105 protein-coding genes, 1 tRNA gene and 1 pseudogene (2 of these 107 only partly in view) are annotated in these 113,831 nt (G+C 69.5%); 54 read left to right on the plus strand and 53 right to left on the minus strand.

Features of this window, described 5'->3' with window-relative positions; translation table 11 throughout:
- The 4 genes from OG588_RS26790 to OG588_RS26805 form a co-directional block, all read right to left on the minus strand.
- Positions 1-973 carry the 5' portion of an SDR family oxidoreductase gene (locus OG588_RS26790; protein ID WP_405949520.1) on the minus strand. The gene continues 599 nt to the left of window position 1, outside the view, so the window shows 973 of its 1,572 coding nt (coding positions 1-973); it begins with the start codon at positions 971-973; the stop codon falls past the left edge of the window.
- 1,080 nt (positions 974-2,053) lie between these two features.
- Positions 2,054-3,229 carry a DMT family transporter gene (locus tag OG588_RS26795; RefSeq protein ID WP_405949521.1) on the minus strand — a complete coding sequence of 392 codons (1,176 nt, stop codon included), beginning with the start codon at positions 3,227-3,229 and terminating at the stop codon, positions 2,054-2,056.
- A gap of 630 nt (positions 3,230-3,859) precedes the next feature.
- Positions 3,860-5,668, minus strand: a complete 1,809-nt coding sequence (locus tag OG588_RS26800) for an FAD-dependent oxidoreductase (RefSeq protein WP_405949522.1) — start codon at positions 5,666-5,668, stop codon at positions 3,860-3,862.
- A 55-nt stretch (positions 5,669-5,723) separates the two neighbouring features.
- On the minus strand, positions 5,724-6,689 hold the full coding sequence (locus OG588_RS26805; RefSeq protein WP_405949523.1) for a zinc-binding dehydrogenase: 966 nt from the start codon (positions 6,687-6,689) through the stop codon (positions 5,724-5,726).
- Between the two features lie 99 nt (positions 6,690-6,788).
- Here OG588_RS26805 and OG588_RS26810 point away from each other — a divergent pair, with 99 nt between their 5' ends.
- On the plus strand, positions 6,789-7,274 hold the full coding sequence (locus OG588_RS26810) for a MarR family winged helix-turn-helix transcriptional regulator (protein WP_405949524.1): 486 nt from the start codon (positions 6,789-6,791) through the stop codon (positions 7,272-7,274).
- A 10-nt stretch (positions 7,275-7,284) separates the two neighbouring features.
- Here the strand turns inward: OG588_RS26810 and OG588_RS26815 are convergent, their stop codons facing one another.
- On the minus strand, positions 7,285-8,244 hold the full coding sequence (locus OG588_RS26815) for an NADP-dependent oxidoreductase (protein ID WP_405949525.1): 960 nt from the start codon (positions 8,242-8,244) through the stop codon (positions 7,285-7,287).
- Positions 8,245-8,398: 154 nt separating this feature from the next.
- Between OG588_RS26815 and OG588_RS26820 the strand changes: the two genes are divergently transcribed.
- Positions 8,399-9,241 carry a helix-turn-helix transcriptional regulator gene (locus OG588_RS26820; protein ID WP_405953223.1) on the plus strand — a complete coding sequence of 281 codons (843 nt, stop codon included), beginning with the start codon at positions 8,399-8,401 and terminating at the stop codon, positions 9,239-9,241.
- Positions 9,242-10,037: 796 nt separating this feature from the next.
- Here the strand turns inward: OG588_RS26820 and OG588_RS26825 are convergent.
- Genes OG588_RS26825 through OG588_RS26835 form a run of 3 tightly spaced genes read right to left on the minus strand, consistent with a single transcriptional unit; the run spans position 10,038 to position 13,266 of the window.
- Positions 10,038-10,232 (minus strand): hypothetical protein, encoded by a 195-nt coding sequence (locus OG588_RS26825; RefSeq protein WP_405949526.1) that lies wholly within the window; start codon positions 10,230-10,232, stop codon positions 10,038-10,040.
- Positions 10,232-12,577, minus strand: coding sequence for an ABC transporter permease (locus OG588_RS26830; RefSeq protein WP_405949527.1), 2,346 nt, complete (start codon positions 12,575-12,577; stop codon positions 10,232-10,234). The genes OG588_RS26825 and OG588_RS26830 overlap by 1 nt, the downstream gene beginning before the upstream one ends.
- On the minus strand, positions 12,574-13,266 hold the full coding sequence (locus OG588_RS26835; protein WP_405949528.1) for an ABC transporter ATP-binding protein: 693 nt from the start codon (positions 13,264-13,266) through the stop codon (positions 12,574-12,576). Before OG588_RS26835 ends, OG588_RS26830 begins: the two co-directional genes overlap by 4 nt.
- Positions 13,267-13,480: 214 nt before the next feature.
- Between OG588_RS26835 and OG588_RS26840 the strand changes: the two genes are divergently transcribed.
- Positions 13,481-14,776, plus strand: coding sequence for a sensor histidine kinase (locus tag OG588_RS26840; RefSeq protein ID WP_405949529.1), 1,296 nt, complete (start codon positions 13,481-13,483; stop codon positions 14,774-14,776).
- The gene (locus OG588_RS26845; protein ID WP_405949530.1) at positions 14,773-15,531 is read left to right on the plus strand and encodes a response regulator; all 759 of its coding nucleotides are present in this window, start codon (positions 14,773-14,775) and stop codon (positions 15,529-15,531) included. The genes OG588_RS26840 and OG588_RS26845 overlap by 4 nt, the downstream gene beginning before the upstream one ends.
- A gap of 497 nt (positions 15,532-16,028) precedes the next feature.
- Here OG588_RS26845 and OG588_RS26850 read toward each other — a convergent pair whose 3' ends face one another.
- The 6 genes from OG588_RS26850 to OG588_RS26875 form a co-directional block, all read right to left on the minus strand.
- Complete coding sequence (locus OG588_RS26850) at positions 16,029-17,477, minus strand: TerD family protein (protein ID WP_405949531.1); 1,449 nt, start codon at positions 17,475-17,477, stop codon at positions 16,029-16,031.
- A gap of 529 nt (positions 17,478-18,006) precedes the next feature.
- Entirely contained in the window at positions 18,007-19,575 is a 1,569-nt protein-coding gene (locus OG588_RS26855) for a restriction endonuclease (protein ID WP_405949532.1), read from the minus strand.
- Between the two features lie 173 nt (positions 19,576-19,748).
- Positions 19,749-20,564: an Lrp/AsnC family transcriptional regulator gene (locus OG588_RS26860; RefSeq protein ID WP_405949533.1), complete on the minus strand. Its 816-nt coding sequence runs from the start codon at positions 20,562-20,564 to the stop codon at positions 19,749-19,751.
- Positions 20,565-20,571: 7 nt separating this feature from the next.
- Positions 20,572-20,964, minus strand: a complete 393-nt coding sequence (locus OG588_RS26865; RefSeq protein ID WP_200679579.1) for a type II toxin-antitoxin system VapC family toxin — start codon at positions 20,962-20,964, stop codon at positions 20,572-20,574.
- Positions 20,964-21,197, minus strand: coding sequence for a hypothetical protein (locus OG588_RS26870; protein ID WP_405949534.1), 234 nt, complete (start codon positions 21,195-21,197; stop codon positions 20,964-20,966). Before OG588_RS26870 ends, OG588_RS26865 begins: the two co-directional genes overlap by 1 nt.
- A 312-nt stretch (positions 21,198-21,509) precedes the next feature.
- Positions 21,510-21,580, minus strand: a tRNA-Gly gene (locus tag OG588_RS26875).
- 548 nt (positions 21,581-22,128) lie between these two features.
- Between OG588_RS26875 and dcd the strand changes: the two genes are divergently transcribed.
- Together dcd and OG588_RS26885 are read left to right on the plus strand one after the other, a co-directional pair.
- On the plus strand, positions 22,129-22,704 hold the full coding sequence (gene dcd, locus OG588_RS26880; RefSeq protein WP_019055444.1) for a dCTP deaminase: 576 nt from the start codon (positions 22,129-22,131) through the stop codon (positions 22,702-22,704).
- Positions 22,701-23,216, plus strand: coding sequence for a phosphoribosyltransferase (locus tag OG588_RS26885; protein ID WP_405949535.1), 516 nt, complete (start codon positions 22,701-22,703; stop codon positions 23,214-23,216). Before dcd ends, OG588_RS26885 begins: the two co-directional genes overlap by 4 nt.
- A 118-nt stretch (positions 23,217-23,334) precedes the next feature.
- On the opposite strand, the gene OG588_RS26890 is transcribed toward OG588_RS26885, so the two are convergent.
- The 6 genes from OG588_RS26890 to OG588_RS26915 all read right to left on the minus strand — a co-directional run bounded on the left by OG588_RS26890 (position 23,335) and on the right by OG588_RS26915 (position 32,125).
- Positions 23,335-23,874, minus strand: a complete 540-nt coding sequence (locus tag OG588_RS26890) for a hypothetical protein (RefSeq protein ID WP_405949536.1) — start codon at positions 23,872-23,874, stop codon at positions 23,335-23,337.
- Positions 23,875-24,026: 152 nt separating this feature from the next.
- Positions 24,027-25,073 carry a Yip1 family protein gene (locus tag OG588_RS26895; protein ID WP_405949537.1) on the minus strand — a complete coding sequence of 349 codons (1,047 nt, stop codon included), beginning with the start codon at positions 25,071-25,073 and terminating at the stop codon, positions 24,027-24,029.
- A gap of 37 nt (positions 25,074-25,110) precedes the next feature.
- The gene (locus tag OG588_RS26900) at positions 25,111-26,529 is read right to left on the minus strand and encodes an FG-GAP-like repeat-containing protein (protein WP_405949538.1); all 1,419 of its coding nucleotides are present in this window, start codon (positions 26,527-26,529) and stop codon (positions 25,111-25,113) included.
- A 100-nt stretch (positions 26,530-26,629) separates the two neighbouring features.
- A complete protein-coding gene (locus OG588_RS26905; protein WP_266859866.1) occupies positions 26,630-28,126 on the minus strand; it encodes an FG-GAP and VCBS repeat-containing protein in 1,497 nt (498 codons plus the stop codon).
- Positions 28,127-29,266: 1,140 nt separating this feature from the next.
- Entirely contained in the window at positions 29,267-29,647 is a 381-nt protein-coding gene (locus OG588_RS26910) for a hypothetical protein (protein ID WP_405949539.1), read from the minus strand.
- A 186-nt stretch (positions 29,648-29,833) separates the two neighbouring features.
- Positions 29,834-32,125: a (Fe-S)-binding protein gene (locus OG588_RS26915; RefSeq protein WP_405949540.1), complete on the minus strand. Its 2,292-nt coding sequence runs from the start codon at positions 32,123-32,125 to the stop codon at positions 29,834-29,836.
- A gap of 240 nt (positions 32,126-32,365) precedes the next feature.
- On the opposite strand from OG588_RS26915, the gene OG588_RS26920 reads away from it, so the two are divergent.
- The 5 genes from OG588_RS26920 (at position 32,366) to OG588_RS26940 (ending at position 37,706) form a co-directional block, all read left to right on the plus strand.
- On the plus strand, positions 32,366-33,388 hold the full coding sequence (locus OG588_RS26920) for an MraY family glycosyltransferase (protein WP_405949541.1): 1,023 nt from the start codon (positions 32,366-32,368) through the stop codon (positions 33,386-33,388).
- Positions 33,389-33,484: 96 nt separating this feature from the next.
- Positions 33,485-35,329: a molecular chaperone DnaK gene (dnaK, locus tag OG588_RS26925; RefSeq protein ID WP_393032810.1), complete on the plus strand. Its 1,845-nt coding sequence runs from the start codon at positions 33,485-33,487 to the stop codon at positions 35,327-35,329.
- Positions 35,326-35,988: a nucleotide exchange factor GrpE gene (gene grpE / locus OG588_RS26930; protein WP_405949542.1), complete on the plus strand. Its 663-nt coding sequence runs from the start codon at positions 35,326-35,328 to the stop codon at positions 35,986-35,988. Before dnaK ends, grpE begins: the two co-directional genes overlap by 4 nt.
- Before the next feature lie 69 nt (positions 35,989-36,057).
- Complete coding sequence (dnaJ, locus tag OG588_RS26935; protein ID WP_266859882.1) at positions 36,058-37,248, plus strand: molecular chaperone DnaJ; 1,191 nt, start codon at positions 36,058-36,060, stop codon at positions 37,246-37,248.
- Between the two features lie 5 nt (positions 37,249-37,253).
- On the plus strand, positions 37,254-37,706 hold the full coding sequence (locus OG588_RS26940; protein WP_033284884.1) for a heat shock protein transcriptional repressor HspR: 453 nt from the start codon (positions 37,254-37,256) through the stop codon (positions 37,704-37,706).
- A gap of 74 nt (positions 37,707-37,780) precedes the next feature.
- Here OG588_RS26940 and OG588_RS26945 read toward each other — a convergent pair whose 3' ends face one another.
- Positions 37,781-40,189 (minus strand): PA14 domain-containing protein, encoded by a 2,409-nt coding sequence (locus tag OG588_RS26945; protein ID WP_405949543.1) that lies wholly within the window; start codon positions 40,187-40,189, stop codon positions 37,781-37,783.
- A 293-nt stretch (positions 40,190-40,482) separates the two neighbouring features.
- Between OG588_RS26945 and OG588_RS26950 the strand changes: the two genes are divergently transcribed.
- Positions 40,483-41,589, plus strand: a complete 1,107-nt coding sequence (locus tag OG588_RS26950; protein ID WP_405949544.1) for a sugar ABC transporter substrate-binding protein — start codon at positions 40,483-40,485, stop codon at positions 41,587-41,589.
- A 223-nt stretch (positions 41,590-41,812) separates the two neighbouring features.
- On the opposite strand, the gene OG588_RS26955 is transcribed toward OG588_RS26950, so the two are convergent.
- Entirely contained in the window at positions 41,813-42,982 is a 1,170-nt protein-coding gene (locus OG588_RS26955; RefSeq protein ID WP_405949545.1) for an IS630 family transposase, read from the minus strand.
- A 378-nt stretch (positions 42,983-43,360) separates the two neighbouring features.
- Here OG588_RS26955 and OG588_RS26960 point away from each other — a divergent pair, with 378 nt between their 5' ends.
- Both OG588_RS26960 and OG588_RS26965 read left to right on the plus strand, forming a co-directional pair.
- Positions 43,361-43,993 (plus strand): FMN-dependent NADH-azoreductase, encoded by a 633-nt coding sequence (locus tag OG588_RS26960; protein ID WP_405949546.1) that lies wholly within the window; start codon positions 43,361-43,363, stop codon positions 43,991-43,993.
- Between the two features lie 259 nt (positions 43,994-44,252).
- Positions 44,253-45,098 (plus strand): MBL fold metallo-hydrolase, encoded by an 846-nt coding sequence (locus OG588_RS26965; RefSeq protein WP_405949547.1) that lies wholly within the window; start codon positions 44,253-44,255, stop codon positions 45,096-45,098.
- A 120-nt stretch (positions 45,099-45,218) separates the two neighbouring features.
- Here the strand turns inward: OG588_RS26965 and OG588_RS26970 are convergent, their stop codons facing one another.
- Positions 45,219-45,401 (minus strand): DUF397 domain-containing protein, encoded by a 183-nt coding sequence (locus tag OG588_RS26970; protein ID WP_405949548.1) that lies wholly within the window; start codon positions 45,399-45,401, stop codon positions 45,219-45,221.
- A 10-nt stretch (positions 45,402-45,411) separates the two neighbouring features.
- Entirely contained in the window at positions 45,412-46,293 is an 882-nt protein-coding gene (locus OG588_RS26975) for a helix-turn-helix domain-containing protein (protein ID WP_405949549.1), read from the minus strand.
- Between the two features lie 229 nt (positions 46,294-46,522).
- Between OG588_RS26975 and OG588_RS26980 the strand changes: the two genes are divergently transcribed.
- From OG588_RS26980 to OG588_RS26990, 3 genes are all read left to right on the plus strand, one after another.
- A complete protein-coding gene (locus OG588_RS26980; RefSeq protein WP_405949550.1) occupies positions 46,523-46,954 on the plus strand; it encodes an ATP-binding protein in 432 nt (143 codons plus the stop codon).
- 125 nt (positions 46,955-47,079) lie between these two features.
- A complete protein-coding gene (locus OG588_RS26985; RefSeq protein ID WP_405949551.1) occupies positions 47,080-48,399 on the plus strand; it encodes an ATP/GTP-binding protein in 1,320 nt (439 codons plus the stop codon).
- Positions 48,400-48,478: 79 nt separating this feature from the next.
- Positions 48,479-48,997, plus strand: a complete 519-nt coding sequence (locus tag OG588_RS26990) for an RloB family protein (protein WP_405949552.1) — start codon at positions 48,479-48,481, stop codon at positions 48,995-48,997.
- Positions 48,998-49,050: 53 nt separating this feature from the next.
- Here OG588_RS26990 and OG588_RS26995 read toward each other — a convergent pair whose 3' ends face one another.
- Genes OG588_RS26995 through OG588_RS27005 form a run of 3 tightly spaced genes read right to left on the minus strand, consistent with a single transcriptional unit; the run spans position 49,051 to position 52,371 of the window.
- The gene (locus OG588_RS26995) at positions 49,051-49,893 is read right to left on the minus strand and encodes a transglutaminase domain-containing protein (RefSeq protein ID WP_405949553.1); all 843 of its coding nucleotides are present in this window, start codon (positions 49,891-49,893) and stop codon (positions 49,051-49,053) included.
- 1 nt (position 49,894) lies between these two features.
- A complete protein-coding gene (locus tag OG588_RS27000; protein WP_328680977.1) occupies positions 49,895-50,827 on the minus strand; it encodes an alpha-E domain-containing protein in 933 nt (310 codons plus the stop codon).
- Complete coding sequence (locus OG588_RS27005) at positions 50,824-52,371, minus strand: circularly permuted type 2 ATP-grasp protein (protein WP_405949554.1); 1,548 nt, start codon at positions 52,369-52,371, stop codon at positions 50,824-50,826. Before OG588_RS27005 ends, OG588_RS27000 begins: the two co-directional genes overlap by 4 nt.
- 262 nt (positions 52,372-52,633) lie before the next feature.
- Here OG588_RS27005 and OG588_RS27010 point away from each other — a divergent pair, with 262 nt between their 5' ends.
- Complete coding sequence (locus OG588_RS27010; RefSeq protein ID WP_405949555.1) at positions 52,634-53,695, plus strand: LuxR C-terminal-related transcriptional regulator; 1,062 nt, start codon at positions 52,634-52,636, stop codon at positions 53,693-53,695.
- Here the strand turns inward: OG588_RS27010 and OG588_RS27015 are convergent.
- From OG588_RS27015 to OG588_RS27025, 3 genes are read right to left on the minus strand one after another with little or no spacing between them, the layout of a single operon-like run.
- On the minus strand, positions 53,658-54,641 hold the full coding sequence (locus OG588_RS27015; RefSeq protein ID WP_405949556.1) for a LuxR C-terminal-related transcriptional regulator: 984 nt from the start codon (positions 54,639-54,641) through the stop codon (positions 53,658-53,660). The two genes, OG588_RS27010 and OG588_RS27015, sit on opposite strands and share 38 nt — an antisense overlap.
- A complete protein-coding gene (locus OG588_RS27020; RefSeq protein ID WP_405949557.1) occupies positions 54,638-55,648 on the minus strand; it encodes a LuxR C-terminal-related transcriptional regulator in 1,011 nt (336 codons plus the stop codon). The genes OG588_RS27015 and OG588_RS27020 overlap by 4 nt, the downstream gene beginning before the upstream one ends.
- Entirely contained in the window at positions 55,645-56,661 is a 1,017-nt protein-coding gene (locus OG588_RS27025; protein ID WP_405953224.1) for a helix-turn-helix transcriptional regulator, read from the minus strand. Before OG588_RS27025 ends, OG588_RS27020 begins: the two co-directional genes overlap by 4 nt.
- Positions 56,662-56,981: 320 nt before the next feature.
- On the opposite strand from OG588_RS27025, the gene OG588_RS27030 reads away from it, so the two are divergent.
- Positions 56,982-57,317: a hypothetical protein gene (locus tag OG588_RS27030; protein WP_026178811.1), complete on the plus strand. Its 336-nt coding sequence runs from the start codon at positions 56,982-56,984 to the stop codon at positions 57,315-57,317.
- A gap of 140 nt (positions 57,318-57,457) precedes the next feature.
- Here the strand turns inward: OG588_RS27030 and OG588_RS27035 are convergent, their stop codons facing one another.
- Positions 57,458-57,895: a pyridoxamine 5'-phosphate oxidase family protein gene (locus OG588_RS27035; RefSeq protein WP_405949558.1), complete on the minus strand. Its 438-nt coding sequence runs from the start codon at positions 57,893-57,895 to the stop codon at positions 57,458-57,460.
- A 121-nt stretch (positions 57,896-58,016) separates the two neighbouring features.
- On the opposite strand from OG588_RS27035, the gene clpB reads away from it, so the two are divergent.
- Positions 58,017-60,614, plus strand: a complete 2,598-nt coding sequence (gene clpB / locus OG588_RS27040; RefSeq protein WP_405949559.1) for an ATP-dependent chaperone ClpB — start codon at positions 58,017-58,019, stop codon at positions 60,612-60,614.
- Between the two features lie 52 nt (positions 60,615-60,666).
- Here the strand turns inward: clpB and OG588_RS27045 are convergent, their stop codons facing one another.
- Entirely contained in the window at positions 60,667-61,131 is a 465-nt protein-coding gene (locus OG588_RS27045) for a hypothetical protein (protein ID WP_405949560.1), read from the minus strand.
- Between the two features lie 109 nt (positions 61,132-61,240).
- Between OG588_RS27045 and OG588_RS27050 the strand changes: the two genes are divergently transcribed.
- On the plus strand, positions 61,241-61,783 hold the full coding sequence (locus OG588_RS27050; protein WP_393032747.1) for a YbjN domain-containing protein: 543 nt from the start codon (positions 61,241-61,243) through the stop codon (positions 61,781-61,783).
- Between the two features lie 144 nt (positions 61,784-61,927).
- Here the strand turns inward: OG588_RS27050 and OG588_RS27055 are convergent.
- The 4 genes and pseudogenes from OG588_RS27055 to OG588_RS27070 all read right to left on the minus strand — a co-directional run.
- A pseudogene (locus tag OG588_RS27055) lies at positions 61,928-62,113 on the minus strand (aminotransferase); the annotation flags it as partial.
- 117 nt (positions 62,114-62,230) lie between these two features.
- Positions 62,231-62,491: a Txe/YoeB family addiction module toxin gene (locus tag OG588_RS27060; protein WP_328680960.1), complete on the minus strand. Its 261-nt coding sequence runs from the start codon at positions 62,489-62,491 to the stop codon at positions 62,231-62,233.
- Positions 62,492-62,501: 10 nt separating this feature from the next.
- Positions 62,502-62,759: a type II toxin-antitoxin system Phd/YefM family antitoxin gene (locus OG588_RS27065; RefSeq protein ID WP_189263334.1), complete on the minus strand. Its 258-nt coding sequence runs from the start codon at positions 62,757-62,759 to the stop codon at positions 62,502-62,504.
- 79 nt (positions 62,760-62,838) lie between these two features.
- The gene (locus tag OG588_RS27070; RefSeq protein ID WP_405949561.1) at positions 62,839-64,047 is read right to left on the minus strand and encodes a pyridoxal phosphate-dependent aminotransferase; all 1,209 of its coding nucleotides are present in this window, start codon (positions 64,045-64,047) and stop codon (positions 62,839-62,841) included.
- 906 nt (positions 64,048-64,953) lie between these two features.
- Here OG588_RS27070 and OG588_RS27075 point away from each other — a divergent pair.
- The 10 genes from OG588_RS27075 (at position 64,954) to kynU (ending at position 75,162) form a co-directional block, all read left to right on the plus strand.
- Positions 64,954-65,508 (plus strand): DUF2617 family protein, encoded by a 555-nt coding sequence (locus OG588_RS27075; protein WP_405949562.1) that lies wholly within the window; start codon positions 64,954-64,956, stop codon positions 65,506-65,508.
- Between the two features lie 92 nt (positions 65,509-65,600).
- A complete protein-coding gene (locus tag OG588_RS27080; RefSeq protein ID WP_405949563.1) occupies positions 65,601-67,202 on the plus strand; it encodes a polyamine aminopropyltransferase in 1,602 nt (533 codons plus the stop codon).
- Positions 67,203-67,500: 298 nt separating this feature from the next.
- A complete protein-coding gene (locus OG588_RS27085; protein ID WP_405949564.1) occupies positions 67,501-68,313 on the plus strand; it encodes an SRPBCC domain-containing protein in 813 nt (270 codons plus the stop codon).
- Between the two features lie 50 nt (positions 68,314-68,363).
- Positions 68,364-69,152, plus strand: coding sequence for an aldose 1-epimerase (locus tag OG588_RS27090; protein ID WP_405949565.1), 789 nt, complete (start codon positions 68,364-68,366; stop codon positions 69,150-69,152).
- 10 nt (positions 69,153-69,162) lie between these two features.
- A complete protein-coding gene (gene pyrE / locus OG588_RS27095) occupies positions 69,163-69,711 on the plus strand; it encodes an orotate phosphoribosyltransferase (RefSeq protein ID WP_405949566.1) in 549 nt (182 codons plus the stop codon).
- A gap of 132 nt (positions 69,712-69,843) precedes the next feature.
- Positions 69,844-70,875, plus strand: a complete 1,032-nt coding sequence (fbaA, locus tag OG588_RS27100; protein WP_405949567.1) for a class II fructose-bisphosphate aldolase — start codon at positions 69,844-69,846, stop codon at positions 70,873-70,875.
- Between the two features lie 87 nt (positions 70,876-70,962).
- Positions 70,963-72,438 (plus strand): MFS transporter, encoded by a 1,476-nt coding sequence (locus OG588_RS27105; RefSeq protein ID WP_405949568.1) that lies wholly within the window; start codon positions 70,963-70,965, stop codon positions 72,436-72,438.
- A gap of 89 nt (positions 72,439-72,527) precedes the next feature.
- Positions 72,528-72,941, plus strand: coding sequence for a DUF3151 domain-containing protein (locus OG588_RS27110; protein WP_019063040.1), 414 nt, complete (start codon positions 72,528-72,530; stop codon positions 72,939-72,941).
- Positions 72,942-73,118: 177 nt separating this feature from the next.
- Positions 73,119-73,958, plus strand: coding sequence for a tryptophan 2,3-dioxygenase family protein (locus OG588_RS27115; RefSeq protein WP_366098969.1), 840 nt, complete (start codon positions 73,119-73,121; stop codon positions 73,956-73,958).
- Positions 73,951-75,162, plus strand: coding sequence for a kynureninase (kynU, locus tag OG588_RS27120; RefSeq protein WP_405949569.1), 1,212 nt, complete (start codon positions 73,951-73,953; stop codon positions 75,160-75,162). Before OG588_RS27115 ends, kynU begins: the two co-directional genes overlap by 8 nt.
- Positions 75,163-75,250: 88 nt before the next feature.
- Here kynU and OG588_RS27125 read toward each other — a convergent pair whose 3' ends face one another.
- Positions 75,251-75,883: a TetR/AcrR family transcriptional regulator gene (locus OG588_RS27125; RefSeq protein ID WP_405949570.1), complete on the minus strand. Its 633-nt coding sequence runs from the start codon at positions 75,881-75,883 to the stop codon at positions 75,251-75,253.
- A gap of 240 nt (positions 75,884-76,123) precedes the next feature.
- Between OG588_RS27125 and OG588_RS27130 the strand changes: the two genes are divergently transcribed.
- From OG588_RS27130 to OG588_RS27165, 8 genes are all read left to right on the plus strand, one after another.
- The gene (locus tag OG588_RS27130) at positions 76,124-77,065 is read left to right on the plus strand and encodes an alpha/beta hydrolase family protein (RefSeq protein WP_405949571.1); all 942 of its coding nucleotides are present in this window, start codon (positions 76,124-76,126) and stop codon (positions 77,063-77,065) included.
- A gap of 311 nt (positions 77,066-77,376) precedes the next feature.
- On the plus strand, positions 77,377-78,354 hold the full coding sequence (locus tag OG588_RS27135) for an alpha/beta hydrolase (protein ID WP_405953225.1): 978 nt from the start codon (positions 77,377-77,379) through the stop codon (positions 78,352-78,354).
- A 55-nt stretch (positions 78,355-78,409) separates the two neighbouring features.
- Positions 78,410-79,627, plus strand: a complete 1,218-nt coding sequence (locus tag OG588_RS27140; protein WP_405953226.1) for an acyltransferase — start codon at positions 78,410-78,412, stop codon at positions 79,625-79,627.
- 10 nt (positions 79,628-79,637) lie between these two features.
- The gene (locus OG588_RS27145) at positions 79,638-81,008 is read left to right on the plus strand and encodes a sensor histidine kinase (protein ID WP_405949572.1); all 1,371 of its coding nucleotides are present in this window, start codon (positions 79,638-79,640) and stop codon (positions 81,006-81,008) included.
- On the plus strand, positions 81,005-81,709 hold the full coding sequence (locus tag OG588_RS27150) for a response regulator (protein ID WP_405949573.1): 705 nt from the start codon (positions 81,005-81,007) through the stop codon (positions 81,707-81,709). The genes OG588_RS27145 and OG588_RS27150 overlap by 4 nt, the downstream gene beginning before the upstream one ends.
- Before the next feature lie 157 nt (positions 81,710-81,866).
- Positions 81,867-83,258, plus strand: a complete 1,392-nt coding sequence (locus OG588_RS27155) for a sensor histidine kinase (protein WP_405949574.1) — start codon at positions 81,867-81,869, stop codon at positions 83,256-83,258.
- The gene (locus OG588_RS27160; RefSeq protein WP_405949575.1) at positions 83,255-83,923 is read left to right on the plus strand and encodes a response regulator; all 669 of its coding nucleotides are present in this window, start codon (positions 83,255-83,257) and stop codon (positions 83,921-83,923) included. Before OG588_RS27155 ends, OG588_RS27160 begins: the two co-directional genes overlap by 4 nt.
- Positions 83,924-84,336: 413 nt before the next feature.
- Positions 84,337-85,560 (plus strand): cytochrome P450, encoded by a 1,224-nt coding sequence (locus tag OG588_RS27165; protein WP_405949576.1) that lies wholly within the window; start codon positions 84,337-84,339, stop codon positions 85,558-85,560.
- 27 nt (positions 85,561-85,587) lie between these two features.
- On the opposite strand, the gene OG588_RS27170 is transcribed toward OG588_RS27165, so the two are convergent.
- Positions 85,588-86,136 (minus strand): MarR family winged helix-turn-helix transcriptional regulator, encoded by a 549-nt coding sequence (locus tag OG588_RS27170; RefSeq protein WP_405949577.1) that lies wholly within the window; start codon positions 86,134-86,136, stop codon positions 85,588-85,590.
- Positions 86,137-86,233: 97 nt separating this feature from the next.
- Here OG588_RS27170 and OG588_RS27175 point away from each other — a divergent pair, with 97 nt between their 5' ends.
- Positions 86,234-87,697 (plus strand): MFS transporter, encoded by a 1,464-nt coding sequence (locus OG588_RS27175; protein ID WP_405949578.1) that lies wholly within the window; start codon positions 86,234-86,236, stop codon positions 87,695-87,697.
- A gap of 112 nt (positions 87,698-87,809) precedes the next feature.
- Entirely contained in the window at positions 87,810-88,238 is a 429-nt protein-coding gene (locus tag OG588_RS27180; RefSeq protein WP_405949579.1) for a hypothetical protein, read from the plus strand.
- A 71-nt stretch (positions 88,239-88,309) separates the two neighbouring features.
- On the opposite strand, the gene OG588_RS27185 is transcribed toward OG588_RS27180, so the two are convergent.
- The 5 genes from OG588_RS27185 to OG588_RS27205 form a co-directional block, all read right to left on the minus strand.
- On the minus strand, positions 88,310-88,816 hold the full coding sequence (locus OG588_RS27185; protein ID WP_405949580.1) for a hypothetical protein: 507 nt from the start codon (positions 88,814-88,816) through the stop codon (positions 88,310-88,312).
- A complete protein-coding gene (locus OG588_RS27190) occupies positions 88,813-89,580 on the minus strand; it encodes a hypothetical protein (RefSeq protein ID WP_405949581.1) in 768 nt (255 codons plus the stop codon). The genes OG588_RS27185 and OG588_RS27190 overlap by 4 nt, the downstream gene beginning before the upstream one ends.
- A 41-nt stretch (positions 89,581-89,621) precedes the next feature.
- A complete protein-coding gene (locus OG588_RS27195; protein WP_405949582.1) occupies positions 89,622-89,837 on the minus strand; it encodes a hypothetical protein in 216 nt (71 codons plus the stop codon).
- Positions 89,838-89,972: 135 nt separating this feature from the next.
- The gene (locus tag OG588_RS27200; RefSeq protein ID WP_405949583.1) at positions 89,973-91,583 is read right to left on the minus strand and encodes an ABC transporter permease; all 1,611 of its coding nucleotides are present in this window, start codon (positions 91,581-91,583) and stop codon (positions 89,973-89,975) included.
- On the minus strand, positions 91,580-92,467 hold the full coding sequence (locus OG588_RS27205) for an ATP-binding cassette domain-containing protein (protein ID WP_405949584.1): 888 nt from the start codon (positions 92,465-92,467) through the stop codon (positions 91,580-91,582). Before OG588_RS27205 ends, OG588_RS27200 begins: the two co-directional genes overlap by 4 nt.
- Before the next feature lie 73 nt (positions 92,468-92,540).
- Between OG588_RS27205 and OG588_RS27210 the strand changes: the two genes are divergently transcribed.
- Positions 92,541-93,056, plus strand: a complete 516-nt coding sequence (locus OG588_RS27210; RefSeq protein ID WP_405949585.1) for a GbsR/MarR family transcriptional regulator — start codon at positions 92,541-92,543, stop codon at positions 93,054-93,056.
- A 107-nt stretch (positions 93,057-93,163) separates the two neighbouring features.
- Here the strand turns inward: OG588_RS27210 and OG588_RS27215 are convergent, their stop codons facing one another.
- Positions 93,164-94,675 carry an APC family permease gene (locus OG588_RS27215; RefSeq protein ID WP_405949586.1) on the minus strand — a complete coding sequence of 504 codons (1,512 nt, stop codon included), beginning with the start codon at positions 94,673-94,675 and terminating at the stop codon, positions 93,164-93,166.
- 171 nt (positions 94,676-94,846) lie between these two features.
- Between OG588_RS27215 and OG588_RS27220 the strand changes: the two genes are divergently transcribed.
- Genes OG588_RS27220 through OG588_RS27230 form a run of 3 tightly spaced genes read left to right on the plus strand, consistent with a single transcriptional unit; the run spans position 94,847 to position 97,643 of the window.
- Positions 94,847-96,235 carry an ethanolamine ammonia-lyase subunit EutB gene (locus tag OG588_RS27220; RefSeq protein WP_405949587.1) on the plus strand — a complete coding sequence of 463 codons (1,389 nt, stop codon included), beginning with the start codon at positions 94,847-94,849 and terminating at the stop codon, positions 96,233-96,235.
- A complete protein-coding gene (eutC, locus tag OG588_RS27225) occupies positions 96,232-96,999 on the plus strand; it encodes an ethanolamine ammonia-lyase subunit EutC (protein WP_405949588.1) in 768 nt (255 codons plus the stop codon). The genes OG588_RS27220 and eutC overlap by 4 nt, the downstream gene beginning before the upstream one ends.
- 35 nt (positions 97,000-97,034) lie before the next feature.
- Complete coding sequence (locus tag OG588_RS27230; protein WP_405949589.1) at positions 97,035-97,643, plus strand: Uma2 family endonuclease; 609 nt, start codon at positions 97,035-97,037, stop codon at positions 97,641-97,643.
- Here the strand turns inward: OG588_RS27230 and OG588_RS27235 are convergent.
- Positions 97,624-98,544: a diacylglycerol kinase gene (locus OG588_RS27235; RefSeq protein WP_405949590.1), complete on the minus strand. Its 921-nt coding sequence runs from the start codon at positions 98,542-98,544 to the stop codon at positions 97,624-97,626. The two genes, OG588_RS27230 and OG588_RS27235, sit on opposite strands and share 20 nt — an antisense overlap.
- A gap of 187 nt (positions 98,545-98,731) precedes the next feature.
- Between OG588_RS27235 and OG588_RS27240 the strand changes: the two genes are divergently transcribed.
- The 3 genes from OG588_RS27240 (at position 98,732) to OG588_RS27250 (ending at position 102,555) form a co-directional block, all read left to right on the plus strand.
- Positions 98,732-100,015 carry an adenylosuccinate synthase gene (locus tag OG588_RS27240; protein WP_366099002.1) on the plus strand — a complete coding sequence of 428 codons (1,284 nt, stop codon included), beginning with the start codon at positions 98,732-98,734 and terminating at the stop codon, positions 100,013-100,015.
- A 199-nt stretch (positions 100,016-100,214) separates the two neighbouring features.
- Positions 100,215-102,029, plus strand: coding sequence for a bifunctional metallophosphatase/5'-nucleotidase (locus tag OG588_RS27245; RefSeq protein WP_405949591.1), 1,815 nt, complete (start codon positions 100,215-100,217; stop codon positions 102,027-102,029).
- A 244-nt stretch (positions 102,030-102,273) separates the two neighbouring features.
- Entirely contained in the window at positions 102,274-102,555 is a 282-nt protein-coding gene (locus tag OG588_RS27250) for a hypothetical protein (protein WP_405949592.1), read from the plus strand.
- 25 nt (positions 102,556-102,580) lie between these two features.
- On the opposite strand, the gene OG588_RS27255 is transcribed toward OG588_RS27250, so the two are convergent.
- The 3 genes from OG588_RS27255 to OG588_RS27265 form a co-directional block, all read right to left on the minus strand.
- Positions 102,581-103,186 carry a TetR/AcrR family transcriptional regulator gene (locus OG588_RS27255; RefSeq protein WP_405949593.1) on the minus strand — a complete coding sequence of 202 codons (606 nt, stop codon included), beginning with the start codon at positions 103,184-103,186 and terminating at the stop codon, positions 102,581-102,583.
- A gap of 64 nt (positions 103,187-103,250) precedes the next feature.
- Positions 103,251-103,511 (minus strand): DUF397 domain-containing protein, encoded by a 261-nt coding sequence (locus OG588_RS27260; protein WP_405949594.1) that lies wholly within the window; start codon positions 103,509-103,511, stop codon positions 103,251-103,253.
- On the minus strand, positions 103,508-104,353 hold the full coding sequence (locus tag OG588_RS27265; protein ID WP_405949595.1) for a helix-turn-helix transcriptional regulator: 846 nt from the start codon (positions 104,351-104,353) through the stop codon (positions 103,508-103,510). Before OG588_RS27265 ends, OG588_RS27260 begins: the two co-directional genes overlap by 4 nt.
- Before the next feature lie 116 nt (positions 104,354-104,469).
- Between OG588_RS27265 and OG588_RS27270 the strand changes: the two genes are divergently transcribed.
- The 4 genes from OG588_RS27270 (at position 104,470) to OG588_RS27285 (ending at position 106,044) form a co-directional block, all read left to right on the plus strand.
- Positions 104,470-104,865, plus strand: coding sequence for a hypothetical protein (locus OG588_RS27270; RefSeq protein ID WP_405949596.1), 396 nt, complete (start codon positions 104,470-104,472; stop codon positions 104,863-104,865).
- 118 nt (positions 104,866-104,983) lie between these two features.
- Positions 104,984-105,247, plus strand: a complete 264-nt coding sequence (locus OG588_RS27275; protein ID WP_405949597.1) for a hypothetical protein — start codon at positions 104,984-104,986, stop codon at positions 105,245-105,247.
- Complete coding sequence (locus tag OG588_RS27280) at positions 105,244-105,657, plus strand: hypothetical protein (RefSeq protein WP_405949598.1); 414 nt, start codon at positions 105,244-105,246, stop codon at positions 105,655-105,657. Before OG588_RS27275 ends, OG588_RS27280 begins: the two co-directional genes overlap by 4 nt.
- A gap of 96 nt (positions 105,658-105,753) precedes the next feature.
- Entirely contained in the window at positions 105,754-106,044 is a 291-nt protein-coding gene (locus OG588_RS27285; RefSeq protein WP_405949599.1) for a hypothetical protein, read from the plus strand.
- Positions 106,045-106,048: 4 nt separating this feature from the next.
- On the opposite strand, the gene OG588_RS27290 is transcribed toward OG588_RS27285, so the two are convergent.
- Positions 106,049-106,264, minus strand: a complete 216-nt coding sequence (locus OG588_RS27290; protein ID WP_405949600.1) for a 4-oxalocrotonate tautomerase family protein — start codon at positions 106,262-106,264, stop codon at positions 106,049-106,051.
- Positions 106,265-106,405: 141 nt separating this feature from the next.
- Here OG588_RS27290 and OG588_RS27295 point away from each other — a divergent pair, with 141 nt between their 5' ends.
- A complete protein-coding gene (locus OG588_RS27295; protein WP_405949601.1) occupies positions 106,406-107,290 on the plus strand; it encodes a helix-turn-helix domain-containing protein in 885 nt (294 codons plus the stop codon).
- Here OG588_RS27295 and OG588_RS27300 read toward each other — a convergent pair.
- The 4 genes from OG588_RS27300 to OG588_RS27315 all read right to left on the minus strand — a co-directional run bounded on the left by OG588_RS27300 (position 107,287) and on the right by OG588_RS27315 (position 112,769).
- On the minus strand, positions 107,287-107,937 hold the full coding sequence (locus tag OG588_RS27300) for a hypothetical protein (RefSeq protein ID WP_266859994.1): 651 nt from the start codon (positions 107,935-107,937) through the stop codon (positions 107,287-107,289). The genes OG588_RS27295 and OG588_RS27300 overlap by 4 nt on opposite strands.
- Positions 107,938-108,026: 89 nt before the next feature.
- Positions 108,027-110,489 (minus strand): dolichyl-phosphate beta-glucosyltransferase, encoded by a 2,463-nt coding sequence (locus OG588_RS27305; protein WP_405949602.1) that lies wholly within the window; start codon positions 110,487-110,489, stop codon positions 108,027-108,029.
- A 41-nt stretch (positions 110,490-110,530) separates the two neighbouring features.
- The gene (locus OG588_RS27310) at positions 110,531-111,235 is read right to left on the minus strand and encodes a GntR family transcriptional regulator (protein WP_405953227.1); all 705 of its coding nucleotides are present in this window, start codon (positions 111,233-111,235) and stop codon (positions 110,531-110,533) included.
- Between the two features lie 178 nt (positions 111,236-111,413).
- The gene (locus tag OG588_RS27315) at positions 111,414-112,769 is read right to left on the minus strand and encodes an aspartate aminotransferase family protein (protein ID WP_405949603.1); all 1,356 of its coding nucleotides are present in this window, start codon (positions 112,767-112,769) and stop codon (positions 111,414-111,416) included.
- Between the two features lie 313 nt (positions 112,770-113,082).
- On the opposite strand from OG588_RS27315, the gene OG588_RS27320 reads away from it, so the two are divergent.
- Positions 113,083-113,831 carry the beginning of a protein kinase domain-containing protein gene (locus OG588_RS27320; RefSeq protein ID WP_405949604.1) on the plus strand. 1,450 nt of this gene lie beyond the right edge of the window, so 749 of the gene's 2,199 nt are visible here — the first part of the coding sequence; it begins with the start codon at positions 113,083-113,085; the stop codon falls past the right edge of the window.

A 113,831-nucleotide genomic window follows, 5' to 3' on the forward strand; every position in this document is an offset into this window, starting at 1 on the left:
GGAGCGCCAGGGCGAGCGCCTGGTCGAAGGGCAGTGGCCGGCCCGGCTGGTCGGGCAGGTAGCGGGCGATGTCGTGCTCGTGGCAGATGACCTCGTGGCGCAGGGACTCCGTGAGGGGTCGGGCGATGGAGGCGGGCACGGGTGTGACGAGACCGACCCAGTGGCTGGACAGCCTGGGCGTCAGGATCGGAACGGGCACGATGAGCCGTCGGCGCAGTCCGGCGACGAGGGCGTAGCGGCGCATCATCTCGCGGTAGGTGAGGACGTCCGGCCCGCCGATGTCGAACGTCCGGTTGACGTCGTCCGGCATGGTCGCGGAGCCGACGAGGTAGCGCAGCACGTCCCGCACCCCGATGGGCTGGGTGCGGGTGTGCACCCAGCTCGGGGTGACCATCACCGGCAGCCGCTCGGTGAGGTAGCGCAGCATCTCGAAGGAGGCCGAACCGGAGCCGATGACGACCGCTGCCCGCAGTACGGTTGCGGGCACCGGCGACTCCAGGAAGATCCGTCCCACCTCTGCCCGGGAACGCAGGTGGGGAGACAGCGAGCTTTCGGGCACGCCCTTCGGGGTGAGTCCGCCGAGATAGACGATCCGTCGTACACCGGCGGCCCGTGCCTGCTCGGCGAAGACGTGCGCGGCGCGGCGGTCGGTGTCCTCGAAATCGGCGCCGGAACCGAGAGCGTGCACCAGGTAGTAGGCGACGTCGATGCCGCGCATGGCTGCGGCGACCGACTCGGGGTCCGTGACGTCGCCGCGAACCGTCTCGGTGTCGCCGGTCCAGGGGTGGTCACGGAGTTTGTCCGGTGAACGGGCGAGACAGCGTACCCGGTGGCCGGCCTCCAGCAGCTCCGGTACCAGGCGTCCGCCGACGTAGCCGGATGCTCCGGTGACCAGGCAGTGCAGCCGCTCGGGCCCGTGGCCGCCGTGTCCCTCCGCGGCGTCGGTCGCGTTCCGCTGTCCGTCCGCGCTCACGATCCTGCCTCCACGCGCTTGCTCCGACGCTGTTGTCTCGTCGTCCGATCATCTCCGCAACGGGGTGACCGTGCCCGTCGGGGCGTCGCGGCCCGACGGGCCGATGAAGCCTGCGCCGCCCGGTTCCGCTGCCGCTCGGCCACGGCCCCGCACGCGATACCCGCGAGTGCCTTTCCGTACGACCGGGGACGGCCTCGCGGCGTGGACGGCCCGGCCCGCTGCCTGCGGCGCCGTGGCCGAATACCTGTCCACAGGCACGGTGTCCGGGTCGTGCATCGTCCGCTTCGGCGTCGGCCGCCTCCACAACCTCTTCGTACGGGCACAGGCCGGCGGATGCACCGTACGTCCGAAAAAATCCGTGGGTATCAGGCACAGGTCCCCTCCCCGGAACGCCCGGAGGTGACCGCGCTGCCAATGGGTTCGGATTACTGTCGGCCGGATCCGGGGTCGGCGCACCGCCCGGGCAGCGCGTTGCTCCGGTCACGACGGCGGTACGACGGACAGCGCTGTCGTCACGCCGGAGCCTTCGGCCCGGTCCCGTGTCCGGTGGTATCCCGGGCCAGGGAACTCGGCCACCACGCACGGGGGCCGATGTCCTGTCGGGACGTCAGATCGCCTTCATCGCTGAATACATGAGGACAACCCACCACGACGATCTCGCTCAGGGAGAGCCACACCCAATTGGATTGACAACAAACAACCCCCAGGCCGCTGACCTGGGGGCAAATTCTGGAGCGGGTGACGAGAATCGAACTCGCACTCTCAGCTTGGGAAGTGGCGACGCTTGCGGAGTCGAACAAGGCTCTGAACTGGCCGTATGGACTCTGGTCGTGGTGTCCGAGGGTGCAGTGTCGCGCCGTAGCCGACGGTGGTTCACCGGTCTTAAGGGCACGCTATGGGCACGCCGTCGGTTCCGAGACGTGGAGGGCCCTTCGGGGTGGTGGTGGCTCCGTACAAGCCGCCGTGGAGTTCCTGCCGTATCGGCGCGTGCATTGTCCGGGTTCGGGTCCGGAACACGGCCGCGCTCGAAACTGCAATCCGATCGGGGTGTACCGCCCTCGGCTGCGGTACACCAACGCCTCAGTGGAGGCCGTCGAGGCCCAACTCCTCTTGCCCCACGTGCGGCATACGCAAGAACCGGGTGTCGAACGCCCCCGCACCGTGATACGTGAGCGTGACCGTCGGGCTGTCCTCCCCTGTGTACCTTGCCCAGTCCACTCTGGGATCCCGTTCGGCGGAGTCCGGGAACGTCAACTGCTGCGGTGCGGACGAGGGTTGGGGCGGGTGTGGGGCGTGAGCCGGATACGGCGCCGTTCCTGTACGGCGGTGTCTGCCCCGCTGTGTCATCGTTTGTTCCATGCCGCTCGTCACCACGACCGTGACACCGACGATGATCAGCAGGAGCCCGGGCATGGTCGCGGGCTTGATGCCCTGCCCCAGGAACCACCACGCGGTGAGCGCCGCCACGGGAGTCTCCAGCAGAAGCAGGACGCTCATCGTCGTCGCCGATGTCCTGCCGAGGGCGAAATTCAGCGAGCCGAGCCCCAGAATCTGGGGAAGGACGAGCAGCCCGAGCAGCGACAGGTGCGTGGATCTGTCGTAGCCCGTCAGCGGGATGTGGGCCAGCCGGCAGACGGCGAGGAGTTCCAGACCGCAGACCAGCGAGGTGAACGTCGAGTACAGCGGTGTGCTCACGTCCGCCCGCGACCGTTCGCTCAGTGCGGTGTACCCGGCCTGGGCGATGGCCCCGACGAGGGCGAGCAGATCCCCCAGCAGCGCCGTACCGCCGGACCTGATGTCGAGACCGCCCGCCGCTGTCGCTCCCACCACGGCGAGCGCTAGACCCGCCCAGGTCCGGAGGGACGTCCGCACGCCCTGGCCCGCGGCGATGAGGGCCTGCCAGACGGGCTGGGTGGCGACGAGTGCCGTGGACATGGCCACCGAGGTCAGCCGAGTGCTCGTCATGAAGGCCGCGAAGTGGAGGGCGAGCGACGTGGCCGCGAGGAGGCCGAAGACCAGAGGTCGCCACTGCTCCCGGCGCAGGAGGCCGCGCTCGCGCCGCGCGACACGCAGCACTTCGCGACGGCGCAGTAACAGCAGGAGAGGGCCGAGTACGGCGAAGCCCAGGCAGTTGCGCCAGAAGGCCATGGCGAGCGGCGAGGCGGTGGCTGCGGCGGTGAGCGGGGCGGTGGCCGAGACGGAGACCACGGTGACCGCCATCGCCGCCATGGACAGTGGATCGAGCTTGGACCTCACGCGTTCGTACCGCCGTCCGTGGCCGACCGGGCGGCTGCGGCTGTCGGGGTTCCGATTTCGTCGCGTGTGGAACGCGACGGCGGGAAAAGGGTGTTCGCGTGGCGGCACTCCACGCCGTCGCTCCCGCGCCGGCCGCGATCGAAGACGTCCACGCCGCGCAGGGCCGGCCCTGTTCTGTGGCGTACTCGCAGGAACTGCCACGGGGCCGCGGATATCGACGTGCCGTCAGGGGGCGCTGCGCCGTCGCGCGCGAGAGTGGGCAGGTGCGGGGGGAGACCTTTTCTGTGGAACACGGCGAACATGGCGTCGGCTGTATGTCGGATGTCGATCACTGGGTACGCGTTTTCTGTGCTGCGGGAAGTGGGGGAAGCACAGGGCTCCGGCAGCGGAGCCCAACGGGACTGGTGGACACGGCTGCCGCCACGGGGGAATTCGGGGATCAATGGGGAGGGCGTCAGCCGTCCGAAGTCCCTCACTGGACTGTGACCGCGCTCCTGGCCCGGCAGGTGCGCGTCAGCGACACGGCCGGGGCGAGACCGCCAGTCTCCAGCTCCAGCGCAGACAGGCTGACCTTTCGACTGCCGCCGAGGCCGTGAGGTGTCGTTGGAGACCCCTACGAGAGCTGAGCGCTTACTGGTCGGTGCGGTCGGTGCGGTCGGTGCGGAGGTTGGCGGTCAGCCGGTTGATGCTCTTGACCGCGAGTTCGGCGAAGTTGGAGCGGGCGACGATGGCGGTGGTCTCGCCGTGCCGTCGGACGCTGCGCAGGTCGCGCTGGACCTGGCGCGAGAGCTGCTGGAGTTCGCGTTGGGCGGTGTCGAGCCGCCGCTCGGCGGCGCTTCGGGCCTGCCGGTGCTCCCGTCGGGTGCGGGGAGTGCCGGTGCTCGCGGGCGAGGTCTTGGTGGGCATGTCGGTGCTCGCTTCTGTGGTGGTGGGTCGCGTCGCCGTGAGGGGGCGGACGCCGACGGTGTCCAAATAGGCTTCTACGGTGGGGAGTTCGGCGGTGTCGACCACGGCGGCGACGTATCCGTCCGGGCGGACGAGCACCCACTGCCCGGCGGACAGTCCGTAGGCGCTCTGGACGCGGTCGCCGCTGTCGACGATGTCGCCCCGGGTGCCGATGGTGTGGATGTGCAGGCCGGGGCGCGGTGCCGGGGCGGAGGCGTCGTCGACGTCGTGGCCGAGGAGGGTCCAGTGGGGTCCTTGGAACAGGCTGAACAGGCGGGTGGGGAGGCCGCCGGTGCCGGTGACGGGCGAGTCGGGGGCGCGGTCGCCGGCCAGTACGCCCTTGTCGCGTCCCGAACTGTGCAGTGACAGGGGCGAGTTCAGGTAGCCGAGGTCGAGCTGGCTGACCTCGCGGCCCCGGTGGATGTCGCGGTTCTTGGCCGCTTCGAGCAGCTTCTCGGACAGGCCGAGGACGGCTTGGGCGATGGGCCGGCGTTCCTGCTCGTACGTCTCCAGCAGGGAGTCGGGTGCGCCGCCGAGGACGGCGGCGAGCTTCCAGCCGAGGTTGTAGGCGTCCTGGACACTGGTGTTGAGGCCCTGTCCGCCGGTCGGCGGGTGGCAGTGCGCGGCGTCGCCGGTCAGGAACACGCGCCCGCGCCGGTAGGTGTCGGCCAGCCGGGCGTTCATCTGGAACGCGGAGGCCCAGGACACGGAGCGGATCACGACGTCGTCGCGGCCGGTGCGTTCGCGGAAGAAGGCGGTGAGTCCCTCGGCCGAGAGGTCCAGGTCGACGTCGAAGGGGACGGGGGCCTGGAGTTGGAACATGTCGGTGCCGTAGAGCGGGCACATCGAGACCTGCCCGGCGGTGTCCTCGCCCCACCGGTGCCAGGCGTCCGCCGGGACGCCGTCGACGTACACGTCGGCCACGATCGCCCGCACACCGAGGGTCTTGCCGGGGAAGCCGATCCCGAGCGTCTTGCGGACGAAGCTCGATCCGCCGTCGGCACCGATCAAGTACGTTGCCCGTACGGCCTGTTCGCCGTCCGCGGTGGCGATGCGCGCGGTGACACCGTCGCCGTCCTGGTCGAAGCCGACGAGTTCATGGCCGTAGTGCGGGGCGTGCCCGAGTTCGGCGAGGCGTTCGCGCAGCCGGCGCTCGGTGAGGAACTGCGGGACGAGCAGGGGTATTTGGTAGGGCTCCTCGGGCGTCGGCTCGGACATCTCCACGCCGGCCTGGTCGACGGGCCCGGAGGGGGTGTAGATGCGCTGGACGGGATACTCACCGCCGGAGGCGACGATCTTGTCGATCACGCCGAGGTCCTCGAAGACCTCCTGGCTGCGGGGCTGGATCCCCTTGCCGCGGGAGCCGACGAACGGGTGCGGCGCCTTGTCGATCAGCAGGAAGGCGATGTTCCTGCGGGCGAGGTCGAGGGCGAGGGTCAGACCGGCCGCGCCGGTGCCGCAGATGACGACGTCGGTGTCTGTGGTGGGGGACATGGCTCCAGGCTCCTTGGGTGATTCCGGTACGAACTGCAGGACGGTCGGGACGGGTTCAGGGCACCAGGACGGTGCGTACGCCCGGGACCTCGGGCGCGTTCCACGCGCTCTCGACGTCGGCGAGGGGTACCGCCTGCGCGGTGACCGCGATGCCGCCGCTCTCGATCTCCTCGACCAGGGACGGGAGTTCCTCCAGATACGTCCTGGTCGACACCGCGCCCTGGCCGTTGCCCTGGAGCCGGAAGTTCGCCGAACGCAGTGCCACTGACGGGAGTTCGATGCTCGGGCCCGCCATGGCGCCGATCTGGATCCAGTTCAGGGCCCGGCTGCGGTCCGCACGGGCGCGCAGCACCGCCATGATCGCGTCACCTGCGGGCTTGCCCCACAAGTAGTCGATGACCAGGTCGACTTCGGCCGCCTCCTTGGCCAGCTCCGTCGCGGTGGCGTCGGCGTCGTCGGTGAGCGCGACGGTCGCATCCGCACCGAGACCCGACAGGGTCGCCAGCCGGGCCCGGTCCCGTCCGGCGCCCACGACCCGCCCGGCACCGAGCCGCTTGGCGACCTGCACAGCCATCTGTCCGGCGTTGCCGGTGGCACCCAGGATCAGCACCGACTGCCCTGCCTCGATCGGGACCCGGCGGCGCAGCGCCACCCAGGACGACATGGCCGGGTTCATCCCGGCGGCGATCTTCACGACGTCCGCCCCGTCGGGCAGCGGGATGCTGTGCCGGCTGTCGATGACGGTCCGGGTGGCCATCGGGCCGACCAGTTCGTCATCGGCGACGAAGTACACCAGGCGACCGTCCGCACGCCGGCCGACCCCGTCGACTCCGGGGACCAGCGGCAGCTTGCCGGTGCTCGTGTAGTGGTTGCCCGACGCGCCGGTGCGGACCCGGGGGTGCAGGCCCACGGCGAGGACGTCGACGATCTCCTGGTCCTCGTCGGTCGGCGCGGGCAGGTCGAAGGACTCGTAGCGGGGCGGGGTGCCGAACGAGCTGACGACGGCGGCGCGGATGTCCATGGCTGCTCTCCTCAGGGTTGGTACGTGACACGAAGGTTTTAGTTCGTGACACAAATCAAATTAGTAGGTGCCACGTACCTTTGCAAGTAGAATCGGGAGATGACTTCGCCCCGCGACACTCCGCCCCCGCCCGTACCCCCGCCCGAAGACGAGGATCTCGGCCTGGTCGACGGCCTCGCCCAGCTGTCGTTCCTGGTGCAGAGCGCCCTGGCCGAGATCGCGGGGCAGCACGACCTGTCGGTCGTCCAGACCCGGATGCTCGGGATACTGCGGGACCGGGAGCCGACGATGAACCAGCTCGGCCGCCACCTCGGCCTCGACAAGTCCTCGATCACCGGCCTCGTCGACCGCGCCCAGCGCCGGGGCCTGGTCACCCGCACGCCCAGCACCGTCGACCGCCGCTCGTTCCAGGTGTCGATCACCGACGCCGGACGACAGCTCGTGGAGCAGGTCGCCGCCGAGTTCGCCGAGCGGATCGAGCGGTGTGTCGAGCCGCTTCCCGGAACGGACCGGAAGCGGCTGTCGCGGATTGTGACCGCCGACGCCCAGGTCCGGGGCATCGACCTGCGCACCGATCCCCGCTGACCGGACTCCGTCAGACGGAGCCGCCCGGCACCGTCACCACGTGCTTGCCCACGACGCCACCGCGCTCGAACGCCTGGTGCGCCGCGGCGATGTCCGCGAGCGGGTAGACACTGTCGATCACCGGACGCAGCGCGCCCGAGGTGACACGGTCGGCCACATCGCGCAGCACGGGAGTCTCGGGGTTGGCGCTGAAGGTACGGATACGGCGGGAGCCGTGCACGCTCGACGCGGCGATCGCCGCGATGGCGGACGGGGACAGTCCGACGGTGACCATCCGGCCGCCCTTGGCCAACCGGCCGCGGTAGCAGTGCAGTTCCGTGCCGACGGTGTCGACGATGACATCGAACGGCCCGATCTGGTCCGAGGTGGTGGAACCGTAGTCGAGGACCTCGTCGGCACCGAGCTCGGTCAGGAGCTTGGCGTGGCGGTCGCGGGCCAGCGCGGTCACATGGCCGCCCATCGCGTGCGCCAACTGCACGGCGGCCGTGCCGACTCCGCCGGCCGCGCCCCGCACCAGGACCTTCTCGCCGCTCACCAGGCGCACACTGTCGCGCAGCGCGATCAGCGCCGTGGAACCCGCGACCACCAAGGCGGCCGCCTCCACCGACGAGAGGTCCGCCGGGGCGTGCGAGATGCGCTCCGCGGAGACCACGACGTACTCGGCCGCCCCGGCGACGGAGTGCTTCTGCCGGGGATGCACCATCCCCCACACCCGGTCGCCGACCCGGTAGCCCTCGACGCCGGCGCCGGTCGCGGCGACCACGCCGGCGAAGTCCAGCCCCACCCCGATCGGGAACCGGCGCCCCGACACCATCTTCAACTCCCCCGCCCGGACGATCACATCGTGCCCGTTCACGCTGGACGCCTCGACCGACACCAGGACCTCACCCGAGCCGGGAGCGGGACGGTCGACCTCGTTGACCTGGAGTACGTCCGCCGTACCGAAACTCGTGATCTGAACGGCCTTCATGTCGCTGTTCCTTCCGTGGCCCGCTGTGTGGTTGATCCGATGCTGGACCCCGCACGCGACATCACGGTCGTTCTCCTTTTCCTGGGTCTGGCAGACCCACCCTCGCGGGCCGTGCCGACGGCATACTGGCGCGGTGACCGACACCTCCCACGCCATGAGCGACGATCCCCGACGCGAACTCGCCGAGTTCCTCCGCACCCGCCGAACTCGCCTGCGGCCGGAGGACGTCGGTCTGGAACCCGGCCCGCGGCGGCGCGTCGCGGGACTGCGGCGCGAAGAGCTGGCCCTGCTGGCGGGAGTGAGCTCGGACTACTACCAGCGCATGGAGCAGGGACGGGACGTACGCCCCTCCGAACAGGTCCTCGACGCCCTCGCGCGCGCCCTCGACTTCTCCGCCGAGGAGACCCGCCACCTGCACAGCCTCGCCGCCGCCGCACGCAACCCGGCCCAACCGCCGCGTTCGTACGAGCCGGAGGAGGTACCCGACACCACGCTACGACTGCTGCACGGCATGACCGCACCCGCTCTGGTTATCGGCCGTTTCCTGGACGTACTGGCCTGGAACCCGCTCGGCGGCGCCCTGCTGGGCGACTTCACCCGCCAGCCCCAGAAGGAGCGGAACATGCTGGCACTGTTCCTGCACCCCCAGGCCGACCGGACCTGCCCGAACCGGGCGGCCACCGTCGCCGAGCTGATCGGGATGCTGCGGACGCACGTCGCCGCCGACCCCGGCCACCCCCGCGCCGTCGAACTGGTCGGTGAACTCGCCGTCCGCAGCGACGAGTTCGCCGCCCTGTGGGCTCTCCACGACGTGGAAGAACCAACCCGCGGCCAGATGCGCCTCAACCACCCCCGGGTCGGCGAACTCAACCTGGACTGGGACGCCTACCCGATACCGGGCAACCCGGGCCCCGCACTCATGGTCTGCACCGCAGCCGAGGACAGCCTCGACGCCGAACGCCTCCAACTCCTCGCCGGCCTGCTCGACGCCCCTTGACCCACCCCGATGGTCTTGGTGCCGGCACTGACGAGGTCGAAGTACTGGCGGTAGAAGCTGAGTTCGGGGACCCGCAATATTGGCGTGCGGTATTTCGGCGGTGAACGCGCCGGTCCCGTCACCGCACTGAGACCCGGCGAGGGCCTCTCCGGCGGCGGTGATGTTGGACTTGGAAGGGTCGGCGCATGTCCACATCACGGTGATGGATGAGACTTTCCCCGCTGACGCGGGAAGCATGACACCGCCCGCGCCGTACCCGACCCGGCGTACAGCACCACAAGGAGAAGCCTACCGGCAGCTGGCAGCGCCCTTATGGTGCGGTTGTGGTGCGCGCCCCGCCCACTGGTCCGGACAACAAAGAACCCCCGGGTCATCGACCTGGGGGTTTCATATGGAGCGGGTGACGAGAATCGAACTCGCACTCTCAGCTTGGGAAGCGACGGCGCCTGGGGAGGTGTGTGCCTTCTGAGCTGGGACTATGTGTTTTTGGCTGGCGTCCGGGAGCGCGCGATCGCACCGCTTTCGACCGTGGTTCTCCGGTCTTAAGGGCACGCTATGGGCACGGCGCTGTGATGGATGAGCCGATGGTGGTCGGGGAGGTGCCTTCGAGGCTCGAGAGGGCTCAGCGCACAGGAACTGAGCGGGGGCATCGCGACCGCACACACGGCCACGGGACATCGGCATGTGCGGGTTGATGGCGGCGGCGATGCTGATGAGGACCGGTGCCAAGGGTCGACGATCTATCGACGTCACCCCAGATCTTCCGAAGGCGCCTGCCTCACCCGTTCCGCCGGGCTCAGGCCACCTCCATCGTCACGTCCTCGCGGTTGTCGTTGGTTCCGCGTGCAAGCGCCTGGATCGAGGTCTGGTCGAACCGGAACGGAGGCGGCCAGTCCAGCAGGGGATGAGTTGGGTCTGCGCGGCCGGTGTTGCCACCGACATCGGCAAGCTGATCACTGCCGCCCAGGCACGGCATCAGCGCAGGGACCATTATTCGGTCCGCAGGGCGGTGGCGGTGCGGACCCTGGCGGCCCAACTCGCGGGCAGCAGCGCGCCCAGGACGGCGATGAGCAGGCCGCCCAGGACCAGCAGGGCCAGTTCGGCCGCGTGGTAGACGGCGAGCACGGAGTCGGGGAGGTCGAGGCCGGCGCTGTGGCCCATGGCGGGGATGACCCAGCCGTGCAGGGTGACGCCGAGCGGAACTCCCAGGGCGCCGCCGGCCAGTCCGGTCACGATGACGGAGGTGACGACCATCGTGATCACCTGTCGGGGGGTCATGCCCAGGGCTTTGTGGACGCCGAGTTCCCGCACGCGTTCGCGCGTGTCGAGCACGACGGCGTTGAGCACACCCAGCGCTGCGACGGCGACGAGCATCAGCGTCAGGAGCGCGGACAGCGCGTTCAGGGTGACGACCATGTCGCTGCCGCCTTCGGCCTGGCCGATCCGGGCAGTGACCCCCAGCGGCTTCAGGCTCTTGTTCAGCGCGTTGACGTAAGTGGCCACGTCGGTACCGGACTTCACCGCGATGTGCTGCGTGGTGTCCGTCAGGTCCGGGTGCGCGGGTGCGAGCGTCTCGGCGTCGGTGAACACCTGCATGCCGTCGTCGCGGGGGTCGAGGACCTCGCCGACGATCCGGACCGTGACCACCTTGCCCAGGCCGTCGAGAGTGACGGTGTCCCCGATGTGCGTACCTGTGGAGGTGAGGAAGGCGGTGGGCACCACGGCCTCGCCGGGCTCGGCGATCCACCGGCCGGAGACCATGGTGTAGCCGCCCCAGGAGGCGTCGCCGGTGAAGGCGACGACCGCGGTGGTGCCGGCGACGCCGGGGACGGTGGCCCGGGCTGTCGCGGTGCTGTAGTAGGTCCGGGTCGCGGGCTGGGCGTCGATCGCGGCGGCGACGGCAGCCGGATCGGGCTCGGGGCGGGTCGTGCCGATCGGACCGTCGGGGCCGGGTTCCGGCAGCGGTGCGGCGACGGTGACGTCGGCGGTGTCGTGGGCCTTGGCCTTCGTCACCGCGGCGAGCGATGCCCCCATGCCGACGGTGAAGGTGATGGCGGCGGCGCCGAACAGGACCGCCGTTCCCATACTCAGGGCACGGGCGGGGCGGGCGAAGGGGCGGGTCAGCCCCAGGGCGATCGGCCGGGACACGGGGAGCCGTCCGGCCAGGCGTGCCGCCCACCGGCCGCGGTCCGTCCGCGCGGTACGCCCGACGGCGAGCGCGTCGACCGTGCGCAGGCGTCCGGCCCGCCAGGCACTCGCCCACGCGGTCGCCACGACCAGGCCGAGTACGCCTGCGACCACGGCCGCGTCGACCCAGGGGGCGACGGCCAGGGAGGTGGTGCCGTAGACGTCCTCGGTCTGGGACATCACCGGTACGGCCAGCAGGTGGCCCGCGAGGACGCCGAGTGCCGTGCCGACCGCCGCCGGGATCAGGGCCTGGCCCACGTAGGCGCGAACGACCTGCGCCGGGGTGAAGCCGATGGCCTTGAGGATGCCGATCCGGCGCAGCCCCGCCCCCACGGTGCCGGCGACCACGTTGCCCACGATGAGGACCGACATGACCAGGCCCAGGACGCCGAACGCCAGGAGGAACGGTACGTACAGCGCGGTGTCGCGCTCGGCGGACGCCCTGGCAGTGAGCCAGGACTGCGTCCCCGTCACCGCCTTGACTTCCGCTGTCACGGCCTTGCGGCTTGCCGAGACCCGTGCGGCCGTGTCGGCGGCGGTGAAGCGGTAGAGCATCTGGTAGCTGCCGGGGCGGTCGGGCGTGGTGAGCTCGGTGACCTGGGACGGTGTCACCCACGCGTCGGCGCTCCCGGTGACCGAGCGGGCCGCGCCGACCACCTTCAGGGTGGGGGCACCGGGCAGGCCGGGGAAGGTGAGTTCGAGACCGAGGGTCGGAAACAGCGAGGCGTCCGTGTTCAGCACGATCTCGCCGGGGCGAGTGGCCCAGCGCCCGGCGGTCAGCGTGAGGTCGTCGACCGCTCCGTCGTGATCGGCGCGGCCGACGACGGTCATCGGCCACGCGTCCGCGCTGCCGTGGAGGCGTGGGGTGACCGACACCGCGCGGAACGGGCCCGCCGCAGCCGCCACCCCGTCGGCGCGCCCGGTCGCCTTCACCTGCTCGGCGCTGGTGCGGGCGGCGTCGAAGTCGACGGACAGGTGCGCGCCGTGCTGCCGGGCGAAGGCGTCGTCGAACGGCGCGCCGGAGACCACCAGCAGCGAGCCTCCCAGGACGGACGCGGCGACCGCCATCATCGCGGTCAGGCCGATCACCAGCGTCTGCACCCGGCGTCTTCCTACGCCCGAGCGCACCACCCGGCCCAGCGCGCTCATCGAGCCACCTCCGCGCTGACGTCCTCGGCGATCCGGCCGTCGACGATCCGCACCGTGCGGTCGGTGCACGAGCGGGCCAGAGCGAGATCGTGCGTGACGACGACCAAGGTCTGGCCCTCGGCGTTGAGGTCCCTGAACAGGCGACTGACGTCCTGACCCGCGGCCGTGTCGAGCGCGCCGGTGGGTTCGTCTGCCAGGATCAGCGGCGGCCGGTTCATCAACGCCCTGGCCACGGCGACGCGTTGACGTTCACCACCGGACAACCGCCCCGGGTAGGCGCGGGCGTGCCGGTCGATGCCGAGGGTTTCGAGCAGTTCCGCGGCCCGCCGACGCGCGTCGCCCCGGGCTGTGCCTGCCAGTTGTGCGGGAAGCGCGACGTTGTCCGCGACGGTCAGGTCGTCGAGCAGGTTGAAGAACTGGAAGACCATGCCGATCTTGGAGCGCCGATAGCGGGCCGCCGCGGCCTCGCCCAACCGGTCGACCCGTACGCCGTCCACGATGACGGTCCCCGTGTCCGGCCGGTCCAGGCCCGCGATCAGGTTGAGCAGCGTGGACTTGCCGCTCCCCGAGGGCCCGAGAATCGCGACGGCCTCACCGGTCCGCACGGTCAACGACGCCTCCCGCAGTGCGGGCGGTCCGTCGTCGTATCTGCGGCTCACGTCGCACAGTTCGATCACCGGCTCGGTCATGAAGGGCTCCTAGGGTCCACGCGTCTGGCGCCCTGGACGCTAGGCGGCCTCCCGCCCCGGCCACGTCCTTCGCCCGAGCCGTTTCCGGTCCTCCGACGGAACGAGGATCCTGCGGGCGTCCTCCCTGAGAAGTAGTCGGCTGATGTAGGCGGCGTGCGAGGAGTGATAGCTGAGACGGATCCCAGGAGGACGGGAGGACAGCGAGAATGTGGCGGTGACGAACGGGACGACAGCGGTGGACCGGCTGCGGGAGGCGGCCCGCCATGCGCTGCGCCCGACCGGACCGGCGCCGCAACTCACCCGGCGCAGATGGCAGTTCGACCTGGTCGTGGCGGCGGCCTTCGCCGTCAGCACCGTGTACTACGCCATCGACGTGACGGACAATCAGGTACGCGAAGTCCTGCCCGGCGTGGGCAAGGCGATCCACCCGTCGGGACCGTATGCCGCGATGGCCCTGAGCGCCCTCGCGCTCGTCACCTCGGGTGCCCTGGTATGGCGCCGCCGCTACCCGCTCGCCGTGTTGTGCGCGGTGACCTGTCTTGCGCTGCTGACCCCGGAGGACGTTCAGCGACTGACCTTCTACCCCCTCGTCGTCGCCGTCTACAGCGCCGCGGCCTACAGCCCGTACCGGATTCCCACCCTGGCGGCCGTACCGACGGCGGTCCTCCTGGTCTACACGTCGGGTACCGACACCACCCACCTCTACCCGTACCAGCCGGGCATCGTCCCGAACGAGTACGTGGTCCTGTGGATCCTCGGGCCGCTGGCGATGGCCGCCAACGGCCTGCGCACCTGGCGGGTGCGTACCGACGAGGGCCGCGCGCGGCTGACCGCCGTGGAACGCGAGCAGGCGGAGTCGCTGCGTCGGGCCGTAGACGAAGAGCGCGCCAGGATCGCCCGCGAGTTGCACGACGTCGTCACCCACAACGTCAGCGTCATGGTCATCCAGGCCGGCGCCGCCCGCAGGGTCATGAGAGCCGTCCCCGACGAGGCCGACGAGGCACTGCTCGCCGTCGAGGCGAGCGGGCGGGCCGCCATGACCGAACTGCGCCACGTCATGGGGCTGCTCACCATGGACAGCGGCGACCAGGACGCGACCCGTGCCGAGAACCTGACCCCACAGCCGGGTCTGGAGCAACTGGAAACACTCATCGGGCGGGTCCGGGACACCGGCCTTCCGGTCGACCTGAAGATCACCGGAGCGGCCCGCACCATGCCACCCGGCATCGGCCTCACCGCCTACCGCGTCGTCCAGGAGGCACTGACCAACACGGTCAAACACGCGTCGGGGGCGCATGCCACCGTCTCCGTCGAGTACGCCCCCGACCGGCTGCGGGTGGAAGTCTCCGACACCGGCGGCCCCGCAGGCCCGGGCGCGGCCACCGGAAACGGCCGCGGACTGCTCGGCCTGCGCGAGCGCCTCTCCGTCTACGACGGAACCCTGCAGACCGGCCGGCGCCTCACAGGCGGCTACCGTGTCGAAGCACTCATCCCCCTGGAGGCACCGTGACCGAGCCGCCGCTGCGCGTGGTGCTCGCCGACGACCAGACCCTGGTCCGCTCCGGATTCCGGATGATCCTGCGCTCCGGCGGCATCGAGGTGGTCGCCGAGGCCACCGACGGGTTCGAAGCCGTCGACGCGGTCCGCCGTACTCGGCCCGATGTGGTTCTGATGGACGTCCGGATGCCCGAGATGGACGGCCTGGAGGCGACCCGCCGTATTCTCACCGGCACTCCGGGCGAACCCCGCGTCATCATCCTGACCACCTTCGACCTCGACCAGTACGTCTACGCGGCACTCTCGGCCGGCGCCAGCGGCTTCCTCCTCAAGGACGTCACCCCCGAGCAGCTGATCTCCGCGGTCCACACGATCCGCTCCGGCGACGCCCTGCTCGCACCAGCCGTCACCCGCCGCCTGGTCGAGCGTTTTGCCGGAGGCGAACATCGATACGGCGCCGGAGGCGAACATCGATACGGCACGCGACAGGACAGCCACGACAGTCACACCACCACAATCCACCGCGACCTCGCCTCGCTCACCCCGCGCGAACGTGAAGTCCTGGGCCTGATGGCCCAAGGGCTGAGCAACGTCGAAGTCGCCGACCGTCTGCACCTGGCCGAAACGACCGTCAAAACCCACGTCTCCCGCATCCTCGCCAAGCTCCAACTGCGCGACCGCGTCCAGGCCGTCATCGCCGCCTACGAGACAGGGCTGGTCAGCGTGGGCAGGCAGGAGCCCGTGGTTTCGTCCGCCGAGCACCCGTGAACCGCCCTGTGGACAGCACCACGTGGGTGTAGGACCGGCCTGCGGTTCTTGACAGTAATGGCCGGTTCCGCGTCACGTGGACGCATGCGATTCGCCTTCAAGACCTCGCCGCAGAGGACCAGTTGGCACGCCATGCGGAAGGTGAGGTAGGTCGCTTTGGACTAGACAACAAACAACCCCCAGGCTGCTGACCTGGGGGCAAATTCTGGAGCGGGTGACGAGAATCGAACTCGCACTCTCAGCTTGGAAGCGACGGCGCTTGCGCGGTCGCATGGCAGCTGACCTGCGCAGAGGCGTTCGGGGCTGGCAGGCGTGACGGCGTGTTGGCACCGCTGTTGACCGTGAGTTTCCGCTCTGAAGGGCACGCTATGGGCACGGCCGTTGGAGCCGCACGTCTCGGAGCGATTGGTTGACCTCGCAAGCGGGCAACTACACGGGCGTCGCGGCCGAACGGGATACGTAATTACGGATGTGTATGCCGCGCTGAAAGCCGATCGTCACTCGACGTCGACTCCATGGGCGCGGGCCAGGCCGTCGAGGCCGTCCGCCCAGCCCTGGCCGACGGCGCGGAGTTTCCAGGCGGGGCGGCGGTCGATGATGTGCCGGTACAGCTCGGCGACGACCATAGCCTGGATGTTCGAGTCGGCGGGCGGCTGGAATGTCCAGCAGGTGCCTGTCATGCAGCCCATGTGCAGGGCGGAGTGTGTGAGGGAGCCGCAGGTCAGTCCCGTGTCGACGTCCATGTTGATGGCGATGGCCACCCGCCGGACCTGTTCGGGCAGCGCGGACAAGTGGACGGTGGCGCGCTCGACGGTGTGCGGTCCCTCGGGCTGTTTGCCGAGCAGGCGCACCGCGCCGTCGGCGGCGGATGGCTGGTGGTAGAAGACGAAGTCCTCGTCGACGGCGACGCGACCGTCCTCTCCGGTGAGGAAGAGAGTGAGGTCGGCGTCCGCTCCGGCGAATCGGAAGGCGATGTCGAGTCCGTGCCAGGCTTCCTCGGGCAGCGCGACGGTCTGACCAGGGACCAGGGCGGCAGGGGTCACCGGCGGCACGGTCGGCATCGTGGGCGGTGCTGCCGACGTCTCTTGTCTCCACTCGGCGAAGGATCTGATCCGGTACGGATTGACGACCGAGGTTGCGCCATCGGGCGGGGTGTTGGCGCCGAGGCTGATGTCGAGGTCGGCGAGCGACGGCTCGCCTGCGTCGGGCTCATCCTGGGCGTGATCCAGCAGATCCTGGAGGCCCGGCACACGAGTCGTGTCCAGTGGCTTGATCGTGTTGGACAGGTTGCCCGATGCGGTGGCGGTGACCGAGCAGGAGACGTCCTGGCCGATGTCGAGGAAGCGCAGGGCGTCCTCGGCGGTGCGCCAGGGTGTGGACTCGACCGCCTGTCGTGTCCAGCGGCCGTAGGCGACGAAGCCGAGACGCTGGGTGTTCGGCAGGCGGGTCAGCACGGCGAGGTCGATCGCGGTGACACCAGGGGCGGTGGCGAAGCCTTCCTTGAGCGTGGCGACGAGGTTGGAGCCCATGGTGGTGAGCCACCACAGCAGCCGGTCGCGCTTGGTGAGGTTCTTGAGGGTCGGGCGCCCGTTGGGCGTGAGCCCGGCTGTCTGGGTGGGCAGGGAGTCGAGGTCCTGCTGCCGCATTACAACGGACAGCACCGAGCCGTCCATTCCTACGGCACAGCCCGCGGCGGGGTTGTCGGAGAAGGCCGTGTTCACCGCCTCGCAGACCGTCGCCTCGTCGTTGGAGACCAGGGCCTGCCACCACTCCTGGGCCTCGCCGGACAACCGCCGGCACACCGCCTCCAGGCGTGCCGACTCCGCGGCCAGGTACACGGACGCGTCCTGTTGCGCGCGCTGCTGCGCCGCGGCCCGCTCGACCCGGGCCAGTCGGCCCAACCCCCGCAGATGGAACGTCTGCGCCTCGGCGAGCGCCCAGGGCAAGCCCAACGCGGGTACCGCTGGGATCTCCGGCGGGTGAGCTGCGGGAAACGACTGCAGGTGCACGCTCGTCATCTGCTGCCGTAGCTCGCGTAGCCGGGTGACGGCCGCATTGCGCTCGGCCTCCTGCTGCGCTCGCTCCGCCTGACGCCGGACCCGGTCCAGGTGAGCAGCGGACGGGACGACAGCGCGGGGACCCGAGGCCCGCCGCGTAGTCGTTCGCCGTTGGTTTCCGCTCAGAGAACTCGACGCGTAGAAGGGGCCGAGCCCTGACGACATCCTGGCCCCGCCGGTGCCCACGCTGAGTCTTGCCGCACGCGGACCTACCGAGGTTCGTACCCCGCGCGTCGAGACCCGCACACTCATCCCAGGAACCCCGACTCGGAACCCGAACCCCATGGCGCACCCCTTTCCCCAGGCTCAGTCTGGCACCGTGCGTGATCGGAAGCGGTGGTGATGACCGTACTCACCGCGATGTGCGGTTCTCTCGGCAATTCAGTGGCAGGGGCAGCGGGGCCGACGCCCGTGGCGCTTACCGCGGGCGCCGCTTCGGTGGCGTCGGGCCCGGGATGACGTCGAGGTCCATGTGCTCCTTGAACAGGTGGACCAGGTTGGCGCCGTCGAGGAGTTCGAGCCTCCCGTGCTCGTTGGCGAACGCCTCGCTCGCCCGGCCGAACCATGAGGTCGTCACCAGGATGCCCTTGGCCGCCCGCTTGTGTTCCACGACGCCGGCGAGAGCGGAGACGGTCTCGAACGGCACCACGTTCTTGGTGCGTTTGGCCTGGATGATGCACAGCCCTTTCATGACCGGGTCCGTGTTCATCGCGACCGCGTCCACACCTTCGTCCTTCGACGGCTGTGTGTTCACGCTGTCCAGGCCGATGGCCTCGAACAGTTGCCGGATGAGGTGCTCGAACTCTGTGGGGGTCAGGTCCATCAGTACGGGGCGGCTGTCCAGGCCGGCCACGACGTCCAGGCTGTCCATGAGGCGGAACTTGGACAGGTCGAACGTGACCAACGGCCTTACCGGCTCCAACTCGTACGGGTTGGGCGAGATCAGTGAACGCAGCCGCTTCAGGCAGGCCCGCGGGTCCACCTGGGTCAGGACCAGCTCACCGAACTCGGCCCGATCAGCCTGGAGCGTGATCAGGCACGGATGGACGTTGCGCCCCGTGGCGCGGTCGATCGTGGCCACATGCCCGTTCAAGGCGACGGACTGGACTACGCCTTCGGTGTCGGCGGCGAAGAGTTCGTGGACGGTACGCAGGGCCGTCTGGGCCAGGATTGACGCGTAGAGTTCCTTGCGCTCCTTGTCCGGCTTCGGGACGGCTGTGATCTCGTCACGGGTCTTCACGTACCGGTACGCACGGGCCGCAGGCACCACGTCTTCCAGTGGTAGGTCGATCTCGATCAGCAAGTCACCGGTGTCCGCCTGAAACGAGACCTGGTGGCTCCTCGGGAAACCGTGCGGATACACGGAGGCTGCCAGGACCTGGTCGGCGAACCATTCGACAGCGTCGACATCCCTGTCCTGGTATGCGTTATGGCGCCCCTCAAGAGTGGCGTTCCACGCCTCGACCCGGGCAGCTTCCTCCCGGTTTTCCTTCTCGTGCTGTGCGCGGGCCTTCTGCAGCTTCTCCGCGCGCTTCTTCTCGTCGCGCGCGTGGTCTCGCAGCGCCCTGTCGAACTGCTTGCGAGCGGCTTCGACCTCCGCGTCGTACCCTTTTCGTCCGAATCCGAGAGCACCCAGCAGCCCCCGTGGCGGCTGCGGCTCGTACTCCTCCCACCTGGGCAAGGGTGCGGCTTTGGCACGGCCCTTGGGCGGTACGAACGGCGCGGGAGTGAACTGCTGCCTCAACCGCTCGAACGTCAGCGGATGCCCGTCCAAGACGGACGTACGCAGCAGCCGGGAAAGCTGCTCGGCATCGTGCTCGGCCACGCTCGTACGGTCGACAGCCTCTTGGGCGCGGGCTGCTTCGTACGCCAGCTTCTCTTCGCGAGCCTTCCGCTTGGCCTCGGCCTCGGCGGCCTTCCGGGCCTTCTCCCGCTCTCTGGCCTGCCTCGCGAGTTCCCGTGCGTAAGGATCGTTCCCGCCCGCCACTGTTTGCCCCCAGCTCAGTGATTGATCGTCAGTTCGCAACGTTCCGCAGTATCCCGTACCAGGTCGATGGCGTCAGCAGGCACTTGCCGAAGGTGCCTTCTGGCGTGCACTGCCCGGCCACTCCACGGCTGAACCTTCCGGCGGCTCCCGATCGCGGTGGAGGCAGTGCTGGATCAGCGTGCGGTGGCCCGGAGGACGAAGGCCGCCATGAAGAGCGAGAGCCCGGCCCCGTGACGAGTGGTGGTGAGCGAGCCGGGTCGTTTGGCGGCCTGGCCGACGATGACGGTCTCCGCGCTGGTGACGCTGAGTCCGGCCTGGTCGTGGGTGATGAATCGGTAGAAACTCTCCGGTGCGGGGATCCAGACGGCGATGTGCAGGTCGGACGGTTCGGTGGTGGCGAGGGCTCGGTGCATGGAGGGGTGGGCCGCCAGGGAGCGTCCGACGGCGTCGAGGCGGTCCGGGGCGACGCGCATCATGATGTTGCGTTGATGGTGAGCCCGAGCCGTTTCGGGTCGATGACGACGTGGGTGAGCAACTGGCTGCCCGTGGTCGGGCGGGTGATGCGGCGTCGGAGGGTGGAGTCGGGGTAGGTGGTGCGAGCGGCCCGAGGCCGAGGCGCGTGCGTCGTCGCGCAGTTCCGCCAGGATGGCGTGGTCGGCCTCGTCCAACTCGGTTGCGGTGACGGCCTCTTGTAGGGCCGCCGGTTCCGCCGCGGTCAGGACGTCGTGGCGCCAGTCGGTCGCTTCCGAGAAGACGTGGGGCACTGTGGAGGCGGTCACCGAGGTGACTGCCCGGGGAGAGGGGAGCCGACGGAACACCAGGGCGTCGCGGGAGCCGGGCTCGGTCCAGGAGATGGCGGGTATCTCGTCGCCGGATGCGGAGAGGTCGATGAAGGGGGTGTCGTCGAGTGCGGCCAGTACGGCGGTGATGGCGTCGGGTTTGCCCCGCAGCAGCACACCGGTCGAGTCCGGGCCACGCCTGCACTGCAACGACGTCTTAGGCGGGCATGTCGACGGTCAGCCCGGCTGCTTGGGCGGCATCGGCCAGTCGTTTGTCGTACGTGACGAATGAGGTGAGCTGGGAGCGGATGCGGAGAGCCGTTGCCAGGTGGATGGCGTCCAGACTCCGTACGGTCGTCGGTTTCACGGTCTGGGCCAAGATGCGAATGCCGGCATCCAGCTCCACCAACTCGATCAGGTCGAGGACCGGGTGGAGCCGGGCGACGGCTTCCGGGGCGTAGCGTGCCAGGGCTCGCGATGACTCGATCTCCGCCAGAACCGAACTCGTCCATCCGGTCTCCGCCCGTTCGTCGAGCCAGTTGCGCAATGCCTGCGACTCGGATTCGGCGTGGACGAGTTTCACGACGGCGGCTGAGTCGAGATAGATCATCAGCGCTCGTCCTCGCGGCCGCGGGCGATCTCCGCGGCGATGTCGATGCCGTCCGGTTCGCCGAGTGGCATACGTAGGACGGCGCGACGCATCGCGGCAGCCCGCTCTTTGCGTAGAGCGGCTTCGAGTACGGCTCGGCGGATGGCCGCCGAGCGTGAACTGCCGTCATGAGTGAGAACATCGAGAGCGTGCTCGGTCTCCGAGTCGCTGCGGATCGTGATGGTGTCAGCCATGCAATCAATGTAAGACAACATGTCTTACGCGGCAAGGTCCAGGCTCGCGCGCCCTCCGTGGTACGGAAACCGCCAGCCGGTCCGGCGGAGGGCGCGGCGGGCTGAGGGCTTTCATCGGGGACTGCCGCGGTGGGTGCCATGAAACAGCAGGTCAGTGACGCGTTTCGGCGACCGGGGTGGTGAGTGGGTGGCCCTCGGAAAGCAACTCGTGCCCTCCGCGTGCCCAATCTCAGGGACCCTCGGGTGCTAGAAAATGCCACAGAGGGCCTCGCACGAAGGAGCCCCAGGCCACTGACCTGGGGCTTCAAAAAGAGCGGGTGACGAGAATCGAACTCGCACTCTCAGCTTGGGAAGCTGATGTTCTACCACTAAACTACACCCGCGAAAAACGCCGGTTGAACCGGTGTCGGAACGCCACGTCACTGTACCGCATGTCAGGTCTCCGGCGCTGAGGCCATGGGGGCCCGACTGCGTTTCGTAGGGCGGACGCGGCTGCGGCGGGCCGGAGTTGGGGCGTACGGTGGAGGGGTGGAAGAGGGTCTGGGTGGGGCCGGAGTGCCGCCTGGAGAGTCGCTCCTTTCATCCCGTAATGTGGCATTTGGCGTTCGGCGAGCAGCAGCCGGGCGCGGCTCTTGGGGAAGGGACTCATGGACTTGATGGAGCGCACCGTCGTCCGATGTGCCGATGGGCACGTGTTCAGTACCGCTTCGTTCCCGATGCAGCAGGCGGAGCGGCTCGGCCCCGGCCGACTCGTGCGGTGTCCGCGGTGTGCCCGGCTCCGCAGTGTGGTGCTGGTGACCTTGGAGAAGCAGTAGAAGCAGCCGTAGAACTGGCAGGAGAAGCAGCGGCATAGCGGTATCGCAGTAGTCGTCGCTGGCGCGCGGGTCCGTCCGATTGTGGTCGGTCCGCGCGTCTTGCGTATCCTCGGGGCGTGCTTCTCTCAGACAAGGACATCCGGGCCGAGATCGACGCCGGGCGGGTCCGGATCGATCCCTACGACGAATCCATGGTGCAGCCGTCAAGTGTCGACGTGCGCCTCGACCGCTACTTCCGGGTGTTCGAGAACCACCGCTACCCCCACATCGACCCGTCGATCGAACAGGCGGACCTGACCCGGCTGGTGGAGCCGGAGGGCGACGAGCCGTTCATCCTCCACCCAGGCGAGTTCGTGCTCGCCTCGACCTACGAGGTCGTATCGCTCCCCGACGACCTCGCCTCGCGCCTCGAAGGGAAGTCCTCCCTCGGCCGCCTCGGGCTCGTCACGCACTCCACCGCCGGCTTCATCGACCCCGGCTTCTCCGGACACGTGACGCTGGAACTCTCCAACCTCGCCACGCTCCCCATCAAGCTCTGGCCCGGCATGAAGATCGGCCAGCTGTGCCTGTTCCGGCTCACCTCGCCGGCCGAGTTCCCCTACGGCAGCGAGCGCTACGGCTCCCGCTACCAGGGTCAGCGTGGACCGACCGCCTCCCGTTCCTTCCTCAACTTCCACCGGACGCAGGTGTGAGCGTGGGTGCCGTACGGGAGAACCTGACCTACGAGGCGTTCGGCGTCGCCGTGCGCGAGCTCGCGCAGACCATCGCCGACGACGGCTACGAACCCGACGTCATCCTCAGCATCGCCCGCGGCGGGGTCTTCGTCGCCGGTGGCCTCGCCTACGCCCTCGACTGCAAGAACATCAGCCTGGTGAACGTCGAGTTCTACACGGGCGTCGGCACCACCCTCGACATGCCGGTCATGCTCGCCCCCGTCCCCAACGCGATCGACTTCTCCTCCAAGAAGGTTCTGATCACCGACGACGTCGCCGACACCGGCAAGACCCTCAAACTGGTCCGCGACTTCTGCCTCGACACCGTCGCCGAGGTCCGCAGCGCGGTCGTGTACGAGAAGTCGCAGTCACTGGTGAAGTGCGAGTACGTGTGGAAGCGCACCGACGACTGGATCAACTTCCCGTGGAGTGTCCTGCCCGTAGTACGTAAGTCGGGGGAGCCGATCACTCCGTCAAAAGAAGCGCTCTGACCTGTACCTTCTTCAGGTCCCTGAGAGAGTCCCCCGCCGGATCGGCGAGGGACTCTCTTGCTGTCCCGATACGTGGGCGCTCATGGAACGGCATCCCGCGGAACCCCGGCCCCTTCGCTCAGGTGTCCGCGCCGTCGGGGGCCGGCAGGAGCGCCGCCAACTCGGCGTCGTCCGGGCGGTGGACCGCCTCCGCCGCCTCGCGCAGAACGGCGCGGTCGACCTTGTCCGCGTCCGCGATCAGATGAACCACCACGGCGTCGATGGGCACCGCGTACTCGTGGCTTTCACCTGCTGTGCGGTACCAGGCGTCGCCGTCGTGCTCGCAGGTGACCGGCTTGTCCGTCACCTCGCCCAGTGGCTGCTTGGTGCAGTTCTCCGCTGTCAGACTGTCGTGACCCGCGAAGAGGCCGAATTTGGTGGAACGCTCCTTGGCCAGGTACGCGGTGACGAACTCGTCCTCGTACTCGCCGACCGACGCCTGGAACACGGTGTAGCCGGAGACCTCGGTGACATAGACGAGTTCCGGGTCCACGCCCCAGGTGCGCGCGGCGGCGTCGAGGTCGGCGCTGTCGGCGACCGTCCCGCCGTCCGCGTCGCATCCCGTGAGGAGAACCGGCAGCAGGAGAAGGGGGAGCAGCGCACGCGCGGGTCGCATCATGCCCACACCCTGCCGCATGGACATGCCACATGAACAATCGATTTCCCCTGTCCCATATCCACTGTCCACGGCTTGTGGTCCCACGTACTACGCGACGAGGACGGGCTCCCCATGTGACATGGGAGCCCGTCCTCGTCGTAGCGGAGAAACCTCTAGAACGTGCCCAGTTTCACGATCGACAGCAGGGCGATCAGTTGGATCGCCGAGGCGCCCAGGGCCTTTGGCCAGGGGAGGTCGTGGGAGCGGGCGACCATCATCGTGAGGAGGGTGCCCGCCGCTACCCAGGTGGCCCAGCCGAGGGCCTGGACGAAGGTCGCGTCGCCGCCGAAGAACATGGCGAAGATCAGGCGGGGGGCGTCCGTGAGGGACATGATCAGCATGGAGAGGCCGACTGTGGGCTGCCAGGCTCCGTCGCCGCCCAACTGGCGGGCCAGGGTGTGGGTGACCACGCCCAGGACGAAGGACGACAGCACCATGGCCACGGCCGTGATCAGGACGATCGGCACCGCGTTCGCCAAGGTGGCGTTTATGGCGTCCGCGCGGGCGCCGTCGAAGCCGAAGACCGCGAGCAGGCCGTAGAGGAACGTCACGATCAGGGCGGGGCCCCACATCGTGTAGTCCCGCATCTGGAGGAAGGTCTGCTGGGGGGCGAGGACGATGCCTCTCAGCAGGTCCTTCCAGTGCAGGCGGGGGCCGACCGGGCCGGTGGGGGCCTGGGCCGAGCCCGCGCGGTACGTACCGCCCTGGGTGTACGGGTCCTCCCCTACGGCGAAGGCCTGGGTGCTGCCCGGGTTGTTCGCCGCGTACGGGTCCGGGGTGCCCGGGTGGCCGCCCTGGCCGTACCCGCCGCCGTCGCCGAAGTACTCCGGCTCGTCTCCGTAGGCGCCGTTGCCGCCGTTTCCGGCGTTCCCCTGGGACCACTGCCGACCGCCGCCGCCGTTCGCGGGGCTGCCGTACTGAGGTTGCTGCTGCGGGTACGGCTGCGGGGCCGCGGGGTAGCCGTACGACGGCTGTCCCTGCGGCACCGGGGGTGCCTGCTGCCCGTACGGAGGTTGTTGAGGGCGCGCTTGCGGGGCCCTGCCGTCCCGGCCGCCGCGTCCGATCCTGAATCCAGCCACGTCATCGAACGTACCTGGTTCCGCGCGGACGCGTGCCGGGCCGGGGCTTTCGGGCGGGGCTTTGCTGCCGAGCTGTGACATCCCCTAAGGGGAAGGCGGGAGGGGCCTTAAGGGAGTGCTACGGGAGCATTCCGACGCCGAGCCGCGGAGCGCCCGACGTCGAGACGCCCAGCGACGACGGGCCGTAGGCGACCGCGTTCTTCGTGGTCAGGCCGGTGGTGGCACCGCGCAGGGTCCATACGGCGCCGTCCCCGCCGTTCTCGTCCATCGCGCCCACCGACAGGTCCGCGTGGCCGTCGCCGGTGAGGTCGGCGAGGTGGACCGCCGAACCGAAGTGGTCGTTGTCCTCGTTCGCGCCCGGGACGCCCGCCGTGTTCTGGCTGAAGGACTGGGCGCCGGACGCGGTCAGGCCGGTGGACGAGCCGCGCAGCAGCGTGACGTTGCCGGTCAGGTCGGCCGAGCCGATCTTCTCGTAGTCCGCCGCGATGGCCGCGTCGGCGTATCCGTCGCCGTTCACGTCGCCGAGCGAGACCGACCAGCCGAAGGCGTCGTTCGTCTCGTCGGCGCCCGGGACGCCCGCCGTGTCCTGGTCGATCGTCTGGGCCGGCTCGGGGTCGACGCCCGAGGTGCGGCCGAAGTGGATGCCGATGGAACCGCCGAGGTTGCCTTCGACGGCGCCCCAGTACTCGCCGGTGACCACGTCGTCGTAGCCGTCGCCGTTGATGTCGCCGACGGCCGCGACCTCGCTGACCTCGTCCAGTACGGACTCGTAGGCGAGACCCGAGGAGGCGCCCCGGAACACCGTGGCGCCGTCGAGGTAGGCAACGGTGGCGACGAGATCGTCGGTGCCGTCGCCGTTCAGGTCGCCGGAGGCGAAGGAGACGACGCCGCCGGAGCCGGTCCGGATCGGGGCGGTGACCTTGTACTTCGACGCGGCGCCCGACGTCTTCGTGAAGCCGCCCCTGCTGACCCAGACGTCCGTGCCCGTGCTGCCGACCGCGAGGTCCGCCTTGTGGTCGCCGTTGAAGTCGCCGACGGCGAGGGACTGGCCGAAGGCGTCGTGGGCCGTGGGGGCGGGATCGGCCGCCGTACGGCCGCCGGACAGGCCGGAGGCTCCGCCCCAGACGATGATCGCGGTGCCGCCGTCGGTGTCGGTGCCGAGGTCCTCGCCGGGGGCGCCGATCACGAGGTCGGCGTATCCGTCGTTGTTGAGGTCCCCGGAGGCGAGGGCCGAGCCGAAGTTGTCGCCGTGTTCGGCGGAGCCGGGGATGCCGCTGCTGTTCTGGGTGAGGACCGTACGGCGGGAGGCGCTGATGCCGGACTTCGAGCCGTAGTTGACGACCACGGCACCGGCGGACGTCTTGCCGCCCACGGTCGCGGTGGGCGCCGCGGTCACCAGGTCGCGGTAGCCGTCGCCGTTGAAGTCGTCGGAGTACTTGGCGGTGGCCGCGGACGCGGGGGCGGTCAGCACGAGCGGGGTGAGGCCCGCGAGGAGGAGAGCGGCGGCCAGGGCGGTGGAAGTGGGGCGGCTGCGCAAGGGAGTTGGCTCCAGGAGGGGAGGGGGGAATGGAGGGGACGGGAGAGCGCCGGGCCCCTGACGGAAGGTCACGGGCCCGGCGCTGAAGGCGAGTTGGGGACTAGTCGGCGAACAAGCAGCCGAACTGCGGGGTGCCGGACGTCGATACGCCCGCGGCGCTCGCGGAGATCCAGCGGGAGCCGGTCGTGGTGATCTTCGTGCCGTTGGACGGGAGGTAGGTCACCGCGCCGTCGCCGCCGTTCTCGTACGAGCCGACGAGCAGGTCCGCCTTGCCGTCGCCGTTGACGTCGTCGAGCTTGACGTCGGCGCCGAACAGGTCGCTCTTCTCGTCGTCGCCGGGGACACCGGCCGTGCTCTGGGCGAAGGACTGGACGCCGGTGGTGGTGTTGACGCCGCTCGCCGAGCCGTAGACGACCGTGACCATGCCGGCGTTGGTGTTGGCGCCGAGGTCCTCGTTCGGGGCGGAGGCGACGACGTCCTGGTAGCCGTCGCCGTTGACGTCGCCCAGGTCCAGGTCCCAGCCGAAGGCGTCGCCCTTCTCCGAACTGCCGGGTATGTTCCCGGAGTTCTGGGTGATGCCGGTGGTCGAGGCGGGGCCGGACGCGGAGCCGTAGGTGATGTTCACCTTGCCGCCGTTCGCCGAGTCCGGGACGGTCGTACCGTCGCTCGTCGTGGCGTCCCAGCCCGCGCCGCTGACGATGTCGCCGTAGCCGTCGCCGTTGATGTCGCCGATGCCGGTGACGATGCCGGGCTTGAGGGTCTGCACGCCCGCGATGCTCAGACCGCTCGCGGCGCCGGGCACGTAGTAGTTGGTGTTCCAGCCGCTGGACGTCTGCGTCTCGTAGCCGTCGACCACCAGGTCGGTGCGGCCGTCGCCGTTCACGTCACCGGCCGTGAGGTGCCGCGGGCCGTACGGGAAGCCGGTCGAGCCGGCCTGGATCGGGGGCTTGATCGTGTAACGGCCGCCGGGCTTGCCGGTGGAGCTGCTGAAGCCGCCCTTGTAGACGTAGAGGGTGGCGGCCGAACTGCCCACCGCCAGGTCCGCCTTGCCGTCGCCGTCGAAGTCGCCGGCGGCCAGGGTCTGGCCCCAGTTGTCGTGCCCGGACACGGCCGGGTCCGGTACGTCGCTGCTCTTGCCGGTGAGGCCGCTCTTGGATCCCCAGAGGATCGCGAGGGCGCCGCCGTCGGTGTCGGTGCCGACCTTCTCGTACGGCGAGCCCACGGCGAGGTCGTCGTAGCCGTCACCGTTGAAGTCGGCGTACGCCGTCGCCAAGCCGAAGTAGTCGCCGGCCTCGGCCGTGCCGGGCACGGTGCCGGAGTTCTGGCTGATGACCGAGCGCTTGGCCGAGGTCACGCCGGAGGCACTGCCGTACAACGCGACGATCTGGCCGGCGTTGGCGTGGCCGCTGACGGAGGCGCCGGGGGCCGAGGCCACGACGTCGCCGATTCCGTCGCCGTTGAAGTCGGCCTTGGCGACCTTGAACGAGTCGGCGGCGGTGGCCGTCGTCGCCGAGAGCGTGAGCAGACCGCCCGTGAGCGCGGCAGCGGCGGCCGTCGCGAGGGCGAGGCGCAGATGCGGGTGATGCTTCTGGTGCATGCGGGGTTCTCCTGCGGCATGCGGGGGATGCGTGGCTGGCATCCGCGTCGATGGGGTGCGGACCGTCCGTGTTTGCTGGGAGTTGTCCCTGACTTCACGGGTGGTTGGCGATCAGGAGACCTGTGATGGTGCGCAATGGTTGTACGTGACTTCGGAGGCGGGCGGGGTTGTCGGGTCGGGTGTGGCGCTGGCAGCCGCCGCTGTCTCAACTCGTCGCCCTGAGCTGTCACTTGCGTACGTTGGGGAGTGGCCGTTGGGCCGCCCGCTTCTTTGTGAGTGTCGGGCTTCCGTGCCCCGAGTAAAGGGCGCTCCCTGCGGTCGCGTCGGCTGCGCCGATTCCGCTGCGCTTCACCCTTGACTCGGTGCACTCCAGCCCGTTGGAGAAGCGAGCGGGCGGCCCCGAGGGATGGGTGGCCGGCTGCGAGTGCCCTTGCCTGTGCTGCGTTGTGGGCCGGTGTGGAGGGTGCGCGCTCGCGTCTCGCCTGCACGCCGGGCCGGCTCAGCGGCCAACGGTGAGTGGTGAGTGCTGAGTGCTGAGTGGTGAGTGGTGAGTGGTGAGTGGGGACTTGAGCCGTAGGCATGGGGCCATGGGTAATAGGCCATGGGCCATGGGCCATGGGCTCCGGGCTGCGGGCTGCGGGCTGTAGGCGGGGTCGGGTCGGTTCTGGGCGGCGGCCCGGAGGACGGCCCCCACCGCCCGGCCCTCCCTGGCCCTCCCCGGGTACCCGGGGTACCCGGTTCGCAGAAGTGTGACAGTTTCAGCGGAAGTGTCACACTTCCCCGACCCACCCACCGCCCTGGCCCCCCTCACCGCCCCGGCCTCCCGCCTGCCCTGCCTCCGACCTTGTCTATGGCTCAAGTCCCCACCCGGGGCTGGCCGCTGAGCCGGCCCGGCGTGCTGGCGAGGCGCGAGCGCGCATCCGTCACCCCGGCCGACAACGCAGTACAGGCAAGGGGATGTGTGCCTGGCCACCCGTTCCTCCGGGCCGCTCGCTCGCTTCTGAAACGGGCTGGAGCGGACCGAGTCAAGGGTGGAGCGCAGCGGAATCGGCGCAGCCGACGCGACCGCAGGGAGCGCCCTTTACTCGGGCCGCGGAAGCCCGACACTGGCTGAGAAGCGAGTGGCCCAACGTCCACGTATCAAGCCGCGTTCGCTTCCCCACGGCGGCTCGCGAGCAGGCCTCCCGCCGCGCCCAGGGAGACCAGGCCCATGCCGGCAGCCGTCGCGATGCCCTTGACGCCGTCCATCGAGAAGTAACACAGCGCGGCCACACCGCCGTTGAAGAGGAACAGGAACCACAGGGTCGACGGCTTCGACAGGAACGCCTTGATCTTCGGCTTCTTCGCGATGCGTGAACCGGCCAGCAGCGAGACGGCGATACCGGTGTAGGTGGCCGCGGTCTTCGCCGTGCCGTCCAGCACCGCCCCGGAGGCCGTGCTCGCGACGAGGCCGCCGACGAAGAACGACCAGAGCAGCAGGTTGGCGACGAGCGACTTCAGGGTGGCGAGCAGCGACTTCACGGGAGTTCCTTCGGAGGGGATCGGAGGGGCGTGATCTCTGACCTCTACGATTCCGCCGCGCGCTCGCCGTCACGAGGGACCGTTCTCCCGGATCAAGGGTGTAGCCCGCTACACCCTTCCCCTACGACGACAGCGCCCCGCACTCTCCGAGGAGGGTGCGGGGCGCCGTCGTAGCGGATCGGGCTGTTACTTCACCGGCTGGGGTTCCGGGGCGTTCTCCGGTTCCGCGGTGCCCGCCGGGGGCTCGTCCTCGGAGGGCTTCCTGACCGAGTCGAGGAGGAGCTGGGCCACGTCGACCACCTGGATCGATTCCTTGGCCTTGCCGTCGTTCTTCTTGCCGTTGACGGAGTCCGTGAGCATGACCAGGCAGAAGGGGCAGGCCGTGGACACGATGTCCGGGTTCAGGGAGAGGGCCTCGTCGACGCGCTCGTTGTTGATGCGCTTGCCGATGCGCTCTTCCATCCACATCCGCGCACCGCCGGCGCCGCAGCAGAAGCCGCGTTCCTTGTGGCGGTGCATCTCCTCGTTGCGCAGGCCCGGGACGCTGGCGATGATCTCGCGCGGGGGCGTGTAGATCTTGTTGTGGCGGCCCAGGTAGCAGGGGTCGTGGTAGGTGATGATGCCCTCGACCGGGGTTACCGGGACCAACTTGCCCTCGTCCACGAGGTGTTGGAGCAGCTGGGTGTGGTGGATGACCTCGTAGTCGCCGCCGAGCTGCGGGTACTCGTTGCCGATGGTGTTCAGGCAGTGCGGGCACGTTGCGACGATCTTCTTCGCCGACTTCGGCTTTGCCGACTCGGCCACGACCTTGCCGTCGTCGTCCAGTTCCTCGCCGAACGCCATGTTCAACGCCATGACGTTCTCCATGCCGAGTTCCTGGAACAGCGGCTCGTTGCCGAGCCTCCGCGCCGAGTCGCCCGTGCACTTCTCGTCGCCGCCCATGATCGCGAACTTCACGCCCGCGATGTGGAGGAGTTCCGCGAAGGCCTTCGTGGTCTTCTTCGCACGGTCTTCCAGCGCGCCCGCGCAGCCGACCCAGTACAGGTACTCGACCTCGGTGAGGTCCTCGATGTCCTGGCCGACGACCGGGACCTCGAACTCGACCTCCTTGAGCCACTCCAGGCGCTGCTTCTTCGCCAGGCCCCAGGGGTTGCCCTTCTTCTCCAGGTTCTTGAGCATCGTCCCGGCCTCGGACGGGAACGCGCTCTCGATCATCACCTGGTAGCGGCGCATGTCGACGATGTGGTCGACGTGCTCGATGTCCACCGGGCACTGCTCGACGCAGGCGCCGCAGGTGGTGCAGGACCACAGGACGTCCGGGTCGATGACGCCGTTCTCTTCGAGGGTGCCGATCAGCGGGCGTTCGGCCTCCGCGAGGGCAGCGGCGGGGACGCCTGCGAGCTGCTCCTCCGTCGCCTTCTCCTCGCCCTCCATCGACTTGCCGCCGCCCGCCAGCAGGTACGGGGCCTTGGCGTGCGCGTGGTCGCGGAGGGACATGATCAGGAGCTTGGGGGAGAGCGGCTTGCCCGTGTTCCAGGCGGGGCACTGCGACTGGCAGCGACCGCACTCGGTGCACGTGGAGAAGTCCAGCAGGCCCTTCCAGGAGAACTGCTCGACCTGCGATACGCCGAACACGTCGTCGTCGCCCGGGTCGGTGAAGTCGATCGGCTTGCCGCCGGACGTCATCGGGAGCAGGGCGCCGAGGGAGGTCTCACCGGTCGCGTTCCGCTTGAACCAGATGTTCGGGAAGGCCAGGAAGCGGTGCCAGGCGACGCCCATGTCCGTCTTCAGGGCGACCGTGATCATCCAGATGAAGGAGGTCGCGATCTTCACGCCGGCGAAGAGGTACGTGAGGTTCTGGAGCGTGGAGACGTCCAGGTGCTCCAGCGCCGACACCACCGGGTACGAGATGAAGAACGACGCCTCGTACGCGTCGACGTGGTGCTGGGCGCCCTCCAGCGCGTGCAGCATGAAGATGCAGACGCCGACGATGAGGATGACGGCCTCGACGAAGTACGCCTGGCGGAAGTTCGAGCCGGCGAAGCGGGACTTGCGGCCCGGCTTGTTCGGCTTGTTCAGCTGGCGGATCGCGATCAGCACGAGGATGCCGATGACCGTCATCGTGCCGATGAACTCGACGAAGACGTTGTACGGCGGCCATTCGCCGATGATCGGCAGCAGCCAGTCGGCCTGGAAGAGCTGGCCGATGGCGTTGACGATCGTCAGCAGCAGCGAGAAGAAGCCCACCGCCACGAACCAGTGTGCGACGCCGACGACACCCCAGCGGTTCATCCGGGTGTGGCCGAGGAACTCCTTGGCCACGGTGACGGTGCGCTGCACGGGCTCGTCGGTGCGGGTGCCCGCTGGCACGTTCTGGCCGAGTCGCATGAAGGTGTAGATCTGCAGGACGGCGCGGGCGAACAGCGCCACACCGACCACGATCAGTACCAGCGACACGATGATCGCGGCGAGTTGCATTTCAGGGCTCCTCGGGCCTGCGAGGGGTCATGGCATCACCACTCAGCACATTACTAAGCGGTAACTTAATCGGTTCGACCGAGACTACCCCTATCTTGCGTCGCACTGTAGCCAGCCGTGCGGTGATCTGTGTCGCTGAGGGTTGCCTAAAAAGGCCAGCTCCGGGCTCGTTCTCAAGCTTGTTACGGTCTGATCGTGTTATTCGTACTGAATTGGTACATTTGCGTCTAATTTAGATCCGTGCTCTACGGGATTCTCGCCGCCACGACCGCCCTGCTCCTCGCCGCCGTCCTCGCCGCACTGCTCCGGGTGCCCGCACTGCGGGCGGGGATCGTCGACCGCAGACGGCGGACGCGTCCGGTACCGCTGCTCGGGGGACTCGCCGTCGTGCTCGCCGTCGTCTCGGTGACCTGGGCGTGCCACTGGACCGGCGTCGCGCCGCTCGGCGACGGGGTCGGCGGGTTGCTCGGCACCGGGTCCGCCGTCGCCGCGCTCGGGCTCGTCGCCGACGTGTGGCGGCTGAAGACGCGGTTCCTCGTTCTCGGTACGGCCGTGGCGGCGGCCTGTGTCGTGCCGTACGGCGAGATCGGGGTGCCCGGGGGGCTGCTGGCGGTGGCCTGGATCGTGTTCGTCGCCGGTGCCTTCAAGGGGCTCGATCACGCCGACGGGCTCGCCGGGACCCTGGGGGTGGTCACCGCCTTCGGGGTCGGGGCCTGTGCCGCGATGGAAGTGATGGACGGGCTCGCGGTGCTGCTCAGTGTGCTGGCCGCCGCGCTCACCGGGTTCCTGATGCACAACTGGCATCCCGCGCGGATCGCGCTCGGCGCGTGCGGGTCGCTGTTCACGGGGTTCGTGCTCGCCTCGGCCGCCGTCATCACGCAGGCCGGGCGCGGGTTCGGGTCCAGTGCGGGGGTGTTGTTCGCGCTCACCGCCGTCGCGAGTGCGGATGCCGTCCTGGTGTTGCTGTCGCGACGGCTCGCCGGGCGGGCGTTGCTGCGGGGTGGGCCCGACCATCTCGCCCACCGGCTGCGGCGGTTGGGGCTCACTCCGCAGGGGGCGGTGGTGCTGGCGGGGATCGGAGGGTTCTCCTCGGTGCTCGTCGGGGTGCTCGTGCACAACGGGTGGGCGAGCGAATCCGGCGTCGCGTGGGTGGCGGGCGGGGTCCTGGTCGTCGTATTCGGACTGCTTAAAGTCACTGTCTACGGGGCGCGGCGTGCCGCATCTACGCAGGTCAGGGCGCAGTTGCGTGTAAGGAACGGATAAGAGTTGAGCCTGCTCGACTCAGCTCTGTTGACCCAGCGGTGAGTGTCGTGCACACTTGAGTCCGTTCCACTCAAGTCATTGCTGGAGGAATCAACCATGGCACGTGCGGTCGGCATCGACCTGGGCACGACTAACTCCGTCGTCAGCGTTCTTGAAGGCGGCGAGCCCACCGTCATCACCAACGCAGAGGGCGCCAGGACCACGCCGTCCGTCGTCGCCTTCGCCAAGAACGGCGAGGTGCTCGTCGGAGAGGTGGCCAAGCGCCAGGCGGTCACGAACGTTGACCGGACCATCCGTTCCGTGAAGCGCCACATGGGCACGGACTGGAAGATCGAGCTGGACGGCAAGAGCTTCAACCCGCAGCAGATGAGCGCCTTCATCCTGCAGAAGCTGAAGCGCGACGCCGAGGCCTACCTGGGCGAGAAGGTGGCCGACGCGGTCATCACCGTCCCGGCGTACTTCAACGACTCCGAGCGTCAGGCGACGAAGGAGGCCGGCGAGATCGCGGGCCTGAACGTCCTGCGCATCGTGAACGAGCCGACCGCCGCGGCGCTGGCGTACGGCCTCGACAAGGACGACCAGACGATCCTCGTCTTCGACCTCGGTGGCGGCACCTTCGACGTGTCCCTCCTGGAGATCGGCGACGGCGTCGTCGAGGTGAAGGCCACGAACGGCGACAACCACCTCGGTGGTGACGACTGGGACCAGCGGGTCGTCGACTACCTGGTGAAGCAGTTCGCGTCCGGTCACGGCGTGGACCTGGGCAAGGACAAGATGGCCCTCCAGCGTCTCCGTGAGGCTGCCGAGAAGGCCAAGATCGAGCTGTCCAGCTCCACCGAGACCTCGATCAACCTGCCCTACATCACGGCGTCCGCCGAGGGCCCGCTGCACCTGGACGAGAAGCTCACCCGCGCCCAGTTCCAGCAGCTGACGGCCGACCTGCTGGAGCGCTGCAAGACGCCGTTCCACAACGTCATCAAGGACGCCGGCATCTCCATCAACGAGATCGACCACGTCGTCCTCGTCGGTGGCTCCACCCGTATGCCCGCCGTCGCCGAGATCGTCAAGGAGCTGACCGCCGGCCAGGACGCCAACAAGGGCGTCAACCCGGACGAGGTCGTCGCCATCGGCGCGTCCCTCCAGGCCGGTGTCCTCAAGGGCGAGGTCAAGGACGTCCTGCTCCTCGACGTCACCCCGCTGTCCCTCGGTATCGAGACCAAGGGAGGGATCATGACCAAGCTCATCGAGCGCAACACCACGATCCCGACCAAGCGGTCCGAGATCTTCACCACCGCCGAGGACAACCAGCCCTCCGTGCAGATCCAGGTCTACCAGGGCGAGCGCGAGATCGCGGCGTACAACAAGAAGCTCGGGATGTTCGAGCTGACCGGTCTGCCGCCGGCCCCGCGCGGTGTCCCGCAGATCGAGGTCTCCTTCGACATCGACGCCAACGGCATCATGCATGTCACGGCCAAGGACCTCGGCACCGGCAAGGAGCAGAAGATGACCGTCACCGGCGGCTCCTCGCTGCCGAAGGACGAGGTCGACCGCATGCGCCAGGAGGCCGAGCAGTACGCGGACGAGGACCACCGTCGCCGCGAGGCCGCCGAGTCCCGCAACCAGGGCGAGCAGCTCGTCTACCAGACGGAGAAGTTCCTCAAGGACAACGAGGACAAGGTCCCCGGCGAGGTCAAGACCGAGGTCGAGGCCGCCGTCGAGGAGCTGAAGGCCGCGCTCAAGGGCGAGGACACCGCCGAGATCCGCACCGCCACCGAGAAGGTCTCCGCCGTCTCCCAGAAGGTCGGCCAGGCCATGTACGCCGACGCCCAGGCCACCCAGGCCGCGGGCGGTGACGCCCCGGGTGCCGAGGCGCCCAAGGCGGACGACGACGTGGTGGACGCCGAGATCGTGGACGACGAGCGCAAGGACGGTGCCGCGTGACGGAGGAGACTCCGGGCTTCGACGAGAAGCCCGACGTCCCTTCCGGCGCCACCCCCGACGACGCCGAGCCGCAGGCCGCCGCCCCCTCCAGCAGTGGGGAGGGGGCGGCCCCGGCAGGGGACGCAAGTGCACAGATCGCCGGTCTGACCGCTCAGCTGGACCAGGTGCGCAAGGCGCTCGAAGAGCGCACCGCGGACCTTCAGCGGCTCCAGGCCGAGTTCCAGAACTACCGCCGCCGGGTCGAGCGCGACCGGATCGCGGTCAAGGAGATCGCCGTGGCGAACCTCCTGACCGAGCTGATGCCCACGCTCGACGACATCGGCCGCGCGCGGGAACACGGTGAACTCGTCGGCGGTTTCAAGTCGGTGGCGGAGTCGCTGGAGACCGCCGCGGCGAAGATGGGACTGCAGCAGTTCGGCAAGGAGGGCGAGCCCTTCGACCCGACGATCCACGAGGCCCTCATGCACTCGTACGCGCCGGACGTCACCGAGACGACCTGCGTGGCGATCCTGCAGCCCGGGTATCGCATCGGCGAGCGCACGATCCGCCCCGCGCGGGTGGCCGTCGCCGAGCCGCAGCCCGGTGCCACGGGGACCGGCAAGGCGGAGGACGAGTCCGAGGCCGGCGACGAGAAGGACAACGGCCCTGAAGAGGGCTGATGTAGCTGACGTAACCGTCGTAGCTGACGCAGCCGACGTATCGAGCGGACCGAAGGAGGGACGTCGAGGATGAGCACCAAGGACTTCATCGAGAAGGACTACTACAAGGTCCTCGGCGTCCCCAAGGACGCCACCGAGGCCGAGATCAAGAAGGCGTACCGGAAGCTCGCCCGCGAGTTCCACCCGGACGCCAACAAGGGCAACGCCAAGGCCGAGGAGCGCTTCAAGGAGATCTCCGAGGCCAACGACATCCTCGGTGACCCCAAGAAGCGCAAGGAGTACGACGAGGCCCGCTCCCTCTTCGGCAACGGCGGCTACCGCCCGGGGCCGGGCGGCGCGGGCGGCGGCAACTTCAACTTCGACCTGGGCGACCTCTTCGGAGGCGGCGCCCAGGGCGGCGGTGGCGCCGGGGGAGCCGGCGGCTTCGGCGGCGGGATCGGTGACGTCTTCGGCGGCCTGTTCAACCGCGGCGGTACGGGCACGACCCGTACCCAGCCCCGGCGCGGCCAGGACATCGAGTCCGAGGTCACGCTCAGCTTCACGGAGGCCATCGAAGGGGCCACGGTCCCGCTGCGGATGTCCTCGCAGCAGCCCTGCAAGGCCTGTTCGGGCACCGGCGACAAGAACGGCACACCGCGCGTGTGCCCGACCTGCGTCGGCACCGGCCAGGTGGCGCGCGGCTCCGGCGGCGGTTTCTCGCTCACGGACCCGTGCCCGGACTGCAAGGGCCGGGGCCTGATCGCCGAGCACCCGTGCATCGAGTGCAAGGGCAGCGGACGCGCCAAGTCCTCGCGGACCATGCAGGTCCGGATCCCCGCGGGGGTCACGGACGGCCAGCGCATCCGGCTGCGCGGCAAGGGCGCACCGGGTGAACGGGGCGGTCCCGCAGGCGACTTGTACGTCATGGTGCACGTCGACGCGCACCCCGTGTTCGGCCGCAAGGAGGACAACCTCACGGTGACGGTCCCGGTGACCTTCACCGAGGCGGCGCTCGGCGGCGAGGTCAGGGTGCCCACCCTGGGCGGACCCCCGGTGACGCTGAAGCTGCCCCCGGGCACGCCGAACGGCCGGACGATGCGGGCCCGCGGCAAGGGCGCCTTCCGCAAGGACGGCACCCGGGGCGATCTCCTCGTCACCGTCGAGGTGAGTGTCCCGAAGGACGTCACGGGGAATGCTCGTGACGCACTGGAGGCGTATCGAGAGGCGACCGCGGGCGAGGACCCGCGGGCGGAGCTGTTCCAGGCCGCGAAGGGAGCATGAGAGTGATGGACGGCCGTCGACGCAACCCGTACGAGCTGACCGAGGAGACCCCGGTCTACGTCATCTCGGTGGCGGCCCAGCTCTCCGGCCTGCACCCGCAGACGCTGCGCCAGTACGACCGCCTCGGCCTGGTCTCCCCGGACCGCACGGCCGGGCGCGGTCGGCGCTACTCGGCCCGCGACATCGAACTGCTGCGCACCGTCCAGCAGTTGTCGCAGACCGAGGGCATCAACCTGGCCGGCATCAAGCGCATCATCGAGCTGGAGAACCAGGTGGTCGCGCTCCAGCAGCGCGTCGCCGAACTCCAGTCGGCGGTCGAGGGCGCGGCGGCGACGATGCAGCAGCGCGAGGCCGCGGTGCACGCGTCGTACCGGCGCGACCTGGTCCCGTACCAGGAGGTCCAGCAGACCAGCGCGCTGGTGGTGTGGCGGCCGAAGCGGCAGCAGTCCTCGGACTGACGTCCACGCTTGCACGCAAGAAGGGGCCCGGAGGATCCTCCGGGCCCCTTCTTGCGTGTCACGTGCGGTCCGGGTCAGTCGCCCCAGATGCCGTACGCCTCCTGCTCCCGGATCTCTTCCAGGCCCGCCGGGTCGGTGTAGATCGCCCGGTAGTAGTACAGCGCGAGTCGGTCCTCGTGCACCGTGGTGTCGAGGTGGAACTGCGGGTTGCCGACCTTGCCGGTGGCGAACGTGGTCCAGGCTCCGGCCGTCGCGTCCCACTTCTCCCAGCGGTAGTCCGTGAAGTCACCGCACGGCAGGTCGTAGATGGTGACACCGCAGCGGACGTAGAGCTCCGGGTAGCGGTCCTCGACGACCTTGGTGCCGGTCCAGCCCGGCGGGCGGGTGTCCGGCAGGGTGACGGACACATCGGCGGGGTGGTAGGCGTCCGGACTGGCGTTCTCGTCGTAGAGCGGGGAGCCGTCCAGGGCGGCGACCTTGTAGACGTGGGTGGCGCCGTCCGGGACGGTCGGGCAGAGGACCTCGGTCGCGGCCGATGAGCCCCCGTTCCAGCAGTTCCGCTGCCAGACCGTCTCGCCGGTCTCCGGGTCGGTCGCGCTCTGCCAGACCGCGTAGCCGGTGACGTCGTCGTCGGCGGGCGGGGTCCAGTTCAGGCGGACACCGAGCGGGACCTGTTGCGCGGTCAGGTTCTCGACCGGTGCCGGGCGCTGCGTGTCCGGCGTGGTCTCCGTGGCGGCCGGGCCGGGCTGCGAGGTGTGACCGTACGGGTCGACGGTCACGATCCGGTACTCGTACGTCGTCTCGGACGCGCCCGAGATGTCCCAGCAGCCGCCCCGGAGCAGCTTGTCGCCCGCGTACGCGGGGAGCTTCTCACCGGTCGCCCAGGTCCAGGACACCGTCGGCGGCTCCAGGACGTCGTTGAACAGCTCGTTCGGCTTGCACAGGTCCACGGTGGTGCTCTCACCGGTCGCCGGGTCGGTGCGGAGGATCCGGTACGAGAGGAAGGGGCCGCCGTCGAAGGTCCACGGGTCGATGCTCGCCCACGAGATCATCACCCCCTCGTCGAACCGCGTCGCGGTCGTCTCGTACGCCGGGATCGCCTCGGGCCGGTCGGCCATCGTCAGCGTGATCTCCGTGGGGGCGGCCGCGTTGCCCTTGGCGTCCACCGAACGCACCGCGTACCGGTAGGTGTCGGCGACCGCGGCCAGCTGGCGCGGTGCGAGGTCGGTCTCCTTGGTGGTGCCCTTGCCGGGCACCGCGTCGAGCCAGCCGCCGGTCGCCGGGTCGAGTTGGAGGACCTGGTAGCTCGCCGCCCCGTCGACGGGGGACCACACCAGGTGCGGAACGCCCGACCGGTACTCGACCCGGGCACCGGTGACGGGCGTCGGCGGGATCAGGTCGGTGGTGGTGAACCTGGTCGCGGCGGAGTACGCGGACCAGTTGCCGGCGGCGTCCCGGGCCCGGCCCCGGTAGGTGACGGCACTGCCGTCGGAGGGGTAGGTGGTGTCGCAGATCGCGCCCTTGGTGCCGGTGTAGACGGTGATCCACTTGCCCGTCGCGGTGTCGAGGCGCTGCATCTCGTACAGGGCGATGTCGGCCTTGTTCTCCGCCGTGGTGACGAGTTGCGGGGCCGCGTAGGGCGAGAGGTCCGCGCAGCCGTCCAGGTCCACGAACGGCGCGGCGGGCGGGGTCCGGTCGGGGGTGATGACGGGCTTGTCCGCGCCGCCCGCCGACTGGTTGCCCGCCTTGTCGTGGGCGCGGACCTCGTAGTAGTACGTGCCGCCGGTCGCGGGCGGGGTGTCCGTGTACGACGTGGAGGTGGTCGTCGCGAGCGGCTTGGTGCCGAACGAGGTGCCCTTCAGGCGCCGGTAGACCCGGTAGCCGGCGAGGTCCGGCTCCTTGTTCTTCGACCAGGTGAGCTTCGCCCTGCCGGTCGCGGAGGCGTACGTCACCGACGTGCCCGTCGGGGCGAGCGGCTTGACCTTGTCGACGGTGGCCGAAGTCCGGGGCGGATACGTGAACTTGACCTTCGCGGCGCCGGTCCAGTTGACGTAGTCGATCCGCAGGGTGTGGTTGCCCTTGGGGATCGTCACGTTGACGGTCTTGGCACGCGAACCGGCCGTGTCGGACCACAGGTTGATCTTGCGGCTGTTGTCCAGATAGACGCGGATGCCGTCGAGCCCGGACACGGTGAGGGCGAAGGGCCCGCCCGAGCCGAAGTCCCGCGTCACGCTCCAGCGGACGCCGAAGTTGTCCTTCGGGAGGCCGGAGGCGGGGGCGCCGCTCCAGTTCTGGTCGATCGCGGTGTCGCAGTCCGTCTTCTTCGGGGCGCCCTTGAACGTGGTGTTCGCGAAGAGCTGGCGCTTGTAGACGGGGGAGGCGCAACTCGCCGCCGCGGAGGCGGGTGTCGTCGCGCCGGCGAGCAGGCCGCCCGCGACGGCGAGGGCGAGGGCGGCGGCCGTCGCGTGTCTGGCTGGGTTCATTCGGTCCTCTGTCGGATCGGCACGGCAGCGAACGGCCGTTGACGATCACGACAAGTGAGGAACCGGGTTGGTTGTGCTGATCTTTGCCCGTTCCTGAACTCCCGTTGAGTGGAGGGGGCGTAAAGAGCGTTTGGATAGGATTCGCAGTACCTCCACACAACAAACGGAACATGCTGTTGCCATCTCGTTAAGCGGTTCCGCTTGACGCCGGTGGTCGCAGCCGCGTTGGCTTTTCAGTCACCTGGGTTGCAATGCTGCGCCCACGTCCGCACGGCACCAGAAGTGAGCTCCCAATGCGTCGTATCGCCATATCCGTGGCCGCGTCCTCGCTGGCCCTCCCCCTGGCCGCCTGTGGCGTGCTCAACTCGTCGGGGAGCAGCACGGACGCGACTCCGGCGAAGGGCAACGACATCACGGTGGGTGTGCTCATGCCGGAGAAGACGAACACGCGGTACGCGGAGTTCGACTTCCCGATCATGAAGGCGAAGATCCAGGAACTCACCGCGAACAAGGGCAAGGCCGAGTACGAGAACGCGGGCGGCGTCGCGGCCACGCAGGACAAGCAGATGCAGCAGATGATCGACCAGAAGGTCGACATCATCGTGCTGGACGCCGTCGACTCGCACGCCATCCGGACCATGGTGAAGAAGGCCAAGACCGCCGGCATCCCGGTCGTCGCCTACGACCGGCTGGCCGAGGGCCCGATCGACGCGTACGTCTCCTTCGACGGCGAACTGGTCGGCGAGGTGCAGGGCCGTTCCCTGGTCGAGGCGCTGGGCAGCAACGTGGACACCTCCGACAAGATCGTCATGATCAACGGCTCGCCGACCGACCCCAACGCCGCGGTGTTCAAGGGCGGTGCGCTGTCCGAGCTGCAGGGCAAGGTGACGATCGCCGCGAGCTACAACACCAAGGCCTGGGACCCGGTCATCGCCCAGCAGGAGATGACCGAGGCGATCAACAGGCTCGGCAAGAACAACATCGCCGCGGTGTACTCCGCGAACGACGCCATGGCCGGCGGCATCATCAAGGCCCTGAAGAACGCGGGCCTGACGAACATCCCGCCCGTCACCGGCCAGGACGCCGAACTCAGCGCCGTGCAGCGGATCGTCACCGGCGAGCAGTACATGAGCGTCTACAAGCCGTACCCCGACCTCGCCGAGGCCGCCGCGAAGATCGCGGTCGCCAAGGTCCAGGGCAGGGACATCGAGTTCGACGCCCTGACCCGTGACACGGTCGACAGCCCCACGAACAAGAAGATCCCGGCCCAGCTGGTGTCCGTGGTCGCGCTGACCCAGGACAACATCAAGACGACGGTGGTCGCGGACGGGATCTACAAGATCTCCGACATCTGCACGTCGGCCTACAAGTCGGCGTGCGCGGCCATCAAGTTGAAGTAGGGCCGGGTCGGTCGGCGGCCTCGATGGCGTAGAGCCGGAGCCGGGTGTCGGCGCTGCCCGCGTACGCGACTCGGGCCGCGGGTGCCTGGCCCGGACCTTAGCTTGAGGTGTCGCAGGAGGGCGGCGAGGCCTTCGGGGGCGGGGGGCGACGTAGAGGCAGTTCTGGTCGGGGGCTCCGCTGAACGAGGACTTCTGCCACTGCGGTTCGGACATACGGGCCTCCTCAGAGGGTGTGGCGAACATGCCGTCGGCGCTGCCCGCGTACGCGACTCGGGCCGCGGGTGCCTGGCCGGACCTCAGTGGTCGGGCCCGGAAGTCCTTCGGGGGTTGAGCACGCTGCCAGATCGACGGAGGATTCTTCCTGTCGGTCGGTGAGTGTGTGTCGGTCGAGCCGGGCCAGCAGCTCGTCCAGATCGGTGGTGGTGAACCTCCACTGGAACGGCTGTGCCGTGGCGCTGTAGCGGTCTTCGAATGCTCGGAGCCGGTCTCGGACCTGGGTCAGGTCTGTGAAATCGTTGGGTGAGACGACCTTGCGTTGCACGATGGAGAAGAAGATCTCCACCTGGTTCAGCCAGGAGGCGTGGACCGGGGTGTGGACCAGGACGGCGTTGGGGAACCTGGCGGCCAGACGGTCGATGGATCTTTGGCCGCGGTGGGAGGAGCCATTGTCGACGATCCAGAAGACGCGTTTCGCGCTGGCGTAGGGCTCTTGGGCCATGACCTGTTTGACCAGGCTCATGAACGGCACGATGCCGGTCTTGGGCTCGCAGCGGCCGAAGACTGTCGCGCGGTGGACGTCGTAGGCGGCCAAGTAGGCCAGGGCGCCGCCGCGGCCGTACTCATGACTGACGCGCATCGCCCGGGCCTGGCCCGGGGCGAGGGTCGGGTGGCACCGGCAGCGGGCCTGGATGGAGGTCTTCTCGTCGCTGGAGATGACGTACTCGTCGGGGCCGAGCAGGATGCCCTCGAAGGTGCGGGCGTACAGGTCCAGTACCTGCTGGGCCTTGGCGCGGAAGTCCGGGTCGCGGATGAAGATCCAGGACCGGTGCTGCCAGGGCTTGAGCGTTTCCTGGTGCAGCCAACGGCGCACGGTGGATACCGAGACGGTGCCGGTGATCCCGCGCGCGGTCAGTTCGTCGGCCAGTTCCGGGCAGGACCAGTGCGACAGGGGCGTGCCGGTCTCGGCGGGGAGTTGGCAGGCCAGCGCCTTGGCCTCGGAGACCTGTACGGAGGTGAAGCGGGCGGGACGCCTGGAGCATTTACGGTCGGCCAGGGCCGGCAGTCCGCCGGCGGCGAACCGGCCGCGCCAAGTACGCACCGTATCCACATGCACGTGGCCGTGTGCCATCTTCTTGAGCCGGTGGCGTTCGGAGGCGTTCAACACGATGGGCACGGCGGGTCGGGTTGGCACGGAAGCGGGCAGCCGACCTTTCGGGGACGGCATGCCCACACCCCAGGCGCCGCGACCGAGTTGAGGACCATCCCATGGCCGCACCGCCGCGGTCCACCAAAAACGCCCGCGCCCAACGACTGACGGTCACGCCTGCGCCAACAGGCGTCATGCATCGGCTTGCCTTGACGCCGGCGTCAATGTCTACGGTCGTCCTTGCGTACCGCCGCTGAGAGGGCGACGGGAATACGCGTGGGACTTGGCGAGCGTGTGGCCATGACCATCCGTGATGAGCGACACCGGCGACCGAGCCACTACTGCTGACGGCGATTGTCGGTGGCGAAGCTTTGACAGCCCTGATGTAACCCCGAGGTCGAATACATGCCTTTCCTCCTGCACATTGACGCGAGTATTCGCCGGACCGGCTCCGTGTCCCGAGAGCTGTCCGCTCACTTCGCCACGCAGTGGCGCCAGAATCATGCCGATGGCGGTTATTCCTACCGCGACCTGGCGGCTCAACCCATTCCACACATCACGCACGCCGTCCGCGAAGCCCTTCTCGACCCGGGCGGCGAACACGGTGAGCCCCCAGAGGAGCGGGCACTCAGCGAGACACTGACCGCCGAACTACGCGAAGCGACGACGCTGCTCCTCGGCATTCCCATGTACAACTACTCGATCCCGTCGACGATCAAGGCGTGGGTGGACCGCCTCGTCACCCCGGCTCACATGGTGGCGCCCGGCGGCGACCCCGGCCTGCTCAGCGGCAAGTCCGTGGTGGTGGTCACCGCCCGAGGCGGCTCGTACGCACCTGGTACGCCCCGTGAGGGATGGGACTACCAAGAGCCGTACCTTCGGGCCGTCCTTCACTCGATCGGTCTCGCGGACAACTTGACGTTTGTGCACGCCGAGCTGACTTTGGCGGCGACCGTGCCCCAGATGGCCCCCCTCAAGCCACTGGCTGAACAGTCCCTGGCAGCGGCGTACGAAACGCTCAAGACGCTGGCCCTCTAGCCAGGTCTGCTGGGCGGCCATGACTCAGCGTGCACGGATTACAGAAATTGGGCCAGCACCTGCAATTGGCCCCACCTTAAATCGGCCCGCCTCTGACCCACTCATCCGTTCGAGTCCGGCTTCAGATGGCCCCACTCCCCACTATTCGCACCGGTGGGCTGCGGGGCCACCTCAACCGTAAAGCGACGCCCCTTCGGCGATAGTTGCAAACATCGCCAGTCGCGGAATTCGGTGGAGTTCACACACAGGGAGGACTCTGATGTCGTCTTCGAAGCCGGTCTCGTCCGTAACCGGTACTCAACTTCCAATCTGCTGCACCTGCGGTGTGCAGTACGGGGCACCGCGCACTGATTGCCCTATTTGCCTGGACGAGCGGCAGTATGTCGGCTGGAACGGCCAACGGTGGACCACACTGGCCGAGTTGCGCGCCGGTGGCCGGCGCGGCCGGTTCGATGAGGAGGGCCCCGGTGTGCTCGGGGTCGGTGCGGTGCCGTCGGTGGCCGTTGGCCAGCGTGCGCTGTTGATCCGCTCACCGTCTGGCAACGTGTTGTGGGATTGCGTGGGCTACCTCGATGACGATCTTGTGGCCGAGATCGAGAAGCTGGGCGGGATCAGCGCGATCGCCGTCAGCCATCCGCACTTCTACGGCGTGATGACGGAGTGGGGCCGAGCCTTCGACGTTCCGGTGTATGTACACGCCGCGGACCGTGACTGGGTCGGGCGGCCTGATCCAGTGATCGAGTACTGGACCGGCGACACCCATCAGATCGCGCCTGGCATGACGCTGATCAACGCGGGCACGCACTTCGCCGGCGGCACCGTGCTGCATTGGGGTGATGACCCTGAGGGGCGCGGCGCGCTGTTCAGTGGCGACACCTTCATGGTGGTGATGGACCGGCGGTGGGTCAGCTTCATGTACAGCATTCCCAACTTCATTCCGGAGCGACCGCGCACCATCCGCCGCGCGCTCGCGTTGGTCGAACCGTTCACCTTCGAATGCATCTATGGAGCGTTCTGGGGGCGGGTGGTTACTGCCGATGGGGCGGCTGCGGTGCGTCGTTCCGCGGAACGGTACCTGCGCTTCGCACTGGAGGACGACTCGTAGTGGTGTCAGGTCCAGTCGGGGCGTAGCGGCGACGGTTGTTCACGGGGCCTCTTACTGACCTGCACCCAACACAGGCCCCACCCCCACGTCAACCCCCGAAGGACTTCCAGAGTCGACCACTTAGCTGCGGGACTTGAGGTGTCGCAGGAGGGCGGCGAGGCCTTCGGGGGCGGTGGTGAGGGTGACGTGTGGGGTGTCGCTCTCGCGGAGGCGGATCGTTCCGTCTGGGGCGGGGGCGACGTAGACGCACTCGCCCTCGGGGCCGCCGCTGAAGGTCGACTTCTGCCAGGCGAGTTCAGTCATCGGGGCCTCCCTAGAGGGTGTAGAGCACATGCTGGATGAGTGCCAGCGAGTCCTTCACCGAGTGTGTTTCTGGGGCCAACGATACGTCGACGGGGGCGAGGGCGTTCTCCGACAGGTACCGGAACAGCTCTTCGTACCGGCCCAGGCTCTGCCTGTCACCCAAGTACGTGAGGCCGAGGGGCAGTTCGAGCAGTACGGTGCCCAACTCCGGAACGCTTGGGATGGCGTGGACGAAGTTGCCGCTAAGAGCGGGGTGCGCCTGGGCGGTGAACGGATAGATCTGGATGGTGACGTTGGGTAGCCGCGCCAGTTCGATGAGGTGTAGCAACTGCTCTCGGACCACGCTGACTCCGCCGAACCGCAGGTGCAGAGCGGACTCGTGGATCACGGCATGCACAGAGGGCGGGTCCTCACGGGTGAGAACGCCTTGTCGCTTCATACGGAACTCCAGCGCGCCTTCGCTCCGCTCGAAGCCCAGACCCGGGGTGGCGAAGATGGCTCGGGCGTAGTCGGCCGTCTGGAAGAGCCCCGGGATCAACATCGACTGGTGCACTCGAAGAGCCGTACAACTCGCTTCCAGCTCAGCCGTGTTGAGCGCATCCAGGCTGCGGCGCTTCTTGTAGGAGCTCCACCAGCCCCTGCCGGTCGCCTCGGACATGGCGACCAGGGCCTCGACATGTGCCTTATCTGTACAACCGTAGAGATCGCAGAGCTCACGGAGTCTTGGGGTCAGGACGGTCGTCTTGCCCGTCTCGATCTGGCTCAGCTGAACGCGGCCCATGCCGATCCGCTCGGCCGCTTCGCCGCCCGCCAACCCTGCCTGTTCGCGCAGGTGTTTGAGCTCGAAGCCGAGTCGCCGCTGGCGCTCGCTGATGGTGGTGCGTAGTCCCACGCGTCTCTCCTCGTCGGGGTGTCCAAAGTCTGCCCTGGTGGTGGGAGTTGGTCCACCGATCCGGCGATTAGGTTGTTAATGAAATACCTTACGCGCTACCTTGAGTGCGGAATCGGTCACGTAGGGAAACCGCTCAACTCCCCCTGCCCACAAGCCGACAGAGCACCCGCGCCCCGCGGGCGACGCCATCGCCGGGCCCGACCCCCTCACCCCCAAGGAGCCGCTCCCCATGGACCCAGCCCGCCGAGCCCCGCACCGCCCCGCTCAACTGACCCACGACTACAGCCTGTTCGCCCCCGCCGACGCCACCGCACCCCGCGTCTGCCGTGACTTCGTACGCGCCGTCCTCTTCACCCACGACCGCGAACCCCTCGTCATGCCGGCGGCCCTGTGCACCTCGGAACTCGTCACCAACGTCCACCTGCACACCAAGGGCACCGCCATGCTCCGCATCCGCCTCACCCCCGCCCGCTTCCGGGTCAGCGTCTTCGACGAGAGTCCGGACCCACCTGTCGTCACACACCCTGCGGCCGGGGCGATCGCCTGCTGGGGGAGAGGCCTCGCGCTCGTCGCGGAGATGGCGGACACGTGGGGTGTCGCGGACGAGAGGGCGGGGCGGTTCGCGAAGGGGGTGTGGTTCGAGCTGGGCCGGTCTCATTGATCGCCACCCAGTCAGGCGTCTGGCCTTTCCTCGGTGCGGGACCCGCCGTATGGTGGGGCCAGGGATCGAATATTGCAATCTTCCCGCACAGAATGCCCCCTGACCCGCAGAGGAGGTGATGAGCTGTGCTTCTCAGCTTCCGTGTCGCAAACCACCGGTCCATCAAGGAAGAGCAGCAACTGTTGCTCGGCCCCGTGTACGAGGCGGACCGCCCGGAAGGGACGGACTGGGAGGCGGTCCCCGTCGTCGCCGTCTTCGGGGCGAACGCGGCCGGTAAGTCGAACGTGGTGGACGCTCTGCGCTACATGGAGCACATGGTGCGCTCTTCGCACCGGGACGCCGAGCCGGGCGCCGGAACCGAGCGCTTCGCCTTCGCGCTCGACGAGGAGTGCCGAGCGGAACCGTCCTGGTTCGTGGTGGACCTGTCGCTGGACGGTGTCCGGCACACCTACGGGTTCAGCCTCGATGACGAACGGGTCGTCGACGAGTGGCTGTACAGCTACCCGCACGGGCGCAAGCGGATCGTCTTTCAGCGCGCCGGCGAGGACTTCACCTTCGGCGACAAACAGCCCCGCAAGGAGCTGGAGCTGGTTACGAAGATCACCGAGCCGAACACGCTGTTCATGTCGGTCGCTGCCAGGTCCCGGCAGGAAGCGGTACGTCCAGTGTACGAGTGGTTCACTCGCGGGGTGTGGTTCCGTGACGGAACGCGGCGGGCTATGCGCCTCAACGTCGTGGCCGGATTGCTCCTGTCTGATCCGTCCCGCGTGCCCGGCGTCGTCGGACTCCTGAGAGCTGCGGATCTTGGGATCGAGAACGTGGGGGTGGAGCGAGTGGTGGCCGATGAGATGAGCGGTCCAGTCCGCTCGTACGTCGTGGGGGAGGCGATTGCGGACAACAGCTCGGGCCCGGCGTCGGGCATGTGGACGCCACAGCGCGAGACGACCCAGGTCTGGGTGCAGCAACGAGGCCGCCACGGTTCCGTACGGCTCGGTCTCAAGGATCAGTCGGCCGGTACGAAAGCCCTGTTGGGGTACGCCGGTTCGGTCCTGGACGTACTCGAAAGCGGCGGCCTCCTCGTCGTCGACGAGATCGACTCCAGCCTGCATCCCCGGCTCACCGCGCATCTGATCAAGCTGTTCCAGGACGAGGCGACCAATCCGCAGGGGGCACAGCTCCTCCTCACCACCCACGACGCGAGCCTCCTCGGGCGCAGTGGCGGTGAGGACATCCTCAAGCGGGACCAGGTGTGGTTCGTCGAGAAGGACGGATACGGGGAGACGACGCTCTACCCGCTCTCCGACTTCAAGCCGCGGCAGGAGGAGAGCCGGGAACGCCGTTATCTCGGCGGCAGTTACGGCGCGGTGCCTCTGTTGAACGAAGAGTTGTTCGCGGCCGCCGTCGCCGTGCGGGAGGGGAGCGGTGGCGAGGACCCCGAAGAGTAGCGGGCGCCGCCGTCCCGCCTTCGAGTCGGACTTGAGGCGCGTTGCGGGGAAGCGGGAAGCCCGCCGAAGACTGCTGGTCGTGTGCGGTGCGGAGGTGACCGAGAGCGACTACTTACGCGGCTTGGTCGCGCATGTCGCCAATCCGGCTGTCACGGTGCGGATCGTCACGAAGTCGTGCGCGCCATCGCAGCTCATCAAGTACGCATCCGCGCAACGGGAGTTGTCGCGAGGTGACTTCGACGAGGTCTGGTGCGTCTTCGACGTCGACGAGTTCCAGGATCTGCCGAGTGCCCTCTCGCTGGCGGAGACGGCCGGGATCGAGGTAGCCGTCTCCAACCCGTGCTTCGAGCTGTGGCTGATCCTGCATTTCGGCACGCACACCGCCTACGCGGGGACCTACCGCGAGCTGCTCCCGCACCTGACGCGTCATCTTCCGCGCTACGACAAGTCCCGCCTCGACTTCCGCCATTTCGCGGACGGGTGGGAGATGGCGACACTGCGGGCCCGGAAGCTGGCACCCCTCGGCAAGGAGCACGAGGTCAATCCCGCCACCAGCATGTGGGCGCTGGTCGAGCGGATCGCGGGTCCACCGGGCTGAACTCCCTTGCCGGGCGGACAGGATCGAGCAACCCGCCCGCCCCGCAAAGGAGTTCACGCCACCCGCGTGAACTCCACCGTCACCTCCGGCGGCCCGCCCGCCACCCCCCGGTAGATCCCCTTGTGCGGCGTCACGTCGTCGTAGTCGCGCCCCCGCCCCACCACCACATGGGACTCGTCGGGCCGGGTCCGGTTCGTGGGGTCGTAGCCGCACCAGTCGCCCGCCCAGTACTCGATCCAGGCGTGGCTCTGGCCGGCCACCGGGCGGTGCAGCTCCGCCTCGCTCTCGGGGTGGAGGTAGCCGGAGACGTAGCGCGTGGGCAGGCCCAGGCCGCGTAGCAGGGCGATGGTCACGTGGGCGATGTCCTGGCAGACGCCGGCGCCCTGTTCCCAGGCCTCGGTGGCCGACGTGTTCACGCCGGTGACGCCCGGGAGGTACGACACCCGGTCGGCGACCAGTGCCGAGACCGCGACCGCCGTCTCGTGCGGGTCGAGGCCGACCGCCGCCTTGCGTGCCTTCTTCAGCAGCTTGGGCGGGACCGTCGTACGGACCGTGGGGCCGATGAACTCCAACAGGCGGGAGTTAGTGGTCCGTTCGGTCACCTCCTGCCAGGTGGGGGAGGGGCCGAGGAGGTCCGGCGGGGACGTCTCGACGAGGCTCGACGCGGTGATCGTGAGGTCCGCGTGCGGGTCCATCAGGTCGAAGCCGGTGACCTGGGTGCCCCAGTAGTCCCAGTACGACCAGGTGGGGGTCGTGGGGTTCACCGTCACGCGCGCGTCCAGTGTCGTCTGGCCGGGGAGCGTGAGCGGGGTCATCCGCACCTCGTTGTGGGAGGAGACGGCCGCCTGGGCGTACGACACGCGGGTGGTGTGGCGGATGCGAAGCCTACGGGTCATCTCAGGCTCCTTCCTGGGCCCACTCGACGGGGCCCTGGTACGGGAAGAACAACTCCGCGACCGCCTCCGCCGAGGCCATGCAGGCGTGCTGCAAGTCCTTGAGGAGGGCGGGGAGTTGTTCCTCCAAGGCGTGCGAGTCGAGGTATTCGAGGCGGGTGCGGAGGCGGCCGATGGGGCGGCGGGCCGGGTCCTGGCGCTGGCGGCCGAGCGCCGTGAGGCACTCCTCCGCCGTCGTCAGCGCGTGCAGCGCCGAGCGCGGGAAGTCCCGGTCCAGCAGCAGGAATTCGGCCACGCGCGGGGTGTCCCCGAAACCGCCGTACACCCGCGCGTACGCCTCGTCGGCGCCCGAAGCGCTCAGCAGCGTCGGCCAGTCGGGCGCGTGCGCCGCGTCCAACACCCGTACCGACAGCAGCCGTACGGTCATGTCCACCCGTTCAAGGCTGCGGCCCAGGACGACGAAACGCCAGCTGTCGTCGCGGCTCATCGTGGAGTCCGCGAGGCCGAAGAACAACGCGGCGCGTCTGCGCACGAGTTCGAGGTAGGCGTAGGGGCCCGTACGGCGGGCCGCGAGGCGTTGGTCGGCGAGGGCGTGCCAGGTGGAGTTGAGGCACTCCCACATCTCCGAGGAGACGGCTTCCCGGGCGCTGCGGGCATTGAGCCGGGCGGCGCCGAGCGCGCCCTCGATGGAGCACGTCGAGCGGGCGTCGAAGGCGAGCTGGTCCAACACCTGCTGCATGTCCACGCGTTGACCGCCCGCATCGACCCCGAGAATCGCGTACAGCGACCGGCAGGCCACGTCCTCGTCGCGCCAGGGGTCCTCCAACAGGCGGTGCAGATAGGCGTCGAGGATGCGCCCGGTGTTGTCCGCGCGCTCGACATAACGGCCCGTCCACGTCAGGGCCTCGGCTATCCGGGAGAGGATCACGTCGTTCACTGCTGCTGCGCCCCTTCCTCTACGAGCGTGGGGTTGCCGTCGGGGCCGTGCTGGCGGGGTGCCACCTCGGGCAGTTCGCCGTCCAGGGTGACCGGCTCGGGGTGTTCGGCGGGGCCCTCCGCGAGTACCCAGGTGTCCTTCGAGCCGCCGCCCTGGCTGGAGTTGACGATCAGGTTGCCCTCCTGGAGGGCGACGCGGGTGAGGCCGCCGGGCAGCACCCAGACGTCGGTGCCGTCGTTCACGGCGAACGGGCGCAGGTCGATGTGGCGCGGTGCCATGCGTTCGCCCGCGAGGGTGGGGGAGGTGGACAGGGCGACGGGGCGCTGGGCGATCCAGCCGCGCGGGTCGGCGGCCACGGCTTTGCGAGTGCGTTCGAGGGTCTTCGCGTCGGCCTTGGGGCCGATGACGATGCCCATGCCGCCCGCGCCGTCCACCGGCTTCACGACCAGCTGGTCGATCTGGTCGAGAACCGCCTCCAACTGGCCCGGCTCGTCGGGGCGGTACGACTCCACGTTGGGGAGAATCGGTTCCTCTGAGAGGTAGTAGCGGATGAGGTCGGGGACGTAGGTGTAGAGGAGCTTGTCGTCGGCGATCCCGTTGCCGACCGCGTTCGCGAGTGTGACGTTCCCGGCCTGGGCGGCGTTCATGATGCCCGGGCAGCCGATCACCGAGTCGGGGCGGAAGTGCAGCGGGTCGAGGAAGTCGTCGTCGAGCCGCCGGTATACGACATGCACGGGCACCTCGCCGCGCGTGGTCCGCATCCACACCCGGTTGTTGCGGCAGGTGAGGTCGTGCCCCACCACCAACTGCACGCCCATCAGCCGGGCGAGCAGGGCGTGTTCGAAGTAGGCGGCGTTTCCCGGTCCCGGGGTGAGGACCACGACGCGCGGGTCCTGGGTGCCGCCGGGCGCGGCGGCCCGCAGGGAGGCGAGCAGCTTCTGCGCGTACCCGTCGACGGGGACCACGTGCTGCTCGGCGAAGAGCGAGGGGAAGATCCGCGTCATGGCTCTGCGGTTCTCGATGACGTACGAAACCCCGCTGGGGACCCGCACGTTGTCCTCAAGGACCCGGAAGTCCCCGGCCTCGTCGCGCACGAGGTCGATGCCGGCGACGTGGATGCGGACCCCGCCCGGTGGCTCGACCCCCTGCGCGGCCCGATGGAAATGAGCCGAGTTGAGGAGCAGCCGCCAGGGCACGACCCCGTCCTCGAAGGCGCGGCAGTGCGCGTAGGCGTCGGAGAGATAGGCCTCCAGGGCCCGTACGCGCTGCGCCACCCCGCGCTGGATGAGATCCCACTCCAGCGCGTCGATGATCCTCGGCACCAGGTCCAGTGGCCAGGGCCGTTCCTCGCCCGCGAAGGCGTAGGTCACGCCGCGGTCGGTGAACGCGCGGGCCATCTGGTCCGCGCGGAAGCGCAGTTCACTCGGCTCGATGGGCTGGAGTGCCGCCAGTACCGGCTCGTAGGCGGTTCTGACCTCACCCGGCCGCACAAACATCTCGTCCCACGCATCGGCCAATGCGTATGCGTCAAATATGTCCGCCATGAGGGGACGTTAAGTGCGATACGTAACACGGTGATCTCTGAGTGATTTCCGGCAGCTCACGCGGAAAGTGATACGCCGGGGGACTCGGCGCTACTGGCCGGTCACCCCCCAGGTTGTTGCAAGGCGAGGTGTGGAGGCCGGGAGATAGCGGTTGATATCGGAGGTTTTCGGGGGCTGTTCGAGGGGGAGCCGTGTTGCGGAGCAGGACCTGTCCGCGCATAGTTGCGCTGCAAAGAGCCGGGAACCGGGGGTGGGATGGGCGATGGCCGGGCACGGGACGGACGAGCATCCACACGGTGCTGACCGACTCTGCGACGCCGGGGACCGCGTGTACTCCCGGGCCGTACGGCGGGGCCGCGTACCGCGCACGGACGCCGAACCGGTGCCGTGCCTGCTGGAGCTGGCCCTCCTCCACCCGGACCCCGACGACATGGCCTGGCTGGTCCCGACCGCCCCGCAGGAGGTCATGACCCGGCTGCTGCGCGGGGTCTACGACGAGGTCAGCGAGAGCCACCGGCGGGTGGGTTCGGCGGTCGCCGCCTTCGAGCGGTACGCCGGTCTCGGCCGCCGTATCCAGGCGTCCGCGATGGCGTCGGCGTCGCTGGAGGGCGGTGCCGCGATCCGCGTCCTGGACGGGCTCTCCCGCATCCAGGCCGCGATGGACGACGCCACGGAGGCCTGCACCGGCGAGGTCCTCACCGTCCAGCCGGGCGGCATCCGCCGCGAGCCGGAACTCACGGAGGGCCTGCACCGCGCCCTGGCGCTGCGCTCGCGCGGGGTACGGATGCGCGACCTGTACACCCACGTGGCCCGGCACGGCCAAGGCCTGCTGAACTACCTGGAGTTGATGGGCGACGCGGTGGAAGCGCGGACACTGGACGAGGTCGTGGACCGGCTGATCCTCTTCGACCGCACGGTCGCCTTCATCCCCGCCAACGCCGACCACACGATGGCCCTGGAACTGCGCCACCCCGCGCTGATCGACTACTTCGTCACGGTCTTCGACCGCCTCTGGCGCCTGGCGATCCCGGTCGCGGCCGCCCTGCCGGACACCGGCATCGAGGGCATCTCGCACCGCGAACAGTCCATCGCCGCCCTGCTCGCGGACGGCCACCAGGACGCGGTGATCGCGGAACGGCTCGGCATCAGCGTGCGGACGTGCCGTGCCCACATCGCCCGCCTGTCGGAGACGCTGGGCGCGGCCAGCCGTACCCAACTCGGCGTCCGTATCGCCCAGGTGGGCCTGGACGGCGCCGCATCACGCCTGCCGGACGTGCCCGCGCAGCTCACCCCGGTGGATCGAGAATCCCCGACCGCCCGATGAGGTAGCCGAGTTGGGCCCTGCTTTCGCTGCCGAGGGTGGCGGCGAGTTTGGCGATGTGCACGCGGGCGGTGCGGATGTTCATGCCGAGGCGGTCGGCGATCACGGCGTCGGTGTGGCCCTCGACCAGCAGGCTCGCTATGGCGCGTTGGCGCGGGGTGATGCCGTTCTGGGAGGGCTGTCGGACCGCTTTCGGGTACATGGGGGTGGCCAGGTGCCAGAGGCGGTCGAAGACCGTCACGAAGTAGGTGATCAGGGCCGCGTGGCGGACTTCCAGGGCGAGGGTGCGGTCCTCGTTGGCGGGGATGAAGGCGACCGTGCGGTCGACGACGATGAGGCGGTCGGTGACCTCGTCGAGGGTGCGGGCCTCGGCGTCGCCCCGCAACTGCTCGTAGCGGGTGAGGACGGCGGGCTGGTGACGGAGCGCGTGCGGATACAGGGTGTGGATACGGCCGCCGCGGTCCAGGAGGGCCTGGTCCTGTTTGAGGGCGTTGAGGTTGATGTCGAGGGACTCGGGGTTCCGCCTGCGCGGCTGGATCGCCAGTACCTCCCGGGAGGCCGCGGCCACGGCCTCCGCGATGGCCGAGTTGATCTGGTCGAAGCCGTTGAGGACGCTGATCGTCGCGGTGTCCGACGTTCCGGTCCGGCCGCCGTCGATCCGCATCAGCGGCTCGAACGCCTCGGTCAGCCGCTCCTCGCGCCGCCGTTCGTCCGCGATCCGCGCCCCCGAGGTGCGCAGCAGCCGGTGCAGGGCCACGGCGGGGGCGACCGGCTCCAGCCGGTCCGGGTCCGCGACGGCCGGATGCAGCAGGCCGTGGTCGAGCAGGCACGGAGCCGCGTCGGCGTCCGCGGGGTGCACCCACCCGTCGCGCAGGGCGCGTGCGTACAGCTCCGATCCGGCGGGGCACAGGTCTTCCACACCGTGCTCCGCGTGGGGCGTGGATGTCACTCTGCCGTTCCCTCCTGTCCGAGGACCTGGACCTGTCTGAGGATTCCCGACTCCGCGATGAGGTAGCCGAGTTGGGCGCGGCTTTCGCTGCCGAGGGTGGCGGCGAGTTTGGCGATGTGGACCCGGACGGTGCGGATGTTCATGCCGAGGCGGTCGGCGATCACGGCGTCGGTGTAGCCCTCGACCAGCAGGCCGGCTATCGCGCGTTGGCGGGGGGTGATGCCGTTGAGGGAGGGCTGCCGGGCGGCTTCCGGGAACAAGGGCGTGGCCAGGTGCCAGAGCCGGTCGAAGACCGTGACGCAGAAGGCCACCAGGGAGGGGTTGCGGACTTCCAGCGCGAGGGTGCGGTCCTCGTTGGCGGGCATGAAGGCGACGGTCCGGTCTACGACGATGAGGCGGTCCGGGATCTCGTCCAGGGTGCGCGCCGCGACCTTGCCGCGGAGCCGTTCGTAGCGGGCGATGATGGACGGTGCCTGGCGCAGGGTGTGCTGGTAGAGCGTACGGATGCGGCCACCGCGGTCGAGCAGGGCCTGGTCGCGGGCCAGCGCCTCGGCGTGGAACTCGGGGGCCGTGTAGGTCGTGTGGGTGATGTGGGGCTGGATCGCGAGGACCTCGCCCGAACTGGCCGCCATCGCCTCGGTGATGGCGGAGCCGATCCGGTCGAGCCCGCTCAGGACGCCGAGCGTCGGGACTCGCTCGGTCGCCGCGCCGCGGCCGTCGATCCGCATCAGGGGTTCGAACGTCTCCGCCAGCCGCTGCTCGCGCCGTCGCTCCTCGGCGACGCGGTCCTCCATGGCCCGCAGCACCCGGTGGAAGGCGACCGCGGGGGCGACCGGCTCCAGCCTCCGCAGGTCCGTGACGGAGTGGCTCAGCAGGCCGAAGTCGGCCAGACAGGGCGCCCGTTCGGCCTCGGAGCGGCTCACGTGACCTTCGCGCAGGGCGAGTTCGTAGACCTCGGTCCCGGCCTCGCACAGGTCTTCCACGCCGTGCGTGTGGGCCTCGGTCACGGTGTGCCGTCTCCCCCCTGTGCCGGGTCGTCCGTGTTCAGGATCCCCGACTGGGCTATGAGAAAGCCGAGTTGGGCGCGGCTGCCGCTGCCCAGGGCCGTGGCGAGCTTCGCGATGTGGGCCCGGCAGGTCCGTACGTTCATGCCCAGCCGGCGGGCGATGGCCTCGTCGACGTGGCCCTCGATCAGGAGCTTGGCGATGGAGTGCTGGATGTCGGTGATGCCGTCGGGGGCGGTTTCGTAGGGGGCGCCGACATTCAGCGGGACCGCGCGGCTCCACATGAACTCGAAGACCTTGATCAGGTAGCTCACGAGACCCGGGTGACGCAGCTCCAGGGCGACCTGGCGGTCGTCCCGGATGGGGATGAAGGCGACGGTCTCGTCGCAGATGATCAGGCGCTCGACCAGCTCGTCGATGGTGCGGTACTCCACCTTGGCGTTGACGAACTGGTCCACGTAGCCCAGACGGTCGGGACTGTAGCGCGCCGTGTGCTGGTACAGGGTGCGAATCCGCACTCCGCGCTCGATCAGTGGTTTGTCGCGTTCCAGCCCCTCGACGAGCCGGTGCTCGGGGCGGCGGCGGCCACTCGGCTGGACCGTCAGCATCTCCGTCCGGCACTGGGTGGTGGCCAGGTCGAGCGCCGCGTTGATCCGGTCGAGCCCCTCCAGGACCGTGATCGAGGAGTCGGTCGTCGCGGTCTCCTGGGCGCTGAGGGCCATGAAGGGCTCGAAGGCGTCGGCCAGCGTGACCGACATCCTTCTCCGCTCGCTGATCTCGCGTTCCAGGGGGTGCAGCCGCTGGGCCAGCGCCACGGCCGGGGGGACGGGGCGCAACAGGTTGGCGTCCTCCGGATCCGGCTGGAGGAGGGCGAACTCCATGAGACAGGGTGCCGCCTCGACAGCCGACCGTGTGATGCGCCCGGTGCGCAGGGCTGTCGCATAAAGACGGTCGCCCTCCTCGCACAGTTCGGTCAGCGCGTGGGGATGTGCGCCGTTAGTCCCGTTTGTCACCAAATCTCCACCCCCCAGGGTCCTGAACATGCAGGAACATGATGCACCGATCGTGTGGCCATGACGTGCCCGAATGAGCCATCGTCTTACTCGACGGGGGAATGAGGGGACCTTCAAGTGAGGACGAAGCCGATTATGCGTAACAGATTGCTTCGCTCGGTGCTTGTCACGGCCTTCTCCACCGTTGTGGCCTTCGGCGCACTGGCCGGCCTCTCCGGTGCGAAGGGCGAGGTGCATCGAGCGAGTGGGACTCAGGCCGCGGGGACCGTGTTGGCCGCCAGTGCGTCCCCTGACATGCCGTCTGACAGCGTCTGGGACTGATTATGACTACTCCTCCGGACGACCGCAGTTTCCGGCGCGAGATGGCCACGGCCTACCGCTCCGGCTGGCACTTCATCGACCTGGCCACCGCCATCCCCCACAGCGGTGACTCGCTCATGGTGACCGTGTTCGGTGAGCCGGTCGTCGTGACGCGGGACGAGGACGAGGACGTACGGGCGTACCGGTGTCTGCGACGGCCCCGGGGGGCGCCGCAGCCAGTGCGATGTGCCATTCGGTACGGAATGATCTTTGTGAATCTTGACCAGCGAGACCACCGGCTGGTGGAAACGGATGCCCCCGACGTCCAGACCATCTCAGCCACCCCCCGCAGTGCCTGACGCGATTCCCCCGTCGTAAAAGATCGCTCAGGTGCTTCCCCCCGCAGCGGCGTCACCGTGACCTGAACACGGTGACGCCGCTGCAGTTTGTGTGGAATCTCCCGGTATGGAACCGGCCGCAGTGGCCTGAACTGATCGTTTCAGCCCTTGCCCACTGCCTTCCCCGCCGCCTTCCCCATCGCCCGCGTCAGCTCGATCTCGATCACCACCCGGGACGGGTTCGGCGACGGCGTCCGCTCATAGCGCTCCGCGTACCGGCGCTCCGCCTCGGCGACCCGATCGGGCTCCGCGCGTACGAAGGCCCGGCCCTCCAGCGTCGCCCAGCGCCGCCCGTCCACCTGGCACACGGCGACCCGTGCTCCCTCGGGGCCGGCGGCCAGCACGTTCAGCACCTTCGTGCTCGACTTGTTCGCGATGACCCGAGCAAGGCGCGCCTCCGGGTCGTATGTCACTCCGACAGGAACGACATGCGGGCTGCCGTCCCGGCGCGGGGTGGTGAGGGTGCACAGGTGTCGTTCCCGCCAGAAGCTGAGGTACGACGGGTCGGGATCGCCCGGGTCCACCGGATATGCGGCCATGGTCCCGGAACTTAGTCCCTCGATCCTCCCCGCCGCTGCCTTGAGTGGAATAGACTCAACTTTGTGCACGTTGACCGTGTCATTCCGTGCACGAAGGTCGTAGGAGGAGGAGTACGCGAACGTGGACGCCGAGCTGACCAACAGGAGCCGGGACGCGATCAACGCGGCCAGCAGCCGTGCCGTGACCGGGGGGCACGCCGACCTGACCCCGGCGCATCTGCTGCTCTCCCTGCTCGAAGGGCAGGACAACGAGAACATCACCGACCTGCTGGCCGCCGTCGACGCCGACCAGGCGGCCGTACGGTCGGGTGCCGAGCGGGTGCTCGGTTCGCTGCCCAGCGTGACCGGGTCGACGGTCGCGCCCCCGCAGCCCAGCCGTGAGCTGCTCGCGGTGCTCGCGGAGGCCGACGAGCGCGCGAAGGAGCTCGGCGACGACTACCTCTCCACCGAGCACCTGCTGATCGGTATCGCCGCGAAGGGCGGCGCGGCCGGGGACGTACTCTCCCAGCAGGGGGCCGGCGCGAAGAAGCTGCTGGACGCGTTTCAGAAGAGCAGGGGAGGGCGCCGGGTGACCACACCCGACCCCGAGGGGCAGTACAAGGCGCTGGAGAAGTTCGGTACGGACTTCACGGCCGCCGCGCGCGAGGGCAAGCTCGACCCCGTCATCGGGCGGGACCAGGAGATCCGGCGGGTCGTCCAGGTGCTGTCCCGCCGCACGAAGAACAACCCGGTGCTGATCGGCGAGCCCGGCGTCGGCAAGACCGCCGTCGTCGAGGGGCTGGCGCAGCGGATCATCAAGGGGGACGTGCCGGAGTCCCTCAAGAACAAGCGGCTGGTCTCGCTGGACCTCGGCGCGATGGTCGCGGGGGCGAAGTACCGCGGCGAGTTCGAGGAGCGGCTCAAGACCGTCCTCGCCGAGATCAAGGACTCCGACGGCCAGATCATCACCTTCATCGACGAGCTGCACACCGTCGTGGGCGCGGGCGCCGGGGGCGACTCCTCGATGGACGCCGGCAACATGCTGAAGCCGATGCTCGCCCGCGGCGAACTCCGCATGGTCGGCGCGACCACCCTCGACGAGTACCGCGAACGCATCGAGAAGGACCCGGCGTTGGAGCGCCGCTTCCAGCAGGTGCTGGTCGCCGAGCCGTCCGTCGAGGACACGATCGCGATCCTGCGCGGCCTGAAGGGACGCTACGAGGCGCACCACAAGGTCGTCATCGCGGACAGCGCGCTGGTCGCCGCCGCCACCCTCTCCGACCGCTACATCACCTCCCGCTTCCTCCCCGACAAGGCGATCGACCTCGTCGACGAGGCGGCCTCCAGGCTGCGCATGGAAATCGATTCCTCCCCCGTGGAGATCGACGAACTCCAGCGCTCCGTCGACCGGTTGAAGATGGAGGAGCTGGCGCTCGACAAGGAGACGGACGCGGCCTCGATCGAGCGGCTGGAGAAGCTGCGCCGCGACCTCGCCGACCGCGAGGAGGAGCTGCGCGGCCTCAACGCCCGCTGGGAGAAGGAGAAGCAGTCCCTCAACCGGGTCGGCGAGCTGAAGGAGAAGCTCGACGAACTGCGCGGCCAGGCCGAACGCGCCCAGCGCGACGGCGACTTCGACACCGCGTCCAAGCTGCTCTACGGCGAGATCCCTTCCCTGGAGCGGGACTTGGAGGAGGCCTCCCAAGCGGAGGAGGAAGCTTCCAAGGACACGATGGTGAAGGAGGAGGTCGGCCCCGACGACATCGCGGACGTCGTCGGCTCCTGGACCGGCATCCCCGCAGGCCGCCTCCTGGAGGGCGAGACGCAGAAACTCCTGCGCATGGAGGAGGAGTTGGGTCGCCGCCTCATCGGCCAGCGTGAGGCCGTACAGGCGGTCTCCGACGCCGTACGACGCACCCGCGCGGGCATCGCGGACCCGGACCGCCCCACCGGCTCATTCCTCTTCCTGGGCCCGACGGGCGTGGGCAAGACCGAACTGGCCAAGGCGCTCGCGGACTTCCTCTTCGACGACGAACGGGCCATGGTCCGCATCGACATGTCGGAGTACGGCGAGAAGCACAGCGTGGCCCGACTGGTCGGCGCCCCGCCCGGCTACGTCGGCTACGAGGAGGGCGGTCAGCTCACGGAGGCGGTGCGCAGGCGCCCGTACTCGGTGATCCTGCTCGACGAAGTGGAGAAGGCGCACCCCGAGGTCTTCGACGTACTGCTCCAGGTGCTGGACGACGGGCGGTTGACGGATGGTCAGGGCCGCACGGTCGACTTCCGGAACACCATCCTGATCCTCACGTCCAACCTGGGCAGCAACTTCCTGATCGACCCGCTCACGGGCGAGGACGAGAAGAAGGCACAGGTTCTGCAGGTGGTGAGGGCCTCTTTCAAGCCGGAGTTCCTGAACCGGCTGGACGACATGGTCGTCTTCTCCGCCCTGAACCGGGAGGAGCTGGGCCGTATCGCCGCCCTCCAGATCGGCCGCCTGGCCAAGCGCCTCGCGGAACGCCGCCTCACCCTGGAGATCAGCGACGAGGCCCTGACCTGGCTCGCGGACAACGGCAACGATCCGGCGTACGGGGCGCGACCGCTGCGGCGGCTGGTCCAGACGGCGATCGGGGACCGGCTCGCCAAGGAGATCCTGGCCGGCGAGGTCAAGGACGGGGACACGGTGCGGGTGGACGCGTTCGGGGACGGGCTGATCGTGGGGCCGGCGAGCGGGAAGACGCTGTGACGCCCGGTGTTCGGGTCGTGATGCTCGGCGTTCAGGTCATGACGCCCGGCGCTCAGTAGGAACTCGCGTCGAAGGTGACGAGGGCGGTGTCCCCGGCGGACCCGCCCTCGTAGTACACGCTCACCGTGACGCCGTAGGCGCGGGCCGGGTGGGGGTGCGGGTCGCGGAGGACCTGGACGCACTCGTCGTCGTCCCCGTCGCAGGGGATACCCGTACTGTCCGGGAACGACTCGGTCAGCCAACCGCGCACCGCCGCGCGCGGCATGCGGAAACTGCCGTCGTACGCCTGGCCGCCCCAGGTGTACGAGGTGCAGTGCGCGTCCCGGGTGTCCTCGGGGAGTGCGGCGCCGGAGAAGTCCATGGCGTCGGCGCAGTCGGCCTGGTCGACGGTGCCGGGCGGGTCCTCACTGGAGGCGGCGTAGAGCATCGTCTGTGCGAACCACCAGCCCGCCCACACCACGAAGAGCAGGCACATCCCCCACATCCCCCGCAGCGGCCACCGCATCCCCCTAGGCATGTGCATGACCGTATATCGGTCAGCCCGTGGCGGACAGGCCCGGCAGGGGTTGCCACCCCCCTCCCCGCATGGGGGAGGATGGCGGGATCCGTACGAAGGGAAATACACGGTGAGCATCGACCCGTCCTCGATTCCGAACTTCGGGGGCCAGCCCGAGCCGAACCCCCAAGGACCGGCGGGCCCCGTCGTCCCGGATCAGGACCTTGTGAAGCAGCTCCTCGAGCAGATGGAGCTGAAGTATGTCGTCGACGACGAGGGTGACCTCGCGGCGCCGTGGGAGCAGTTCCGCACGTACTTCATGTTCCGCGGTGAGGACGACCAGCTCGTCTTCTCGGTACGGACCTTCTACGACCGTCCGCACGACATCGAGGTCAAGCCGCAGCTGCTTGAGTCCATCGACGACTGGAACCGCCGCACCCTGTGGCCCAAGGTCTACACGCACACCCACGACGACGGCACCGTCCGTCTCATCGGTGAGGCGCAGATGCTGGTCGGCACCGGCGTCGACCTGAACCACTTCGTGTCCTCGACGGTCAGCTGGGTGCGGGCCGCGATCGAGTTCGACCGCTGGCTCGTCGAACAGCTCGGCCTCACCGAGGAAGTCGACGAGGCGGCGGCGGAGAACCCCAAGGACGAGGGCGACGAGGAGTAGTTCTCCTCAGTCCCGTTCAGCCGGTTCAGCCGGTTCAGCCGGTTCAGCCGGTTCAGCCGGTTCGGCCCGTTCAGTCCTGTATGGCGTATGGCCGACGGCCGTCCACAACCTGTGGACGGCCGTCGGTCGTCATGCCTCCTGGTCTCAGCCGGCCAGCTTCCTCAGCCGGTCCACCGCTTCCTCCAGCACACCCACCCGCTTGCAGAACGCGAACCGTACGAAGGGCGCGCCCTCCTCCCGGTGGTCGTAGAAGACCGCGTTCGGGATGGCGACGACCCCGGCGAGTTCCGGCAGGGCGCGGATGTCGGTGGTGACTGCTTCGCCGAGCGGACCGCCGACACCAGTCCGGGGGTGCCGGTGACCCACCCCACTCCGTGTTCGCGCGCCTATTTGTGTGCGGTGCGGGTCAGGTGTGACAAGGGTGCTGTGCCCGACCCCCGAGTCCCGTCAGCTTTCGTAGTGGTAGCGGCACTGTGCGATCAGGACGCCGTCCTCGGTGGCCTTGTAGATCAGCCGGTGCTCGTCGTTGATGCGGCGCGACCAGTAGCCCTGGAATCCGTGCTTGAGCGGTTCCGGTTTGCCGATGCCCTCGTTGCCGTTCCGGGTGATGTCGGCGATGAGCGCGTTGATGCGCTTAAGGATCTTCCGGTCCTGAAGCTGCCACCATAGGTAGTCCTCCCAGGCACGGGAGGAGAAGGTGATCTTCAACTCGCGGCCCTTACCCGTCGGTTGCCAGCTCGCGCACGGTGCCGCCGCCGTTTTCCAGTTCGTCGATGGACGCGAGCAGGCGCCGGGCGTTGGCCGGACTGCGCAGCAGGTACGCCGTCTCCTTCAGGGACTCGTAGTCCTCAAGGGAGACGATGACGACCGGCTCATGTCCGGCCCGGGTGATGACGACCTCTTCGCGGTCGTCGGTGACGGAGTTGAGCACCTCGGCGTACCGCGCGCGCGACTCGGAATACGTCATGGTCTTCACGATCGAACCTCCTTCCACGTACAGGAAATTGTACGTCGGTCCCTGCGGTGCAGGCAAGCGCCGGAACGGCGGACGACGGTCAGCCCGCGAATGCCTTGCGGAGCCGCCCCACCGCTTCCTCCAGCACACTCACCTTCTTGCAGAACGCGAACCGTACGAAGGGCGCGCCCTCCTCCCGGTGGTCGTAGAAGACCGCGTTCGGGATGGCGACGACCCCGGCGAGTTCCGGCAGGGCACGGCAGAACGCGAAGCCGTCGCCGTTCTGGGAGAGCTCCGGGCCCAGGGGGCGGATGTCGGTGGTGACGAAGTACGTGCCGGCCGGGCGGAAGACCTCGAAGCCCGCCGCTGCCAGGCCCGTGGCCAGGACGTCCCGCTTGGCCAGCATGTCCGCGCGGAAGGCGGCGAAGTAGGAGTCGGGGAGGGCGAGGGCTTCCGCGACCGCGTACTGGAACGGGCCCGAGGCCACGTACGTGAGGAACTGCTTCGCCGAGCGGACCGCCGACACCAGTCCGGGGGTGCCGGTGACCCACCCGACCTTCCACCCCGTGAACGAGAACGTCTTGCCCGCTGAACCGATCGACACCGTCCGCTCCCGCATCCCCGGGAACGTCACCAGCGGGATGTGCTCGGCCTCGTCGAACACCAGGTGCTCGTACACCTCGTCCGTGATCACCAACAGATTGCGTTCTACGGCGAGTTCGGCGATGGCGGCGAGTTCCTCGCGGGTGAGGACGGTGCCGGTCGGGTTGTGCGGGGTGTTGATGAGGAGGAGGCGGGTGCGGTCGGTGACGGCGGCGCGCAGCTCGTCGAGGTCCAGGCGGAACGCCCCCTCGTGCGGGCGCAGGGTGACCGGTACGCGGGTGCCGCCCGCCATCGCGATGCAGGCCGCGTAGGAGTCGTAGTACGGCTCCAGGGCGATGACCTCGTCGCCGGGTTCGACCAGGGCGAGGAGTGCGGCGGCGATCGCCTCCGTCGCGCCCGCCGTGACCAGGACCTCGGCGTCGGGGTCGTAGGAGAGGCCGTAGCGGCGCTGCTGGTGGGCGGCGATCGCGGTGCGGAGTTCGGGGACGCCGGGGCCCGGCGGGTACTGGTTGCCGCGTCCGTCGCGCAGCGCGCGGACCGCCGCCTCGCGGATCTCCTCGGGGCCGTCCGTGTCGGGGAAACCCTGGCCGAGGTTGATCGACCCGGTCTTCAGGGCGAGCGCGGACATCTCGGCGAAGATCGTGGTCCCGAACTCGGCGAGCCGGCGGTTGAGGAGGGGGCGTGCGGTGGAGGTCATGCCGGTCATCCTGCGCCCAAGCTCTGGAGTTCCTCAACTCTGCTTTGGCAGCTGAGACGACCGGGCATCCCTGTGTCACGCACCACACGAGGCGCCCACGGGGGGCCGCTTCGGGGGAATCGGAAGGAGGGTGACGTCATGGTTTTCGGCATCATCCTGGCGGTTGCGATTGTCGCAGTGGCATTGGTAGGAGCGGTCGTGAACGCGGCGCGCGAGGACAAGCCCGTCAAGCTCGGCAAGGGATCGGGGCGGCGGTGCGGGTCCTACGGCGGTAGCGCCGCCGGTACGAGCAGCAGCTGGTGGGCCGGGGACGGGGGGACGTCGTCCTCGGGCGGCGGGCACTCCGGCGGGCATCACGGGGGCGGTCACCACTCCTGCGGCGGCGGGCACTCGTCCTGTGGCGGTGGCTCGTCGTGCGGCGGGGGGTCGTCCTGCGGGGGTGGCGGCGGCTGCGGCGGGGGCAGCTGACACCGGGCGGGCGAGCGGACGCGGTGACAGCTGGCACGGGGCGGCTGAGCGGACGCGGTGACAGCTGACACGGGGCAGCTGAGCATCGCGAACGCTAGTCGAACGGGGGTCGTACGGGGGTCGTGGCGCCCGTCGGGAGATCGCTCCCGGCGGGCGCTCCGGCGCGCGCCTGACACGCCTGGGCGTACGCCTTGGTTGAACAGTTGAGCTGTGCAGCCCCCTGAGGGATGGAAACCCCACGAAGTTGGGTAAAAACGCTGTGGTGGCGCCACCGCTCATGATTCCCTCTACAACACCAACGCAGCCCCAACGCAACCCCTCGGGCGCCTGCAGACACCTTCTCCTTACTGGGCTGACCAGGCCGATGTCCTGGTGTCGGCCGGGGTGTGCCGGACCCCCACACCTCCCCTCACCTCCCCTTTCTTTGCGTGCTAGCGGAGCCGATCCATGCTCACGACCCTGAAGACCTCCTACACCGATACGCGCGCGGCCGACCTCGCCTGGACGCTGGGGCGCGAGCCGCTTCCCGCCCTGGCCACGCTCGATCTCGAACTGGCCGGTGCGAAGCTCCAGTTGAGACTGCTCGGCGCGTCCCACCAGGTACTCCTGGACGAGGAGCGGGGCTGCTGTTCGGAGACGGTCGCGTGCATCCCGGGTTCCAGTACGCCGTTGCCGCTCGGGGTGGCCAAGCGGGTCGGCGACTGGGAGTACGAGTTCGCGGCCCGGGTCGAGGTGCTGTCCCCGGGGCAGTTCGCGGGCCGCGCCCAGGAACTGCTGGCCCTCGTCGCCGACCATCCCAACGGCCTGGCCGGGGTCTTTCCCGGCAGCCCGCACGCCTTCACCGCGATGCTCGCCCAGCGGCACGAGGGGCAGGTGCACTGGCGCACCTGGCACGCCTATCCGCAGGACGGGCAGCTCGTGGCGACCCGGACTCGGGTGGGGGTGCGGGTACCTGTGCCGGTTCCTGTGCCGGTGGGGCATGCCGTGCCCTCGCCTGTATGAGCTGTGTGGCCGACACCGACCCCCGCCGGTGTAAACACATTCCACACGTGTGGGTGACGAAGCGTGCCCATCATGTGACGTAACGTCGCAGCGTGATCGAACCGCACGCGCCGGCCCGGCCGGGTACCCAGCCACCGTGGGCAGGCCCCGCGCGGCTGCCCGTACGGCCGGGCACGGGCCGGTTCCTGGTGCTCGCGGGCGTCTTCGTCTGCGCGGCCTGCGGACTCGTGTACGAACTCGAACTCGTCGCCCTCGCCTCGTACTTGATCGGCGACTCGGTCACCCAGGCGTCCGTCGTCCTGTCCGTCATGGTGTTCGCGATGGGCATCGGCTCGCTCGGCGCGAAACGGCTGCGCTGGCACGCGGCGGCCGGCTTCGGCGCGGTCGAGGCGGCGCTCGCGCTGATCGGCGGGTGCAGCGCGATGGCCCTGTACGCGGTCTTCGCCTGGACCGGGAACTGGGGCGGGTTGTGGGCGCAGGGCCCGCGCTGTCTCCTGGTCGCCTTCTCGCTCGCCATCGGGCTGCTGATCGGCGCGGAGGTTCCGCTGCTGATGGAGCTGATCCAGCGGATCCGGCGGCAGGACGCGGGGGGTGCGGTCGCCGATCTGTTCGCGGCGGACTATGTCGGTGCGCTGGTGGGTGGCCTGGCGTTTCCCTTTCTGTTGCTGCCCTTCCTGGGACAGCTGACCGGCACCCTGCTCACCGGCACGGTCAATGTGGTCGCCGGTGGGTGTCTGGTCCTGGGGTTGTTCCGGCGTGACCTGACCCGGCGGGGGCGCTGGCTGCTGGTGATCGCCAACCTCACCGTGCTCGGGCTGCTCGCCTCCGCCGCCGTACTGGTCGACGACTTCGAACGGGCCGCGCGGCAGGCCGTCTACGGCAAGGACGTCCGGGTCGCGCTGCAGACCGACGTCCAGGAGGTCGTCCTCACCGGCGGCGACCACGGTCGGCCTCTTGATCTTTTCCTCGACGGGCGGCTTCGGGTCAGCGGGCGGGACGAGCGCAGGTACCACGAGGCGCTCGTCCGGCCCGCGATGAACGGGCCGCACGCGCGCGTGCTCGTGCTTGGGGGTGGGGACGGGCTCGCGGCGCGGGAAGTACTGCGTCATCGGGGTGTGCGTCGCGTCGACATCGTCGAACTCGACGCGGGCGTCGTTCGGTTGGCCCGGCAGGATCCTGCTCTGTCCGGTTTGAATGGTCACGTCTACGACGATCCGCGCGTCCACGTGACTACGGGCGACGCCTTCGACCTGCTGCGCGGGGTCCGCCCGGGGTCGTACGACGTGGTCATCGCGGATCTTCCGGATCCGGGCATCACCGCGAGTACGAAGCTGTACTCCCAGGAGTTCTACGGGCTTGCGCGTCGTGCTCTCGCCGATCGGGGGCGGCTGGTCGTGCACGGTGGGCCTGTCGCCTCGCGGCGCCATGTCTTCTGGACGGTGGTCGCGACGATCCGTGCGGCTGGGCTTCATCCCGTTCCGTACCGGGTGGGGGGCCGCGCCTCGGGGTTCGCGGCGGGGCCCGATCGGGCTACCGGGGCGTCTCGGGCTCCGGGGGACTGGGGGTTCGTGCTGGCGACTCGGGGGGTGGCGCCTGCGGAGCCGGGGCCGGGGCTGGCGAGCGAGGAACGGGCGGCGGAGCGGACGCGGGTGGCGGGGGTGGCGGCTTCTACGTTGGTGCATCCGCGGTACTGATGGTGGGTGGGCGTCGTGCAGGTGTGTGGGTGGGCCCGCGCGGGTGTGTGGGTGGGTCGGGGTCGTGGCGGTACGGCGAGCCCGCCGCTGGTCGGGCCCCTCTGGTGTTGTCAGAGTCGAACGGGTTGGTGCCGGGTACGCGGCGGGCTGCGCCGTACCGCCACGACCCGCTCCCGTTCGTCGGCGGCTGCGGGCCTGTGGGGGCGCGCCTTTTGTGCAGGGGTGCTCGCACGAACACGGGCGCACTTAAGGGCAACGACAGGTGTAGCCCCGGTCAACCTAGGTAGGCTCGGCAAGCATGGAGCATGAGGTGCACGTTCCGGTTTCCGCCGAGCGACTGCGGGCCGCGCTGGGCGACCCCGTCCGGGTCGCGCACGCCCTTCCCGGCTTTCAGCAGGACGCCGGTACCGAACCCGTCGCCGGGCGCCTGAAGGTGCGGATCGGCAGTCACTCCATCACCTACCGGGGGGCTGTCCGCGTCTCCGCGCAGGACGACGGTACGTATGCCGTCGAGGGGGACGCGACCGAAGCTCGCGGCACCGGTTCCGTGAAACTCGCGCTCACGTTGCGCGTTCGCGAATCCGACGGTGGCTGCACCCTCACCTTCGACGGTACGGCGACGGCGGACGGCCGGATCACCGAACTGGCGCCGGACGCGGTGCGGGGGGCGGCGACCCGGCTGCTGGATCGCTTCGCGGAGAGCCTGGGGGCGGACGTGGACGAGCCTGAACAGCCCCAACCCGCGGATCCCACCCCGGAGTTCGAGACTGAGCCCTCGCCCCTCGATCCGCTGCCGGCCGACGACATCGATGACACCGTGGACGATATTGACGACACCGTCGCCGACATCGGTGGCCTGGACGAACCTCACGTCTCCGAGACCTTCGCCGACGTCCCGGAGCTTCCCGCCGAAGCCGCTCACGCCCGCCGCACGATGATCGGGCGCAGCGCGGAGGAGGTCGACCACGCGCCGCCGCGCGGGCGGTACGCCCCCGTTCCCGCCCCGCAGACCGTGTCGGCGAACGCCACCCTTCGCTGGGCGGCCCCCGCGGCCGCACTGGTTCTCGCCTCGGCGATCGTGGTCAACAGGGTCCTGCGCAAACGCCGTTGAGTTGAAGGGTCGGCGCCCTTCGCTTTCGATCAGCCCAGTAGGGTCGTGCCGTGAGTAACGAAGAGATCACGCTGACCGCGGGCGACGCGGAAGTGACGGTGCAGCCGGGCAACGGCGGCCGTATCGGAGGGCTCCGCGTCGGCGGCACCGAACTGCTGCGCCAGGGCGAGCGGTTCGGGTGCTTCCCGATGGTTCCCTGGTGCGGCCGGATCCGCGACGGGCGATTCCGGGACGGTACGACCGTCCGGCAGATGCCCCTCAACTCCCCGCCGCACGCCATCCACGGCACCGTCCGCGACGGCGCCTGGCGCACCGCCCGCAGGTCGGCCGACGAGGCGGTCATCACGTACGACCTGGTCGAGCCCTGGCCCCACCCGGGCCGCGTCACCCAGGTCGTCGCGCTGACCGGGGACGCCCTGAAGCTCACCATGGCGGTGGAGGCGTACGGCGACTCGTTCCCGGCGCAGATCGGCTGGCACCCGTGGTTCCACCGGAACCTCGGCGGCGAGGACGTGACCGTCGACTTCAGCCCCGCCTGGCAGGAGGAGCGCGGCGACGACCACCTCCCCACCGGCAAGCGCATCGACCGTGAGCCCGGCCCCTGGGACGACTGTTTCGGCATGCCCGGTGGTGTGGACGTCACGCTGACCTGGCCGGGGCAGCTGGAGTTGAAGGTGACGAGCCCGGAGGAGTGGGTCGTCGTCTACGACGAGCAGGAGGCCGCTGTGTGCGTGGAACCGCAGACCGGGCCGCCGAACGGGCTCAACACCCTGCCCCGCCTCGTCACCCCGATCGAGCCGCTCGAAGCCACGATGACCTGGAGTTGGACGCGCCTCTAAGCTGGGCGGCATGACGGACGTACGCGGCGTGGTGCTGCAGCAGATCAAGGACAAGGCCGTGGTGCACGGCAAGGTGACCCTGTCGTCGGGGCTTGAGGCCGACTACTACATCGACCTCCGCCGCGTGACCCTCGATGGGGAAGCCGCTCCGCTCGTCGGGCAGGTGCTGCTGGATCTGACCGCCGACCTCGACTTCGACGCGGTCGGCGGGCTGACCATGGGCGCCGACCCGGTCGCCACGTCGATGGTGCACGCCGCCGCCGCGCGCGGGCGCAAGCTGGACGGCTTCGTCGTGCGCAAGGCCGCGAAGGCCCACGGCATGCAGCGTCAGGTGGAGGGGCCGGAGATCGCGGGCCGCCGGGTACTGGTCGTCGAGGACACCTCCACCACCGGTGACTCCCCGCTCACCGCCGTCGAGGCCGTGCGCAAGGCCGGTGCGGAGGTCGTCGGCGTCGCGACCATCGTGGACCGGGCGACCGGTGCCGCCGAGAAGATCGAGGCGGGTGCCGGGGTGCCGTATCTCTTCGCCTACTCCAAGGACGAGCTGGGCCTGGACTGACCGCCCACTCTCAGCATCCGGCCGCGTCTGGAAAGATGGGGCCGACGATGACGTCGCACCCAAGGTCTAGGTCAGGGCCGTAGTACGCAGATCGCGAAGATCGCCAACCCGCACATCCCAAGGAGCGGACAGATGCCCATCGCAACCCCCGAGGTCTACAACGAGATGCTCGACCGGGCGAAGGCAGGCAAGTTCGCCTACCCGGCCATCAATGTGACCTCGACCCAGACCCTGCACGCTGCGCTGCGCGGCTTCGCGGAGGCCGAGAGCGACGGCATCGTCCAGATCTCCACGGGTGGCGCCGAGTTCCTGGGCGGCCAGTACGCCAAGGAGATGGTCACGGGTTCCGTGGCCCTGGCCGAGTTCGCGCACATCGTCGCCGAGAAGTACCCGGTCACGGTCGCGCTGCACACCGACCACTGCCCCAAGGACAAGCTCGACGGCTACGTACGCCCGCTGATCGCCGTCTCCGAGGAGCGCGTGAAGGCCGGCGGCAACCCGCTGTTCCAGTCCCACATGTGGGACGGCTCGGCGGAGACCCTCGCCGACAACCTCGCCATCGCGCAGGAACTGCTGGCCCGCGCGGCCGCCGCGAAGATCATCCTTGAGGTGGAGATCACCCCGACCGGCGGCGAGGAGGACGGTGTCTCGCACGAGATCAACGACTCCCTCTACACCACGGTCGAGGACGCGATCCGTACGGTCGAGGCGCTCGGCCTCGGCGAGAAGGGCCGCTACCTGCTGGCCGCGTCGTTCGGCAACGTGCACGGCGTCTACAAGCCGGGCAACGTCGTGCTCCGCCCCGAGCTGCTCAAGGAGCTGAACGAGGGCGTCGCCGCGAAGTACGGCCAGCCGGCCGGCAGCAAGCCGTTCAACTTCGTCTTCCACGGCGGTTCCGGCTCCACGCCGGAGGAGATCGCCACCGCGCTGGAGAACGGCGTCGTGAAGATGAACCTCGACACCGACACCCAGTACGCGTTCACGCGCCCGGTCGCGGACCACATGCTGAAGAACTACGACGGTGTCCTGAAGGTCGACGGCGAGGTCGGCTCCAAGAAGACCTACGACCCGCGCACCTGGGGCAAGCTCGGCGAGGCGTCGATGGCGGCGCGCGTCACCGAGGCGTGCTCCCACCTGCGCTCCACGGGCACGAAGATCAAGTAACCGTCTCTTCGAGGCGTTCACGAGGGTTTGTGGCGCCCTTTTCGCGAGCCCGGTGCTACGGCACCGGGCTCGTTGTATACCTGGGGCATGTCCTCCGACGTCCGGCTCGCCTCGCCCCAGGGCAAGTGGATCCTGCTGACCACGGTCCTCGGCTCCAGCATGGCCATGGTCGACTCCACCGTCGTCAACGTCGCCCTGCCGCGCATCGGCCGCGACTTCGGCGCCGACCTGGCCGCCCTCCAGTGGACGGCCAACGCGTACATGCTCACGCTGGCCGGTCTGATCCTCCTCGGCGGTTCGCTCGGGGACCGCTACGGCCGCCGCAAGGTCTTCGTCCTGGGTGTTGTGTGGTTCGCGGGGGCCTCGCTGCTGTGCGGGCTCGCGCCCAATGTGGGTGTCCTGGTCGCCGCGCGCGCGTTGCAGGGCATCGGCGGCGCGCTCCTCACCCCCGGCTCCCTCGCCCTCATCCAGGCCTCCTTCCACCCCGACGACCGGGCCAGGGCGGTCGGCCTGTGGTCCGGCTTCGGCGGTATCGGCGCGGCGATCGGGCCGTTCCTGGGCGGCTGGCTGGTGGACGGCCCCGGCTGGCGCTGGGTGTTCCTGATCAACGTGCCGTTGGCGCTGGCGTGCGTCCCCATCGCCGTACGACACGTCCCCGAGTCGGCGGACGGCCGTAAACACGGAAGCTTCGACGTACTGGGCGCGGCCCTTGGCGCGGTGGCGCTCGCGCTGGTGACGTACGCGCTGATCGAGGCGCGGAACGGTTCGCTGGTGGTCGCGCTGACCGCCGTCGCGGGCGTGGCCGCGGGGATCGCCTTCGTCTACGTCGAGAAGCGCCGCCCCGATCCGATGATGCCGCCGGGCATCTTCGCGTCGCGCCAGTTCACGGCGGTCAACCTCGTCACCCTCTGCGTCTACGCGGCCTTCGGCGGCTTCTTCTTCCTCACCGCGCTCCAACTCCAGGTCGTGGCGGGCTACTCGGCGCTCCAGGCCGGCACGGCTCTCCTCCCGACGACCGCCCTGATGCTCCTGTTCTCGGCCCGCTCGGGCGAACTGGCCCAGCGGATCGGCCCCCGCATCCCCCTCACGGTCGGCCCCCTGCTGTGCGCGGCAGCGATGCTGCTGATGCTGCGCGTCGGCCAGGACGCCTCGTACCTGGCCGATGTCCTGCCCGCCCTGTTGGTGATGGGCACCGGCATGGTCACCCTGGTCGCCCCCCTCACCGCCACGGTCCTCGCCTCCGTCGACACCGCCCGCGCGGGCCTGGCCAGCGGCATCAACAACGCGGCGGCCCGTGCGGCCGGCCTCATCGCGGTGGCCGCGCTGCCGCTGCTGGCGGGGATGGGGCCGGAGGCGTACCGGTCGGCGGGTGCCTTCGACCATGCCTTCAACCGGGCGATGCTGTGGTGCGCGGGGGTTCTGGTGGTGGGGTCGGTGGTGGCTTTCGCGACCGTACGCCGTCCAGCACCGGACTGCCGTCGGCCGGAGTGCCTCACGCACGGGTCGATCACGGCTCCGCCGTTGGAGCCACAGGTGGGGAAGGGGCGGCTGGAGGCGGAGTAGGGGAGTAGGGGGCGTTGGCGGGCGGCGGTGAGACGTCCGGCGGCGACGGGATGCCAGGCAATCGCCGCCCCTAAGGGAGACTGGAACCCATGACGATTCACGAGAACCTCCTCGGGGGACCGCCCCCGACCCACCTCCCCGAAGACCCCGGGCCGCGCGACCTCCTCGCGAGTGGTGCGACGCCCGCCGATGTCGCCGCGAAGTACCCGACCTCCTCGCTGGCCTGGGCGCTGTTGGCCGACGACGCGTTCGAGCGGGGGAGTGTCGTGGAGTCGTACGCCTATGCGCGTACGGGTTACCACCGCGGGCTGGACTCCCTGCGGCGCAACGGATGGAAGGGGCACGGACCGGTGCCCTGGGAGCACGAGCCGAACCGTGGGTTCCTGCGGGCCCTGCACGGCCTCGCGCGGGCCGCGCAGGCGATCGGGGAGCAGGAGGAGTACGCGCGGTGCAGCCAGTTCCTGAAGGACTCCTCGCCCACGGCGGCCCAGACGCTGGGCTAGTCCCGTAGTCCCGTAGTCCCGTAGTGCGTGGGTATTGATGCAGGTCCGCCTGGTGTGACCAGGCGGACCTTGCGGTCTCGGGGGACGATTGGGGAGGATGCCCGGTGGGGACCGGGGCCACCGTGTCGATAACGGCAGGGGCGGACCGCTACCCGGAGTACGCATCAGGAGACAGCGATGTCCCAACCGGCTCAGGAAACTCAGGAGCCCGAGGCCCCGCATCTCGACTTCCAGGGGACGACCCCCTACGAGGACTACGTCCAGGCCGACGTCCTCACCCACCTCCAGCACACCCGCTCCGACGACCCCGGCGAGATGGTCTTCCTCGTCACCACCCAGGTCATGGAGCTGTGGTTCACCGTCATCGTCCACGAGTGGGAGACCGCCGCGCGGGCCCTGCGCGAGGACCGGGTGCCGGTCGCGATCGACGCGCTGAAGCGTTCCGTACGGGAACTCGACGCGCTCAACGCCTCCTGGCGGCCCCTCGGCCAGCTCACGCCGGCCCAGTTCAACTCCTACCGTGCCGCCCTCGGCGAGGGCTCCGGCTTCCAGTCCGCGATGTACCGCCGGATGGAGTTCCTGCTCGGCGAGAAGTCCGCGTCCATGCTCGTCCCGCACCGCGGAGCACCGCGCGTGCACGCCGAGTTGGAGAAGGCCCTGCACGAACCAAGCCTCTACGACGAGGTGTTGAGGCTCCTCGACCGGCGCGGGCACGCCGTTCCCGAGGCCGTACTGACGCGTGACGTGACGCTGCGGTACGAGCCGTCGGAGGCCGTCGAGGAGGTGTGGACCGCCCTCTACTCCGGTGACGCGGATGCCGAACTCGCCCGGCTCGGCGAGGCGTTGACCGATGTCGCCGAACTGGTGTGGCGATGGCGCAACGACCATCTCGTCGCCACCCGGCGCGCGATGGGCGCCAAGACCGGGACCGGCGGCTCCGCCGGAGTGGCCTGGCTGGAGAAGCGGGCCCAGAAGAACGTGTTCCCCGAGCTGTGGACGGCGCGGTCTCATGTCTGAACTTGCCGCAGAAGCAGAGAAGTTGGACGCCATCGACGAACTGGCGGGCGTGCGTGCGCAGTTCGCCCTCGATGACGTTGTGTATCTCGACGGGAACTCGCTCGGCGCGCTGCCGGTCGGTGTTCCCGGGCGGGTCGAGGACGTCGTACGGCGTCAGTGGGGCGAGTTGCGGATCCGGTCCTGGGGCGAGAGCGGATGGTGGACCGCGCCCGAGCGGATCGGTGACCGGATCGCTCCGCTGGTCGGGGCGGCGGCCGGGCAGATCGTCGTCGGCGACTCCACAAGTGTCAATGTCTTCAAGGCACTTGTGGCTGCTGTGCGGATGACGGCCGGATCGGGGCGGGACGAGATCGTCGTCGATGCCACCACCTTTCCTACCGACGGGTACATCGCTGAGTCGGCGGCCCGGATGACCGGGTGCACGCTGCGGCCGGTGGCTCCGGCCGAGGTGCCGGGCGCGCTCGGCGAGCGTACGGCGGCGGTGCTCCTCAACCACGTCGACTACCGCACCGGTCGGCTGCACGACCTGCCCGCGCTCACGGCCGCGGTGCACACGGCGGGCGCCGTGGTCGTCTGGGACCTGTGCCACAGCGCGGGCGCGCTGCCGGTCGGGCTCGACGAACACGGGGTCGACCTCGCGGTCGGCTGCACCTACAAGTACCTGAACGGCGGCCCGGGTTCGCCCGCGTATCTGTATGTGCGGCGGGAGGTGCAGGGGCGCTTCGACTCGCCGCTCCCGGGCTGGAACTCGCACGCCGAGCCCTTCGGTATGCGCTCCGAGTACGAACCCGCCACCGGAGCCCTGCGCGGGCGCGTGGGCACGCCGGACATCCTGTCCATGCTCGCCCTCGAAGCCGCCCTCGATGTGTGGGACGGCGACGGAGACGGCGAGGGCGTCTCGATCGGGGCGGTTCGTGCCAAGTCCCTTGCCCTGACGGACTTTTTCCTGACGTGCGTGGGGGCGTACGTCCCCGCCGGGCGGGTGGAGTCGGTGACTCCGGTGGCCCACGCGGAGCGCGGCAGCCAGGTCGCGCTGCGGTGCGAGGGCGCCGGGGACGTGATGAAGCGGCTGATCGAGCGGGGCGTGGTCGGCGACTTCCGGCATCCCGACGTGCTGCGGTTCGGATTCACGCCGTTGTACGTGGGGTTCGGGGATGTGGAGCGGGCGGCCCGGGTGCTGGGCGCTTCGCTGGAAGAGCAGTGATGAACCGCCGGCCGGTGGGGGCTGGTCGCGCCCACGCGGCGGAGCCGCATATCGACACAGCCCCGCGCCCCTTCGGGGCGCTGTCGACCTAGCCCATCAGCCGCTGACCGTGCACATACACCCCTGCCACGGCGGCGGCCCGCGCGGCGAGCGCGGCCCGCTCCGCGGCGGGGGCGTCCGGGGCGGTGCCGGTGGTCAGCAACTCGTAGTAGAGGGGCGCCGATACGGCCCGTACGACCTGAGAGGGATCGGTTCCGGCGGGCAACTCCCCTCGTGCTACGGCCTGTTCGACACAGGGCGCCCACTCGGTGACCTGCGCTTCGTAGAAGTGGCGCAGGGCTGCGGCCGTACGGGCGTCGCAGGTCGCGGCGGCGATGACGGCGCGAAACAGGGCGCCCCGGCGGGGATCGGCGAGCGTGCGCTGCACCAGCAGGGCGCCCGCCCGCAGGTCGCCGAGCAGTGAACCCGTCTCCTCGCGCGGCAGCGACTGTTCGGCCATGTCGACGAGGAGGTCCGCGACCAGCGCGGGCACCGAACCCCAGCGCCGGTACACCGTGGTCTTGCCGACCTCCGCCCGCCGGGCGACGTCCGAGAGGTCGAGCCGGTCGACACCGCGCTCGGCCAGCACGTCACCCGCGGCCCGCAGTACGGCCGTACGTACGCGTGCCGTGCGGCCACCGGGGCGCAGGGTGCCGGGTTCGGGTTCTGCGTCGGGGGACATGATGGGCTCCTGAGGGTGCTGATTCGGTGCCGTGACGGGCACGGCGTCAGCGTAACGAAACAGCAGAACCGTTTAACCCTCACCCAGCGTGACATCCGCGTGTCCGCGCACGTCACCGGCCTGGTAGCGTCCCGCCAACGGCCGCAATCTTCCCCAGGTCCGCAACATCCGAACCGTCCAAATCCTCCCCCAGTGCCGAAAGCCTGGGAGGTGCCCCCATCGTCGCTGAGAGGTTGGAGCATGCCGGACGACGCAGCCGCACGTGCCGTCGCAGAAGAGGAGTCGGCCTTCTCGCACCCCGCCGTCGACCCCGACAGCACCGCCGCGTACGGCGACCACCCCGACCAGGTGATCGACTTCTACGCCCCGCGCGGCGAACGCTTGCCGGGCGAGGCTCCACCCCTGGTCGTAGTACTGCACGGGGGCGCGTGGCGCGCCCCGTACGACCGCCGACACATCACCCCGTTCGCGGACTTCCTGGCGCGACGGGGCTTCGCGGTGGCCAACGTCGAGTACCGGCGGGGGCCTGCGAGTCCTGCCGCAGGCACCTCAATTCCCGCGCAGGGCAGCGCGATTGGCTCCGCGATTGGCTCCGCGGAGGGTGCTGCCGGGGGCCCGGTCGCGGGGCGCTGGCCGGACACCTTCGACGACGTCGCCGCCGCGCTGGACGCGCTCCCCGCGCTCGTACGGGAGGCGTTGCCGCAGGCCGATCCGCGCCGCACGGTGATCACCGGGCACTCGGCGGGCGGTCACCTCGCGCTGTGGGCGGCGGCCCGGCACGTCCTCCCGAAGGACGCCCCCTGGCGCACCGACGCCCCCGCCGCGCTGCGCGGCGTGATCGCCCTCGCCCCGATCGCCGACTTCACGGTCGCCGAGAAGCTGGCGGTGTGCGACGGAGCGGCCGCTCAACTCCTGGGCGGCGAAGCCAAGTTCGCCGAGCGCCTGCCGTACGCGGACCCCACGCTCCTGCTCCCCACCGGCATCGCCACCACCCTCGTCCAGGGCCGCGCCGACCTCGTCGTCCCGCAGGCGGTCGCCGAGTCCTACGCGGACGCGGCGGCGAAGTCCGGCGAGGTCGTCGGCCTCACGCTGCTGGAGGACGTCGGTCACTTCCCGCTGATCGACCCGGCGGCAGACGCGTGCGCGGTGGTGGCGGAGGAGATCGCACAGCTGGCGTGGTGAGCGGCCGGGGGAGTGGTGGGGGGCTGGTGGGTGGCTGCCGGTTGTCGGTCGGTCCTCCCGGTCATACCCGTAATACCTGAGAGCTACGACGCAGGTGAGCTCCCTGGCGTGACGCGGACGACGTGCCCCGATCCGTAATTTTCCTTCCAGATGAGCCCGGCGGTCGGCCGGGCGGACCGGGAGGGGAGACGGGGATGAGGGCGGGGACGGGGCTCGATGCGGGGGTGGCGCTCGGCACGGGGACGGCGCTCGGGTCGGGGGTGGCCGAGGTGGCAACTGACGAGCTGGGTAAGGAAGTTGCCGAGGCTGCCATGCCGCGGGCGAGCAGGCGTCGCCGTACCGGCAGATGGCGTCGTGCCCTGCTTGCCGCGTTCGTCACCGGTGCCGTGGTGATCCCCCTCTCGGCCGCGGCGCAGCCGGAGATCCCCGCGCCGGTGCCTGCCGTCCTTCCTCCGCTCACGGCGGGCACGTTGGACGAGGTGTATGCCGCCAACCGGGCCAATGCCGCCGAGGCGTCCCGGATGGCCGGCGCCGACGGCGACGACCGTCGTGCGGCGGCGGACCGTGGGATGGCCGATCCGGATCGTGACTTCCTCGCGTTCGACGGCCGCGGATCAGGTCAAGCGACCGAAGTCTTCGGCGACTTGGCGCACGCCGACCGCGTGGCCGTCCTGGTCCCGGGTTCGGACACCACGCTCGACACCTACGACCGCTTCCGCGCGACCGCGCTCAACCTGCACCGCCAACTGACCCGGGAGGCCCCCAACTCCCGTACAGCGGTGGTGTCCTGGCTCGGTTACCTCACCCCGCGCACGGTGAGCAGCACCGTCCTGGCGCCGACCAGAGCGGACCAAGCGGCCCCACACCTACGGGAGTTCATACGACAGCTGCACACCATCACCGGTCGCGAGGCGCACCTCACGCTGGTGTGCCACTCGTACGGCACGGTCGTCTGCGGCCGGTCCGCCCCCGGTCTGGCCGTGTCCGACATCGCCCTGATCGGCAGCCCCGGTACGGGAGTTGACTCCGCCGCCGGCCTGCACACCCCGGCCCGCGTCTGGGCGGCACGCGGCGCCGACGACTGGGTCGGCGGTGTCCCGCACGTCAGCGCGGACCTGTTCGGCACGACCGTCGGCTTCGGCACCGACCCGGTGTCCCCGGTGTTCGGCGCCCAGGTCTTCGCGGCCGGCGACGTCGGCCACAGCGACTACTTCACCCCGGGCACGGCCTCCCTGGCCAACCTCGCCCGGATCGTCCTGGGCGAGACCTCGGAGGTCACCCATGCGTGAGCAGACCCTGAGCCACATGACGGACGGGACACGGCGGATACGGCGGGTACAGCGGATGCGGCAGATACGGCTCGACACTGATCGCATACGGCGCGGCGCCGCCCGCGTCGACGCCACCACCCCGCCCGGCCGGGACCGTGCCGTGGACGCCCTGCGCGCCTTCGCGATCCTCGGTGTCGTCCTGGGCCACTGGCTGGTGACGGCACTGATCGCGGACAGCGGCACGTTGCACACGGCCAGCCCGTTGCAGGCCATGCCGTGGCTGGCGCCCATCTCCTGGGTGTTCCAGACGCTGGCGGTGTTCTTCCTGGTGGGCGGGCATGTGGCGACCCGTGGTTACGCCTCCGCGCGGGCCCGGGGCGCGACGTACCGTCAATGGCTGACCGGCCGACTGTCCCGGCTGTTCAGGCCTGCGGCAGCCGTCCTCACCCTGTGGACGGTGACGGCCGTCGCGCTGCTCCTGTCCGGCACGGACTTCGAAACGGTCCGCACCCTGGTCAAGTTGGCGCTGTCACCGCTGTGGTTCCTGGTCGTGTTCGCGGGGCTGACGGCGGCCACTCCGCTCCTGACCCGGCTGAACCCGCTGTGGCCGCTGGCCGTCGTACTGCACGTGGACCTGATCCGTTTCGGGCTGGGCGGCCCGTCCTGGCTCGGCTGGGTGAACGTGGCGGCCGGCTGGCTGGTGCCGTACACCCTGGGCGCGGCATGGACCCGGGGGGAGTTGGAGCGCGCCCGTGCGGGCTGGGTCCTGCTGGCGGGCGGTGCGGCGGCGACGGCGGCGCTCGTCCTCTGGGCGGGCTACCCGGCGTCGATGGTCGGCGTCCCCGGCGGCACGATCTCCAACCTGGACCCGCCGACCCTGGCCGCCGTCACCTTCGGCCTGGCCCAGTGCGGCCTGGCCCTGCTCCTCCGTGACCGGCTGCGCCGCACGATGCGCCGCCCGCTCGCCTGGTCGGCGGTGGCCCTGGTCAACCTCTCCGCGATGACGATCTTCCTCTGGCACCAGACAGCCCTGATGGCCACCACGGCCACGACCATCCCCGCGGGCCACCTCCTCGGCCTGCACACCCGCCCCGACGACCTGACGTGGGTCGCGGCCCGAGTGGCCTGGCTCCCGGTGTTCGCACTGGCCCTGACGATCTGCTGGACGGCGTTCAGGACATACGAACAGGATCCGCGCCCGCGCACGGTCCGTACCGGCATCCGTACTCGCACCCGCGCCCACATCCGCACCCGCACCCGCATCCGAGCGAAGACCCCTCACCGTGCCTAGGGTTGACCAGATGAACGCAGCCGCCGATGGTGCCGAGCCCCCGCGCACCGCACCCACCCTGTTCCCGGGACACCGCTGGCTGCGTCGCGTCACGTACGTCCTCGTCTCCCTTGCCGCCCTCGGCCTCTCCCTGGCCGGCATGGACGAGACGATGAGCGCGTACGAACTAGGCGTGCCCCAGGGTGTGTTGGCGGGCTTCGGGCAGGGCGTCGCCCTGGTCCTCGCCCTGCGTCGGCCCGTCCCCGCCTGGGCCCTGTCCCTCACCGCGACGGCTGTCACCGCGCTGGCCGCACGTGCGGCCATGGATCCCCACGCCGCTCTGCCCGACGGCTCGTCGCCGGGCCCGGACTGGCCCTGGAGCACCACCGAAATCATCGTCCAGGCCGCCGTGCTCCTGCTCCTGGCGCTGCGCGTACCCACCCGCAGAGCCCTCGCCGCGCTGGCCGGGACCGCGCTGACGACGTTCGTCATCCAAGGGGTGCTCGGCGCCCAGAGCTACTCCTCGACAGGTGCGGTCGCGGTCGCCGTCTGCGCGGTGGCCGTCCTCGTCGGCACCGCCCTGCGCGGTCGCAGCGAGGCCCGTACCCAGCTCGTGGAGCAGGTGACGATCACGGCGGAGGAGCGCAACCGCCGCACCCTCCTGGAGGAGCGCAGCCGTATCGCGCGCGAACTGCACGACGTGGTCGCCCACCACATGTCGGTGATCTCCATCCAGGCCCAAGTGGCGCCCCTCCTGGTCGAGAACCCGTCGGAGGAACTCAAGGAGAACCTCGACGGCATCCGGCAGAACGCCCTGGAAGCCCTCGCCGAACTGCGCCGGGTCCTCGGCGTGCTCCGCTCGGCGAATCCGGAGTACCCCGACGACCCGTACGCCGTGGGCGGCCCCGGCACCGGTGCCGCCCCCGACGCCCCGCAGCCCACCCTGGACCGCCTGGACGCGCTGATCGAGAACACCAGGGCCGCCGGTCTCGACGTACGCAGCGATGTCAGGGGCGAGGCGCGGGCGCTGGCACCCGGCGTGGAGCTGTCGGCGTACCGGATCATCCAGGAGGCGCTCAGCAACGCGCTGCGGCACGCGCCCGGGTCCACGGTCGTCGTCGAGGTCACGCATGGCCCCGAGGGGCTGGAGCTGACGGTCACCAACTCCCGCCCGCAGCAGGCCGCCCCGCCCTCCCCGGGCGCCGGGCACGGTCTGCTCGGGATGCGGGAGCGCGCGACGATGCTCGGCGGACACCTGACCGCGGCGAGAACGTTCCAGGGCGGCTTCACGGTCGTCGCGTTCCTGCCCGGGGACGGTGTCGCACCCCCCGACGAACCCGTTGACCTCGAAGGATCCGCCGTCCCCGAGATCATCTTCCCGACAGGAGACGAGAACCCATGACGAGCGGCACTAGCAGCACCGGTGGCACCAGCAGCACCATCCGCGTACTCATCGCCGACGACCAGCAGATGGTCCGGCAGGGCTTCACCGTGCTGCTCAACGCCCAGCCCGGCATAGAGGTGGTCGGCCAGGCGGTCGACGGCCTGGACGCGGTGGCCAAGGTCGCCGAACTCGCCCCGGACGTCGTCCTCATGGACATCCGCATGCCCGAACTCGGCGGCATCGAGGCCACCCGCCGCATCACCGTCGCGACCCCGCAGATCAAGGTGCTGGTGCTCACCACCTTCGACCTCGACGAGTACGTCTACGAGGCGCTGCGGGCGGGCGCCTCCGGTTTCCTCCTCAAGGACGCGTCCGCCGATCAACTGGCCGAGGCGGTACGGGTGGTGGCGGCCGGCGACGCCCTGCTCGCGCCCGGTGTCACCCGGCGTCTGATCGCCGAGTTCTCCCGGCTGAACGGGACACCGCGCACCCCGCTCAAGTCGCGCGTCGGCGATCTCACCGAGCGCGAGACGGAGGTCCTCGGGCTGATCGCGCAGGGCCTGTCGAACGCGGAGATCGCCGGGCATCTGATCGTCGCCGAACAGACCGTGAAGACCCATGTGGGCCGCATCCTGGTGAAGTTGGGGCTGCGGGACCGTACGCAGGCGGCGGTGTTCGCCTACGAGTCGGGACTGGTGCGGCCGGGCGGCGGCCGCTGAAGCCACGGTGACCACGGGGCAGCCACGGCGACCACGGCAGCCGCCCGAGCCCGCGAAACCAGCCCGTCAGGCATACCCGTAGTACTTGAGACGGACGGCCCAGGACCCTTCTCACAGGTGACGACGGCTACCCGCCCCGCCGCCTACCGTTTTGAATGTGACCGAGACGACCCAGCAGATGCCGCCAGGCGCCGCCGCCAAGCCGCGCAGCCCGGAGTTCAGGCTGGCCGCGGACGCCCTGCGCGGGCTGCGGCAGGACCTGCTCCACGACGCCTTCGCCTACCGCCCGTTGCCCCGCTCCACCGCCGAGGGCCCGCTCACCCGGCGCCTCAAGGGGAGGCAGCGGGAGTACGCGACCTGGAGCCCGCACGCCCTGATCATCGCGGCCGGCCTGCTCGCGATGTTCATCGCCTCGGACAACGGGATCCGCGGCGCGGGCAGCAACACGATCCTCGGCCTGCTCGCCCTGCTGCCGGTGCTGCTGACCATGGTGCGGCCGGTCGGCGCGTTCTGGCTGTCCATGGTCGCCACCCCGGTCGCCACGATGCTGGCGAACGAGTGGGACGACTCGTGGCCGTGGCTGGCCGGCAGTTTTGCCTGTCATCTGTTCGTGCTGACGATCGTGGCCATACGCACCCGGCCGCGCACCGCCGCCTGGATGTGGGCACTGACGGCGGTCTACGGCTTCATCGCCGGCAACGTCTCCGACGGCCGCGCCTTCCGCTCCGACACGGCGCAGGTGCTGTTCAGCTCCGCGCTGGTCCTGCTCGGCGTCGCGGTCTGGCAGATACGCCGCGAGGCCCGGCAGGAGGTGACCGCCCAGCAGACGGTCACGGCGCACGAGCGGTCCCGGCGCACGCTGCTGGAGGAGCGCACGACGATCGCCCGCGAGCTGCACGACGTGGTCGCCCACCACATGTCGGTGGTCGCCATCCAGGCGGAGGCCGCGCCCTACCGCGTGGAGAACCCGCCGCCGGAGCTGGAGCGCGCGTTCGTCACGATCCGGGAGAACGCGGTCGCGGCCCTGACCGAGCTGCGCCGGGTCCTGGGCGTGGTCCGCGCGGAGGACTACGAGGCGCCCGACGCCCCGCAGCCCACCCTCGCCGACATGGACGGACTGCTCGCCAATGTGCGCGACGCCGGCCTGAGCGTCGACAAGGCGGTGACGGGAGCGGTGCGTGAACTCCCGCAGGGCGTCGAACTGTCGGCGTACCGGATAGTGCAGGAGGCGTTGAGCAACACCCTGCGGCATGCGCCCGGTGCGAGTGCCCGCGTCGAGATCGGTTACGTGCTGGGCGGGCTCGGCCTGCGGATAGTCAACGGCCCGATGCCCGAGCCGAGCCTGGTGAAGCCCTCGCCCGGCGCCGGGCACGGCATCACCGGGATGCGCGAGCGGGTCTCCATGCTGAACGGCGAGATGACGACGGCCCCGGCGGACGGCGGCGGCTACGAGGTGACGGTGTTCCTGCCGGTGCCGATGCCGAGCGCGAGCGAACCGGTCCCGAGCGCGAGCGGACCGGCACCGGGTGCGAGAGAAGGTGACGCATGACGATCCGCGTGCTGATCGCGGACGACCAGATGATGGTGCGCGAGGGCTTCTCGGTCCTGCTGGGCGCGATGCCGGACATCGAGGTCGTCGGCGAGGCGGTGAACGGACGCGACGCGGTCGAGCGGGTGCGTGAACTGGCCCCGGACGTCGTGCTGATGGACATCCGTATGCCGGAGATGAACGGTATCGAGGCGACCCGGGAGATCGTCGCCGCGGACGGCGCGGCGAAGGTGCTGGTGCTCACCACGTTCGACCTCGACGAGTACGTGTACCAGGCGCTGCGGGCGGGCGCCTCCGGCTTCCTGCTGAAGGACGCCTCGGCACGTCAACTGGCCGACGGGGTACGGGTGGTGGCGGCCGGTGAGGCGCTGCTGGCGCCGTCCGTCACCAAGCGGCTGATCACGGAGTTCTCGAAGCTGTCCGAGACACCCCGCCTGATGCCGGCCGCGCAGCAGGGGTCGTACGGGGATCTGACCGATCGGGAGACGGAGGTGCTGGTCCTCATCGCACAGGGCTTGTCGAACGGGGAGATCGCCGAGCGGCTGGTGGTCGCCGAGTCGACGATCAAGACCCATGTCAGCCGCGTCCTGGTGAAGTTGGGGCTGCGGGACCGTACGCAGGCGGCGGTGTTCGCGTACGAGGCGAGGTTGGTGAGACCGGGGTAGGGACGGCTCCCCGACCAGCCGTTCCCGCCCGCAGAACAGCTCCTCGTCACCGTGCTCGAACCGGACGAGCCCGCGGTACGACGGCCCGCCGCACGCGGTGCGCAGTTCCCGCAGCTTGTGCGCGAGCCGCTGCGTGCGTGCGGCCTCGACGCTGTTGACGCATCCGGCGCGGTGGGGCTGCCGATTCAGAAATGTGACACTTCCAGCGTAAGTGTCACACTTTCTCAGCCGCATACACCTGCCCCGGCCCGCTGACGGGGTGGGCCAACGGCGTCGGGAGCGGAGGACCGGGCCCCGCAACCGTTCACCACAGGTCCACAAGGCTGTGGACACTGGTCAAGACACCCCGAGATCCGCTGGACAACAGCCAGGACCCCCTGGTCAGAAGCTCGTCCACCGGTTAGCGTCCGTGCATGGCAGCTGCTGACGACCTCGCCTTCGACCCCTGGGACCCGGCGTTCGTGTCCGACCCGTACCCCGCCTACGCCGAACTGCGCGACCGGGGCCGGGTCACGTACTACGAGCCGACGGACCAGTGGCTGGTCCCCCGCCACGCCGACGTCTCGGCACTCCTGCGCGACCGCCGTCTCGGCCGCACCTACCAACACCGCTTCACCCACGAGGACTTCGACCGTACGGCGCCCCCGCCCGAGCACGAGCCCTTCCACACCCTCAACGACCACGGCATGCTCGACCTGGAGCCCCCGGACCACACCCGCATCCGGCGCCTGGTCTCGAAGGCGTTCACCCCGCGCACGGTCGAGCAACTCAAGCCGTACGTCAGCCAGTTGGCGGCCGAGCTGGTGGACGCCCTGGTGGCGAAGGGCGGCGGCGACCTGCTGACGGACGTGGCCGAACCGCTCCCCGTCGCAGTCATCGCCGAGATGCTCGGCATCCCGGAGTCGGACCGTGCCCCGCTGCGCCCCTGGTCGGCGGACATCTGCGGGATGTACGAACTCAGCCCGTCCGAGGACACGGCGGCGAAGGCGGTCCGTGCGTCCAACGAATTCTCCTCGTATCTACGCGAGTTGATCGCGGCCCGCCGCAAGAACCCGGGCGACGACCTCATCTCCGGCATGATCGCGGCCCACGACGAGGACGACGACCGCCTCACCGAACAGGAGTTGATCTCCACCGCCGTACTCCTGCTGAACGCGGGCCACGAGGCGACGGTGAACTCCACGGTGAACGGCTGGTGGGCACTGTTCCGCAACCCCGACCAGCTGGCGGCCCTGCGCGCGGACCACTCCCTGATCCCCTCCGCCGTCGAGGAGTTGATGCGCTACGACACCCCGCTCCAGCTCTTCGAGCGGTGGGTGCTGGACGAGATCGAGATCGACGGTACGACGATCCCGCGCGGTGCGGAGATCGCGATGCTGTTCGGCGCGGCCAACCACGACCCGGCGGTTTTCACCGACCCCGAGCGCCTGGACCTCACCCGCGCGGACAACCCGCACATCAGCTTCAGCGCGGGGATCCACTACTGCATCGGCGCGCCCCTGGCCCGTATCGAACTGGCGGCTTCCATGGGGGCGTTGCTGGAGCGCGCCCCGACGCTGAGCCTGGCGGCGGAGCCGGAACGCAAGCCGAACTTCGTGATCCGGGGGCTGGAGGGGCTGAGCGTCGAGGTGGAGTAACAGCCCTTCGTAGCCCATGAGTTGGACCTACGTCGCCGACCCGCCCCGGGGCCCCCGGACCTGTCGGCCGCCCGTGCGGGTCGGGCCGGCGGCGGGCGTCTTCCGCAACCGTTCGACGTGCTGCTGCTGGATGTCGCGGGAGAAGGTCAGATAGTCGATGACCAGTTCCAGCTGCTCGGGGGTATAGCGGTCGAAGACCTTCCGCCCGGCGTCTTCGAGGAACGGCCCGATCAGGCCGAAGGCGCGCTGGGTCGCCTCCGGGGTGACGCGGATCAGGGTCTTGCGCCGGTCGTCGGGGTGCGGCGTGCGGGTGAGATAGGTGAGCTTCTCCAGCCGGTCGAGCATCGTGGTGACGCTCCCGGTGGTCAGGCCCAGCTGCCGGCTCAGTTCACGCGGGGTGATCTCCTCGACGGCGAAAAGGATCTCCAGGCAGCGCAGATCGGTCTCGTTGACCCCCATGAGCCGGGCCAGCTCGCGGTCGAAGTCGTCGACGGCGCTCTGGTAGGCCTGCACGGCCGCGCCCAGCCGCGCTTCGACCGCCCCTGAGCCCGACCCCGACTCCGTTCCGCTTGACATTCGAGATATCTCCCTGCATCGTAACTATCGGTTATTAGCTTGAAAGCCAAGATGTATGAAAGTCAAGCAGAACTGACCGACCCGAGGAGTCCACGCCATGTCGTCCAGCACGACCAACCCCATGAACGTAGCCGCTGACGACGGCAGCGGGCCGGTGCCCTATCCCAAACGGTGGGCGGCGGCGTTCGTGATGATCCTCGCCGCGCTGCTGGACATGATCGACGGATCGATCGTGAACACCGCGCTGCCCTCCATCGGCAAGGGCCTCAAAGCCACCCCGGCCGACCTGCAGTGGACCGTGTCCGCGTACATGCTCGGCTTCGCCGCCACGCTGATCATCGCCGGGCACCTCGGTGACCGCTACGGCCGCAAGAAGCTGTTCCTGCTCGGCGTCACCGCGTTCGCGCTGACGAGCCTGGCCAGCGCGCTCGCTACCTCGGCCGGGGTGCTCGTCGCCTCGCGCGGACTCCAGGGCGTGGCCGCGGCCGTGATCATGCCGCAGATCCTCGCCTCGTTCCGCACGATGTTCGACGGCGAGGAACGCGGCAAGGCCTTCGCCCTGTACGGCGCGATCGCCGGGATCTCCACCGCCGTGGGTGTGCTGCTCGGCGGCGTTCTCACCGACTGGGACCTGTTCGGCTGGGGCTGGCGCACGATCTTCGTCATCAACCTCCCGCTGGCCGCCCTGGTCCTCGTCCTCGGCGCCAAGTGGATCCCCGCCTCCAAGGACCACGCCTTCACGGGCCGCATGGACCTGCCCGGCAACCTGGTTCTCGCCGCGGGTCTGGTAGCGATCGTGCTCCCGCTGGTCCAGGGCCGTTCCAACGGCTGGCCGCTGTGGGGCTGGCTCTGCCTGGCGGCGGGCGTGGCCGCGATCGCCTTGCTGACGCTGTCGGAGAAGCGCCGGGGCATCGAACACCCGCTCCTCCCCACGGACTTGTTCAAGAAGCCCGCCTTCAGCGCAGGCCTGCTCGTCCAACTCCTCTTCTACGGCGGCATGTCCGGCTTCTTCCTGGTCTTCACCATCTGGCTCCAGTCCGGCCAGGGCTACACCCCCACGCAGGCCGGTCTGCTGATGGTCGCCTTCAGCGCGGGCTCGATCCTGTCCGCCCCCGCCGTCGACCCGCTGGCCGCCAAGTTCGGCCGCAGCGTGCTGATCCTGGGCGCGCTGGTGATGGCGGGCGGCCTGTTCTGGGTCCGGCACGCGGCACAGGACTCCGCCCAACTGCACACCGGCGCCTGGCCGTTGGTACCGGGACTCTTCCTGGCCGGCGTCGGTCTGATCTTCCTGATCATCCCGCTGGTCAACACGATCCTGAGCACCGTACCGAGCGACCTCGCGGGCGGCGCCTCCGGAATCCTCTCCACCGCCCAGCAGTTCGGCGGAGCGCTCGGAGTCGCCGTCATCGGCAACGCCTTCTTCTCCCACGCGGACAAGGGCCTCACCGACGCCATCACGCACGCGGGGCCCTGGGCGATCGGCGCGTACGTGCTGTGCGCGGTCCTGTGCCTGGCCCTGCCCCGCAAGGCAGTTGGCAACCAGGCCGAGGTTGCCGCCTGACCTCCACCTCAACAGACCACTTCAACAACCACTTCAACAGACCACTGTCCTACGGCAGTTGCGCCCCACCCCACCCCACCCCGTCCTGCACGAACGAACGAAAGAGACCCCCATGTCCGAGAAGACCACCCCCACCGAGATCCTCACCCCCGCCGAGAAGCTCACCCTCCAGACCGCGGCCCACGGCGTCGTCTCCCTGATGGCGGCGGCCGACCCCGGCCTGATCTCCTCCACCCGCTCCGGCATGGCCGGCGGCAAGGCGCTGTCGTCCGCGACCGGCCTGGTCGGTCACGTCCTCGCCGAGAAGCTCAAGGGCCTTGATCTGGAGGGCAGTTCGACCGCAGATCTGGCCGACCACACCTTCACCGCCCTGGCCGCCTCGATGACCCTCCTCAAGGCCAAGGCACCCGCCGAGGCCGAGAACTTCCGCGCCACCATCGTCACGATCATGGAGGCCGCCTCCCGCGCGCACAAGGGCGGCGCAGGGCCCGCCGAGACCGCCATGATCCGGAAGATCGCCGCGGCTGTCGACAACGCCTGATCACCTGCGCTGTCCTGCCATGCCCCGCCATGCCCCGCCCTGCCTCGCCCTGACTCGCCCTGCCCCGCACGTCAGTCGCGGGTGGCGCCCTCGGGCCAGAGGACCTGCACGGGTACGTCGTGCTCCCGCGCGTAGGTGACGACGTCGGCGGTGCCGCCGTAGCCGCGGGCGGGGCGGCCGTCCCAGACGGTGAGGAGTACGTCGACCTGGTCCACGAGGAGTTCGCTGCCCGCCATGTAGGCGTCCGGGCCCGAGGTATCGAGTCCCGTGCGGTGGACCTCCGTGGCTCGGCGGAGGAGGTCGTCGTAGGTGGAGTGGTGCCAGGCGGGCAGGTCGGCGCGGTACCTCGCGGCGGGCAGGACGACTTCGAGCCGCCCGCCGTGGTCGAGGACGGTCCGGGCGAACCAGGTATCCGGACCGTCGGCGATACAACTGACGCCCACCAGGCCCGCGTTGCCGGGTTCGGTGCCGGTTCCGGTACCGGTGCGGTACGACGTGACCGCCTCCTCGATGAGCGCGCGCACCGTCCGCTCCACCTCGCCGGACAGGCCGCGGTGTCCGGTGATCCCGACTCTCATGGGGCGGTGACTCCTGCTGTGTGAGGGGGAGTTCGGGAGTTTCGGACGATCGCGATCTCCGTCGTGTCGCGTACGCCGACCGCGCGCAGCGCGTCGATGAAGACCTCCGCGAGCCAGGCCGCGGCGTTCGGGGTCCACTCGGGCAGCGCGCACACGAAGGCCGTACGGTCACGTGCTCCGGCTCGGTGTTCGGCGCGGAGCTGTCCGTGGCCGCGCTGGACGACGAGTTCGCGCACCCGCTCCGCCGCCACGGTGTCGAACAGGGGCAGGACGGAGACGGACGCCTCCGTCCGCGCGTCCGGTGCGGCCAGGGCGAACCAGTCGGCGTCCCCCACCAGGTCGAACCGGGTGTCCGGCGCGAGCCGCACCGGCACCCGCACTGTCAGCCCCATGAAGTCCAACTCGCCGACGCGGCCCAGGGAATCGACCATGATCCGGGTCAACGGCAGGACGGGCAGGTGCTGTTCGCGCAGGTTGGTCGCGGGATACACGGTCAGCCACGCGAGTTGCCGCACCCGGCCGTCCTGCGACCAGTCCCCGCCGGCGTCCGCGTGGCCCCAGCGCTGCCCGCCGAGTTCGGCACCGGCGCTGAAACGGGTGGAACTCCAGCCGTAGGCGGCGGCCCGTTTGACCGCCAGCCCGAACAGGTCCGCGTCCAGGTCGTGGTCCGCGCTGACCTGCCCGATCCAGGCGTGTTCGCGCAGCACGCCGTAGACCTCGGCGGTCATCGTGAGGTCGACGGGGTCCTCCGCGCTCGTGTCCAACGCCGTTTCCTCTCAACTCGGTCGAGTGCCGCCCGAGAGGGCTATCTGGCGCGCTGCACCACGACCCAGATGCCGAGCGACACCAGGACCCCACCCAACACCGCCAGCGGCAACTCGGCGTACAGGACACTCCAGTCGGGGCTCGCCTCGAAGCGCTGGAAGCGGGCCCGGACGTCGTACGACCACACCGCCAGCCCAACTCCCGCGCCGAGCACGGCGGTCAGACATCCTCCGGCGGCCTGCGCGCGTTGTCCCATGCCCGGGACGGACGCGTGCGGGGCGCCGGAGGTTCCCGGTCGAATTCCCCGTCGAATTCCCCGTCGAATTCCCGGTCGTGTTCTTGATCGTGTTCCCCGTCGTGTTCCCCGTCGTGTTCCCCGTCGTGTTCTCGGTCAGGTGGTGAGGTCGCGGCGGCGTAGACCTGCCAGTCCTACGGCGATCAGGGCGGCGGCGATCGCCGTGAGGACGACTACCGGGCCCCACGCCATGTCTCCGCCCGGGAGCTTCGGCAGGTGGCCGAAGGGGGAGACGTCCAGGACCGCCTGGGGGAGGTTCAGCGCGGGGCCGATCCAGCCGAGCGCGAGGGCCAGTCCGGCCGCTGCCCAGGATGCCGGGGACAGGCGCGGGGAGATTCCATGGAGCAGCACCGCGAGGGCGCCCAGGGTCCAGATCGCCGGGAGTTGGACCAGGGTGGCGGCCAGGATCGGGCCCGGTTCGGCGCCGTAGCCCAGGGTCAGGCCGAGGCCGCTCAGCAGCATGATGACGACCGCGCCGGCGAAGGCGATCGTCAGGTGGCCGGCGGCCCAGCGCAGCCGGCCGACCGCGTTCGCGAGGATCGGTTCGGCACGCTGGCCGGTCTCCTCGCTGTGCAGCCGTAGGACCGACGAGACCGCGTACAGCGCGGCGAGCATGCCGAACATGCCGACCATCGTGGCCAGGAACGCGTCCTCGATGCCCGACTGGCCGCCCATCCGCTCGATGATCTCGCGGGTCTTGGCGTTGTCCCCGACCAGGTCCGCCGCGCCCTTCGTGATGCCGCCGAAGGCGACCCCGGCGGCGAGGAAGCCCAGGCCCCAGCCCAGTACGCTGCCCCGCTGGAGCCGCCAGGCCAGCGCGCCCGCTGTGCCGAGGCGGCCGTGGGCCGGGCCGGGGCGGGCGGGGAAGAAGCTCATTCCTACGTCTCGGCGGCCCGCCAACTCGTAGGCGACTACGCCCTGTACGAGGGTCGCCGCCGCGAACAGGGCCAGCACCCACCACCGTTCCGCCGCGAACGGGCGAAGGTTCTCCAGCCAGCCGATCGGGGAGATCCAAGTCGCGGGGGAGGAGCCGTCGTTGGTGGTCGAGTCCCCCACCGCGCGGAGGACGAAGGCCGCGCCCAGCAGTCCGCCGGTCAGGCCCTTCGCCAAATGGCCGCTGTCCGTGAACTGCGCGACGATCGCCGCGAGCGTCGCGAACACCATGCCGACTCCGCCGATGCCGAGCCCGAGGGCCAGCGCTCCCGCCGCTCCCTGGCCTGCCATACCGGTCGTGATCAGCAGCGCCAGCGCGGAGTTGGCGACCAGCGCCGTCAACAGGGCTGCTGTCAGCGGGGCTCGGCGGCCGACCATCGCCGAGGAGACGAGTTCCTGGCGGCCGCTCTCCTCCTCGTCACGGGTGTGCCGTACGACGACGACCAGGCTCATGATCCCGGCGAGGATCGCGGCGTAGCCGCCGATGCGCCAGGCGGTGAGGCCGCCGAGGGAGTCGCTGAACACCGGGCCGTAGGTCGCGCGCAGCGAGCTGTTGGCGAGCATCTGGCGGGCGATGTCGGCTCGTTCGGCCGGGGTGGAGTACACGCTCTTCAGGGAGCCGGGGAGGGAGAGGACCAGCAGGCCGGTCACCGCCACCCAGGCCGGGATCACCACGCGGTCGCGGCGCAGGTTGAAGCGCAACAGGGCGCCGGTGCCCGCCAGTTGGCGCGAGCCGCTGACGCCGGGGCGGGCGGGGAACGCGGCGGCCGTCATGCCGTCTCCTGGTAGTGGCGGAGGAACAGCTCCTCCAGCGTCGGCGGCTTCGAGGTCAGGGAGCGCACGCCGGACTCGCTCAACGACCGCAGTACAGCGTTGAGTTGGTCTGCCTCCACCTGGAGGCGGACGCGATGACCCTGTACGTCGAGGTCATGCACGCCGGGGATGGACGCCAACCCGTTGGGGGCGCCGGTGAGTTCGGCCGTCACGCTGGTGCGGGTGAGGTGGCGCAGGTCGGCCAGCGAACCGCTTTCCACCGTGCGGCCCTTGCGGATGATGCTGACTCGATCGCACAACTCCTCTACCTCGCTGAGGATGTGGGAGGAGAGCAGGATCGTACGACCCCGGTCGCGTTCCTCCTCCACGCAGCGCTGGAAGACCTCTTCCATCAGGGGGTCGAGGCCGGACGTCGGTTCGTCGAGGATCAACAGGTCCACGTCCGAGGCGAACGCGGCGACGAGCGCGACCTTCTGGCGGTTGCCCTTGGAGTACGTGCGGCCCTTTTTGGTGGGGTCGAGTTCGAAGCGGTCGATCAGCTCGGCACGGCGGGACTTGTCGAGGCCGCCGCGCAACTTGCCGTAGAGATCGATGACTTCGCCTCCGGAGAGGTTGCGCCACAGGGTCACGTCGCCGGGGACGTAGGCGACCCGGCGGTGCAGTTCGACGGCGTCGGTCCAGGGGTCGCCGCCCAGGAGCTGGGCCGCGCCCGAGTCCGCGTGGAGGAGGCCGAGCAGGACGCGGATCGTCGTGGACTTGCCGGAGCCGTTGGGGCCGAGGAAGCCGTGCACTTCGCCGGCCTCGACGTCCAGGTCGAGACCCGCGAGGGCTTGCGTCTTGCCGAACGACTTGTGCAGTCCGGAGACGGTGATTGCCTTCGTCATGGAGCCGAACGTACGCTTCTTTCAGAAATTTGTGAAGTTAAGGAAGCGTGTGAAGCGCGGGTAAGGTGGTTCCATGACGGATACATCTGGTGCGAAGGACACATCCGGTGGGCGGGACGCGGAGTCCGTGTCGAAGTTTGTCGAGTCCTTCGCGGCGCAGCTCGTCGAGGCGGGGATGCAGCGGATGCCTGCGCGGATCTTCGCGGCGCTGCTCTCCTCCGACGAGGGGGCGATGACCTCCGTCGAGCTGGGGGAGCAGCTGCGGATCAGTCCGGCGGCGGTGTCCGGTGGGGTGCGGTATCTGGCGCAGCAGCACATGGTGTCGCGCGAGCGTGAACCCGGTTCACGGCGCGAGCGGTATCGGGTTCAGGGCAACCAGTGGTATGAGGCGCTCACCAACCGCGAGGCCGTTCTCAAGCGGTGGGAGGCGGCGTTGGGCGAGGGGGTCACGAGTCTCGGCGCGGATACGCCGGCGGGGCGCCGTATGGCAGAGACGCTGGCCTTTTTCGAGTTCGTCGACGGGGAGATCGCGGCGATGATGGAGCGGTGGAGGGTTCACCGTGAAACGCGGTTCGGTGGAGCTACTTAAGGGGCGCGGGGAACTGCGCGACCAGCCACAACGCTCCCGCAGATTTGTACTCGTCTGCGGCCCGGTGGTGGGCTGGTCGCGCAGTTCCCCGCGCCCCTAAAAAATCTTCAGCGCTCCTTGGTTTCTTCGAGGACCGTGCGGCCGAGCAAGGCATAGCGCTCAGGTGCCCGGTGCTTCAGGTACTGGGCGTAGCCGATGCCCGTTGCCGCGACCAGGAGGACCAGCCACGGGGTTGCCTTCAGGAGCGGTGAGTTGGACTCCGAGCCCGCTGCCACACTCATGTTGGACACCAGGAGCAGCACCACCGCCAGCATCGCCACACCGCCGAGCAGCGGAGCGGTGAACGTCTTGAACCAGTGCCGGCTCTCGGGGTGGTGGCTGCGGAAGTACGCCAGTACCGCGAACGAGCACACCGCCTGCACCACGAGGATCGCCATCGTGCCGAGGATGGCCAGCAGGACGTACATCGCGTTGGCCGGGTCCTTGCTCGTGGCCCAGAACGCGAGGATCAGGACGGCGCTGATCACGGTCTGCACGAAGCCTGCGATGTGCGGGGAGCCGTGCTTGGCGTGGGTGCGGCCGATGGTGTTCTTGAGGGAGGGGAGGACGCCCTCGCGGCCCAGCGCGTACATGTAACGGCTGGCGCAGTTGTGGAAGGCCATGCCGCAGGCGAGCGAGCCGCTGATCATCAGCCACTGCATGAGGTCGACCGCCCAGTGGCCGACGTAGTGCTCGGTGGGGTTGAAGAAGAGGGCGAGCGGGTTCGCCGAGGAGGCGACCTTTACGGCCTCCGTCTCGCCGTTGCCGATGATGGCCATCCAGGAGACGAAGACGTAGAAGACGCCGACGCCCAGGACGGAGATCATCGTCGCCTTGGGGATGATCTTCTTCGGGTCGCGGGACTCCTCGCCGTACATCGCGGTCGACTCGAAGCCGACCCACGACCAGAAGGCGAAGAAGAGACCGAGACCGGCGGACGTTCCCTTGAACGCGTTGACCGGGTTGACCGGGCCGAAGGTGAAGCCGTGCGGGCCGCCGCCGTGCAGGGCGACCGAGATCGCCATCGCCGCGAGGACGGTCACCTCCGTGCCCAGCAGGACGACGAGCAGCTTCTCTGCGACCGATACGCCGAACCAGGTGCCCGTCGCGTTGACGGCGAGCATCACGATCGCGCAGGCCCACCACGGGACGTCAAGTCCCGTCTGGTCCTTGAGGGTTCCGGTGGCGAAGACCGAGAAGATGCCGATCAGCGCCGGTTCGAACACGACGTACGCGAAGGTGGCGAGGAGGCCGGAGGCGAGTCCGACGGTGCGTCCGAGGCCGTAGGAGATGAAGCCGTAGAAGGCGCCCGTCGAGGTGATGTGCTTCGCCATCGAGGTGAAGCCGACGGAAAAGATTGCCAGGACGACCATTGCGACGAGGTAGCTCGCCGGGGCGCCTATGCCGTTGCCCGACGAGACCATGAAGGGCACGTTGCCGGTCATCGCGGTGATCGGGGCGGCGGTCGCGACGGCCATGAAGACGACGCCCAGCAGGCCGATGGCGTTGGGCTTGAGCCGGTGAACGGCGCCGTCCTCGCTTGTGTTCGCCGCGGGGGCGACCCCTTCGTCCACTGCCATCGGATGGCCCCTCTCCTGCTGCTCTCGCTGCCGTTCGGCTGGTGTTTCGAACCGGAACTCTGTAGGCCAAATGAGTCGGGAAAGGACTGCGGGACGTTAAATGTTTGTCAACCAGACCTTTAGAAATCTGAGGAAATCTGGGGGCAACACGCGCCTCGTACGGTCGCCGACATGAGTACGTACACCTCCACCCTCGGCGGCCACCGCTACCGCTTCGGCTCCCTCGCGCGCCTGCTCGCCGCCGCGAGTCCGGAGCGTTCCGGCGACCGGCTGGCGGGGCTGGCGGCCTCGTCCGCCCAGGAGCGGGTGGCGGCGCGCTGGGCGCTGGCGGACGTACCGCTGACCGCGTTCCTCGCCGAGCCGGTGATCCCGTACGAGACCGATGACGTGACGCGGTTGATTCTCGACACGCACGACACGGGTGCGTTCGCGGCGGTGGCCGGTATGACGGTGGGCGGGTTCCGGGAGTGGCTGCTGGCGGCGGATGCCGGTGAACTGGCCGCCGTAGCGCCTGGGTTGACGCCGGAGATGGTCGCGGCGGTGTCGAAGCTGATGGGCAACGCGGACCTGGTCGCGGTCGCGCGGAAGGTGCGGGTGGTGACGGCCTTCCGCTCGACGATCGGTCTGCCGGGGCGCCTGGCCACCCGCCTCCAGCCGAACCACCCCACCGACGACCCGGCCGGAGTCGCCGCGGCCCTCCTCGACGGACTACTCCTCGGCTCCGGCGACGCGGTGATCGGCATCAACCCGGCGACGGACAGCCCGAAGGCGGTGCGGGATCTGCTGGAACTGCTGGACGGCGTGATCCAGCGGTACGCCATCCCCACCCAGTCCTGCGTCCTGTCCCACGTCACCACGAGCATGGACCTGATGGCGTCCGGCGCTCCCGTGGACCTCGTCTTCCAGTCCATCGCGGGCACCCAGGCGGCGAACGCGTCCTTCGGCGTCACGCTGGGGCTGCTGGACGAGGCGTACGAGGCGGCGCGGGGGCTGGGCCGGGGCACGGTCGGTTCGAACGTCATGTACTTCGAGACGGGCCAGGGCAGCGCCCTTTCGGCGGACGCGCACCACGGCGTCGACCAGCAGACGGTGGAGGCACGGGCGTACGCGGTCGCCCGCCGCTACGACCCGCTCCTCGTGAACACGGTGGTGGGCTTCATCGGCCCGGAGTACCTGTACGACGGCCGCCAGATCCTCCGCGCGGCCCTGGAGGACCACTTCTGCGGCAAGGTGCTGGGCCTCCCGATGGGCCTGGACATCTGCTACACCAACCACGCCGACGCGGACGACGACGACATCGCCACGATGCTCACCATGCTCGGCGTGGCCGGCGCGTCCTTCGTGATCTGCACCCCGGGCGGCGACGACATCATGCTCAACTACCAATCCGCCTCGTACCACGACGCGTTGTACCTCCGCGAGGTCCTCGGGCTGCGCCCGGCACCGGAGTTCGAGGCCTGGCTCGGCTCGATCGGCCTGCTGGGCGAGGGCGGCGAGATCAGGGACGTGTCCGGTACGACTCACCCGTTGACGGCGATCGGAAGGGAACTGGCGGCATGACGACCAGTCAAGTGGCTTCGGTGGACCGGGACTTGTGGCCAAGTCTGCGCCGACACACCCAGGCGAGGATCGGCCTGGGCCGGGCGGGCACCGGCCTCCCGACCCACCACCGCCTGGAGTTGCAGGCGGCGCACGCGGCGGCGAGGGACGCGGTCCACTCCCCGTTCGAACCGGACGTGGTGGCGGAGGCGTTGCGGGGCGAACCGACGGTACGGGTCCGCAGCGCGGCCCCCGACCGCCTCACCTACCTCCAACGCCCGGACCTGGGCCGCCGGTTGGACCCGGCGGACCGCGCACACCTGCCGGTGGGGGAGTGGGACGTGGTGTTCGTGGTGGCGGACGGCCTCTCCAGCCGGGCGGTCCACGAACACGGCGCGGCGATGGTCCGAGCGACGACGGCGTTGCTGCCGACGGCGTGGCGGGTGGCTCCGGTGGTGTTGGCGGAGCAGGCGCGGGTTGCCCTCGGCGACGACGTGGCCTCGGCGATGGGCGCGACGATGGTCGTAGTTTTCGTCGGGGAGCGGCCTGGGATGTCGGCGGCGGATTCGTTGGGGGCGTATCTGACGTACCGGCCGAAGCCCGGGGTTACGACGGACGCGGACCGCAACTGCCTGTCCAACATCCGCCCGCCGCTTGGGCTGACGTATGAGACGGCGGCGGGGAAGTTGGCGGGGTTGATGGGCAGGGCAAGGGAGTTGGAGATCACGGGGGTGGGGTTGAAGGATGAATCCGATCACATGGAAGTAAGTGAGCGACTACTCTGAGTTGCGGCTGGTCCGCATCGAAGGGAGGGCGCATCATGACACTCATGGCAGAGCGACCGGTGATGAGCGGCACTGAGCCCAGCGGCGGCTTCGAGGAGCTCTTGGACCTCCTCGACGAGCTGCATGTGCCCGACGGCTACAAGGCCGAGATCATCAGGGGGAACATCGTCGTGGCGCCGTGGTCGAAGGCCTACTACTTCGACGTCCTGGAGCTGGTGTGCGAGCAATTGCGGCCACACCTCCCCGAAGGACATCGGATCAGTGCCAATCCGTTCCTGTACGTGTTTCCGGGCTCCGAGCGCGCCTACGGCCCAGACGTTCATGCAGCGCACCGGAGCGTCAGCCGGCATACGAGTAACCACCTGGACGGCGAAGCCCTCTCCTTCGTCGCTGAGCTCACCTCCCCCTCCACCCGGGCGGTCGACCTCACCGACAAGGTCGAGACCTACGGCAAGGCCGGCGTCCCGGTCTACCTGGTCCTCGACATGCAGGAGCAGCAGGCCATCGTCTTCGGGTCGCCGTCTGCCAAGGGATACGAGGCCCGCTTCACCAAGCCCTTCGGGGAGAAGCTCCACATCCCCGAGCCTTTTGACTGCCCCCTCGACACCACCGGCTTCCAGCCCCCTAAGCCACCGGCAACGTAAGCCCCCAAGCCCCCTCCCGCACCACCCACGTCCGTGTCCGCACCGGTCCGCTCACCACCGCATCCGCCCGGTACCGGAAATCCGCCCCGGACACGGTGACCGTCCGCCCCCGCGCGGACAAGGGCGAAGCCTCCGCCCCCACCGACACCGGCCGCACCTCCACCTCGGCGAACCCCGACGCCCCGGGCGTCACGGAGATCCCCTCCACGGGCTGGTCCAGGTCCACCAGCGTCACCCCGTCCACCTCGACCCGCAGCCGCGCCGGAGCGAGCCGGGTCACACCGGTGAGCGGCTCCCGCGAGGGCCGCACCGGCACCAGCGTCCGTACCAGCGACTGACATGTCCGCAGCCATGACGCGTGCCCGGAACCAGAACCAGAACCGAAGCCGGAGCCGGACGAGGACGACGCCGTCACCGCGTCCTCCTGGTCGACCGGCGGAGCCTCCCGCATCGGAGGAAGCGACGGAATCCGCAAGGCGCCGAGCACCACCCCGTCGCTGTCGTCCACCAGAAGATCCATCCGCCGTACGACCCCGTCGAGCACCGCCCGCGCGGCCGCCACCGCCCCCGTAGGCACCCCCAGCGCCCCCGCCAGGGACAGCCCACCCCCCACCGGCACCATCGACAGCGCACATCCGGCCAGCTCCCGCTGGCGGTGCAACAGGGACACCGCGCGCATCAGCGCCCGGTCGTCGCCGACGACCACCGGCCGTCGCGAACCCCGCCGGGCCAGTACCCGGGCGAATTCCTCGGGCCCCTCCGGCAGGCACACCTTTGTCGCCGCACCCGCGCTGAGCACGTCTTTCGCGATGCGGACGGACTCCGCGTCGGTGCGCCGGGCGGCCGGATCGATGACGATCAGCAGCTGATCTGAAGTCGCGAAAGTCGCCACCTCGGCCATGCCTCGCTTCCTCGGGTAGCATCTTTGTGCAAGAGCCCCTTGCGCTATTGCGCCAGGGGCTTCGTCTATTCCGGGGCATCCGGTCCGACGGGTTGCGGCCGACGAGGGTCGCTGGCGTACGAGGCACACGCTGTGTCGCGTACGTCTCTGACCTTGGACATGCCCCGCCCGGAAGGGGTGTACGCGCGTGCCCGCACTTGTGCTGCTCGGTGCTCAGTGGGGTGACGAAGGCAAGGGAAAGGCGACGGACCTGCTAGGTGGGTCAGTCGACTATGTGGTGCGCTACCAGGGCGGCAACAACGCCGGCCACACGGTAGTCGTGGGCGATCAGAAGTACGCCCTTCACCTGCTCCCTTCCGGGATCCTCACACCGGAGTGCACTCCGGTCATCGGCAACGGTGTCGTCGTCGACCCGTCGGTCCTGTTCTCCGAGCTGAACGGGCTGAACGAGCGCGGCGTCGACACGTCCAAGCTCCTGATCAGCGGCAACGCTCACATCATCACGCCTTACAACGTGACGGTGGACAAGGTGACCGAACGCTTCCTCGGAACGCGGAAGATCGGCACCACCGGCCGCGGTATCGGCCCGACCTACGCGGACAAGATCAACCGCGTCGGTATCCGGGTCCAGGACCTCTACGACGAGTCGATCCTGACCCAGAAGGTCGAGGCGGCCCTCGACGTCAAGAACCAGATGCTCACCAAGCTCTACAACCGCCGCGCGATCGCCATCGAGCAGGTGGTGGAGGAGCTGCTGTCCTACGCGGACCGCCTCAAGCCGTACGTCGCCGACACGGTCCTCCTCCTCAACAAGGCGCTGGACGACGACAAGGTGGTCCTCTTCGAGGGCGGCCAGGGCACCCTCCTGGACATCGACCACGGCACGTATCCCTTCGTGACGTCGTCGAACCCGACCGCGGGCGGTGCCTGCACCGGCTCCGGTGTCGGCCCGACGAAGATCAGCCGGGTCATCGGCATCCTGAAGGCCTACACGACCCGTGTCGGCTCGGGCCCGTTCCCCACGGAACTCTTCGACGCGGACGGCGACGCGCTGCGCCGCATCGGCGGCGAGCGGGGCGTCACCACCGGCCGTGACCGGCGCTGCGGCTGGTTCGACGCGGTCATCGCCCGCTACGCGACCCGCGTGAACGGCCTGACCGACTTCTTCCTCACCAAGCTCGACGTCCTCACCGGCTGGGAGGAGATCCCGGTCTGCGTGGCGTACGAGATCGACGGCAAGCGCGTCGAGGAACTCCCGTACTCGCAGAGCGACTTCCACCACGCGAAGCCGATCTACGAGACCCTGCCCGGCTGGAGCGAGGACATCACGAAGGCCAAGACCTTCGCGGACCTCCCCAAGAACGCGCAGGCGTACGTGAAGGCGCTGGAGGAGATGTCCGGCGCACCGATCTCCGCGATCGGTGTCGGTCCGGGCCGCACGGAGACGATCGAGATCAACTCGTTCATCTAGGGCGGCGGTTGGAGTTGCGGTCGGAGCGGCTGCCGTAGCCGCGGTCGATTGAGGTACTTGGGCCGGTCTTGGGAAACCTTGACCGGCCCTTGGGCTGTCCGTGGTTACGCCGGTAACAGGTGGAGGCCAGCATCTACGCGGGTAGCCCGCCGCGCCCCGCTCGCCACACCCGCTCTCTGCGCCCTTCCAGGAGTCCTGAATGCCCGTCAATCCCATGAATCGCCGTGAGTTCGTGCAGAAGACCGCCGTCACCGGCGCTGTCGCGGCCGTAGCGGGAACGGCGGCGGTGACCCCGGCCGAGGCCGCCGACCGTCACCCCAAGCCCCATCCCAAGCCGAAGCCGAAGACCTGGTCGTTCTCCATCCTGGGCACGACCGACCTGCACAGCCACGTCTTCGACTGGGACTACTACCTGGACAAGGCCTACTCCGACGCCAAGGGCAACTCCGTCGGCGTCGCCCGCGTCGCCACCCTCATCAAGCAGCAGCGCAAGGCGAAGGGCGAGGGGCACGTCCTCCTCGTCGACGCCGGTGACATCATCCAGGGCACCTCGCTGGGCTACTACTTCGCGCGCGTGGACCCCATCACGAGCGGTTCCAAGCACCCGATGGCCACCGCCATGAACCACATGCGCTACGACGCCGCCGCCCTCGGCAACCACGAGTTCAACTACGGCATCGACACCCTGCGCAAGTTTGAGCAGCAGTGTCACTTCCCGCTGCTCGGCGCCAACGCGCTGGACGCGAAGACCCTGCGCCCCGCCTTCGCCCCGTACACCGTGAAGAAGATCCGCGTCCCCGGCGCCCCCGACATCAAGGTCGGCATCCTCGGCCTCACCAACCCGGGCATCGCCCTGTGGGACAAGGACAACGTCAGCGGCAAGATGGTCTTCCCGGGCCTGGTCGAGCAGGCCAAGAAGTACGTCCCGCGCCTGCGCGCGCTCGGCTGCGACGTCGTCTTCCTCACCGACCACTCGGGCCTGGACGGCAGTTCGTCCTACGGCGACGAGCTCCCGTACGTCGAGAACGCCTCCAACCTCGTCGCCGAGCAGGTCCCCGGCATCGACGCGATCCTCGTGGGCCACACCCACGTCGAGGTCCCGTCGTACACGGTGAAGAACGAGGAGACCGGCGACGACGTCCTCCTCTCCGAGCCGTACTGCTGGGGCTACCGCCTGAGCGTCTTCGACTTCGAGCTCGAACTCGTCCGCGGCCAGTGGAAGATCACCAGCAAGACGGCCCAGACCCTCAACCCCAACACGGTGGACGAGGACCCGGAGATCAAGAAACTCCTGGAAGCCGACCACGAGTTGGTCGTGAAGTACGTCAACACGTCCGTCGGCACCTGCACCGAGGACCTCTCGGCGGCGGAGTCCTGCTGGAAGGACGTGCCGATCATGGACTTCATCCAGCAGGTGCAGATGGACTCGGTGAAGGCGGGCCTCTCGACGGCCGACGCGGCCCTCCCGCTGATCTCGGTCGCGGCCCCCTTCAGCCGCACGGCCGACATCCCCAAGGGTTCGGTCACGATCAAGGACATCGCCGGTCTCTACATCTACGACAACACCCTCTACGGCAAGAAGCTCACGGGCGCCCAGCTCAAGGACTACCTGGAGTACGCGGCGAAGTACTACCACCAGGTGCCGGCGGGCACGAAGGTCGACACCGCGACCCTGACGAACGCCAACAGCTTCTGGGACTACATGTACGACGTCGCGGCGGGCGTCTCCTACGACATCGACATCGCCCAGGCCGAGGGTTCGCGGATCAAGAACCTCACCTACAACGGCACGGCGGTCACGGACGACCAGGTCTTCGTCGTCGCGGTCAACAACTACCGCGCGAACGGCGGCTCCGGCTACCCGCACATCGCGTCGGCGGAGACCGTCTACAGCGCGACCGACCAGGTCCGCGACCTGATGATCGCCTACGTCACGGCGAAGGGCGCGCTGGACCCGGCGGACTTCGCGGCGGTCAACTGGAAGCTGACGCAGGCGGGGACGGCGGTCTTCTAGGCTGCCGATTCCTGTGAGTTGCTGTGAATGATCAACTTCGCGGCCTCTTCACACCGGACATTCATTAGGTTCCGTCCACGTCCTGTCGAAGACGGTTTTCCCTGGCGGCGCTCCTGTTTCTGGAGGGAGCGCTCGCCGTGTTCGTCTCCGTGGGCCTCTACGGCGACGGGTCGGCTGTGGTTCTACGGCTGTTCTTCGGCGCCGCGGCCGGGACGCTGATGCTGATCGCCGGGGGGACGAGCCTGTGCTGAAGCCACTGGGTGAGGAACTGGTCGGACTCTGGGCCGAGTCGCTCCTCACCGCGACGTCCGCCGCGTGGTGGACCTACCTGCTGTGGGCCCACCGCGACGCCCTGTACGCCGACCCTGCCCCGGTGGCACTGCTCCTCACGGTCGTGCTGTCACTGCCGGTGACGTGGACCCTGTGGCTTCGAGTGGTCCGACTGCACGGTGCGAACCTGGCGCTGGTCGCGGTACGCGGCATCGCGGTGCTGACGTTGTCCCTCTGGCTCTTCCAGGACCTGTAGATCACTGACCCGCGGGTCAGCCGGGTCAGTCGGGGCAGGTGAGCGGCAGGCCGAGGCAGGCGTGCAGTGCTTGGCTCAACCGCCCGTCGACAGCCGCACGTTCAGCTGCGGTGTCGGGTGACTCCTCCGGCGGGATGAGTGCGTACGGCATTGCCGTGGTGAGCACGGCGAGCGTGGCCGTGTCCTGCTCGGTGCCGCTGGGCAGATGTGCGGTCACATGCTCGGTCAGCCAGTGCTGGGCCGTCCGGTGCCACAGGGTGTCCGGACGGAGGACGGCGGCGTACGTCAACGCCGGTTCGGTCCGCGCCATCGCCGCGACGACCGGATGCTCCCGCAGCAGCCGGGCCGCCCGCACCACCCTGCGCACTCCAAGACACCGCGGTGGCGGCAACGGGCCGGGTACTTCCCGGGCCAGGTGCAGCAGACGTTTCAGTTCCTGCATCGTGGCATCGCGGAGGAGTGCGTCGGGAGAGGCCCAATTCCGGTAGAAGAACGGACGGTTGGTGCCGGCCAGCTGTGCGATGTGGGTGATGCCCGTGCGCCGGGGCCCCCGCGCGGCCAGCGCGTCCAGAGTCGCGCGGTACACGGTGGCCATTCCGGGCGGTTCCTGCACCCGCTGTGAGCTGTTCATGTGAGCAGCTTGGCGCGGGGGGAGGTAGGTGTCTTGGAAAAGTGTGTCAGTTTCCCCGAAAGTGTCACACTTTTTCGGGGGAGGGGTGGGGGGAGGCGAGGAAGGTGCACCAGGCCGCATCGGAGACGGTGACGATCCCGCCGCCCGGATTCTTGGAGTCGCGGATGTGGATGGTATGGGGGCAGGCGGCGATCTCGACGCAGTTCCCGCCGCCGCCGTCGCTGTACGAGGACTTGCGCCAGTCGTAGGCGACTTCGACGCAGTTCCCGCCACCGCTGTCGCTGTAGCTGGACTTGAACCACCGCAGGGCGCGGGTGCCGCTCATCTCTCTTCTCCTGCCAACCGCTCGATGAGGCTCAGGGAGTCGTCGGGGCTCAGAGCCTGTGCGCGGATCTTCGCATAGCGGTGCGTCAGTTGGGACACTTCCGGCGGATCGCTGACCAGGATGCCCTGGTCCTCGATCTCCATGTAGACGACGTGCTCGTGGTCCTTGGTCACCACGAGCTTCATGGCGCCACGGTCGCCCGCGTACGTTCCGCGCAGTCCGCGATCCAGCGGCAGCACCTGAACACACACATTGTCCCGTTGCGCGTCTTCAGCGAGCGAGCGCAACTGCTCCCGCTGCACGTCCCAGCTGCCGAACGGCCGCCTCAGTACGCCCTCTTCGACGATCAGCTCGATCATCGGGGCCGGGTCCCGGTCGAAGAGTTTCCTGCGGGCCAGCCGCGCCTCGACGAGTTCCTCCCGCTTCTGCTCGGACACTGGCGGATAGCCGCCGCCGATCAACGCCCGCGCGTAGGCCTCGGTCTGGAACAGGCCGTCGACGACCAGCGTCTCGTACGACGAGATCGTGATGGCCCCCGCCTCGATCTCCGCGAACCCACGGAACCGGACCGGGTACTTCTCCAGCAGCATCCACTTGCGTGCCTTGTCGAAGACCCCGAGCCCGGCCCCGACCGTCTCCTCCAGCTTGACGAGCATGTCATCGCTGGCGGGCTGCGCGCAGGTCTCCATCGCGCTGATCGCCGACCCGGTGTAACCGATCGTCTTGCCCAACTCGGTCTGCGTGAGCCCCTGTTGCTCACGCAGCGCTTTCGCCAGGGCGGCGACGACATGCGCCGCACCGCCCGCCTCCGACTTGTTCTCCGTCCGCGCCATCGCGGTCACCCCCGGACTCAACCGAACTCAACCGGTCACCAACACTCCGCGCCCGTGTCCAACCGTCGCGGACAGTCGACGCAGAGTTATGGAAGACGCTAGCCGGACCCGCCGAAACTATCCGCATGGATACGCAAAGTGACCTGAAATGGATCCCCGCAACCGGCATCCAACTCCGCAAGGCGGGAGTCCAGTTCGACGCGGTACGGGTGGACGGCGACGAGGGCAGAGACCTCGCGGACAGGCTCGCGCGCATGACAGGAGGGGCGCCGGGTCCAGTCGTAGAAGAGGCGGCGGGCAACAGGGCCGTCTACTTCCTGGTCCCGGTCGGCAGCACGTCCCACCGCCCCTGGCCACCCGGAGTAACCCGCCTCACCGCCGGCCCGAACCACATGTCGTACATCCCGGTACCGGCCCTCAATGGCCAGACCTGGCCCCTGAGTTGGCGCTACCGCCCGACGGCCCCGGACCACTTCGTCCACACGCTGTTGCTACGGACCGCCCTGCAGCCCCAGGACTGACGAGCATCCCGGACTCCCGACCGCGCCCCCGTGTGGACGGGCCTACCCAACCGAAGGGTGTGCGATGACCGCATTGCTCGACAGTGCCGATACGGTATACCGGCAGTATACTTTCGTTATGGCTGACACCACTGTCAAGGTCGCCCCCGCTGTCCGTGACCGCCTCATGGTGCTGGCGCGTGAGCGTGGGATGACCATGCGCGATCTCATCGCCGAGCTGGCGGGGGCCACGCCCACGCAGGAGGAGCTGCGGAAGCGGTACGAGGAGACCAAGGCGTACTGCGAGACGCACTTCGGGGTGACGCTCACCGACGAGGATCATGACCGGGCGGAGAAGGTCTGGCAGGACCTTGAGGCCGGCCGGCCCGTGGGCAGTCTGTGAGCGGGGCGAAGGCCGGGTCGACCGGCGTCGTCTTCGACGAGTCAGCCCTGCTGGCGCTCGGTTCGGGGAACTCGCTCGCCTCGCAGTTCGTCGCGAACACCGAGCACGGGCCCACCCGGCACGTCTACGTTCCCGCGCTGTGCCTGGCCGCCGCCGACGGTATGCGGAAGGGGCTCGCCGAGCGCATCGGGTCTCTGCCCGCCGTGGAGATCGTCGAGTTGGACTTCTCGGGGGCGTCCACCGTAGGTGCGCTGCTGCGTGACGGGGTGGAGTGGCGGCTCGGTCATGCGGTCCATCTGTCCCGGCCGACTGTCGACTGGCCCGACGGGCGGCATGTCGTGACCGTCGACCCTGACGCGTACGCGGACATGCCTCTCGTGCGGACGATCCGGTTGCCGTACCAGCGGTGAACGGAAAGGGGGCGCCCTCACCGGGCCGCCCCCTTTGTCCAGGCATATCCTGAATGTGTCCACCCCGCGCACGCCGACCAGGAGAAGGTGACTGCGATGCGCATGATGCTGAAAGCGTCCATGGACACGGAGAAGGGGAACGAGGCCATCCGCAACGGGACTCTCGGGAAGCTCATGGAGGAGTCCCTGGAGCAGATCAAGCCCGAGGCCGCCTACTTCACCGCGGACGGCGGGAAGCGGACCGCCTACCTGTTCTTCGATCTGGAGGACCCCTCCGACATTCCGTCGATCAGCGAGCCGTTCTTCCTGAACCTGGGTGCGGAGTTGACGTACACCCCGGTGATGAACCCGGAGGAAGTCGCGCAGGGGCTCTCCAAGATTCGCTAGGCGCTCACTCCTGCGGTGTCCCCTGGATCTTGGCGAGGGTCAGGACGCCGCCGCCGATGCCCCAGCCCGCGTCGGCGACTTCCTCCACCAGGACGAGCGTGGTGGCGCGGGCGCCGTCGCCGAAGATCTCGGCGTACAAGTCCGTCGTACGCGTGATGATCTGCTCCTTCTGCTCCGTGGTGAGGGCGCCGGCAGGGACCTTGAAGTTCGCGAAAGGCATGGTGTTCTCATTTCTCGTGCTGGTGGGACCGTGTGGGTATGAGGCAACCCTGCGTCCGCGGCGCCCGCCCGGCCAGGGCTGAGCCCACCCAGGGGTTGGCGGCCCCTGGCTCGGACCCCGTGGAGAGGAGACGATGAGTGGGTGAACCTTCCCGAACTCGCGGCGTTCCTCAAGTCCCGGCGTGACCGGGTCCGGCCGGCCGATGTCGGGCTGCCTGTCGGGCCCCGGCGCCGGGTGCCCGGTCTGCGGCGCGAGGAGGTCGCGCAGCTGGCGGGGCTGTCCGCCGACTACTACACCGAGCTGGAGCGGGGGCGTGGCGCTCAGCCATCCGCCCAGACCCTGGCCGCCCTCGCCCGCGCGCTGCGGCTCGGCGGTGACCAGCGCGACCACCTGTTCCACCTCGCCGACCGGCCGCTGCCCGAGTCGGCGCGGGGCACGGGCGCGCGGCACGTACAGCCCGCCCTGCTCGGGCTGTTGGACCGGCTGGCCACCACCCCGGCCCAGGTCATCACCGACCTGCACGAGACCCTCGTACAGAACGAGTTGGCGGTGGCGCTGCTCGGCAGGGCGCCGGAGCCGCGCGGCCCGGCCACCGGGTTCGCGTACCGGTGGTTCACCGATCCGGACTCCCGTGCGGTCTACCCGCCCGAGGATCATCCGCACCACTCACGCGTCTTCGTCGCCGACCTGCACGCGGTGGCCGCCCGCCGGAGCCGTGACAGCGAGGTCGCCGGGATGACCGCCGCGCTGCGGCAACGCAGCGCGGAGTTCGCCACCCTCTGGGACACCCACGACGTGGGTCTGCGCCGCACCGATCACAAGCGGATCGTGCACCCCGCGCTGGGCGTCATCGAGCTGGACTGCCACAGCCTGTTCAGCGAGGACGGCCGTCAGCGCCTCCTGTGGTTCACCGCCCCGCCCGGCACCGAGGGCGCCGCCCAGCTCGAACTGCTCGGCGTCATCGGTACGCAGGACATGGCGGCGGCGGCCGAGGACAACTCCCGCACCGCCGACCGAAACCGCTAGCTGAACACGATCATCGAGCCCTGGGCCAGGCTCCGCGTCGCCGCCGCGTGCAGGCCCAGCCAGACGTGGCGTTCTCGCGCGAACGGGCTGGGGTCGTACGGCGCCGCTACGGCCGGTTCCTCCAACTCCGTGGGAGCGGAGGGGGCTTGGGGTGCCGCCGGTGGGTTCGTCGGGTCGATGCCGATCGTCGGGGCGACGAACTCCAGCTCGCGGAGGAGGGTTTGGGAGGAGCCCAATGGGCCGCCGCCTGCGAGGAGTTCGTCGTTCGCGAGGGGGTGCGGGAAGTCGACCGGGACGTAGGCGCCCGCGTGGTCGTAGTGCCAGACCAGGTGGGACTGCTGGGCCGTCGTCTCGAACATCTCCAGGAGTTGTTCGTAGTCGCCGCCCAGTTCGTCGACCGGCGTCACCGGGAGACCGCAGACCTGGAGGAGGTAGGCCCGGCGCAGGAAGTGCAGCGCGTCGTAGTCGAAGCCCGCGACCGGGGCGACCTCGCCGGACAGGCCCGGCATGTACTGGTACACCGGCACCGGAGGCAGTCCTGCCTCGGCCAGCAGCGAGTTGTAGAGCGCGAGCTCCTCGGCGAACGGATTGTCGGGGGTGTGGCACAACACGTCGACGAGCGGGACCAGCCACAGGTCACAGGCCAAAAGGGGCTCCTCGGTTACTCGCTGCGCAGCGTGGTGTTCGCATGGTGGTCAGGCAAGAGTAGGGGGAAGAGTAGTCGGTGCGGCCCGGGTCAGCTCCCCTCGTGCAGGTCCCATACCCACACGCCGTCCACCCACTTACCGGGTCGGCCCACCAGCTTTTCCACAGCGGTGCGGAGCTTGTCGTCGTTGGGCTGTGGAGCGACCACCAGGGCGCCCGCGTGCCAGAACGCGAAGTCGGTCCTGGCCTGTGCCTGCCAGTTCTTGCCGATGGTGGGGATGACGCCGGTGTAGCGCACGTCACGCAGCATGTTGGAAGTGAAGCGGGGCGAGGCGCCGTAGATGCCGATGCGGTCGTCGCCGTAGGGGCCGTTGAAGTAGCCGCCCGGCATCTTGAAGCCGAGGCCGGAGGCTGTTTGCCAGTGCAGGGGCTCCGCGGCGCCGGGGTCGGCGAGCGGGACCGGGACGATGGATTCGCCGGCGCGGACGTACGACTTGTAGGTGCCGTCCGTGAAGAAGGCCGGTACCGCCGCCCGGTCAACTGCCTTCAGGGGCGCGGGGATGATCGGGATCAGGGCCATGCACACGGCCAGCAGGCCCACGTACTGCGTGCCGATCTGTCGCGTCGCCGCCAGCTTCTCCACCGCGATCGCCAGCATCATGCCCAGCGCCGGTGCGCAGATCATCGCCACCCGGCCCTCGATCACCGACTCGAAGAGCGGCTTGTGGGCGAGCAGGGCCCACGGGCCCGGGTAGATCGTGTCCGTGAGGGGGATGCGGATTTTGGGGCCCATGGAGAGGATCGCCGCCGCGATCGCCGTGAAGGCGAGTGCCTTGACGAGGGCGTGCTCCCACAGGCGTACGACGATCGCGAAGGCGAGGAGGACGAGCGGCCAGCCGTAGAAGGCGTTCTGCTCGGTGGGGTTGAGGGAGAGGGAGTTCGCGCGGACCTCGTTGCCCGCGATCAGGGAGCGTTCGGCGAAGGAGAGGAGGGCCAGTGGGCTGTTGCCGGCGTTGTCTCCGTGTAGGACGCTCTTGTAGCTCTGCGGCCCTACGAACTGATACCAGAGGGGGATCAGGATGATCGGGGCGCAGACCGCCGCCGCGATGCCCAGGCCCTTGAGGAGCGGGCGCCAGGACGCCCGTACGACCTCCCTGTTGAGGACTCCGTAGGACGCGGCGAACAGGACCATGCCGATCGACGCCAGGAGCAGCGGCTCCTCGCCGAGGAAGATCTGGTAGGCCGCCATCACGCCGAGGACGATGCCGTCGCGGAGCACTCGCGTGCCCGCGCACAGGCGCAGGGCGCGGTCGATGATCAGCGGGATCATGAAGAGGATGACGAAGTTCGGGTGCGCGTTGGCGTGGCTGACCATCGGCGGGGCGAAGGCCGCGAGCGAGGCGCCGACGAAGGCCGCGGCCCGTTGCCGTACGACGCGCTTCACGATCAGCCAGTACCAGGCGGCGGCCGTGGCCGCGAGGCCGAGCGCCATGCAGACGCTGAGCGAGACCGCGGGGCCGGCCAGCAGGGTCAGCGGCGCGAAGGGGACCGACAGGCCCAGCATGACCGTGTTGGCCATGAGGTTCACGCCGTCGGGGAAGCCCTGGAGGTTGGAGAAGAACGGGTTGTGGAAGTGGGCGACGTTGTCGGCCGTGACCGCGAAGAACCACTCCCACTGGTTCTGGTCCTGGAGCGAGTCGGCCAGGTAGCGGTGGTTCGGGTCGAAGAGGCGGCCCGAGTAGAGGCCGACCGACATGAGGAGGAAGAGGACGACGACCAGGATGTCGACCGGGCGCAGGGAGCGGGCGCGGAGGCGGGCGAGTTCGGTGAGGACCCGGGCGTAGTCCAGGGGTCGTACCTTCGAGCCGGACTGGTGGGCCCAGCGCACCGGGACCTCGGTGACCTCCCAGTCCGCGCGGCGGAAGTGCTGGAGGACCTCTACGTCGATGCCCCAGCCGTTGATACGGGAGGCGGCGAAGGCCTCGCGGGCGCGGTCGCCCTCGAAGAGCTTGAAGCCGCACTGGGTGTCGCGTATGCCGGGCACCGCGGCCTGGCGTATGAGCAAGTTGCCCGCGCGGCCCAGGAGTTCGCGGACCGGGTGCTGGTGGCTCTCTATCGTTGCGCCCGGCGCGGCACGGGAGCCGATCGCCGCCGCACGGCCCTCGCTCAGCTCCTTGTCGAGCTTCTCCAACTCCTCGATGGGCGCGGCCAGATCGGCGTCGGTGACCAGCACGCGGTGCCCGCGCGAGGCGGCGACGCCGAGGCGCAGGGCGTGGCCCTTGCCACGGTTGCGGGGGCTGGTGACCAACTGCACGCGCGGATCGGCGCGGGAGGTGACGACCTCGCGGGTCCCGTCGTCGGAGCCGTCGTCGGCGACGATGATCTCCCAGTCGCCGAAGCGGCCCTCGTTGTCGCCCAGGTATGTGGTGATCGCGTCGAGCGTGGGCCCGAGCCGCCGCTCCTCGTTGTAGGCGGGCACGACGACACTGAGGTCCACGGCGACACTGGGGTCCACGGAGGAACTGGGGTCCACGGAGGAACTGGTGGGGTCCACGGAGGCACTGTCCACGGCCGGAGCGGCCCTTTCCGGTCCGGTCACCGGGCGGCCAGCCGCTCGATGAGGTCGAGGGAGTGCGTGTTGTACGCCAGGACGATCGAGCGCGCGGCCAGGGTGTCGCGCCGCGCCAAGGCGTCGACCAGTTCGGTGTGTTCGGACCACAGGCGGCCGCGCAGATCGCTCAGTCGGCGCAGATGCTGCACCGTGCACACCCAGGACTGCACGCGCAGCCGGTGCAGGAAGTCGCCGAGGTAGGGGTTGCCGAACATGGCGCTCAACTCGCGCCAGTAGCGCAGGTCGTAGCCGATCAGGATGGTGAGGTCACCGGCGTCGGCGGCGCGCTGCGCCTCCTCGCCGCGGCGGCGGACACCGGCGAGCGCGGCGACCGTACGGGGGTCCTCGGTGCGGTCGAAGACGGGGTGGCCCTCCATGAGGGCCATGAACATGCCCTCGGTGACCAGGGCGCGGGCCTCGATCATCCCGCGGTGGTCGGTCACCGAGTACTCGTGGACGCGGAAGCCGCGGTGCTGGTCGGCTTCCAGGAGGCCCTGCGCGGAGAGATCGACGAGTGCTTCCCTGACCGGGGTGGCGGAGACGCCGTACTGCTCGGCGATCTCCTTCACCGTGAACTCCTGGCCGGGTTGGAGCCGGCCTGCCAGGACCTCGTCGCGAAGCGCGTCGGCGATCTGCTGCCGCAGGGTGCTGCGGGTCACGGCGCCGCTGCCGCTGCTTCCTCCGGGCATCGTCGGAGCGTCTCCCTCATCGCGTTCGATGGCGTACTCGTATATGTCTACGAGCACGCCACCTTACGCGTTCGGGTTCCCGCCCTGCCCGAATGCGGGCACCATATGAACGGACCCGCCCATTCCGGGCGTTAAGAGGTGTATTCGGTGGCGTTTCCGTGGCGTTTTCGGTGGCGTATCAGACGGTGAATTCGTCCGCCACGGAAAGCGCCGCGTCCAGCGCCGCGAGCCCCTCCTTCAGTTCGGCCTCGGTCACGTTGAGCGGCGGGACGACGTGCGTGCGGTTCATGTTGATGAACGGCCACAGTCCCTGCTGCTTGGCGGCGCCCCCGAAGGCGGCCATCGCCGCGTTCGCCTCACCGGCCGCGTTGTACGGCACCAGCGGCTCGCGCGTCTCCCGGTCCTTCACCAGCTCCAGCGCCCAGAACATCCCGACGCCCCGCACCTCGCCGATGCTCGGGTGCCGCTCGGCCAGCGCCCGCAGCGCGGGCTCGACGACCGTCGTACCGAGGGACTTCGCGTTCTCCACGACCCCTTCCTCGGCCATGACGTTGATCGTCGCGACGGCCGCGGCACAGGCCAACGGGTGCCCGGAGTACGTCAGTCCGCCCGGGTAGGGGCGCTTGCCGAAGGTGTCCGCGATCGCGCCGGAGATGGCGACCCCGCCGAGCGGCACATAGCCGGAGTTCACGCCCTTGGCGAAGGTCATCAGGTCCGGTACGACGTCGAACAGATCGGCCGCGAACCACTCACCGGTCCGCCCGAACCCGGCCATCACCTCGTCCAGGACGAAGACGATCCCGTACTTGTCGCAGATCTCCCGGACCCCGGCGAGATAGCCCGGCGGCGGCACCATGATCCCGGCGGTGCCCGGAACGGTCTCCAGGACGATCGCGGCGATCGTCGCCGGGCCCTCGAAGGCGATCGTCGTCTCCAGGTGCTCCAGCGCGCGCTCGCACTCCTGCGCCTCGGTCTCGGCGTAGAAACGGGACCGGTACAGGAAGGGCGCCCAGAAGTGCACGACCCCGGCGGCGGCACCGTCACTGGCCCAACGCCTCGGGTCACCGGTGAGGTTGATCGCCTGCTGCGTACCGCCGTGGTACGAGCGGTACGCCGACATCACCTTCGGCCGCCCGGTGTGCAGCCGGGCCATCCGCGTCGCGTGCTCGATCGCGTCCGCGCCGCCGTTGGTGAAGAAGATCTTGTCCAGGTCGCCGGGGGTGCGCTCGGCGATCAGCCGGGCCGCCTCCGAGCGGGCCTCGATCGCGAAGGCGGGCGCGAAGGTCGTCATCGTCGCGGCCTGCTCCTGGATCGCGGCGACGACCTTCGGGTGCTGGTAGCCGATGTTCGTGTAGACGAGCCCGCTGGTGAAGTCCAGGTAGCGCTTGCCGTCGTAATCCCAGAAGTACGACCCCTCCGCGCCGGCCACGGCGAGCGGGTCGATGAGCTCCTGCGCGGACCAGGAGTGGAACACGTGCGCGCGGTCCGCGGCCTTCACGGCGGCGCCGGCCTGGGGGTTGGGCTGAGGGGTCATGCGGGTGAGCGTAAATGTCCGCGATGCGGAAACGGAATCGGCGTCCTGTCTGTGGTCGGGGGGTTTCCGCGACAGGTTGTCGGGGGTGGGGGCGGGATCCGGTGTGGGGCGGGGGCGGGATCCGGTGTGGGGCGGGGCCGGGCTTCCGTCGGCCGGGCCGGTCTCCCGTTACGGAACCGTAGACACCGCACCGGCCAATCCCGCCCTGTCCCCGCACTATTCTCGGTCTGTCGTGGAGCACGGGGGTGCGACCGGGGCGTGACCGGGGCGTGACCGGGGCGTGACCGGGGAATTCAGGGGAGGCGGCGCGGTCGTGGAGAAACTGGGGGCGGGCGATCCGCAGCGGATCGGGGCGTACCGGCTGTTGGCCCGGCTGGGCGCCGGTGGCATGGGGCACGTATATCTGGCCCGCTCCGACCGGGGGCGCACGGTCGCAGTGAAGCTGGTGCGGGAGGACCTCGCCGCGCAGGAGGAGTTCCGGGCGCGGTTCCGGCAGGAGGTGCTGGCCGCGCGCCGGGTCGGGGGCCATTGGACGGCGCCCGTGCTGGACGCGGACACCGAGGCCGAGGTGCCGTGGGTGGCCACCGGGTATGTCGCCGGGCCGAGCCTGCACCAGGTCGTCGGGCGCGATCACGGGGCACTGCCCGAGCGCTCGGTACGGATCCTCGCGGCCGGTCTCGCGCACGCGCTCCAGGACATCCACGCGGCCGGCATCGTCCACCGCGACCTCAAGCCGTCCAACGTGCTGGTGACCATCGACGGCCCCCGTGTCATCGACTTCGGCATAGCGCGGGCCCTGGAGACCCAGGCCGGTGACGGGCTCACCCGGACCGGTTCGCTGGTCGGCTCGCCCGGTTTCATGGCGCCGGAACAGGTACGGGGCGATCGCGTCACCCCGGCGAGCGACGTCTTCTGCCTCGGCTCCGTCCTCGCCTACGCCGCGACCGGCACCCTTCCCTTCGGCAGCTCCAGTAGCGGCGTCCACGCCCTGATGTTCCGCATCGCCCAGGAGGAACCCGATCTGTCGGGCGTCCCCGAGGGCATCGCCGACCTCGTCCGGGA

It is taken from the genome of Streptomyces prunicolor (assembly GCF_045162825.1).
GTDB classification, from domain to species: Bacteria; Actinomycetota; Actinomycetes; order Streptomycetales; family Streptomycetaceae; genus Streptomyces; species Streptomyces prunicolor.

What these genes read in the sequence shown, in the direction of transcription:
- OG588_RS26825 (WP_405949526.1), bottom strand. Translation starts at nt 10,232, where the DNA reads ATGGTCCCTGCGCTGATGCCGTGCCTGGGCGGCAGTGATCAGCTTGCC.
- OG588_RS27205 (WP_405949584.1), bottom strand. Translation starts at nt 92,467, where the DNA reads ATGACGAAGGCAATCACCGTCTCCGGACTGCACAAGTCGTTCGGCAAG.
- OG588_RS27115 (WP_366098969.1), top strand. Translation starts at nt 73,119, where the DNA reads ATGTCCCAACCGGCTCAGGAAACTCAGGAGCCCGAGGCCCCGCATCTC.
- OG588_RS27030 (WP_026178811.1), top strand. Translation starts at nt 56,982, where the DNA reads ATGACTACTCCTCCGGACGACCGCAGTTTCCGGCGCGAGATGGCCACG.
- OG588_RS26915 (WP_405949540.1), bottom strand. Translation starts at nt 32,125, where the DNA reads ATGCAACTCGCCGCGATCATCGTGTCGCTGGTACTGATCGTGGTCGGT.
- OG588_RS27105 (WP_405949568.1), top strand. Translation starts at nt 70,963, where the DNA reads ATGTCCTCCGACGTCCGGCTCGCCTCGCCCCAGGGCAAGTGGATCCTG.
- OG588_RS27210 (WP_405949585.1), top strand. Translation starts at nt 92,541, where the DNA reads ATGACGGATACATCTGGTGCGAAGGACACATCCGGTGGGCGGGACGCG.
- OG588_RS27165 (WP_405949576.1), top strand. Translation starts at nt 84,337, where the DNA reads ATGGCAGCTGCTGACGACCTCGCCTTCGACCCCTGGGACCCGGCGTTC.
- OG588_RS27200 (WP_405949583.1), bottom strand. Translation starts at nt 91,583, where the DNA reads ATGACGGCCGCCGCGTTCCCCGCCCGCCCCGGCGTCAGCGGCTCGCGC.
- OG588_RS27175 (WP_405949578.1), top strand. Translation starts at nt 86,234, where the DNA reads ATGTCGTCCAGCACGACCAACCCCATGAACGTAGCCGCTGACGACGGC.
- OG588_RS27180 (WP_405949579.1), top strand. Translation starts at nt 87,810, where the DNA reads ATGTCCGAGAAGACCACCCCCACCGAGATCCTCACCCCCGCCGAGAAG.
- OG588_RS27010 (WP_405949555.1), top strand. Translation starts at nt 52,634, where the DNA reads ATGGCCGGGCACGGGACGGACGAGCATCCACACGGTGCTGACCGACTC.
- OG588_RS26805 (WP_405949523.1), bottom strand. Translation starts at nt 6,689, where the DNA reads ATGGACATCCGCGCCGCCGTCGTCAGCTCGTTCGGCACCCCGCCCCGC.
- OG588_RS26980 (WP_405949550.1), top strand. Translation starts at nt 46,523, where the DNA reads ATGGACCCAGCCCGCCGAGCCCCGCACCGCCCCGCTCAACTGACCCAC.
- OG588_RS26830 (WP_405949527.1), bottom strand. Translation starts at nt 12,577, where the DNA reads ATGAGCGCGCTGGGCCGGGTGGTGCGCTCGGGCGTAGGAAGACGCCGG.
- OG588_RS27125 (WP_405949570.1), bottom strand. Translation starts at nt 75,883, where the DNA reads ATGTCCCCCGACGCAGAACCCGAACCCGGCACCCTGCGCCCCGGTGGC.
- OG588_RS27045 (WP_405949560.1), bottom strand. Translation starts at nt 61,131, where the DNA reads ATGCCTAGGGGGATGCGGTGGCCGCTGCGGGGGATGTGGGGGATGTGC.
- dnaK (WP_393032810.1), top strand. Translation starts at nt 33,485, where the DNA reads ATGGCACGTGCGGTCGGCATCGACCTGGGCACGACTAACTCCGTCGTC.
- OG588_RS26960 (WP_405949546.1), top strand. Translation starts at nt 43,361, where the DNA reads ATGCCTTTCCTCCTGCACATTGACGCGAGTATTCGCCGGACCGGCTCC.
- OG588_RS27150 (WP_405949573.1), top strand. Translation starts at nt 81,005, where the DNA reads ATGACGAGCGGCACTAGCAGCACCGGTGGCACCAGCAGCACCATCCGC.
- OG588_RS26820 (WP_405953223.1), top strand. Translation starts at nt 8,399, where the DNA reads ATGAGCGACGATCCCCGACGCGAACTCGCCGAGTTCCTCCGCACCCGC.
- OG588_RS27185 (WP_405949580.1), bottom strand. Translation starts at nt 88,816, where the DNA reads ATGAGAGTCGGGATCACCGGACACCGCGGCCTGTCCGGCGAGGTGGAG.
- OG588_RS27085 (WP_405949564.1), top strand. Translation starts at nt 67,501, where the DNA reads ATGGAGCATGAGGTGCACGTTCCGGTTTCCGCCGAGCGACTGCGGGCC.
- OG588_RS27270 (WP_405949596.1), top strand. Translation starts at nt 104,470, where the DNA reads ATGGATACGCAAAGTGACCTGAAATGGATCCCCGCAACCGGCATCCAA.
- OG588_RS26940 (WP_033284884.1), top strand. Translation starts at nt 37,254, where the DNA reads ATGGACGGCCGTCGACGCAACCCGTACGAGCTGACCGAGGAGACCCCG.
- eutC (WP_405949588.1), top strand. Translation starts at nt 96,232, where the DNA reads ATGACGACCAGTCAAGTGGCTTCGGTGGACCGGGACTTGTGGCCAAGT.
- OG588_RS26835 (WP_405949528.1), bottom strand. Translation starts at nt 13,266, where the DNA reads ATGACCGAGCCGGTGATCGAACTGTGCGACGTGAGCCGCAGATACGAC.
- OG588_RS26995 (WP_405949553.1), bottom strand. Translation starts at nt 49,893, where the DNA reads ATGACCCGTAGGCTTCGCATCCGCCACACCACCCGCGTGTCGTACGCC.
- OG588_RS27110 (WP_019063040.1), top strand. Translation starts at nt 72,528, where the DNA reads ATGACGATTCACGAGAACCTCCTCGGGGGACCGCCCCCGACCCACCTC.
- OG588_RS26965 (WP_405949547.1), top strand. Translation starts at nt 44,253, where the DNA reads ATGTCGTCTTCGAAGCCGGTCTCGTCCGTAACCGGTACTCAACTTCCA.
- OG588_RS27130 (WP_405949571.1), top strand. Translation starts at nt 76,124, where the DNA reads ATGCCGGACGACGCAGCCGCACGTGCCGTCGCAGAAGAGGAGTCGGCC.
- OG588_RS27005 (WP_405949554.1), bottom strand. Translation starts at nt 52,371, where the DNA reads ATGGCGGACATATTTGACGCATACGCATTGGCCGATGCGTGGGACGAG.
- OG588_RS27160 (WP_405949575.1), top strand. Translation starts at nt 83,255, where the DNA reads ATGACGATCCGCGTGCTGATCGCGGACGACCAGATGATGGTGCGCGAG.
- OG588_RS26890 (WP_405949536.1), bottom strand. Translation starts at nt 23,874, where the DNA reads ATGATGCGACCCGCGCGTGCGCTGCTCCCCCTTCTCCTGCTGCCGGTT.
- OG588_RS26870 (WP_405949534.1), bottom strand. Translation starts at nt 21,197, where the DNA reads ATGGCTGACACCATCACGATCCGCAGCGACTCGGAGACCGAGCACGCT.
- OG588_RS26865 (WP_200679579.1), bottom strand. Translation starts at nt 20,964, where the DNA reads ATGATCTATCTCGACTCAGCCGCCGTCGTGAAACTCGTCCACGCCGAA.
- OG588_RS27285 (WP_405949599.1), top strand. Translation starts at nt 105,754, where the DNA reads ATGCGCATGATGCTGAAAGCGTCCATGGACACGGAGAAGGGGAACGAG.
- OG588_RS26815 (WP_405949525.1), bottom strand. Translation starts at nt 8,244, where the DNA reads ATGAAGGCCGTTCAGATCACGAGTTTCGGTACGGCGGACGTACTCCAG.
- OG588_RS27245 (WP_405949591.1), top strand. Translation starts at nt 100,215, where the DNA reads ATGCCCGTCAATCCCATGAATCGCCGTGAGTTCGTGCAGAAGACCGCC.
- OG588_RS26950 (WP_405949544.1), top strand. Translation starts at nt 40,483, where the DNA reads ATGCGTCGTATCGCCATATCCGTGGCCGCGTCCTCGCTGGCCCTCCCC.
- OG588_RS26905 (WP_266859866.1), bottom strand. Translation starts at nt 28,126, where the DNA reads ATGCACCAGAAGCATCACCCGCATCTGCGCCTCGCCCTCGCGACGGCC.
- OG588_RS27135 (WP_405953225.1), top strand. Translation starts at nt 77,377, where the DNA reads ATGCCGCGGGCGAGCAGGCGTCGCCGTACCGGCAGATGGCGTCGTGCC.
- OG588_RS27290 (WP_405949600.1), bottom strand. Translation starts at nt 106,264, where the DNA reads ATGCCTTTCGCGAACTTCAAGGTCCCTGCCGGCGCCCTCACCACGGAG.
- OG588_RS27235 (WP_405949590.1), bottom strand. Translation starts at nt 98,544, where the DNA reads ATGGCCGAGGTGGCGACTTTCGCGACTTCAGATCAGCTGCTGATCGTC.
- OG588_RS26810 (WP_405949524.1), top strand. Translation starts at nt 6,789, where the DNA reads ATGACTTCGCCCCGCGACACTCCGCCCCCGCCCGTACCCCCGCCCGAA.
- OG588_RS27075 (WP_405949562.1), top strand. Translation starts at nt 64,954, where the DNA reads ATGCTCACGACCCTGAAGACCTCCTACACCGATACGCGCGCGGCCGAC.
- OG588_RS27070 (WP_405949561.1), bottom strand. Translation starts at nt 64,047, where the DNA reads ATGACCGGCATGACCTCCACCGCACGCCCCCTCCTCAACCGCCGGCTC.
- OG588_RS27310 (WP_405953227.1), bottom strand. Translation starts at nt 111,235, where the DNA reads ATGCCCGGAGGAAGCAGCGGCAGCGGCGCCGTGACCCGCAGCACCCTG.
- kynU (WP_405949569.1), top strand. Translation starts at nt 73,951, where the DNA reads ATGTCTGAACTTGCCGCAGAAGCAGAGAAGTTGGACGCCATCGACGAA.
- OG588_RS27035 (WP_405949558.1), bottom strand. Translation starts at nt 57,895, where the DNA reads ATGGCCGCATATCCGGTGGACCCGGGCGATCCCGACCCGTCGTACCTC.
- OG588_RS27255 (WP_405949593.1), bottom strand. Translation starts at nt 103,186, where the DNA reads ATGAACAGCTCACAGCGGGTGCAGGAACCGCCCGGAATGGCCACCGTG.
- OG588_RS27230 (WP_405949589.1), top strand. Translation starts at nt 97,035, where the DNA reads ATGACACTCATGGCAGAGCGACCGGTGATGAGCGGCACTGAGCCCAGC.
- OG588_RS26970 (WP_405949548.1), bottom strand. Translation starts at nt 45,401, where the DNA reads ATGACTGAACTCGCCTGGCAGAAGTCGACCTTCAGCGGCGGCCCCGAG.
- dnaJ (WP_266859882.1), top strand. Translation starts at nt 36,058, where the DNA reads ATGAGCACCAAGGACTTCATCGAGAAGGACTACTACAAGGTCCTCGGC.
- OG588_RS27215 (WP_405949586.1), bottom strand. Translation starts at nt 94,675, where the DNA reads ATGGCAGTGGACGAAGGGGTCGCCCCCGCGGCGAACACAAGCGAGGAC.
- OG588_RS26945 (WP_405949543.1), bottom strand. Translation starts at nt 40,189, where the DNA reads ATGAACCCAGCCAGACACGCGACGGCCGCCGCCCTCGCCCTCGCCGTC.
- pyrE (WP_405949566.1), top strand. Translation starts at nt 69,163, where the DNA reads ATGACGGACGTACGCGGCGTGGTGCTGCAGCAGATCAAGGACAAGGCC.
- OG588_RS26895 (WP_405949537.1), bottom strand. Translation starts at nt 25,073, where the DNA reads ATGTCACAGCTCGGCAGCAAAGCCCCGCCCGAAAGCCCCGGCCCGGCA.
- OG588_RS27220 (WP_405949587.1), top strand. Translation starts at nt 94,847, where the DNA reads ATGAGTACGTACACCTCCACCCTCGGCGGCCACCGCTACCGCTTCGGC.
- OG588_RS27145 (WP_405949572.1), top strand. Translation starts at nt 79,638, where the DNA reads ATGAACGCAGCCGCCGATGGTGCCGAGCCCCCGCGCACCGCACCCACC.
- OG588_RS27315 (WP_405949603.1), bottom strand. Translation starts at nt 112,769, where the DNA reads ATGACCCCTCAGCCCAACCCCCAGGCCGGCGCCGCCGTGAAGGCCGCG.
- OG588_RS26800 (WP_405949522.1), bottom strand. Translation starts at nt 5,668, where the DNA reads ATGTCCCCCACCACAGACACCGACGTCGTCATCTGCGGCACCGGCGCG.
- OG588_RS27140 (WP_405953226.1), top strand. Translation starts at nt 78,410, where the DNA reads ATGCGGCAGATACGGCTCGACACTGATCGCATACGGCGCGGCGCCGCC.
- OG588_RS27170 (WP_405949577.1), bottom strand. Translation starts at nt 86,136, where the DNA reads ATGTCAAGCGGAACGGAGTCGGGGTCGGGCTCAGGGGCGGTCGAAGCG.
- OG588_RS27275 (WP_405949597.1), top strand. Translation starts at nt 104,984, where the DNA reads ATGGCTGACACCACTGTCAAGGTCGCCCCCGCTGTCCGTGACCGCCTC.
- OG588_RS27195 (WP_405949582.1), bottom strand. Translation starts at nt 89,837, where the DNA reads ATGGGACAACGCGCGCAGGCCGCCGGAGGATGTCTGACCGCCGTGCTC.
- fbaA (WP_405949567.1), top strand. Translation starts at nt 69,844, where the DNA reads ATGCCCATCGCAACCCCCGAGGTCTACAACGAGATGCTCGACCGGGCG.
- OG588_RS27260 (WP_405949594.1), bottom strand. Translation starts at nt 103,511, where the DNA reads ATGAGCGGCACCCGCGCCCTGCGGTGGTTCAAGTCCAGCTACAGCGAC.